The sequence below is a fragment of the Dictyobacter kobayashii genome (assembly GCF_003967555.1).
Classification (GTDB): Bacteria; Chloroflexota; Ktedonobacteria; order Ktedonobacterales; family Ktedonobacteraceae; genus Dictyobacter; species Dictyobacter kobayashii.
In genome coordinates this window covers 2,364,527-2,479,869 of record NZ_BIFS01000002.1, presented here as the reverse complement: position 1 = coordinate 2,479,869, position 115,343 = coordinate 2,364,527, and the positions used below count along the sequence as shown (strand labels likewise).

The window sequence follows — 115,343 nt, the reverse complement described above, 5'->3', positions numbered from 1 at the left end:
CCTGGCGCTGGCACGTTGGCCGGACGAGATTGAAGATAGCGGCTGGGATTATGGGACGAACCTGGCGTACCTGCAGCAGCTGGTAGACTATTGGCGCACTGACTTTGATTGGCGTGCCCAGGAACAATTACTGAACTCTTTTCCGCAATTTATAGCTGAGGTGGATGGACAGGAGATTCATTTTATCCATGTGAAGGGCAAGGGTCCCAATCCGCTACCGCTGCTGCTCTCGCACGGCTGGCCGGGCTCTTTCTTTGAGATGTATAAGGTCATCGGTCCCTTGACCGATCCTGGCTACTACGGCGCCGATCCATTGGAGGCCTTTGATGTCGTGGTGCCGTCGTTGCCAGGCTATGGTTTCTCGGGCCGACCACGCACGCCGGGCATGAACGTGCCGCGGATCGCTGAACTATTTAAGCGCCTGATGACCGAAGAGCTGGGCTATGATCGCTTTGGGGCCCAGGGCGGCGACTGGGGTAGCGGCATTACCCTGCGCCTGGGACAGGAATATCCCGACCACCTGATCGGGGTGCATGTGAATATGGTACCGCTCAATCTGGAGCCCACGGAGGGGGAACCTTCCGAGGAAGAACAATACTGGCGCGAGCAGTTGCGGCGCTTTCAGTCCGAGGGCGCTGGCTATAGCCATATCCAGGGCACGCGGCCACAGACGCTGGCCTATGCCTTGAACGAGTCGCCGGTCGGGCTGGCCGCCTGGATCATCGATAAATTCCGAGCCTGGAGCGATTGCCACAACGAGCTCGAACAGGTCTTTACACGCGATGAGCTGCTCACCAACATCATGATCTATTGGGTCACCCAGACCATCGGCTCATCGATGCGGCTCTATTATGAGACCACCCATAGTAATTTAGCACCCTATAAAGTTGATGTACCAACCGGCGTCGCCCTATTCCCGAGGGAGATTTCGACCCCACCCCAGGAACTGGCCGGGCGCCAGTATAACATACAACGCTGGACCACCATGAGCGCGGGCGGACACTTCGCGGCCCTGGAACAGCCTACGGCCCTGGTCCATGAGATTCGCGCCTTCTTCAAACATCTTCGACCCTGAAGGTGTTTATTGCTACAAGATCAGCCTGGCACCTTTTAATAAGGTTGCCAGCGCTTGCTCGACCTCTGCCTTTTTATTGGCGACCATGCTCGGCGTTAAAGGCAAAGCTCCAACGGATTTGAAGCGTTCTGCAATGTCAGGTCGCCGGGATAGAGGATGTAGGCGCACGAGACGACCTTCTCAAACTGGTAGCGGCCGCGCCGGTCGATGGTCTTGCGCAGGATGTAGTGGTGATACTTGAACATCTTGTCCTTATCATCCTGCGTCGGCTCGTGCTGACCCCCTTTCTTGATCTCCCATTTATATTTGACGTCAAAGACCAATACCTCGCGCGGCTGCCCCTGTTCGTAGATCTCTAGCGCCATATCGGGCGTCAACTGTGCGGTGTGCTCGGCCTGATCGATGCCCAGCAATTCTTCGCTGCGGATACGGGCATTGGAGAAATTGCGATAGAGTGGTTCATAAATAATTTCAACCTGTACGTTACCTTTGCGCAGGATTATACCGGGCTGGTTTTTATGTACAGTAAAATGAAAGGTATCCTTTTTAACTTCATAGAAGAAATGGTGCTCGTCCACACGGAAACCGGCATCAATGAGCTGCTTTATCAGGCTGGCGGTAATCGAGAAGACCGACCATAACTCATAAATCTCGCTGACCTTTTGCATCGAGAGTTCAGTGATGTAGCTGGTCGTATTGACGCTGATGCGCAGCTCTTCTTGAAACTGTAAGTAGAGCTGAAAAAAGCGGCTGTAGTGCTGGTGCTTGAGCAAGAGCTGGGTAGCCTGGCCGATCACTGGCGGCTGCCGAACGGCCTGCAGAAAGGGTTCGCCAACCCAGGCATTGCACTGCTGCAACATGCGCTGACAGCCCTGGATGACTGCCTTGAGCCGCACAATATCTCCTTGATGGATGGCGACAGTATCTTTCCAATTCCTGGCCCGAGCATCTTGCAGTAATTGTTCTTTGGTTATCAGTTCATCGCTGGCGCTGGATAGGACAAAATTGAGCTTATAATAGAGCTGCTGCTGGATAAAGTGCTTTAAAAACTGATTTTCGTAGACATCATAAGTGGTGGTATTCTGGCGCTCTAGCCAGCTGGCCGGGACATGCGGAATAGGGGCCTCGGCGGGAAGATTATGTATGGCCCCGGCCAGTGGAATACTCTCGGATGAAATGCGGCGCATGTGGTGAATATCCTGCTGCTCATAGCTATCTTTGAGTACCTGGTGCGGGCGGCGGCGAATGTGAAACATCACCTGCTCCAGCTCGCCGATCAATTTCTGCAGCAGGGCATATTCACGCAGGGCCGAGGACTCCTGCTCTTTGTGCTGAATTATAGCCCGCTCGTTGATCGAGGAGTTCAGCTTGAGCAACAGGTCCACCGCCGTCCGGCTGATATCATTGAGCATGTATTCATAGCGCTCTTGCGTTACCTTCTCAGGAAAGACACGGATACTGGCCTCCCAGGGCATCCCTCCATCAATTTGGATCGACAGGTGGGCGATCCCCGCATAACCTAATATCGGCCGCCACTGCCAGTAGCCAATGATATTCTTATTGGGTTCCAGCTCCTCACCATCGATCAAGATCTCCAGCCTGGTGGGCCAGCTTTGTCCTGGAGGCAGGATCGCGCGCAGCGTGTAGCCTCCTTTTTTGGGACTATTGCACTCTATGATACGTGCATCGAGATGCAGCTTGCCGGTATTGAATTGTAGCGGCCGCCCTTCCAGTTCAAAGCGCAGCTTAACGCCAGAAGTTGACATAGCCATCTCTTTCCAGTCGCACTTTCATTTCATTTAAACGCGCCACCGAACGTCCTAAATGTTCACGCTCCAATCTATTCCGCAATCGATCTAATACATCCGCAATCGCACGAGTGCCCCGGATATGGGGTAAGATCCGTTGCTTTATTTGCAGATCAATGGCCGCCTCCGGTTCCAGGATATTGCGACTATTGGCCAGATATTGCTCGATATCTTTGACGATCCGATATCCAATTCCCAACCCAACCGTGTTCAACTCTTTACGGATCGCATCGATCAAAGCACGATAGCTGTCATCGGTCTCCAACGATTTATAGCGATGCCAATCAGCCGCCGTAATCGTCACTGCATTGACGCCGGCCTGTTTTTTGGGAATCTTATTCAGCTCGACATCAAAGAAATCGATCGTATTGGCCCGATCCATCACTTTATCGCTCAGCGGCTGCGTCGTTTCATCCACATTGATCGTCCCGACAAAAAAGAGGTTGGTTGGGATGGCCACACTCTCCGGAGGGACAAAGCGCTTCTCCTCGCTCGCTTCTTGACGCTCATCCAGAATATTCTTGATAGTTTTGCTATACAGATTGATACGGCGGTAGGCGGGCTCATCCTCCTCCAGGGCGCTCAGGAACTGTGAGAAGTAATATTCGACATGGGCCAGGTTCATCTCATCCAGGCACATAAAATACATATGGTTGCGGTCCTCAGCGGCCCGCAGCAAAAAGTCGAGCGCGGTCTCCGTGATATATCGCTGGGTAATTGGATCGAAGTAGCCAATCAGGTAGCGATCATCGTTCCAGTTGGGGCGCACAGGCAGCCGTAGATAATGATCGTTCTCCACCGAATGGCCGATCGCCTCCGCGTAGAGCTGCGCCAGCTTCGATTTGCCGGTCCCCGATAGGCCAGCCAGAATCACAAAGGGACGCGTCTTCAAGCAGATATGATAGTTATCGATGGTCTCATCGCTAAAGTAATAGCCACGCGCGGCGATATAGCGCTTGATATGCTGCAACAGCTTAAACTCAGGCATGGTGCTGACCGGGGCCAGAGACACCACTTCATCGGTTAAGCTATCTCTATACGCAGGTCGTTTAACTGGCGCTAGATCGATTATTCCATCTTCATACGCAGTCAGGCGCGAAGGCAGCTCCTCAAGCACCACGGCCGCCTGGTCGGGCAGCTCCTCATCGAGGTCTACCTGACGCGCTACCTCACCCGAATGCTGGAAATACTGCACAAACTCATTGATGATCGACGATAAAGAGACCCGCGCATTTTCACGGTAGGCCTCATCCAGGATCGCGAACAACGGCTCAGGCACTGGCGTCAGATAGGCCCCCTGCCTCAAACTCGGCTCGCTATTATAAAAGAGATCTCTTTCGCCTGTATCCAGCAGCACCAACAAGCGTTCTCGATAAGGCGCAAAGAAAAAGACCCCGCGGGTCAAAGGGGGGTCCAGATAGCGAAAGTTCTGTAAGCGCACCAGGTAAGAAGGCTGCTCGCCCCATTCAGTATTGGCGATGCCAGACACCTCCTGGTAGCTACTCCTGACCTGTGAGATACCAGTAAAAGCATTATTATCGGTCAGGTGCAGCACGATATCGCCCGGCCGCACCGCCCGCATATTGGCATACTCATCCACCCCACCTTTTCCACGCTGCGGGGAAAAAAGCACCTGCCCTACCGCATACTCGCCATACTGCCGGTCTGGATGCCCTTTCACAATCGTCTTCTCGATCCAAATCTTAACGGAAGCCTGAGCCCCCTGAACACTATCTGGCATAGCTATACGAGCCTCTTTCATCAGACCATACTATCTAGATGCATTATAGTTATTATATTGACGCATCTGCATTATAAAACCACAACGTCCCCCTGTCTACCTCTCCAAACGGCCTTCTTCAGATCTTTAACATCCCTGATTATGCTTGCTTTTTCGAGATTAAAAATCATTATACAGGAAAAATATATCTCCAAAAAAATGATTAGCTCTACGTTAGATTCATGACAGGAAACTCCTAGCGCCACGTAAACAATAATGATGATACGCATGTTAAATTCATAACATGCACATCATCAAAAAACATCAGCAATGCGCTATATGCTGCGCTTGTTCGGTACGACTTATAGCATTGATAAGGAGAAATGATGTAAATGAGCCGACACACAGACAAACGACAAAATGCCTCGGACCCCACAACCCCCCATCAGCCAGAGCTATTTTCTGCGCCTCAGCGTACCCGGCGCAGCCTTCTGAGCCTATTGAGGACCGGCGTGGGAGCTATAGCAGCCAGCACGGGAGTGGCAGCCCTGCTCAAAAATACCAGTGGCACCGCCCTCGCTCGTCCGCTTGATACCGTGGGAAACTTTAGTAGCAGTTTACCTGGTACACCGGCGATCACGGCTATAGCAACCAATTCAGCCCCTGGCATATACGTCGAGAGCTACAACAGTAGTGGTCACCAACATGGCTTTGGTGTGAGCGCTATCACTGATGTGGGTACTGTCTATGTTGCCCAAAGCACCAGCGGCGACGGTATATATGCTGAAACCCAATCGGGCGATGCCATATATGGTACTAGCGACACCGGCTCTGGAGCGGTCGGTATCAGCAACTCTGGCATTGGCGTATACGGCAGCAGCAACTCTGGTGTGGGCGTATATGGTGTCAGCGACAGTGATACTGCAGGATTCTTCTATAGCTCAAGCGGAGAGGGAATCTTCTCGTATAGCAATAACAACAATGGTATCTTTGCCTTTGGGGCTCCTTACGCAGCGGCACTCTATGGGATGTATATGTGAATGGGAGCCTGTCGAAAGGGGGCGGAAGCTTCTTAATCGATCATCCATTGGACCCGGCCAATAAAAGCCTGTACCACTCATTCGTCGAGTCGCCCGATATGAAGAATATCTATGATGGCGTGACGCAACTCGACAACGCGGGAAAAGCCACCGTCGCACTTCCCGCCTGGTTCGAGTCCCTCAACTCCGATTTTCGTTATCAGTTGACGGCAATAGGTGCGGCAGCGCCAAATCTCCATATTGCGCAGGAAGTGCACAACAAACAGTTCCAGATTGCAGGTGGGAAAGCTGGTATGAAGGTCTCCTGGCAAGTCACTGGTATCCGACAGGATGCCTGGGCAAAAGCCAACCGTATTCCTGTCGAAGTAAACAAATCCACCACTGAAAGGGGCCGCTACCATCACCCAGAAGTTTTCGGAGCAACTAAAGAGCAAGGGATTGGCTATCATACCCCTCATACCCAGCAGGCTCCAACTCGCCCATTCCGACCAACCAAAAAAAGCTAGCATAGTAAGCGCAAGGCTTGCCTCCGTTTCATACCTGTGCCATGGTGTCATTTCATGCCAGAAAGAAAAAACAGGCTCCATGGTGCAGGGGTGCTACTTCTATCTTTTTATGCATCTCTTTTTATTTCCCACTCTAAAATGGTATACTGCTACCAGATTAACTTCTAATTATCGATGGCGTGCAATTCATCTCGATAAATGCTCTACCTGGCTTTAATATAGCTACACTTAATTATATGATTTTATGGAGGGCGATCCAGACATGGATGAAGCTCAAAAGACAACGCGGCATCGCATAAAGATTGATCTGCAGGGTTTGATTCGCGTACTGGCAAAGAATCTCTATGCCGAAAGCGATGTGTTCTTGCGTGAGATGGTGCAGAATGCTCATGACTCGATCAAGAAGCGTAGCTCACTGGACCCACATGCTCCCATCGGCACTATTCATATTCATATCAATCGTATGCAGCGCACGATTACCTTTACCGATAATGGGTCGGGCCTGACCGAGCAAGAGGTACACGATTATTTATCTACGATCGGGCGTAGCGGCACCAATGAGTTTCGACAAGAGTTGATAACAAAGGGGCGCCAGGCCGAGGTAACGCTGATCGGACAGTTTGGCATCGGCCTCCTGTCCGCCTTTGTGGTCGCGCACCGCGTCGAGGTTGAGACGCTGAGCATCCAGCCGGGCAGCAGTTCCTGGCTCTGGAGTAGTGATGGGCAGAGCGATTATGAGCTGGTGCCCGGCCAGCGACCAGAGGTCGGGACCACGGTAAAGCTCTTTATTACCGATGCCTACATGGATATGCTGATTCCAGAAGAGCTGCGCAAGGCAATCAAGAAATACGCGGATTTCATTCCCTATCAGATCTTCTTAAATGATGAAAAGGTGCCAGCCAACGCGGTCAATGCACCCTGGCATCTGAACATTCCTTCTGAAGATGAGCGACTAAAAGAATATACATCCTTTGTCGGCAAGCGTTTCCCTAATGACTCTATCCTGGAAACTATTCCTGTGGCCCTGCGCACACCTTACCGCGTCGATGGGGTACTCTATATATCGGATCGCCGGGATATCAGTCCAACGGCGGAGGGTAAGCTGGAACTGTATCAGAATCGCATGTTCGTCACCAGCCATGAAAGCAATATACTACCGCCCTGGGCCCAGTTCATTAGCGGCGTCATCGACTCGCCCGATATGACCCTGACCGCCTCGCGAGATGCGGTGCAACAAGATTATATTACCCAGGAGATTCGCGAAGCACTGGCCACCATAGTAGTGCAACATTTACAGAACATGGCGAAGAAGACACCTGAACGCTTTGAGCTAATCATGCTCTGGCATGCCTTTAATATCCGCAATATGGCGCTGGACCATGATGATTTCTTCGACGCCATCGCCGACCTGATGCCGTTTGACACCAATCGCGGCCGGATGAATCTGCGCCACTATTGCGCGCAAGCACTCAAGCTAGAAAATAACAGCGGGCACGATATCTTTTATTTTAGCGATCGTGAAAACGCCTCGCGCTTCTATATGCTCTGCGATGCCAAGGCCATGCTGGTCATCAATGCAGGACAGAGCTTTGAAGAACCATTCCTAAAAAAATACGCCCAAAGGCACCCCGAGATACGACTACACTTGATCAGTAGCGAGGGGACGGATTTCCTGTTCGAACCAGCTTCCACTGAAGAAGAACAGTTCTTCCAACCTTTGATGATGGATTTCTACCATATCCATCCTGGCCAGCCGCTACAGATGCGCCTGGTGCATTTTAAGCCCAGGACCATCCCGGCTATCGCCAACATAGAATCAGGGGCCAAACTACGCCAGGATCTAGAGGAGAATCAGCAAAGCGTCCATCTCTCACAGCCGATTAAGGATCTACTGAGCCGGGTCTTGAAGGAGCATAAGGTACCGCAAGTCCTTCTTTATCTCAATACAGAAAATCCAATCATGCAGAAGATAGCCCATATGGCCGCAACCCAGCGCAATAATGCTATTTCCTACCGGGCAGCCATCGCTGCCATCTATAATAACGCACTCTTGCTCTCGCCCCACCTGATGACGGCTGAAACAATCCAGGCCATCTTTACCAGTGCCACTGAAACCATTAATCTGATGATCGAGCAGGCTGAACAACTAGGAGAGATGCAGAGCCGGTTGAGCGCCTCCCAGCTCTCGCTGCGCACGCGTCCGCGCCAGGAAATGGTCAGCAAGGACGTTCAGGCTGCTCCGACAGACACGGCCACGCCCGGCAAGCAGATTCTCTGCGTCGTGGCCATGCCATCCGAGGATACGGCTACGCTGCCCTATGCCAGCGTGCTCCTGCCAGCCCTGCGCCACGTGATGGAGTTCGCCCCTTACTACTGGCGGGTCGTTTCAGCGGCAGAATTGGACCAGGAACGTGGCCAGCAGCAGCCCCATATCTATCTGGCTGACCTCAGCACAGCGAATCTCCAGGTCGTGATGGAACTGGGCTATATGTGCGGCAAGAAACAGGATTGGCAAACGATCCTGCTCCTGCAATCGGAACAGGCCCACACCGAGCTACCCCACCTGGATGGCCTGACGCGCATCAACTATCCAGCCGACAAAACCCACTATACAGTCAGTACCATGGTTGAAGCCCTGCGCCCGCTGCTCGAACAAAATGAGCAGATCCAGCACGTTAATCAGCTGCGCCAGGAACGCTATCTCTCCCCTCTTTACCTGGAGGAAGAATTCTGGATACCTGGCGAGGTTGCGAGCGAGATTGCCCGTATCTATAGCTCAATTGAAGAATTTACCAGCGCGCCCGTCGAGGAAATTACCAGTCGGGTCAGACATCTAACCAGTATCAAAGCTCGCCGCCTGCAACAATCTCTGCAGGAGGTATTAGAGGAGACGCACCACTAATGCCGGATACCGCCATGCCATCTCGAGCTGAGGTATATCAGACCAATATACTGGCCTGGAAATTCATGAGGGATGGACAATATCAAACGGCGATCGCGCTGCTAGAGCCACTAAGCACACTGCTAGATACGCAGGAGCTGCCGCTGAGAATAGAGACCTGGTATAGCCTGGCTGAAGCGCTGAGCCAGTCTGGTCAGCACCTGCAGGCCTTGAAATACTGCGCCATGATTATCGACCTGACACAAAATCCAGACCAGCAAGCACGGCTCGCAGACATGAATCTGCACACCATCGCCCTGACCTATGGATTGCTGGCGGAATGCGCATTTCACCTGCCACATATACCTCTCGACCATGCTTTGCAGATGACAGAGAATGGGCTGCGCTGGCTGGCTGACAGGCAGCGCGAAGATATAAGTGGCAGCCTCTATTATGTCAAAGGCTACCTGTTACTCGAGCAACGGCGCTTGCCCGAGGCAGAGGTTGCCCTGACCAAAGCGCTGGCCATTGCACTCCGGAATCAGAAAACCGCCCTGGCCGATACTTGCAAGACAGCCTTGCTTATGCTGCAGCAGCTCTCTTCAGGTAGCAGCCTCGATCGTGCCAGTTTGAAAAATTTTCTCAGCGAACGCGCTGAGCACAAAGATAGCTATCGCTCTACGATCACTCAATTCATCACGCAGGAGGCCACGGCTCTCAACCAGACCTTCGAAGGACAGCTCGCCGCTGCGTATCTCACAGCGCAAAAAGCTATTCAACTGGCCGCGCGCATAGAATCACCCGCTTTTATGTTGAGAGCTTACCAGTTAATAAGTATAATTGCCCAAAAGGATAAAAACTATCAGCGTGCCCTGGATAATTTTAATACCTTTCTACAACAATTTCCTGAGGACGCCTCGGCCTTATACCAGCGAGCCAGGCTCTATCGCTACCTCAAACAATATCAGCTGGCCCTCAATGATATCAACCAGGCCATTGAGCTGGATAGCCAGAAAGCAGACTACTTTGCCGAGCGCGCTGAGACTCTTTTGTTGCTACAACGTTATCAGGAAGCACTCAACGATATCCAGCAGGCTCTCACCCTGATGCCCAACAATACGGACTACTTAATGCAGCGCCGCGAGATCTACCTGGCCATGAAAGAGCCGGCTAAAGCCTTACAGGCCATAGACCAGGCCATCGTGCTGAGACCTGACAGGGCCCATTACTACTATAGGCGTAGTAACATGTATCGCGATATGGAACGCTACCAGGAAGCATTGGCAGATGTACAAAGCGCACTGCGCCTTGATCCTGCCAATTCCTCTTATTGGATTTTGCGATCATATATATATAGCAGCCAGAAATACTTGCGAGAAGCACTCGCGGATAGCCAGCAGGCGATTAGCTTAAAACCTGGCTACGGATTCAATTATTTTGTACAGTCCTCTCACTATATCGCGCTTGGTCAACTTACATTAGCGCTAGAGAGTATCGATCGGGCACTAGAACTGGAACCCGGCGAATACAATTTTTATGTGTGTAAAGCCGTAATACTTAAAGAGCTGAGACGTTATCAGGAAGCGTTAAAGGTAATCAATGCCGCCCTCGAAGATGATCCTACAAATACTAATCGCTTGCAGCATCGTGCGCTAATCTACATGGAGGCCCAGTGCTTGCCGGAAGCCTTACGCGATCAAGAGGCAATCATACAACGCGAGCCTGCGGAGCATTCTCACCGCATTATTCGTGCATTAATCACGTATAGAATGGGGAGATTCAAGTTGGCGCTAGAGGATCTGGCCTGGTCTCAACCGACACCATCTGGCTTCGCGCTCTATCTCCATCGTGCCTTGCTCTATCGATATATAGAAGAATACCCCCTGGCCTTAGAAGCAATCCAGCAGGCACAAACCCTGGCCCCACAAGAATACATCGCCTACCAGGTAAGTAGCCTCCTCAAACGTGATCAACAACGCTATCAAGAGGCACTAGAGGATATCGAAAAAGCCATTCAGCTGCATCCATATCTAGATTATAATTTTTTACACCAGGCTCAAATCTATCATACGCTAAGCCGCTATAGCGAGGCCCATCAGGCCATCGAGCAAGCGCTGCAGCTCAACCAGCATGACGCCTGGATCTATTATACCCGCGCCACCATCTACTGGTCCCAGGGACAACCCGAGCGGGCGCAACAGGATATCGAACAGGCTATCGAGCTGGCCAATCAGGACGAACGCCCATTTGAGCAGAGCCAATGCCTGATCATCTTCACCCTCTTCGCCAACCGCATCACTGAAGCCCTGGCCCACTTCCAACAATTTCTCGACGACTGTCAATCCGCCTACTTTCTGCAGGACACCCTCTTCCTGCTCAGGGGGTTCGCCTCCCTTGGCCTGGCGAAGCGCACAATCAATATCTTCTGCCAGCGGCTAAAACAACAAATCAAAGCTTTGCATACTCAGAGCAACAAAGCATAGAGCAAAGGGAGAAATTTATGCAGAATAATAGCACTAAACATCAAGAACAGGTCGATCAATTAATTAAGCTGGCACATAATTTGTGGGAACAGGGAGACTTTCAAAATGAAGTGCTTGTAGCGGAACAACTACTAGAGATCGGCCAAAACGAGAGACTTCCAATGGCCGAGATGAATGCCCATCACTTACTGGCCGACGCACAAATATATTGCGGCAATCTTATAGAAGCGCTGGGACACTGCTCGTGGTTGATCAAGATAGCTGGCGATCCCGATTTTCAACCTCTCCTTAATCCAGACAATCAATACATGATCAAAAATGGTTATTATCTATTTGTAACATGCGCAACTAAATTACCCAACATCCCTGATAATGTAATCTTGAACGTTCTACTAGAAGGGCTGCGCTGGCTCGACAGCATAAATCAACCTCTCTGGAGCGCCGACCTGCTTCTTTTGAAGAGTGAATTGCATCTGAAACGCGGCGAAAACTCTGAGGCCGAGGGTGCCGCATTGAAAGCCAGGGGACTCTTCCTGCGTTCAGATTCCCATGTAGGCGCACAGCTCAGCCAGATAAAATTGCTCCAGGTACAAAGTCAGGTCAGCGCTACTTCCAATACTTTTGCAGAAACAAAAACTGTACTAGAAGATACATTCAGGGCAGAAGATAAGCTACATACACCTATGTTTCAATTTCTTGAGCAGTGTGCGCGGGCAACAGGATTTATGGTCGATATAAACAATAAGTCAGCAGCCAGGTTTGAGGCCGCATACACAGAATCGCAGCGAGCTATCGCTATGGGAGATCAGATGGAGGCGCCCGACATCATCTTCACAGCATATAAAACACACGCTCTTCTACTCTGGTTCTATGAGAAATATCAATTGGCCATCGATGATCTCACCTCGTTCATCCAGCGGTTCCCAGATTTTGTGCCGGCTTTAATCGAGCGGGCCTATATATATAAAACAGCCGGGCAATTTCAGCTCGCACTGGCCGATGCCGATCAAGCAATTATGCATGAGCAACAAGAGGCATCCTACTTCGCCATTCGGAGCGAGATACACAAAGCCCTCAAAAACTATTCAGCCGCCAGCGCCGATCTCCAGCAAGCCCTGCAATTAGAGCCAAACAATAGCCTATACTGGTCTAACCTTAGCGACGTACAGTGCGCTTGCCTGAACTATGCCGAAGCATTAAACTCAATCAATCGAGCAATCGAATTTGCCCCTGACCATAGCAGTTATTATGTCTCGCGTGGTATTATCTATCGCGACCTGAAGCGCTACGAGGAAAGCATGGTCGATATGGAACATGGCCAGCAGCTAGACCCAGCTTCCGCTTATGCTTACCTCTTGCAATCCAACCTCTGTCGTGAAATGGGGCTCTATACAGAAGCTTTGCAGCTTGCTAACCGCGCGATTGAATTGCAGCCAGAAGATCAAGGTGGTTACACTTATCGCGCCATGACCTATCACCTGCAGGGTCAGCATCAACGGGCCCTGAACGACTTTGCCTATGCCAAACAATTAAATGGATCGCTTACATTTGCCATCCATATCCAATGTGGCGAATTATACTGTGACCTGGAACGCTATCCACAAGCGCTAGAAGAGCTCAAGCAGGCAATTGCACTCAAGCCACAGAATTCCGCCTGTTTCAGAGCGCGTGGCATTATCCATTATAGAATGGGACTATACCATGAGGCCGTGCAAGACTTCCAGCAGGCGTTGGACTACAATAGTTATGATGTATCGTCATTGGGCTATCGATCCCATATATATCGCTTGCTGGGACAGTATCAAGAAGCCTTGCAGGATGCTGAACGCTCCATTGAACTGAAACCACAATCACCAGGCGGTCAATATACATATGCCTGTGCATTATGGCAATTAGAACAACCGGAGCAGGCCCGTAGGGCAGTCCACCAGGCCCTCCAACTGGCACCCAGCGGACTCAATAAGGATGCATTGGCAATCGGTCATTTCCTCTATAATCTCTTCCTGCAGCGCCCAGCCGAAGCTGTGCAGCATTTTCAGCGCTTTGTGCGCAACTGCCAATCCCTCTACTACCTGCAAGACGCCCTCTTCAGCCTACGAGATTTCGCCCCTCTCGGCATAGAACCCGCTACCACCCAGGAGTTCTGCGCCTATCTCGAAGCAAAGATCAAACAAGTGATCTTAAAATCATAGGCGTGATGTTACGTGACGATGGGGGCCTCGGTGGGATATTGTTCGTAGAGGCGCTCGACTACGATCTTTTTGAGGCGCTGGACCGTCTGGTGTATGTCACGGTAGGTGGTGTAAAGCGGGGTGATGCCCAGGCGGATATTGTCGGGGCCCGAAAATCTGGCAGGACATGCATGTCGTTGATCAGGGCCAGGTCGATGCGCAGTCCCTCGGCGTGTCCCAGGGAGATGTGTGAACCCGGTAAGCGTGCTCGCGTGGGGATTTCAGGGTAAAGCCGAGTGGCTCCAATTCAGCTTGCCAGAGGTCGATCAGGTAGCTGGTCTGGCGCACAGATTTCGCGCGCAGCAGCTCGATGCCCGCCTCGCACAACAGGTCCACTCCCGGCTCGATCAGGGAGAGCGAGACGACTGGCGGGGTGCCGGTCAGGAAGTGGCGCAGGCCAGAGGCCGGCTGGTAGTTCAGGTCAAAGCCAAACAGGTCGCGCTGCCCCATCCAGCCTGAGAGCGGATTGAACAGCCGCTTCTGCAGGTCCCGTCTGACGTAGAGGAAGGCGGGCGCCCCCGGTCCACCATTAAGATATTTATAGGTACAACCAATCGCCAGGTCAACATTGGCTCCGTTCAGGTCCACCGGTACCGCGCCAACCGAGTGGCTGAGATCCCACAGGACCAGCGCGCCGGCGGCATGGGCTGCCGCCGTCAGGGCAGCCATGTCGTACATATATCCACTCTTAAAGACCGTGTGTGACAGGGTCAGCAAGGCCGTTTGCTCATTCAGGCGCGCCTGCAGCTCCGCCACCGGACCATAGATGCCGTCAACCGAAGATACGACCTGCAACTGGTGTTGCTTGTCCAGCACCTCGATGGCGCCTTGTAATATATAGAGATCGGAGGGGAAATTCAGGTCGTCGGTCAGGATCTGGGGCCGGCCAGCCTGATGGCGCAGCGCCGCCACAACGAGCTTAAAGAGATTGACCGAGGTAGAATCGGCCACAATCACCTCATCCTCTTGCGCCCCGATCAGCTCAGCTATCTTAGCTCCGATGCGCTCAGGAGCCGTAAACCAGCCCTCATTCCAGCTCCGTATCAGACGGCTCCCCCACTGCTGCAGGATCAGTTCCGTGGACAGTGTCGCGGCCTCGTGGGGCAGACGGCCCAGCGAGTTACCATCCATATAAATCAGGTTGTCATCATCAATCAGAAAACGCTCGCGAAAATGGGCGCAGGGGTCTTGTGCGTCCAGCTCGGCGGCATAGGCAAGATCAGTTGAAATTGTCATAAACTTACCAATTCTACTAATACCGACGTTACTTAAAATTGGGAGCGAATCGCCCACAGATCCGGGAAGAACGGCTTGAGCGTGGTCGCCAGGTAGGCCGCTCCAGGTGAGCCACCGGTACCGCTCTTCATGCCGATTGTGCGCTCAACCATCTTCACATGTCGATAGCGCCATTCCTGCAGGCCTTCATCAATATCAATCAGATTTTCACACACGTTGCTCACCGTGGCGTTCTGGCGATAGGCCCCAACCAGCAGCGCTTGCAGCTCGGGCGAGGGTTGAATGGGACGAGTCACGTCACGCCCCAGTTGTTCCTCGGGTACAGCATAACCGTTCAGAACAAGATACCGCAGGAAAGCATCCCAGAGCGTCGGCTGCTCATAACGCGTGCGTAGCCGCTGCAGGGCCTCTTCATCATCAGTACAATGGGACAATATATTTTCACGCTTATAGCCCAGCGCAAACTCCAGTTCACGAAATTGCGCCGACTGAAAGCCACTGGCTGATTCTAGAAATCCGCGAAACGAGTTAAATTCCAGTGGTGTCAGGGTCTCTAATACATCGAGCTGCGCCACCACTGTTTTAAGAATGGCCAGGATACGCCGCGTGGTATGGGAGGCGCGGGCCGCATCATTCTGATAGAGCATTCTCTGCAAATACTCAATCTCATGCAGCAGCTCTTTAAACCAGAGCTCGTAAACCTGGTGGATAATAATAAAGAGCAGTTCATCATGCTCCGGGCCGCTACTCCTGGGTGTCTGCAACTGCAATAACTCATTAACCCTGAGATAGCTAGCATAATTGAGGGCTTTTGACATAGCACATACATTCTTTCTATCAGTACGTCATTGTAGTCTACAACAGCATAGCATAGCTCTTGTACTATGTATTGTACAATGAGAAAACGATTTTGCAATAAATTATCACTTGATAAATATATTTTTTAAAACCTGCTGGCTTTTTTGTGAATTTTCCTCAAAATCATGCACCCGATCAGGCAAACTCAAGCATCCTATACACAGAAGACAAGCACAAGCGAGCTCATTCTGGTTATCGCTTGATAATTTCATCCCTGTCTTATATGATATAGGACAGGGAATCGTTCTCTTTTATTATTATCACTTGATAAGTAACACATCACAAAGAGAAGATCTGTAGATCAAGATCTGCGCCTTCTTCTCAGGAGTTTGTATGATTACACGTCTCTTGCACGGGCTTACAGATAGCGCAACCGGCAAGCGTGGCAAGTTTGTCACCATTATCGTCTGGTTGCTGATCGCCATCGTACTGGTGGTGACGGCCCCTAAATTAGCCGATATCTATGACAACGGCTCGACCCAGGATATACCATCCAACGCGGGCTCACAGGTCGCCCAGCGGCTACAGTTGGATAAGTTTCCCGGCAGCCGTGGCACGCCAGCCATCCTGGTATTCTCCGACGAAAAAGGTCTGAGTGCCGATGATAAAGCGACCATCAAGAAAGTTAGCGACTGGCTGGGATCGAGCCAGAAACCAGCATCGGTAGATAAGGTCCTTTCGATCTATACGGTGCCGCAAGCCGCCAGTCAGCTGGTCTCGCAAGATAACAAGACCATGACGATCATTGCAAATATGACCGGCTCTTCCTCCGACACCCAATTTCAGGATAGCGTGAAGAAGATGCGCGACTACCTGAAGACCACGACCAGCAATACCTCCGTCGAGGCCCATGTGACCGGGCCGGCCGGTGTCATCACCGATACGGTACTTATTTTTGGTGCGGTCGATGTCAAACTATTGCTGGCCACGGTGGGACTGGTACTGGTGCTACTGATCCTGCTCTATCGTTCACCAATCCTGGCCTTCCTGCCCTTGATCGGCGTGGGCTGGGCCTTACAGATCATTGATGCCTTGCTTGGTTTTGTCGGCAAGAGTGGTGCCGTGGGCATCAGCCAGCAGGCAACCTCGATTATGACCGTGCTGCTCTTTGGCGCGGGCACCGATTACTGTATCTTTATCGCCTCGCGCTTCCGCGAAGAACTGGCGCACACCCAGGACAAACACGAAGCGATGCGCAACACGATGCGTGCGGTCGGCGAGGCCATTACCTCCAGCGCCGGCACGGTCATCCTCGGCCTGATGACCCTGCTCTTTACATTCATCGGCCTCTATTACAGCCTGGGGCCAGCCCTGATCATCGCCATCTTCGTCATGCTACTGGCCGGACTGACCCTGGTCCCCGCCCTGCTCGTCTGGCTTGGTCGCGCCGCCTACTGGCCCTTTGTGCCCAAGTATGATCCGACCATTCAACAACAAGATGCCGAAGGAGACCTCAAAGGCTTCTGGGGGCGCCTGGGACTATGGACCGCCAGACACCGCGTGGTGGCCGTGGTGGGAAGCACCATCTTCCTCATCATCCTGGCCCTCGGCAATATCGGCTCGGTCCCGACCTTTAACTTCCTGACCTCTTTTAGAGAGGTGACCGATTCCAGCACCGGCTACAACATCTTGCAGAAGCACTTCCCGGCCGGCACGCTGGCCCCCACCACGGTCCTGGTCAAGTTGAGCGGCTCCGACGCCAATGCGTATAAGCACCTGGCACAGATCGACGCCGTAACCGTGGCCGCCCAGAAAGCTACTGGAGTCGCCCAGGTCCAGGGTCCAACCCGCCCAACCGGCAAAGGCACCCTGGTTGATCCACTGAAACTCCAGAGCGCCATCGATGCCCTGCCTGCGCAGCTCCGGGATGCGATCCGCTCGGGCAAGCAACCATCGATCACAACCCAGCCGCCCACCGGCAGCAAGTCAACCGGCACAGGACAACCCCCGACCACCAGCGGCAAACCTCCTGTTACCGGCCAGCCTTCAACAGGTAAGCCACCAGTCGCCGGCCAGCCACCCACCAACGGCAAACCTCCGATCACCGGTCAGCCTCCTGCCTACACACCGGAGCAGCTCGCGACGATTGGAGCATTCGCGGCCAGCACACAATATATGTCGCAGGACAATAGCACCTTCGAGCTCTCGGTCGTGCTCAAGGATGATCCATATTCGCTGACCGCCATCAACAACATTGCGCCGCTGCGCGATACCCTGAACAAAGCGCTCAGCGCCAACTTTCCCAACGGGAACGGCCCGAGTGCCACCCTGTACCTGGCGGGACAAACATCCCAGTTATCGGATACCCTGGGTTATAACCAGCACGACACCTACCTGGTCGTACCGGCGGTCATCCTGCTGGTCGGTATCGTCCTTGCCCTGTTGCTGCGCAGCCTGATCGCCCCACTCTACCTGCTGGCGGCCGTCACGCTCAACTTCCTGGCCTCCATCGGCATCTGCGCCTTCTTCTTCGAACGCGTCGAAGGCCAGGACGGCTTCAACTACGCCATCCCGCTCTACACCTTCATCTTCCTCGTTGCCCTGGGCGCGGACTACACCATCTTCCTGATGTCGCGTGTCCGTGAAGAAGCCAAGCGGCGTGGTATCGAAAAAGGTGTACCCTACGCCGTCTCACGCACCGGTGGCGTCATCACCTCCGCCGGACTCATCCTGGCCGGCACCTTCGCGGTCCTGATGACTCTACCCTTAAACATCCTCTTCCAGCTTGGAGCCTGTGTCGCCGTTGGCATCCTGCTCGACACCTTCGTGGTGCGCGGCCTGCTCGTCCCCGGCCTCGTCCTCCTGCTCGGAAAATGGAACTGGTGGCCCGGCCGCCTCTAACCGCAACCCGCAAGGCAAGGTTGAGCCTTGCCTTGCCCTCCTTTTTCCATTTTTCAATTAACAAGCGTGCAGGATCTGATATGATGATGGTGGAGGCCCGATTGTAGGGATCCGGCGTCGTAGGTATGTAGCCTGGATGGTAGGTTTCCCGTATCAATGAGTGGGGTGATTGCTAAAAATTGGCTGCTGAGTGGGTGGCACTTTGAAAGTAGGTTGAAGGAAGGTTGTCGTTATGATGTCTGGAACCGAGAATGAGATAGATGTGCTGGTGGTGGGCGCCGGGCCGGTGGGGCTGGCGCTGGCCTATGCGTTGCGTCGCCATGGGCTAACCTGCCGCGTGCTTGATCAGCGCCAGTCGCCAGCCGATACGTCGCGCGCGCTGGGCGTTTTTAATAAGACGCTGGAGATATTTGAGTTGCTGGGGATGGCGGAACAGGTAGCAGCCAGAGCGCAACCGGTACACTTTATGAATGCCTATGCCCGTGGTAAGCATCTGATGCAGGTCTCTTTCGAGCTAAAGGACTTTGAAACGCCCTTCACCTATCCTGTCTTCTGCCCTCAGACGCATGTGGAGGGGATACTGCGCCAGTGCCTGGCGGAGAAAGATACGCCGATCGAGTGGGGCTGGGCGCTGGAGATGTTGGAACAAGATGAGGAGGGGGTAAACGCCCTGCTGCGCAATGAGGAGGGCCAGGAACAACAGGTCCGGGCACGCTGGCTGGCGGGCTGCGATGGTGGTCATAGCAAGGTGCGCCACCTGCTGGAACTACCTTTCGAAGGCAGTCCAGACGAAACCTGGCTGGTGGCCGACGTCAACCTGGATTGGTCGCTGGCCCGGGATAGTGTCTATAGCTTCTTAGCTCCCGAGGGGACCGTGATGGCTTTTCCTTTTCCAGACGGCAAACGCTGGCGCCTGCTCAATACGACAGTAAGCGAACAGACCGATCCGGCCAGTATCGCTGAACAGTTTACCACGGCCATCAATAATGTCTATTATGATGAACCCGTGGTGGTGCCCGAGCCGCTCTGGTACTCCATCTTCACCATCCAGCAACGCCACGTCCACGAGATGCGCGCCGGCCACTGTTTCGTGGTTGGAGACGCTGCCCACGTGCATAGTCCGGCCAGCGGCCAGGGCATGAACACAGGTATCCAGGATGCCTTTAATCTGGCCTGGAAACTGGCACTGGTGAGCCGGGGGCTGGCCGAAGACCGCTTGCTGAATAGCTATAGTGCCGAGCGGGAGCCGATCGCGGTCACGGTCTTGCGCGGCGCGCGTGCCTTCACCCGCGTCCTCGGCAACCAGCAGAGCGCGGTACAACAGGTGCGCAATACCGTGCTCAAAGGCTTCTTTGTGCTGCCACCTTTGCGTAAAGTCTTGAATCAACAGGTATCCAGGTATCTCTCGGAGCTGGCCCTGAACTATAAGCATAGTCCAATCGTGGCCGAAGACTGGCAGGTAACCAGTATAAATGCGCGCAATATGCCCGGACTGCAAGCAGGCAGCCGCGTGCCTGACATCCACTATGGCATCAACAGCAAAGCGCGCCTGTACGATATGCTGCGCGACACCCACCACACGGCCCTGCTCTTCACCGGACTCAAACCCGGCGACGACGAATTGGTGGAGGTGGCCAGTCTGACCGAGCATATCAAGCAGCTCCATCATGGCTGGCTCCAACTCTTCCTGATCACACCCGATTCTGAGACCTACGAGCAGCTAAAGAGCTATAGCAGTCATGAAGAGGTCATCCTTGACCAGTACGGCACCCTGCATCGCCGTTTCGGGGCCGAAGGGCAGGCCCTCTACGTGATCCGCCCAGACCACCATGTCGGCTATCGCAACCAACCGGCACTGGCCGATGATCTCGACCACTATGCCGGACGGATCATGGGCATCCACGAAACGGTGCCCGCCAGCTAACTAGACCTGACCTCAGTGTACAAAGCGGGCCAGGAAGTCTTCGGTATGCCGGGCATAGCCGTCTGGATCAACAGTAAAAGCCAGGCCATGACCAGCGTCAGGGACAAGAAAACTTTCTTTATAGGTGGGACAGGCCTCATAGAGATGGTGCACCATAGCGGTCGGCACAAAAGTATCTTCCTCGCCATGGATGAACAGGATCGGGAGCGTTGTCTTCTTAACCTGCTTCAGGGCGGAGGCCTCCTCAAAAAAGAAACCGGAGCGCAACTTACAGACCAGGCTGGTCAGGGTCACAAAGGGGAAAGCGGGCAGGTGATACATGCGCTTCCCCTGGTAGGCCAGGATCTCGAAGGCCGAGCTATAAGCACAATCGGCTATGATCGCTTTAACCTGCATGGGTAGCGGCTCGCCGCTCGTCATCAAGACGGTCGCGCCCCCATCGAGATACCATGCAGCACAATCTGCGCATCCTCACCCAGGCGCTGCACCAGCAAGTGAATCCACTTCACATAATCCAAACGCTCATGCCAGCCAAAGCCAATATAGTTACCCTCACTCTCACCATGGCCACGCGCATCAGGCATCAACACATTATAGCCAAACTGCTCATGATACATCTGGGCGAACGGCCCCATATTCAATTTGGCGCTACCCGTATAGCCATGGGCCAGCACCACCGTCTTCGTCGTCGGCTGAGGAGCGGGCAAATAAAAACCACGTAACAGCAAACCATCCGCAGACTTCATCTCAACCAGCTCAAATGGCTGCTGCTCCACCCAGGGAACATCCGCAATCGGCAGATCCGAAGTCAAAACCTGCTGCAAATCTGGATTATCCACCAGAAAAGCCTTGGGCTGGCGATAGACCGCCACCCGGTAAAAATACAGACTGGACGCCACCAAAATCAACACCACCAGCACAACTATAACCAGAAGTACGATTCCAACAATTGACATAAATGCCGCCGCTCCTTTAACCAAGACGCATAATAATATATATACTATAGAAGAATGCCAGCCAACACAAAATAAAACGCTGGCAGTAGTATAAATCATCCATCCAACATCACCAAATACCCCTGACCATTTGTACACGCCCCACAGGCAACGTTGGTCCTTGAGAAAAATGAGGAGAGAAGAATAACCACACAGGTACATCCCCATATGATTGTTCTTCTCTCTCAAGGTCCTACAAGGGTCGCACGATGTTAAGAGCCAGGAGCGCTATTGGCATTGTGCTCCGTTGAGCGTGAACGAGGTTGGATTGTTGTTCGTGCTGCCAGTATTGGCGCTAAAACCAATATCTGTATTGCCGCCCGCCGCCAGGTTGCCGTTGTAGCTGGCATTGGTTACAGTCACCGCTGAACCCTGCTGGGTAAAGGTGCCGTTCCAACCGTTGGTAACCTGCTGGCCATTGGCGAAATTCCACTTCAGGGTCCAACCGCTGATGGCTGTAGAGCCGGTGTTGGTAATGACGATATCGCCATTAAAGCCACCTGACCACTGGTTCGAAATGCTATAGACTACTTTACAGCTAGCACCCGCCACAGGCGTACTGGTCGGCGTCGGTGTCGGAGGGATTGGCGTCGGTGTCGGAGGCGTTGCTGTCGGTGTCGGAGGGGTTGGCGTCGGTGTCGCTGTGCTGCCTGAATAGGTCAGGGTAACCTGCGAGATCTGTGGGTCCCAGGCGTTAGAGGCATCGGTTGGGAAGACCACTTTGACATAATTCGTACCCGCCGGTACGTTCACGGTATATTGAATATGTGTCCAGTTTCCTCCCAGATTATTCTTCTGTGGGCTGGCCTGGGTATAGCTGCTATTATCGGCCGAAGTATAAAACTGGAAATCGCTAACGGTCTGCGTGGGCCAGTAGTAGGTATCGGCCTGGAACTGGGTCATACCTGCCTGTTTCCAGATCGCCCATTCAGCCGAGGTGGCGGTACGCGTCAGGCGCGACGCATCATTATTGAAGTTCGCGGTATTGGTATTATCAAAAGTCAGGTTGCTGGAATGGGCAAAGATCTTCCCATAATCATTCAAAGGATCAACAATGGTCGATCCGCCACCACCATTACCACCGCCGCCGCCATTGCTCAAGGTCGCCAGGTGAGCTTTGAAGCCTTGCCCATAGCCGGTCGGCGTGCCATTGAAATCGCTGATCAGCCCGGGTGTCCCGGTGCAGCTATTGGTATTCCAGGCCCAGCCTAGATAACCGATGTTATGACTATCAAACCAGGGCATAATAGTATCGATAAAACCATGCTGGCAATCGTATTCTCCGATTTCGCCCGCGATCACCGGGAAACTTGACTGGATCGGCGCTACATTGCTGTCCAGACAACTGGTAGAGATACAGGCATTATTCGGATAGATATGGAAAGAGGCTACCAGATTGCTTTGCAGATTTGAGGGCAATTGTTGGACCTGATTCAGCCAGCCGGAGACATCATTAGAATATTGCAGTCCACCTAACATGAGGATGTTGGTCGCCCCGGTACCACGCACGGTGCTGATCAAGGACTTCATGCCAGCAACCGCAAAACCAGTATCATTACATGGACTACTATTGGCGCCCGAGCTACCATTCAGCCAGCAGGACCAGCTATTGGTATATGGTTCATTGTAGAGGTCAAAGATTACTGAAGAATTACTCTTGAAGGTGTTGGCCACCGACTGCCAGAAGGCCGGAGCATGGTCGGCATCCGGCATCGGCTGCTGGCCTAACGCCTGCTGACCACCGGAGCATTCCAGTGCAACTCCAGAATTACAATCTGGTTATTCTGGTTCAAAAGATTCACATAATTAATGATGTCCTGCTGATACTTTGCGCTCGAATCGCCATCGGACGGCTCGCCATTAATGCCTAGCCAGCAATCCTCATTCAATGGGACACGCACAATATCGGTATTCCAGCTGGTCATCACACTGACTGATGCCTGGTCATTCGGACCATCAAAGGTACTGCCACCACCCTTAACACACTGATACTGTGAGCCCGAGCGATCCACTCCATGGGGCACAATCACGTTTCCACTACCATCCTGGATCTGGCTGCCAACAACGTGCAAGCCAGTCGGCAAGCTACCACTTGCCTTTGCGGTCCTTGAAAAATTACTCAAGCTAAATGTACCAAAGCACAGGACCCCCAGAACCACCAGACACCCAAGATACAAGGCACGACGTCTTCTGGTCATAGTTCCTCCTGCTGGCCACATGCCAGCATTGGTAAGATCTCCATAGATCGTTACAACGGTTTTCAGTGATAGAACTCAGAACCAAATAATTGAGTATGCGCCTCTAAATAAGCTGCCAGTACCGCACAATGCCATCATAGGCACATACGCAGTCTATTCATTGAATTGAATAGTGTTTCAATGAATAGGTTTTAACATTAATATTTATACTTGTCAATATAATTATGGAAATAATCAGTTTTTCATGATTTTAGTGGCATAAATTATTCACTTTATTCCACTAACTAACTTTTATAAGTTTTCAGCTTGACTTTTAGCACATGAATACTGCTGGGATGCGGTTATCAAGGACAAGGGATTGCAGAAAATCTCAAGTGCAGGATCGAGAGATGCCAATGAATTTCAATGAATATCACGCATATATTCACCAATAATCCATGAAATAGCAAGTAGAATGGCATTTTTTAGGCAGGGATCAGATCAGTGGAGTGGCATACAAAACTCGCTCACGTAGCTTTGAAATAAGGTTATGGCCTCAATGCAGGTCCAGCTGGTCCGCGTCAACTCCTCGCGCCTCTTCTCAACGGCCGCGATAGCCTGTTCTGGTCGGCCCGCCGCCAGTTCATCTAACACCGGCAGGATAACGTTAAAGTTGTAGCCAGCTTCTCTGAGCAAAACCACCACGCGCAGGCGGCGCATCTGCTGTTCATCGTAGAGGCGATAGTGACTGTCACGATCGCGCAGCGGCTGCAAACAGCCCTGCTGCTCCCAAAAGTGCAGGGCCGAGATGCGCACACCCACCTGCTTGGCCGCCTCCCCCACCCGAAGAGGCTGCGGCTGGCGTGTAATGGCCAGAGGAGCGGATTGCGCGGCCAACGTGCTCAAGGCGGCCAGTGTCTGCTCAACCTGGAGGCGTTTGTTGGCTAGTTCAGCGTGGCGCTCATCAATCAGAGCAAGTGCGACTGAACCCCTACCCTCGTGCAACGCTTGCATGATCGCCCGCGTGCGCTGCCAGCCATAGCCACCGACCAGGCTGCGAGCAGTTTTGAGCGCAGCCAGATGCTGTTGCGTATAGAGGCGATAACCGCTCGGGCTACGCTCAGCCGGCGGTATAAAGCCACTGGCCTCATAATTACGCACCTGCTGGACACTGATACCGCCAGCGTGAGCCATGTCTATAGTACGCAGATAGGTACCAACCATCATGCAAAATCCTCAAGTAAGATAAGAAATCTCTTTCCATCGACATACTTATTTATATCACATAAAACAAGAAAGTTGAGCACAATGAAACCTTAATCATACCCATGCGCAAACCCCATATCTGGTACCTGACCCTCCACCATTGTATATACAATCAGCGGTGAACCAATGATCCAGCAAAGCCTCATAAACGCAGCATTGACTAATTCCCGCATATAAGCTATTATTTCAGATGAGGAAAAGTTTCATGTTTACATTACGCCGCTACACTCCCGCCGATCAGCAAGCCGTCGAACATCTCCATGTGTCTGCTATTCAGCAAACCGGAGCCTATCTGGGACGTGGCCCCTGGGATGATGATGTCTATGCTATCGAGGACACATATCTCCAGAATGGGGGTGAATTTCTGATTGGTGAGTGTGATGGTCAGTTTGTGGCAATGGGCGCGCTGAAGCGAACCAGTCCACAGCGAGCCGAGATCAAACGCATGCGCGTCTCTCCTGCTTATCAGGGACATGGTTACGGCCAGCGCATTCTAGACGAGCTCGAAGCCCGTGCCCGCGTCCTCGGCTATCAAACCCTGCACCTCGACACCTCTATCCTCCAGATCCCAGCTCAGAAGCTTTACGAAAAGAACGGCTTCCACGAAGTCGGCCGAGACACCTACCAACAGCAAATCGACAAAGATACCTACCAGCAGCTCGAAGTCATCCTATACGAAAAACCCTTAACATAAATCCCAGGCAAGCAATTGGACGCAGCAAGAAACACGATCTGTACGTGCGGGGCTTGCCCCCGCTTTTAAACTACCTGCTCGAAAAGTCAACATAAAAATATTTTTGCAGCTATTTAGATGAGAGCGCAGAAATCTACATAGCGCGGACGCCTCCTGGTGCGCTACAATCTTTTTATAGAGAGACAATTCTTCTTTATATTCTGCTTTTGCTTCTTATTGAGAACTATGTAGATATGTTATACTCAAAGTTACTTCATCATCAATAGAGAAGAGGGAAAAAAGTGAGTCAGGAAGCATTATCCCCAGCTTCATTGGGTTTTCTACGTGTGGCAGTAGTTGCTCCAGAGTTACAGGTGGCAGATATTCGTTATAATACCCGGGTGATTATCGATGCCTTGCGGGAGGCAGCGGCCCGCGGATGCCGGCTGGCCTTGTTTCCTGAGCTGTGTATCACCGGCTATACGTGCGCCGATCTGTTCTATCAGTCTTTGTTGCAGCAACAGGCCAGGGAAGCGTTGCTGGATATCGCCGAGGCGGCGGGCGAAGCGCAGATAGCGGCGGTCGTAGGTCTGCCATTTGAAATTGGCGGCAAACTGTATAATTGTGCCGCGTTCGTGAGTGAGTATGCGGTGCAGGGTCTTGTGCCCAAGACGTATCTACCCACGAACAACGAATATTATGAAGAGCGCTGGTTCACCTCAGCAAAAAATTGCCCGCTGGATGTCGTTCAGCTGGCGGGCCAGACCATCCCATTTGGGACCGATCTACTCTTTTCCGCGCTTAATTTCCCGGGTTGTGTGATGGGGATCGAGGTCTGTGAGGATCTGTGGGCGGTTCAGCCACCCAGTGGAGATATGGCCCTGGCTGGCGCAACGGTCCTGCTGAATCCTTCGGCGAGCGATGAAGTTTTGGGCAAGGCCGACTATCGGCGTGGCCTGGTACAGCAGCAGGCGGCACGCTGTCTGGCGGCCTACCTCTATGCGGGCGCGAGCGCGAACGAATCAACTACAGACGTTGTGTTCTCCGGACACTGCATGATCAGCGAAAATGGCATCATGCTGGCCGAGACGGAGCGTTTCCTTTTTTCGACCCAGATGGCGATGACGGATATCGATGTCCAGCGCATGAACCACGAGCGCCTGAGGAACAGCAGTTTCTCGGCCGCCCTGCCCAATCAGTCATATCGCGACATCCAGTTCAATCTGCCAATCGGGACAGCCGCAGCCGAGACGGAGAAGTTGCTGCGCCCAGACCTCTCCCCGACACCTTTTGTACCTGCCAATCCAGCGCAGCGGGCCAAGCATTGTCAGGAAATCTTCCATTTGCAGGCCATTGGACTGGCCAAACGGCTCAAGCATACCGGTATTAAGCAGGTCACACTGGGCCTGTCCGGTGGTCTGGATTCGACGCTGGCCCTGCTGGTCACGCAACAGGCCTTTGAGATCCTGAAGCTGAAGCGTGAGGGCATCGTGGCGATCACCATGCCGGGCTTTGGAACCACCAGCCGCACCTTAAACAATGCCGAGCAACTGGCGAAATCGCTGGGCATCACGCTGCGGCAAATTCCCATTCGCGAAGCGGTCCTGCAGCACTTCAAGGACATCGGGCACGATCCCAAGGTGCATGACATAACGTATGAGAATGCACAGGCCAGGGAGCGCACACAGATTCTAATGGACATGGCCAACCAGATCGGCGGCCTGATGGTGGGGACCGGCGACCTCTCCGAAATGGCCCTGGGCTGGTGTACGTACAACGCCGACCATATGTCCATGTATCATGTCAACGCGGGAGTTCCTAAGACACTGGTTCGCTACCTGATCGAGTGGAGCGCCGACAGTGTTTATAGCGGCACGACCTCCGAGGTGCTAAAGGATATCAGCGCCACGCCGATCAGCCCTGAACTGCTGCCACTGGGAGAGAACGAGGCCCTGGTCCAGGAGACCGAGGCCACCATCGGCCCCTACGTCCTGCACGATTTCTTCCTTTTCTATGCGGTGCGTCACTCTTTCGCCCCGCGCAAGATCTTCTGGCTGGCCTGCCAGGTCTTCAAAAACCACCATACGCCAACTGAGATCCTGGATTGGCTGCATACATTTTACCAGCGCTTCTTCGCCTCACAATTCAAGCGTTCAGCCATGCCTGACGGCCCCAAAGTCGGCTCGGTCGCGCTCTCGCCAAGAGGAGATTGGCGCATGCCCAGCGATGCCAGCAGTGCCCTGTGGCTCCAGGAGGTCGATGCCCTCAAAGAGCTGATCGAACACAAATAGTCATCTTTGACCTGGCGAATGTGCAATTCGCAGGCAAGCATCTCGTTCATTTGTGGGCGGGCGCAGACGCGCCCGCCTCTTTTTTTCTTGTGTGGTGTAAAGCTCACTTTTACACCACACAAGATGCTTCTTGAGCGCCGAAAGCGCGCAAACTCAGGCGCGAAGAGCGCGGCGAACATCAGAACCAGACATACCCACAGCATTAATACGTCACAGTGGTGTGTAGATAGATAGGCTACCCATCCTTTTGTAGTAGTATTTTTTCAGAAACACCAGTATAATAGTCATCATCTCTTTAAAAAGTGTATGTAATGCAGCTGACACACGACCATTGGGAAGGATCTCATCGGTGACAAAAACACAATGGCAACCACTGATTAAGCCTGTTGTACTTTTAGATATCATGAAATTACCGCCCAAAGAGGTGCAACAGGTCATGGAGAAAATCACGCTACTGATACAAGATCCACGACCTGATGGCAGGACGAAGAAACAGCTGCTTCATGTGCCGGGAAAACCTTATCGCATTCGCTCGGGCCGCTACCGTATTTTTTATACCTACAATCAACACATGGTCTCCATTTACAAGATAGATCGCCGCAATGAAAGCACCTATAAAGATGAAGGCGCGCCAGAAGATGCTCCAGATGCAGATGAGCTGAATGAATTGGAGCTGGATGAGAGCGAATTACCTCCTACCCCTCGTACTGATTGGGAGCATGTCTATACACACACGACCAATCAAGCGCTGCCAGAGCCGATTACGATTGAGATGCTACAAAAACTTCGCATCAATCAGGCATATTATCCTCGCCTGCTACGCATCACCGACGAAGAAGAGCTGATCAATTGTCCGGGCGTCGATCAAGACACGATGACCAGGCTGATGGATTACCTCTATGCTCCTCCATTGAGTGAGGCCATGCAACAGCAGGATCTGGTCCTCAATGAAGTCGAAGACCTCCTCCGTTATAAAGAAGGCGAGCTGCTCAATTTCTTGCTGAAACTATCGCCGGAGCAAGAAAAATATGCCCATTGGTCGCTCAGCACGTCAGGTCCTACGCTGGTTAAGGGAGGACCCGGGACCGGGAAGAGTACGGTCGCCCTGTATAGGATTCGTTCACTGCTCGAGCGGCTGCTCCAACAGGGCCATAAAACGCCTACCCTGCTCTTCACCACCTATACGAATGCCCTGGTTAAGTCATCGCAACAGCAATTAAAGCAATTGCTGGGCGAAAATGCCCGCTATGTGCAGGTCGATATGGCCGATAGCATTGTGTACCAGGTCTTAAACAGCTGCGGCATGGCCAAGTTTCCAGCCCTCTTCAATAGCAATAGTGAGATGCAGGAATTGACACGCCAGGCCATAGCCGAAACAACATTTAGCGGCAGTAAGCTTCAAGTGCAGGTCCAGAAGCGCATCATTGAACAGATGGGGACGGACTACCTGCTGCAAGAGTTCCATGCCGTCATCATTGGACGCCAGATCAGCACCCTGGCGGATTATCAGAAAACGACGCGTAACGGGCGCAAACTACGCCTGAGCTCAACCCATCGGGCCGCTGTCTGGCAGGTTTACCAGCGCTGGTGCCAGATATTGCAGGCGGCCGGAAAAGAGACCTGGCAGCAGCGCCGTGCCCGCGCCGAGGTCCTGACGCCGAAAAGTCCACTCTATCATTCTTTTGACGCCGTCGTGATTGATGAAGCCCAGGATCTCGATCCCAGTTCATTGCGCCTGCTGCTGCAAGTCTGCAAAGCCCCCAACCGTCTCTTTGTGACCGCGGATGCCAATCAGTCTATTTATGGCAATAGCTTCTCCTGGTCGGATGTACATCAAGATTTAAAATTCCAGGGTCGCACCAATATTTTGCGCGCCAATTATCGCTCAACGCTCGAGATTAGCGAGGCCGCGCGCTCATATCTCAGGAACAGCGCATTGGAGCCCGACGAAACAGGGGAACAGCAATACCAACAGCAATACCAACAGCAATACCAATATAGTAACAATGGTCCGCTGCCCGATGCACGCACCGTCATCAACAACGCCTATGAAGTCAAACTACTCAAAAACTTCTTCAAAAAGGCCAGCCTCCACCTGCGCCTCACCCTCGGCTCGTGCGCCATCCTCTGTCCCAGCGATCAGGTAGGGCGCGCCTTAGCAGCCGCACTGACCGAGAGCGGCATCGAGGCCACCTTTATGGCGGGCCGCGACCTGGATCTCTCACATTCCGGTGTCAAGATCCTCACCCTCAAATCATCCAAAGGACTGGAGTTCCCTATTGTTGCCCTGGCCGGTTTTACCACCAGCAGCTATCCCGCGCTGCCAGCACAGGGGACCCCGGAAGAGATCGAGGAGATCCTGCACCGTGAGCGCCGCACCCTTTTCGTCGGCATGACGAGGGCGATGCGGGCCCTGCTGGTCGTGATCCCCCATCAAACCACCAATCCATTACTGCAAGGCTTCGAAGAGGCCTATTGGAACCTACACGGTACTATTTGAGAGCAGGAGTCAGCCATGCGTACCTTGCGCCTACCCCAACAACTTCCGCCGTCCGCTACGTTGACCGCAATCAACGCGAATTTACGTAGCGGCCAGTGGTGCCTGGATTGGAGTGATGTCAGACCACCTGTCCTCCAAAAACAACTGGAGGTCCTTTTTCAGCACCTGAACCTGGTTGAGCACTTCGACATTATTGGGGGCGACACCATTCCAGAAGCATTCACCCCTCTGGTGGAAGCTGCCTTTAATGCCCTCGCAACACAAAGAGCTGACCAGACCATACGACTGCCCCACCTCCCTTCACAATCCACACGCCTCCCTGAACTCTGGCTACCGGACGATGAAACGCACCCCGCGCGCTAGCGGACTACCAGCCACAACCTACCTTCTCCTATGGAGAGGAGGAGTTCGAGTCCATCCAGTTTGTTGAAGATGAGTCTGAACGCACCTTGCTCAAACGCATCCGCATCGATAGCGAGGAAGAGGCTGGTAGCGGACTGGATATGTTCCAGCTGGCCAATGCGGACCCCGGTGAACTCTCCGCTATGCTACAGCCACTCGCCTCGGCGTATAGTCACTGGCTCAACGAGCAGACCAGTTATAAAAATCCTTCAATGCGACAAAGCACCGGGGCTCTACAGTCAGCACAACAGGCCCTACAGGGTATTCGCGCCGGTATTACCATGCTAGGAACCAATCTACAGGCTGCCCGGGCCTTCTCCTTCATGAACCGCACCATGTGGCTACAGCGCATCCATACCCTGTTCAGCGAGAGCGGTACCAGTGCCCATAATGATCACTCGGTTTTACTCACGTTGGACCAGCCCGCCAATCGGAGTTGGAAGCCGCTCCAGCTCACCTTTCTCCTCCTGAATATCCCCTCCCTCTCGAACATCCACACCCTCTCTCACCGCGACATCTACCTGAGTGCCAGCGCTGACCTCCCTGGCCGCAGACCGAAGACGACAAAAATGAGGCGTACCGGGGCCTGATCGCCTATCTACTGGCAACCTATCGTCTACAAGCAAGCGGCAGTAAACAGCCACTATCCAACCGGGAAGTAGACATCATTCTGGGTACCAGCCATCCATTGCTTGCGCGCCACCAACGCTACCGCACAGCCGCCCTGCTCTGCGCCTGCGAGGCCATCCGCCGCACCGAGACTGGCACATGGGGTCTTCTCCCCTGTCGCCTGGGCATCACCATCGATCCAGCTCCAGACAATGCCAGCGACCCTGGCTCACAAAGCTATGCTGGTAGCCTGTTTTCTCATTGCCCTGGTGTCGTGCCCGTATTACAAGCCACCGCGCACCAATCGCCAGAGAGCCCCAACGCCTCCTCCTCTACTGCAACGATCAAGCAGGCAAATGTATTTTCAGTCAGGCCCATGCCAGCAAAGAGGGGCTTCCGCTACGTTTCATCGAGGCTGCTGCCTACCAACGTATCGTACAAGCCGCCGATATGCGGTCAGGACCTTTCATTATGCATTAAAATACGGTACTATCAAAGAGTTCCCATAAAACAGCGAACAAGAACGATAGAGATGGAGTTATCTGTATGGCAAATGAATCCGATGCCACCCGTCACCAGATCAGTACAGTAATGGCCCAGGTCTTCGCGCTCGTCCAGGCGTGTCCACAGGGCAGGGTTACAACCTATAGCTGGATCGGCAAAGCCCTCGGCTATCCACGTGGCGCCCGCATGATCGGTTGGATCATGCATGAGGCCAGCGACTCTACACCAGCCCAGCGCGTCATCAATAGTAAGGGTGAGCTCAGCGGTAGCCGGGCCTTTGGACAGATCGGCCGTATGCGCCAGCTCCTCGAAGCTGATGGCGTCACATTCCTCCCGATGGACGCGTGGACCTCAAACGCTATGGCTGGGACCCCGCCCGCGACCTGAGCGCAGAGGAGCTGCAACAGATTCTAGCCGCGGCAGAGAGCCAGCCGGTCGAACCCAATGCCCGTACCCTCAACCTGCTCCAGACCGATCCCGCCTCCCCCTTCAAAGACGCATAGGCCAAACAACTATTATTGCTGGAGCGCGCAGAGCGTCTTCACACGCTCCAGCTAGTTTAGCATGTTTGTTCTAGCTTTTAAATAGGCAATATATCACGACCAAACACGTTATTCGTGGGCATTTTGGTAACTACTCAATTCATGGCGATAGACATTTTTTATTTGCATATTGACATACAACAGAATAAACATAATAATCAGGCCTGAAAAAATGAAGCGTTAAAAGACTCTTTGACGTATCAACTATAGATTAAACTACATATCTAATCTTATCAAACCCATATAGCGCCAACAAAAGACCAGAAGATTTATAAAATATAAGACGTTATTAGGAAGACACATAACAAGGATGTGACATCAGCATATGAATAACAGGTATAATGCAGAACAGCACCAGGCCCTCAAGCGCTACGATCCTATCTGGAAATCTCTACGCATCGATCGTGGTATCAGCATTCTTCAAGGGCTCGCTTATCTGGTCATCATTGCTTTTTATATCTCACTGTACAGTAGCACACAAAACCCCACCTTTGGCATCATTCTGTTTGGTATATTGTTACTTCAGCTTATCTTCACCCAGATACGACAAGAACGGCATTGGTTGCGTGTCGGGGAGCGCCGCCTGTATGCATTACACAATGATGTACCGATGCAGGGGCAAATAGTAAAAGATCCTGCCAAGCAACCAGCAGCTCTACCATTTGTGGTAGCGCTGGATTGGAAGCGCAATGTGCTTATCATCATTGGTGTAGCGACGGCGATCTTTATTGTAGTGGTAGTGGCAGTATTTCTCTGGCCGGGGACTTCTGATCAAAATGTCTTTATAGCCATGCTCTTATCTGTAATTATCTTTTTTGTGGTTGTCATGATATTGCTCTCACTGGCCTACCAGGCATATTTCTTGCGGCAACGTATCGAGGTCAGCGAGGATGGCATTACGACTCGCTTCCGAGGCCAGGAATATCACATGCGCTGGCAAGATGCGCGCATCTTCGCGCAGTATGGCTCAGGCGCCATGGGGCAATATAAGCAGATCTTTGAGATCTCCAACGAACAGGTCATTGTACGCTGGTCCCAGGGCGAATTTCTAGGAAACTTTTTGCTGAAGGCCATGAGTAACACGACTGGCAAGCAGGACTACAACTGGCTAATTAGCCGTGTGAATGCCCTGGTGGCTGAGCATACAAGCTTGCCGCTAATACGCCTGGATAACGCCTCGCCGATCAAACTCAATTCAGAGGTGCGACAACGCCTGCAGGGCCTTACCAATCCACAGACCGAAGCGGCATCCACGGCCATACCGCTGGCACAGTATGATCCGCTGGTACAACGCTTACAGTGGCGGGGCGAGAGCGGACGGGCAATGCTCATAGCGTGCGGGGTTAGCCTGCTGTTGTTCATCTATGGGATACTAAGCCTGGCCCATCTACTGGTCATCCCTCCACTACAAAGCTTTGGCAATGGCTTCTGGCTGGTGATCGGTGGGATGCTGTTCGTGGTATTTGCACTCACACTGGGCATCCTATCGGTCAGCCAACGCTACTGGCAGCGCATAGCCAGCCTGCGCCAGCGCGCCTCACAAACGCCGGCCACTTTTGAGGTATCCCCTCAACCCATGCCAACCGCCGAATTACCACAACCAGCCAGCCTGATCATTCGCAGCCGCGCCAGTTACCTCTTTACCATACTTTTTATAGAATCCTTCATAATCTGGTCGCTTGTGAATGGCAGCCTCATCAATGGCCTGATTCATCAACACCTGGAACCCGTTGGGCTCCTGATCTCGCTGGTAGTAGCGCTGCTGATGAGTGTCCTTATGACCCCATTTATCCAGCGCTCCTCGCAGCGACGCATTGAGGTCAGCTCTCATGGCATCTCGACGCGCCTCAATATGATTGATAGCTATATCAACTGGCAGGACGCCCGACTGTTTGCGCGCTACCAGAGCCTGCAACTGCGGCGACGATCTCCACGCAATCATTACTATGAGCTTGCCAGCCAGCAAACAGTAGTGCGCTGGTTCGTGAACGGGGGCCGCTTCTCCTTCATCACGACCGAACCCAAAATGGGCCAGGAGCAATACGAAAACTGGTCACAAGCCCTGGCCAGCTACATTACAGCACGTACCCAATGTCCCTTATTAGATTTAAATACAGAAGAGATGAAATAGCATGGTCAAGAATCATTTTAGTGACGCAACCTTTGCGCCAGAAGATCCACAGTTAGCCACACAGGGGCAGATACCGCTCAAGACATTCTTAATTGTTTATAGTATCGCATCCATTATGATATTATCTTCGGTATTTTTTTTATCTATCGACGATTATTCAGACATAATCCATGTTCTTGTAAGCCGCCAATTTCTCAGAGACATTATCATATGTTTGATTACTTTATTGAATTTTATAACCTTTATCGATAATTTCTATTTCCCGTTGCGCTACTGGCGCGCATTACAACAGAAAAGACAGCTGGCATTTTGGCAGCCCGAGAACTATCTGGCCTCGGATCAGCCTATCCCATCGCTTGAACTGCCACAACCAACAAGAATTGCGACCACTACAAAATTAAACACTTTGTTCCTGCTTATCCTACTATATAGCTTCATCTTAATGGTATTAATCTGCGTATCATTACCCAATTTGCCCTTATTCAATACTTTATTGATAAGCACCGGAGTCGCTTTGATGGTAGGTATATTGGCACTTATTACAACATATGTACAGCGCCGCAAACCTAAATGGCCCTATGTAGAAGTGCGCGAGAACGACATCGCTGCCGCGCTGGATAAGATCAGGGAGCCATTGCCATGGCAGAATATCCGCTTCTTTGCAACCTATAAAGGACCATCCACACTCTTCACGGTTGGTACTAACAAATATACTCGCTATTATGAACTGGCCACTCCCCAGAAGATTATCCGCTGGCGACACCAGTTTAAGCTCTCATCCTGGCTAGAGACGCGGCCCGCACTCGACCAGGACGCCTATGACCACTGGCATCAGCAACTGCTCGGCTACATCAAAGAGCGTACCAACCTACCCCTGGTCGATCTGGACGCAGTACCGATGCCAACCCGAAAAAATAAGAGAAATAGTTATGCTCAATCCGCGAATCAATAATCATTAAAACAGAATATGGAAACAACCAATGAAGGATCTAAATAAGCTGCCCGATGCGACACTGAGCAAGGAGATCAAACGCACCGATCCGATCTGGCGCATGATGCGCATCATGCGCATCGTGAGCATCTTCCTGAGCCTGCTCTTTTTGAGCGGCATCGCATATTTTCTAGCAGGCTTCTTTACGGGTGAAAAACTCTTCACCATCCTTGGTAGCCTTTTCATGTTGAGCTTATGGCTGCTACAAACTGTTTACCAACAGATCTCGAACGAACGACACTGGCTACGCATCGGGGCACGCCGCCTGGATATGTTACATAATGGTATATCCCCGCAGATCCAATCTGCCAGAGTTCCAGCGCCTGAAGCAGCACCACTGCCGCTTGTTGTATCCCTGGACTGGAACCGCAAAGCCATTATTATCACCGGTATAACATTGCTTATTCTCTTGCTGCTAGCGCTTGTGGGATATGTATTGTGGAGAGCAGATGGCAGTGATGGCTATTTTTTTGTGGTCATATCTGGCTCCCTACTTTTCTCTATAATACTCGTATTTTTACTGGGATTAGCCTACCAGGCCTATTTCTTGAGGCAACACATTGAGATAGATGAAGAGGGCATCACGACACGCTATCAGAGGCAGGAATATCGCATCCGCTGGCAAGATGCACGCCTGTTTGCTCAATATAGCAGCAATAGTTATGGAGGCGGGCAAACGTTTGAACTGTCAAACGAACAGGTCATTGTGCGCTGGTCCAAGGATGCAACGCTCGGAAACTACTTGTTGAAAGCAGCGAACAACTTCGCCGACCACAACTATTATGACACCCTGATCGAGCAGGTCAATGCCCAGGTAGCCGAACACACCCACCTGCCGCTGCTGCGCCTGGATATTATCAAGCCAGCGACAAAAAAAAACCAGTGAAAATAACGCATAGATAACTTATTTCATGAAAACCAGCTATAGAAAAGACGGAATGATATGATTGATAATAACTTTAGCGCTACAACCTTTGCTCCAGTAGATCCACAGATAGACACCAGGAATCAAGCTATAAACAACATCATATTGATTTTTTATGGCATTTTTTCTGCTATATATTTGCTTGTTATATTTACTCTGCCATTTAACCCCTTCAATTTAGTCGGCACACTCAGAAGTGTGGCTTTATTCCTGATTCTTTTCTTAAATTTCTTCCTGAATTTTTATAATACGTATTTGCCGCAGCGCTACTGGCGCAGATTGCAACGAAAGCGACAGCAGGCATTCGCGCAACCAGCGAGCTATCAAGCCTCATACCAACCCGTTCCAGCTCCTCAAATACCTCAACCTGATAGAGTTGTTACCACTACAAAAGTAAGTGCTATATTACTGATCATCCTGCTATTTAGCTTCATTTTTCTGACAGTAATGGGTGTTTTATCTTTTAGTATATCGCTGCTCGTTGCTTTACTGATAGGAGCTGTAATCACGCTGGCAATAGGCATATTGTTATTTATTGCAACATATATAGAGCGAAGTAAGCCGAAATGGCCCTATGTCGAGGTGTCCGAAGACGGTATCGCTACCGCGATAGATAAGATCAGGCAGCCAATACCATGGCAGGATATCTGCTTCTTCGCGACCTATAAAGGACCATCCACGCCCATCAAAATTAATAGTGACAAATATGCCCCCTACTATGAGTTAGCCAGCCCACAGAGGATCATCCGCTGGCAATACCATTCCAGGCTCTCTCCACGGATAAAGATCCAGCCTGAACTCGACCAGGCCGCCTATGATCGCTGGCATCAGCAACTGCTGGGCTACATCAAAGAGCGTACCGGCCTGCCTCTAGTCGACCTGGACGCCGTACCCGCGAACTGGGCATCCTGATCAGCAAAGCTAGCGTGATCTCGACGCTGTCGAGCACGTTCAGCAGCGACCTCAGCGACTCCAAAGCGGCATAAAAGCTAACACATTCACAGCCCACAAAAGCAGAGACGGCATGGCTCTTCAATCCAGCCATGCCGTCAATACGTTCAATTTAAGAACATGCAAAAAGAAAAAAAACGACAGTACGTGCGGGGCTTGTCCCCGCTTGCTTGCTTCTAGCCTGGAGACGCACTCCAAAATGCGATATGGTACGTTTTTTCACCGCTGCATAGCATGTTTATTGCTTCTTTCTCGATCATCACGGGTAAAAGCAGGGACAAGACCCGCGCCTACTACACCTGTCCCCAGGTAAATTTCTCCCAGCCCTGGATCTGGGTCACCATAGCTTCCAGCGGGGTATTATTCTGATCAGTGCGCGCGCTCACATAATCCCCGTTTGCCTGGGCCTGGAGCGCGATGGTGCCATCGCTCTGTGGGAGCCAGGTAAATTCCTCCCAGGCCTGCACCTGGGTCGCGCTCGCATCGAGTGGATTGTTGCTCTGATCGATTCTGGTGCTCACATAATCCCCGTTGGCATGGGACTTCAGGGCGATCAGTCCATTGCCGGCGTCGATAACATCAAACTCTTCCCAGGCCTGCACCTGGGTCGCGCTTGCGTTCAGCGGATTATTACTCTGATCGATTCTGGCACTCACATAGTTGCCATTGGTTGCATTGAGCCAGATTGTCTTGCCTATGGGCGCGCCAGAGCCGCCACCAGCTTGAGTCCCACTCCATTTAAATGTGGCCGCCGCGCCCGCCGGCAGCGTATAGGCAAAGTTCTCGCCTCCCCACTGCACATTGAAGGACTGGCTACTGGACGCGGAGTTGTAGGCCACCAGCACCTTCGAGCCATCGGGATTCTTGAACGCCACGTCCTGGATGCCATTGTTGCCCGCACTGGAATCGATATGGTAAGCGCCAGGGGCAACAAACTTACTGGCCTGCCCCAGTCCGTAATAATCCCCGTTATAGGTCACATTCCCGCTATTCTGATCTACACTCACCACGCCACGACAGGTAGAGCAGGCTGCGCCCGTCCCAAGGTTAGGCTGACCATTTGGATCGAGCACCATCCCCCAGCGCACAACCGACTTGCCCCAGTTGCGCACAACACCGATCAGCAGAGACATCGTGTTCGGGAAACCATTGCTGTTCTCCCAGGTGCCGCCGGAGCATTCAGTCTCCCAGGTATCTTTGTTGGGGAACGAATTGTGTACTGTCGTCTGGGCATCAACGGTACCACCATAGCAGTGCCAGGCCGTGCCGGCGGTATAGGAGCTGGCCGTTGAATCACCCAGGATCGTGTCGGGATAGCCCGGTTGATCCCAGTTGTGGTCGTAGCCCAGGATCTTCGTCGTAATGCCATCCTGGGCAAAGGTAGGTCCCAGGTTGTTCTTGATAAAGTTCGTCTCATCCGCAGCCGGAAAAGACATTCCGGGATAGCCATTGGGTACATAGAGCGGCTCATTCTGCGGGGTAATCGCGTAGATGGGCAAGCCCTGTGCCTGGTAGGCCTGCACATACTTTGCAAAATAGTTGGCGTAGGCACTATAGGCGCTGGAATTGAGCGTGCCACCCTCCATGGAACCGCTCGACTTCATCCAGCCTGGAGGACTCCAGGGCGTACCCATAATTTTAATCGAAGGGTTGATCTGCAAAGCCTGCTTGAGGACAGGAATAATGTAAGCGGTATCGTGATTGATAGAGAAATGCGTCAGGGAAGGATCGGTCTGGCCGGCGGGCATATCATCATAGGAATATTCACCCACGGTGGGGGCCGGTGGCGTCAGATCCGAGGCACCTATCGGCTGGCGCAAGAAGTCCAGACCAATACCACTCGTACTGCTAAAGAGGCTATTCATCAGGGTAGAACGCTGGCTGCCACTCATCTTGTTATAGACCAGCCAGGCACTGGAATCCGTAAAAGAAGCCCCAAAACCATCCATCTGCTGATAGGTCTGATTCTCATTGACGGTAATCACATTGCCACCACCACCCCCATTGCCAAAGGTCAGGTTGGCCTGTGGCGCCAGGTGGGTGCTCAGATCGCCGGTGGTAAGCCAGACATTGACCGTTTCACCGGCCGCATGGACCTGCGGAGGACTGGAGAAGATAGCCACAACACTAAAAAGTAAGATGGTACAAATGACAGAAACATGAAGGGAGCGCACAGAAACGTTGCGCAACGGGGTCGACCAGTACATAGAATCCTCCTTGAAATACATGTTGGTCGCACAAACCGAGAGAAAAGGCTGGATGGCTACCATAGGCAACCACCTCTATAGATAGCTGGACAAGCTGTCGTAAGGAAATACGGACAGCAGCATACACAATGTATAGGACCACAAAGTCCGCTGCTGACTTCCTTACTGGGCCGCCAGTGAATTATGTTGTGTGTCAATGGTACGGATGTCAGAGGTAAAGAAGCTATCGTGAGCAAGCAGGGCCGCACCAATACTGCCAGCATCCTTCCCTAGTTGGCTGACAAGTATCTGTGTTGCGCCAAACGGCGACTCGAGCGCATAACGCGCCACAAACTGCCGCACCTCGGACAAGAGATATGGACCAAGCAAGGTACCAACCCAGCCACCCAGAATAATGGATTGGGGATTGAATAGATTGACCAGGTTGGCCAGGCCTGCTCCCAGGTAGTGGGCTGTATCATGCAAGGCCTGGGTGGCGGCCCCATCCCCCTGCTGGGCCGCTTCAAGGATCGCCGTGAGGGCTTGCATCTCATTCTCATTCGAAGCAAGCGGGCTGGTAGGGACAAGTTGCGTGAAGCGGCTGATGATCGCGCTGGCGCCAACATAGGCTTCGAGACAGCCACGGTGCCCACAGCGGCAGACAGCCCCATCCAGGGCCATCACGGTATGTCCCCATTCACCGGCGCTATTCGTTTTACCGCGATACAGTTTCCCTTCATAGATGATGCCCGCGCCAACCCCGGTTCCCAGGTTCACAACGATCATCGTCTCATCGCCGGCCTCCACCTCCCTTTTGTGCAGTTCGGCCAGGGCCATGGTTTTAGAACCATTATCCAGGAAAAGCGGTATGGGCAGGGCCTGGCTAATCAGTGCCTTAAGCGGCACGCGCTGCCATTGCCAGGAAGGGGCCAGAACCGCATCATTATCGGTATGGTCAACCAGCCCCAACACGCCCAGGCCCATACCCAAAACTTTCTCAACAGGGATGGCTAAAGCGGCAAGGAGCGTGGTAACACCCTCGATAACACATTGCACAGCCTTCGTGGGATGATTCTCTTCGCCGTGCAAAAAATAGTGAGCGGTGCGCAAATTCTGCAGGGTCAGGTCAAAAATCTCCACCACCACATCGGTCTCGCCAATTTCGACGCCAAAGAAATAGCCATATTCACGATTGAGGCGCAAAATCGTCCTTGGCCGGCCGCCATTGGAGGGTTCAAGGCCAGCCTCCAGGAGTATACCCTCGGCAAGGAGTTCAGCCACGACATTCGTAACGGTAGCGACACTTAAACCGGCGCTCTGGCTCAATTGCAGACGGCTGATATCTCCGGCACGATAGATCGCGTGCAACACTATCGACCGATTAACGCGCCTGACGTCGCGCGATGTAAGGCTGGCTGTTAGCACATTCCTACTCCTCGTACAGGAGAATCAGCGAATACAATTTCAAACATTTCGAGCATACATTGCACGAATTGACCATGAGAACCATGCTGATCGAAATAACCAAGTATAATAATCTTACACTTATTATAAGGATTAAATTAAGTCCTGTCAAGGATTTCGCTCGCAATGGGCATTATTCCTGCAACTAGTAGTTGGCGGCGGTTTCAGGAGAATGATCGCGCTTATAAATGAGCATCGTGCGCTCAAAGCTCATGACTTCCACGCCATCCTGATTGAGCCCGCGCGTGAATACGGTGACGATGCCCTGGGTTGGCCGGCTCTTGGACTCACGCTTCGCCAGTACCGTAGATTCAGCATAGAGTGTATCGCCAGCAAAAACAGGATGGGTGGCTCTCACCTTGTCCCAGCCTAGATTGGCTACCACCTTAGCACTGACGGTGCGCACGCTCATCCCGGTGAGGAGCGCCAGCGTCAAGGTGCTATCCACCAGCAACTTTTTCCATTCAGTCTGCGCGGCATAAGCTGCGTCGAAGTGGACCGGTTGTGTATTCATCGTGAGCAACGTCATCCAGATATTATCAGCATCCGTAATGGTTCTGCCAGGACGATGCTCGAAGGCATCGCCCACGACAAAGTCCTCATAATAGAGACCAGAAATCTCTCGATAACGTTGCGGGCCGATCTCACGATAGGCTGGTAGCTCCTTTTCCATGCTTTCTTACTCCTTGCTTACTTCTTTTGACTGCCTGGGCCGCCCCGTAGTAGATAAAGTTAGAACTATTTGTCAGTTGTATCAGACCAATGTGCTTCGTTGAGCATGGCCTGAGATATATGCCATAACCTTGCGGCGTTACCGGGGTCGATGGCATATGCGGCCACACCGCGACGAATACCAGGCTGATGCGGTCCCGCTTCGTTGCAGTCTTCAAAATACCGGCCGGTTACGCCCTCAACCAATGGTGAGGCAGCCAGCAAAACCGAGGTAGCCGCGCCTTGCTCGATGCTCTTAACTGACACACCATTACTTGCCGGACCTGATAGTGCGGGATTCACCGGCGCCTCCTTCACGTAGCGCCCAAGATTCGTACTGGCAATCCGGCCGGGGTTGAGCGCATTGGCAATGATGCCATCAGCCGCCCAACGCTTTGCCGCTTCCACCGCGAAAAGGATGTTGGCGGTCTTGGATTGCCCATAAGAGGTCCAGGCATCATAGGGGCGATGCACAAAGTCAATGTCATCAACATTAACCTCACCGTTAATATGACCCACTGAACTCACCGAGACGATACGAGCATGACCCGTAGCCGCCATGGCATCGTGTAAGCCCAGTGCCAGCGCGAAGTGACCAAGATGGTTCGTCGCAAACTGCAGCTCATGCCCTTGCGCACTGACCTCCCGCGTTGGAATGGCCATCACACCAGCGTTATTAACGAGGATATCAAGCGAACCCTGCCAGCCTTTTACAAACGCACGTACTGAGTTCAGGTCTGATAAGTCGAGCATTCTGACACTTATGTTCCGCTTGCCAGTTGTCTGTCTGATATCGTCAGCCGCCCGCTCACCAGCATCGATATTACGGACGGCAAGCGTCACGTCAGCACCAGCCTGGGCCAGCGCACGAGCAGTTTCCGTGCCGATACCACTTGCGCCACCGGTCACAATGGCTCGTTTTCCTCGTACATGTACTCCTTCGATGACTTCCATAGCGGTCGTCGTAGCACCAAACGGTGTCACTATTAATGCAGTCATATGCTTTTTTCCTTCGGTTATTATCTCAACTCTTTAACAATACTCTCATACTCTTGCGCGATGGACTCGGCCTCATCCATGTCACCACGGGCCCGGGCGTCCCAATAGGCGACTTTAAACGTGAGATAGCGTTGACGTATCTGCAGCCGCGCAATCTGCTGGCTTATCTCTTCGGCGTGCGCCCGAAAAAGCTCTCGCTTCTCAATCGCCGTCTCGTCGCCCCCTCACGAAGGGCCAGATACGTACGCATCTCCTCTATGCTCATACCAACGGCACGCAAGTTTGCGAGTGACTCTATGAGTTGCACAGCGTCAGCACTATAGCGTCGATGCCCACTGCTTGTATCGCGCCGGACAGCAGGCAACAGCCCGATGTCTTCATAGTATCTGAGAGTCGGAATGCTCAAACCACTCCTCTCAGCCACTTCATGAATGGTATATGTTGCTTGAGTTTGAATAGATGATGTATTATCCATAGCCTCAGTATAAAGAACCTCAAGTACTTGAGGTCAAGAGTTAACTAACCAAAAGTTACGCATTGACGACAGAAGGTTGTGCTCTCTCGGTGCCAGTGGTCAATGACTACAAGCTGACAGCTCCCATAAAAGAGACCTCTCCGCATTTTTTACTGAACTATTTCTCCTGGTGCTCGACCCACTGAGTTCGCCAGGCGGGTGGCGCGAACGGATCGGCAAAGTACTGCGTCTCGTGGGCAACCTTGCCATCGCGAAACTCCATAATGCTGACAGTTTGAGTTGGCTGATCGTTATAGCTGAGCACGTACTCGGTGATCCATAGATCGCCGCTCCCAAGAATGCGCCGGATGGTGAAGCTCAGCTTCGCCGGATGATGTCCGCGAAGGGCCTGAATGTTGTGACGACCGCGGATTCGCTCGCCCGACTGAGGATACTCGACCAGAACGTCGTCGTGATAGATCTCATGTTCCGCTTCAATGTCACCGGCTGCGGAGGCTGCCCAGTGCCGATCCAGGGCTGTCCGAATTTCCTGGTTTTCCATTGTTTATCTCCCTTTGGCTCGTACAGAGCGTCGCAGCACCGTGGTGCTCGTTGCGCCGCGCGACTGGTGTCCCTTCGATCCACGGGCTGAATGACGCTATTGTTGAGGATTTCATCCATGCAACGACACCTAACGAACATAACGGATGAGAACAAGGTTGGGCGAAGCCAGCTCCGCGAAATCACTGCTCAAACCCCTCCAGGATATCCACGAACTGCTCCCCAATCTTAAACTGCTCCTCAACTAATACAAAGCGTGATAGGGCTGGCACGAAAAGTTTAAAATCGCTGATTTCAAATCCCAATGCGTTGATTAGCAATATCGAATTTGGTATAGTATGCGTTGCGAGATAAGATATACGCATACTTTTTTATTTTTGGAGCAGCAAATGGCCAATATGGAGTTTAGTGAGAGTCAACGCGCCGCCTTTCATCAATTAATCGTCGAAGCCATGGCTGAGCGTGGCTGGAAACAAAAGCATCTGGCGGAAGCGGCCGATGTCAATGAATCCCTGATCGGCATGTTTATTCGATCTATTTCCGAGCGCATCTCTATCTCGACGTTTGTCCCTCTCGTGCTGGCGCTGGACATTCCTTTATTGGAAGCCGCCCGCGTGCTCGGCCTGGATCGCCAGATACGGCAGAACATCGAGAACGGACAGCAACACCTGTATCCCAACTACCTCGCCGAAGTAGCCACCCTTTCCCCGGAGGACGGTGAAAAGCCGGGTGAACTCGATGAACTGTTAAGGAATGTGCCTGCGGATAGACGTGAGCTCTGTAAGAAAGCTATTTATGCCGTGGTAGAAAGCTTCAAACAATAAAGCACAGCTGGCTGTATGGAATAGTCGATAACGATAAGGCAGAACAAATATAATGGTCACCCAGACAGAAGACATCAAATATCTATCCTACTTTTTAAAGACATTTGCCGCCAAACACCACACAGTGATGGGCGACTTGATAGAGAAATATAACGTATCCCCCAATACCGCCTACCGCCTCATGAATGGCCGCTATACCAAAATCAATGTAGAGCACCTCCTGCTCATCGCCACCATCACGAACACCGACCCCGTAGAACTATTCACCCAGCTCCCCAGCGTCCAGGCCCAACGAACCACCACCAGAGAATAAGTACTCCTCTCCCGGATCGGGTGCCATTCATTTTTTGCGGAGAAAACGCGACAAGAAAGACGAACAAGCCCACGTAGGTGTTGGGCTTGCCCCGACTTGGCTGCGAAGCGGCCCCGTGCCCGGGCACGCATGTTCCCTCAACAATGCCACCTTCCCAACGAGGATCTGCTCACCGATGGATTTGCGGACGTTTTTTGGAACGGAAACGTATTTGGGCAGCGTGGATAACCGGGAGCGGGCCGCTGCGCGGCAAGCCCGGACAAGCCGGGCACCTACGCGAGCATGGATGTTTTTCTTGTCGCGTTTTCTCCGCAAAAAATGGATAGCCCCCCGGATCGTTTCCTCTGCTACCATGGATTTGCCGTCTGAAGCAAAGCCGTTCACGACGCTTACAGTAGCCTCGCTTGGATCGTTCCCTCTGCTACCTGGCAACTAGGAACATATTCGCCGCAAAAGCGAATCTTACAGTATCCTCTTCCGGATCGTGGCCTCTGCTACTAAGCCTGGTTGAACGTGCCCTGCGCATAGAGAAAGAACTTACAGTAAATTATGGACCAAAGGTCCACCATCAGGAATGAAAATGCGTGTGAATCACTGGGAACCAGTGCTGGCCAAAGTCGCGGATACTGTCGCGTCTCGAACCGGACTTTACAGTAGGACTTGGGTGCCCTCAAGGATCATCAGGTGTCGCTCCCTCTTGGGAAGCACGTAGGAGAGCTTTTGCTTTACTCCTGCACCCCCGGCTGGTTTCCTCTGATTGTGTGGTGTCCCTTTCTTCTTCACTGGGAGGTTTGGTCATGGAGATTCTCTATCCCCGCTGTGCCGGGCTCGATATTCACAAAAAAAGCCTGGTTGCCTGCATCTTGCTCCCTGATGCCCAAGGACATCCGAGCAAGCAATTTCATTCCTTCTCGACCATGCTCTCCGATCTGCAACGCCTGCGTGACTTGCTGACTTCTCTGTGCGTTACGCACGTCGCCATGGAGAGTACCGGCGTCTTCTGGAAGCCCATCTACAATGTGTTAGAAGACCACTTCACCTTACTGGTGGTCAATGCCCAACATATCAAGGCCGTTCCCGGTCGCAAAACCGACATCAAAGATGCCGAATGGATTGCCGATTTGCTTCAGCATGGTCTCTTGCGTCCCAGTTTTGTGCCCTCTCGCCAGCAACGTGACTTGCGCGAACTCACCCGTTATCGCACCAGCCTCGTACAGGAACGCGCTCGCACCATCTTGCGCTTGCAAAAGATCCTGGAAGATGCCAATCTCAAACTGGCATCCGTCGTCTCCGATCTCACTGGCGCTTCTGCAAAGGCAATCCTGCACGCTCTGCTCGATGGGACTACCGATCCCAGCGTGCTTGCGCAACTCGCACGTGGACGCTTACGCCCCAAGCGGGATCTGCTCGAAAAAGCGCTGGCTGGCACGTTACGCCCCCATCATCGTTTTCTGGTGACTGAGCAACTCGCTCTTATCGATGCGCTGGATGACTCAATCGAGCATCTGAACATGCAGATTGCTGAGCTTGTGCGCCCTTTTGAGGATCTGTGCACGCTCCTGTGCACCATCCCTGGCATCGGTCGTCGTCTCGCTGAAATCTTGCTGGCCGAATTGGGTCCCGATATGGCGCATTTCCCCAGTGCACGCCACCTGGCCTCTTGGGCCGGAATGTGTCCTGGCAACCGGCAAAGCGGTGGCAAACGTCTCAAGAGTCCCATGCGCAAAGGCAACCCCTGGCTACGCTCAGCGCAGGTGGAAGCAGCTCATGCCGCTGCACGCAGTTCTTCCACCTACCTTTCGGCTCAGTATCAGCGACTCACAGCGCGCCGTGGTGCCAACAAAGCCACCGTCGCGCTTGGTCATACGCTCCTCATCATCATCTATCAGGTGCTCTCGAAAAAGGAGGTCTACCACGATTTGGGAAGCAATTACTTCGATGAGCATGATCGTCAAGCGGTCCAACGACGGCTGGTTCACCGTCTGGAAACCCTCGGCTATCAGGTCCAACTCACCATGACCGCCACGGGAACGTAAGACGCTTCCTTTTCTCACAACCGAGGCCCTGGCTTCCTTGTCATGGCTGATGATTTCTCACGACGGCCATGATCTTCTCTCCTATGCTCTCCACCCCACCCATGAGGTTTTTCTATTTTCAGGAGAGTATCCTCTCACGGATCGTCCCCTCTGCTACTGTATCCTGACGTGGTTCTGATTGTGTTTCCTGATCTTACAGTATCCTCTCACGGATCGTGCCCTCTGCTACCAAAGAGTAGCCATCACTATTGGTGCCGCCGATCATAGACTTACAGTATCCTCTCACGGATCGTGCCCTCTGCTACACCATAAAGATGTGCGTACGGTCAAACGCTATTTCTCATCTTACAGTATCCTCTCACGGATCGTGCCCTCTGCTACATTCTACAGTGGTGGTGGCATGTGCGACACATGCGCCGCTTACAGTATCCTCTCACGGATCGTCCCCTCTGCTACCTCTTTATAAAGACAATGATTAGAGTGCAGGACCACTTACAGTATCCTCTCACGGATCGTCCCCTCTGCTACTGTGGATACCATAAAGGGTACGTTACATCTATTAAAAAAATGAAGTTTTATGCTTGAAGGAGGCTTGTGATGTCAAAGAAGACAGCCAGTCATTTTGTTTGTCAGCTTAAAATACAACTCGTGGGGATCGAACCACCAATCTGGCTACAATAGCCACAAAATCATCAGTAGAGAGGGAAGAGATATAATAATACACTCATATCTCTTCCCTTATTCAAACTGTAATTCTTGCTCAATGCGCTGGCGCAGGGCATCGCGTACCGCGCGGTAGACGGCCAGTTGCTCTTCATGACTGCCCTGTGCCTGAGAAGGATCGGGAAAGGACCAGTGCCATAGCTGCCTGGCACCTGGAAAGAATGGGCAGGCCTCAGCCGCCGTATCGCAGACGGTGATTACAATATCAAAGGGCTGATCCAGATATAGCTGAAAGGTTTTCGAATATTGCTGCGTGATATCGATGCTCAGCTCAGCCATCGCCTCGATAGCCAGTGGGCGCACCTGGGTCGCCTCGGTTCCCGCACTATAGGCCTCGAAGTGCTCATTATCCAACTGGCGCAGCAAGCCCTCAGCCATCTGTGAACGCGCTGAATTATGGGTACAAATAAATAACACACGCTTCTTCATCTTATTTCTCAACCAATCTTTCTTGTGCGAGCAATACTAATAGATAACGCACCCGGACCACAAGCTGACGCGCAATACGCTCGAAAGCCTGGTAGCGCTCCTCATGACTCCCTTCTACCAGAGCTGGATCGGGCAGGCTCCAATGCATCAGTTCAGGCTGGTCGGGCAAGGTCGGGCAAACCTCTCGCATGCGGTCACAGACCGTAATTACATAGTCAAAATGTTGTTCCTTTAGCTCATCAATAGACTTTGAGCGCTGACCCTCCATATCAAAGCCGGCTTGTGCCATAGCCTTTTGGGCCAGAGGATGGAGCTGCGTCGGGTGGCTGCCCGCGCTAAAAACCTCGATCTGCCCCTGACTTAGCTGGCGTAAAAACGCTTCAGCCATTTGGGAGCGGGCACTGTTATGGGTGCAGAGGAACAAGACGCGTAACGCACGCCCCCAACTTCCCTCGGCCCAGCAAGTGGCGCTACATCCGCATCCAGGTGGAGTGCCGTCCCTGACGCCAGGTAAAGCGTACGCAGCATCTCTATATCCAGGCTATAGTAAATTGAGCGCTCATCGACATCATTGCGCCTTTCATGTACGAGATGGCTGCCAGTCAGCTGCTTGAGATGATAAGAGATCAGATTTTGCGGCTGCTTCAAAATCTTGACTAATTCCTGTCCATAATAATCACTCCGCGCCAACAGCGTGACGATCTGCCAGCGAATATCGTGACTAAGCAGCTTAAAAAGTTCGGGCGCCTGCACCGCAGCTATCGATGGATTCACCTTTACCTCCAGGTAATTTACATCAAATCTATTTGATATAAATATAACTGATTATATATTTTCTATCAAGTGTAATAGCGCGGTCCTAATAAAACAGCACACTAGAAACCAGTTCTTCCTATTGATCAGCACAGATATGACCCTTGCCTGGCATAAACTTTTTTGTTATGCTAAGCAACATCAAATTAATTTGCATCAATTCATATTGATATTTATTAGGACAAGGACTTATTTGCATGGATACATCTCTTGCCCGCAGGGCGACGGCTGAAGGTCTGGGAACATTTGCGCTGGTCACAGCCGGCTGTGGCGCAATCGTAGTTGACAACAACACCAAAGCCCTGACCCATGTCGGGGTAGCACTCACCTTCGGGCTAATCATCATGGTGATGATCGCAGCGCTCGGCCATCTCTCCGGGGCCCATTTTAATCCAGCCGTCACCACTGCTTTTGCGCTCACGCGCCATTTTCCCTGGCGTGAAGTCCCAATCTATATCCTGTCACAATGTGTGGGTGCGATCCTGGGAGCTGCTTGCCTGCGTGTTCTGTTTGGACCCGTGGCGCTCCTTGGTGCCACCATGCCCAGTGGGAGCGATTGGCAATCCTTTGGACTTGAGGTGCTACTCTCCGCAATCTTGATGCTCGTCATTATTTCCGTAGCTACCGACACACGGGCGGTCGGACAACTGGCGGCCCTGGCCATCGGTGCCACGATAGCTTTGAGTGCCATGTGGGCTGGACCAATCAGTGGTGCTTCGATGAATCCAGCCCGTTCGCTTGGTCCCGCTTTCGTCGCTGGTAGCTGGCAACATCAATGGATCTATCTATTGGCCCCTGTACTAGGTACATGTGCAGCAGCCGCACTCTACCAATGGCTGCGGAAACCGCATACAGCTAGCAACCACTAAATATTGCGTCCTTTCGTGCTTCTGGTCGTCTACAATGATAAAGAGACGACCAGCCAGAAACAGGAGGCATAGAGATTATGGGCGAAACACCTACGGAGCAACCCGAAAGGTCACTCTCGACCGAGATGGCCTGGTATGCACTGCATGAACCATTGAAGAACTTTATCCGCCAGCGAGTGAACAATGAAGCAAACGTAGAGGATCTGCTGCAAGATATCTTTCTCAAGATCCATACCCATATCGCAAGCTTGAAACATGAAGAGAAACTTGAGAGCTGGGTCTATCAGATCGCTCGCCATCGCATTATCGATTATTACCGTACCCTGCCAGCGGGCGTCACGCTTGAAGAGGTTAGCGATTCAGACACCCATCTATTATACAGCGATATACCTGAAGAAGACGCGCGTGCCCAGTTGATTCCTTCGATGATGGCCATGCTAAGCACCCTGCCTGAGCCATATCGTGAGGCTCTCTATCTGACCGATTATAAGGGGCTAGCCCAAAAAGAACTGGCAAGTCGGCTTGGCATCTCGATCTCGGGTGCAAAGTCACGCGTCCAACGTGCCCGTGAGAAGCTCAGGCAAATGTTGCTCGATTGCTGCCACCTGGAATTTGATCGTCTGGGGCGGCTGATTGATTATCAGCCACGCTGCCACTGCTGTGAACCGCTACCACCAACCAGGACCCGCCTGCGTTCGCCTGAAGCTAGAACGCTACCAGTTGTGGAGATAGCGTCCAGGTAAACAATAAGCTCATATTATATGTATCGAAGTTTGCGTCCTTTTACGCTTACGGTCGTCTCCATAGGTAGTTAAATAAAACAACCGCAATGCGCTGTATTGACAGGAAAGGAAACATAGCATGAATACAGTACCAGAGGATGGCGAGCAGTTACGAGCAGCTGTACGCGAGAAATATAGCCGCTCAGTCAGCCATGTATTGACGACACAGCCAGCCAGCACGGACAGTTGCTGCTCATCCAGCTGTTGTACCACTACCTCTACGCAGGACGCTCAACCAGAAGCAAGCAGTACAAGTTGCTGTAGTACAGATCAAACAGATCCGGTTACAGGCAACCTGTATAATGCCGCCGAGCTTGGTACCTTGCCAATCGCGGCTATACTGGCCTCGCGTGGCTGTGGTAATCCAACCGCGCTGGCAGAGCTCAAAGAGGGTGAGAAAGTGCTGGACCTGGGCAGTGGTGGGGGCATCGATGTCTTGCTATCGGCCAGGCGCGTGGGCCAACCGGCTTTGCTTATGGCCTGGACATGACCGACGCTATGCTCGCTATCGCAGAACAGAATCGCCAGCAAGCGGGCATCCAGAACGTCCAATTCCTCAAAGGCGTTATCGAAGACATCCCGCTCCCTGACAACAGCATCGATGTCATTATCTCCAACTGCGTCATCAACCTGGCAGCCGATAAGAGCGTGGTATTGCGCGAAGCCTACCGCGTATTGGCCCCCGGCGGACGCTTTGCCGTCTCCGACATCATCTTCCAGGGCCACTTCCCCCCTGCCCTGAGGTCCGATTTAGAGTCCTGGGCCGGCTGCGTAGCCGGCGCGCTGGAAGAAGATATCTATCGCCAGCTGCTGCAAACCGCTGGCTTCACCAACATCGAAGTCGAGGTAACGCGCCGCTACACTCTGCAAGACATCGCCGCAGAAGGAGCCAGAGCCTCCATCGAGGCCCTGACCGAGGAAGAGCGCCAGCAGGCAGAAGACAAGTTTGTCAGTGCCTTTATCCGCGCCCAGAAACCTGTAGCCCAGGCACCATTGTAATAGGAAATAACATGACAACACTACTGTAGGAACTTTTTTGTAAGGTGCAAAAGCGCGCCCGGCGCGCTTTTGCACCTTACAAAAAAAACCTCGGGCGCGCCAGCGCCCGTCCCCATAGGAGCTGTACGCTTACAATGACGATAGGAGTAAGACATATACATAGACAGCATCTGATATACTGGATGGGTGAAAAGGGTATGAAGGAGATGAATATATATGAACGCACCAGAGAAACTTGAATTAATAAAACCTTCTATTGAATATAGCGCTCAATATCTAGCAATGGTCGATGAGGGTATTGAAACAGGCGAGGGATATGGATACAACAATGTTGAACTCGCCCGGGAAGACTTTGCAGCATTTGTCCAGGAGCTTGAAGATGAGTCTCAAGGTATTGGGCTACCCACCGGCCTTCCAGCACAACAGACCTACTTTTTGCTCAAAGAGGGGCAGATGGTGGTTGGTGAGATTCGTTTCCGGCCAGCCATAACGCCACCGTACGAAAAATATAATGGGCATATCGCCTACAATATCCGGCCATCACAGCGTGGCAAAGGGTACGCAACCCGTCAGCTCGCGCTGGTCTTGCAAGAGGCGCGCAAGCTTGGTCTTCCCTTCGTCACGTTGACTGTCGAAAACGACAATCCAGCATCGGTGCGGGTGATTCAAAAGAATGGCGGGAAGCTGCTCCAAACAATTGAGAATCCGCTCAAAGTACAGGTGCGTGAACGGGAAGGTAGATGGGTGGTAGAAGATGTGAAGGAAGCCGGAGTAACATCGAACCTCTATCTAATCGAACTTGCTTCCCCACAGTGATAGCAATCAGCCTGGCAAGACTTGCTGGCGGCCGCGTTTAAAGTATTTATCAAAGTAGGCCGCAACCTGATCCAGAGCCAGATCTGCACATTTACAGGCCTGGGGAAATAGTTGCCAACCATGATACATCTCACCCCAGGTTACACCATGGGTTCTCACTCCCTGGGAGCGGGCCCTGGCCTCAAACTGCTGGAGATCGTCGTGTAGAAGTTCGTTTTGACCAACAATCAGCAAAAGAGGCGTGAAACCATGCAGGCTTTCTGCATAGAGAGGCGATACCCGAGGATTGCTTACCGCGCCGGGTTGACAATAATGGCTGGCAGCAAACTCTAGCAGCGACGAACTGAGTACAATATCTGTAGCAACATGAGCTTTGGCCCGCAGACTCGCAGACGTCAGGTCCAGCAGCGGCGAAAAACACGCGACCACCACCGGCAGCGGTATAGCCTGCTCTCGCAGTGACTGCAATACTCCCAGCACCAAACCACCGCCAGCTCCAGCTCCTACCAGCCCGATCTGTTGCGATGCATAACCCTGAGAGAGCAGCCAGTGATATGCTGCCACCCCATCTTCAAGCGCGGCCGGAAAGGGATGCTCAGGGGCCAGTCGATAGTCAATCTGCAGCACCCGTGTTCGCGACAGCTCGGCCAGTCGAGCCACGGCAGCACGATCGGTTGTAGGTGAACCACAAAGATAGGTGCCGCTATGAAAATACAAGATCGCCCGCCCGGGCATCGCATTATCAGGAATAACCCATTCGGCCTCCAGCTCACCAATGGTCAATGCTTGAACATTCCCATCAACTGGCTGCTCAACCAGGTCCGAAAAAGCCTCAAAGGCGGCCCTATACTGCTCCAGACTGATTGCGATGGTTGCTTTATCCCGCAAAATTTGAAAAATATCGCTTATATTTTTTTGCAGCTCCGATGCTTCTCGCTCGCCTTTTTCTTCCATACTTTTACCATTCGCACTTTTATGCTCTGATTGCATCAGCAAAACATACAATTACATCTACGGATGTAATAAAATATTATTATATGACTTTTTTATATTATGTTACGCAATAAATATCTGAGCAAATTAATAAGTGATTGATGCCAACCTTACTATCTAATGACATCAAACATTATCCAGCGGGAATTGGGCCGACAGCTGATGCCATTTACACATTTAAGGTCAATACCTCGATATATACAGTCGTATAAGCGTTACCTATGAGAATATAGTGATTATTTTGTGATATTGTGAGCTAGATTGTGAGGGAGATGAGAAATCGCTGGCGCATAGTATTTATAGATAGTTCAGAAAGGACAAGAAGATGCTAGGCGAACTCACTCAGGATCAAATTGATCGTTTATTGACGGACCAGACCTTTGGGCGCATCGGTGTCTCATCCGAAGGTAGAACATATATAGTTCCAATTAATTATATTTTTGATGGTACCGATGTCTATGCCCATACGCTGGAGGGCACCAAGCTACGACTTATGCGCAATAATCCCGAGGTATGCTTGCAAGTAGACCATATTAAAGATGGCTCAACCTGGCAAAGCGTGCTGGCCTGGGGCACCTTCCAGGAATTGACGGGTGATGAAGCGGCAAAAGTTTGCTACGCGCTCGGCAAACAGTTCACCAGCCTGATTGCCAGCGGCTATGCACTCCATGAGATGCGCTCCAACGACATCACTGGCCGACCACGTCCGATCATCATTTATCGCATCCATCTAACCGAAAAAAACCGGGCGCTTTGAACAACAGGAATAAAACATGTTCACGGCAATGAACTATCCCTGGCATCGAACAGAAGGACCCCTCCGGGATCGCAGGGACGCGTCCCATCGCACAACTTAGCTGCCATCAACATAGCGGACAATTTGTCCGAAGATGCAGCCTTTTCCGCAATACATTTCATTTAGCAACCAGACACCAAGAACGGCGATGCGGATAGGTTCAGCCGTAGGTGCGAGGCTTGCCCCAATACCATTTAGTTAAGAAGAATTTGAGCTCAAACATGGGATGGGAGCTTGCCCCCCTTTTCCCTTCCTGTACGAAAAAGCGACAAGAAAGACGATGCTCATAGGTTCGGCCCTCAGGGGCCGATTGCCACCCCGGTAGGGTGGCCCGGTCTCCTCACCGCTCGGTCTCTCGTCACCGATCCCTCGACCCACGCGGTGCCCAAACGCATGGTCCGTGTGTGGGCACCGCGTGAAGGAAGGGCAAATACCACGGGGTGCTTGAGTGTTAAGATACCGGGCCGCCCTACCGGGGCGGCAATCGGGCGCTGAGGCCCGAACCTATGACATCTCTTTTCTTGTTGCCTGGTCGTATGGGAAAGGGAGGGAGGGCTTGTCGTCCGATCGCAATCACCATGTTTGAGCTCAAATTCTTCGTATCTTAACGGTATTGAAGCTTGCCCTCGCTTGCCGCCCCGGCGGCCCCGTATCCCAGTGATGAAATCCCTCATCTCTCACACCATTGGCCACGCGGTGCCCAAAAGGCATGGTCCGCTTTTGCGGCACCGCGTGGCCAATGGCGTCGGCGATACAGCGACCGAGCAGTAATGATACCGGGCCCACTATTTTTAAATTCAAACGTTGACCTTGACATGGCTCCTTCTGATACGCTCATTCTATAGTGTGATTATTCATGTTAATCAATGTCACATCATAACTGTTGAACTACGTTGTTTAGTGGATGCGGGAGAGATGGCTATGCGTATTGTTGTCGATCTGAATCGCTGCCAGAGCTATGGTCAGTGTTGTTTCGCAGCTCCTACGGTGTTCCATTTCCACAATGGGGAGTCGTTAGAGTACGATTATGCGCCTGATGATGCTATGCAAGAGCAGGTGTGGATGGCCGCTAAGGCCTGTCCGGTCCAGGCGATTTCGATTGGGCTGGACGATGAGGAGTATGAGGCATTGCAGAATCAGGTGCCGCATGGTCAATAGGATAAGCGAGCTGATCGCGCCCGAACATGTAGTGATTGTGGGGCGTCGCTGGCAGGCTTGCGGGCAGCTGAGGCACTGCGCTGGGAGGGCTTTAGCGGCAAGCTGACCCTGATTGGCGATGAGCCCTATGCCCCTTATGATCGGCCCCCTCTCTCGAAACAGGTGCTGGCCGGCAGGTTGCCGATAGAACATACCACCTTGCCGGTGCTTATGCACTTAGATGCTCAATGGCTACTTGGTGTCCCCGCACGTCGCCTGGACACGCAAAGACGTCAGGTGGTGCTGGCGAATGGTCAAGCTATCGACTTTGATTATCTGCTGATCGCCACCGGAACGCGGGCCCGTCCCTGGCATGACGCCGAAGAGGCTACTCTGGATGGAGTCTGCCTGGTTCGCAATCGCGCTGATGCCTTATGCTTACGGGACAAACTGGCGGCCAGACCCAGGCGCGTCCTGATCGTAGGTGGAGGCTTTATCGGCTGTGAAGTCGCTTCAGTCTGCCGCGATCTCGACCTGGCAGTGACGGTGGTGGAGCGTGGACCCGCCCCTCTGGGCGGCGCTTTGGGAAAGACTATCGGCAATATAGTCGCGGACCGTATGCGCGAGTATGGGGTCGATCTACGGCCCAACCTTGTAGTGAGCGCGTTGGAAGGTAATGCCAATCACCAGCTATGCGGCGCGCAACTCTCCGATGGCAGCACAATCGAGGCGGACGTAGCAGTCATCGCCCTGGGGGCCATCCGCAACGTCGAGTGGTTGTACAAAACCAATCTTTCAGCCGATGAGCGCGGAGTCATCTGCGATACCTACTGCCGCGCCCTGGACGACAGTGGCCAGGTCATCGAAAACATCTTTGTCGCCGGCGATGTGGCCCGCTGGCCTCATCCCCTCTATAACTATGATAGACACCTGCTGGCCGTTGAACACTGGGGGAACGCGGTCGAACAGGCTGAGACCGCGGCCCATAATATGCTCAAACCCTCATTTGATTATCGGCCTCACACCCACCTCCCCAACTTCTGGTCAAGCCAGTTTGGGGCCAGCATCAAATCGGTCGGCCTGCCCACCGTAGCCGATGAAGTCGTCATAACCCAGGCCTCATTCGGCATGCGCCGCTTTACCGCCGTCTACGGTCGCCAGGGAAAAACGGTGGCCGCCGTTGCCTTTAACGCTGGCCAGATGCTGCCATCCTATCAACGCTTAATCGAAGAGTCGGCCCCCTTTCCTCCTGACTTGCACGCATCCGATGGACCAGGCAAAGTTGAACCACAAGCGGCCGGTTTTCCCACAGCTGGTCATCCCAGGTATGACACCGGAGCAGAGCCGAATGTGGTCACATAAGCAGATCAGATATAGTCGATGACAACTTGATATCGTTGGATTGGAGATCGAGTCCGAAATCCAATCATAACAAAGGAGCACACGACAATGGCTGTATCGTATTCAAATCTTTTAGACCAGGTGCTCAACTACGCCAACCGCGCTAATCCATATCCAATCTATGCTCAAATGCGCGAACATCCAGTTCAATTACAGGATGACGGACGTTATGTAGTGAGCAGCTACGAGCTGGTCGATGCTATCTTCCATAATCCACAGATGAGTGTGGATATGCGCAAGAGCAAGGAACCAACCGTGCGCGTTGAGCAAGAGGAGCCAGGCTTCGTTTTTCAGGACCCACCCAGGCACGACTGGTTGCGCCACCAGGTAATGAGCAAGTTTACGCCCGCGCTGATCAATAGCTTACAGCCCAGGCTAGAAGAGATCGTCACGGAGCTGCTGGACGCTCAACGTGCAAATTCACACATGGATATTGTGGACAACTTTGCTTACCCACTCCCGGTAACCGCGATCTGTGAACTGCTGGGCGTGCCCCGCGCAGACGAGTCCAAATTTCACGCCTGGTCCAGTATGCTCATCAAGGGCACCAATCTTGGCAGAGATGCCGCCGCCGTAGAAGAAGCTAAAGAGGGTAGAGATCACCTTAACCACTATATGGAAGAGCTGATAGACCGGCTACAACGCCAGCCGCACCAGGACTCCTCTCGGCCCTGATCCACGACGACACCCACGAGAAGCGCATGAATAAAGCCGAGCTGGTCACAACTGCGGTACTGCTACTGGTCGCCGGCCATGAAACAACGGTCAACCTGATCACCAACAGTGTGCTCACCCTCCTGCGCAACCCGGAAGCCTTTGATCTCCTACGCCACAAACCAGAGATCCTCTCGAATCTTATAGAGGAGGTCCTGCGCTACGAACCACCAGTCCAGTTTACGCTCCGCACCCCATTAACCGACGTTACCCTGGGGGTGTCAGAATCCCCAAAGCATCAATCATCATCGTCATGAATGCCGCCGCCAACCGCGATCCGGCCCATTTTCAGGACCCCGATCGTTTCGATCCGCAGCGCTCAAACATCGAGCACTTTGGCTTTGGCGGAGGCATTCACTATTGTGTTGGAGCCCCGCTGGCCCGCATCGAGACCATATCGCCTTGAGTGCCCTGGCGCGCCGTATGCAGCATCCCAGGCTGGTTCAAGATCCACCACCCTACCGTGAGAACCCGGGACTACGCGGCCCGCGCCATCTGCTTGTCAACTACGATCACATCATGGATTGACCTGTCGGCACAACCTAACAGCCTGTTATCGTAAATCTGCAAGCGGCAGACCAGTGCGAGCAACTATCAGTGCATTCAGCGCCTGCATCTGCTGCATGTATTCATCGAATGGGACCGCACGCCGCTTGTTTATTTGTATAAGATTGGCACGCGTTAATAAAGTCCAGCGCGCAATAGCTGTCGCGCTGGACAACTCATAAGTAGTAGATAAGCCATTCAAGCCTTTGTAGATAGCAAAGAGTCGCGCCTCCTCCCACTTCACAAAACTCTTACCCACCTGCACGCCCTGCTCTGTTACTAGCACGTTTGGCCTGGCTCTAGAATGAAAATTTCCACTAATCAAGACCAGCATGAGCAACGTCAATACCGCAAAAAAAATCAAAAATATATAAAAGCGATTCTGCGAAATAAACAAGAAGAGATCAACGCTCCAGGCAGACAGTGCTGACCAGATGAGAATATATACCAGTATCACTCCAACGGTCCGCAAGAGAAACTTGCCACGCTGCTTGTTGTTAGTATAGGACATTACAGTTAAAGGCAAATCCACAGCCAGCGCGTTCGCGACAGGCTGCTCAACAGCATTCCAGGCTGGCCCACCCATTACCGCCGCTAAACGTCGCTGCTCAATCCATTGCCAGTAGAATACTGTCCGCTTATTAGCGACGTAGACGATAATGCCTTGTGTGGCAATAAATAACCACAGGAAGCCAGTCTTGTAAGTGGTCAGGAATTTAACAGGCGTCTGAATTGATAGAAAGAACAAAATGATATAAAACAAGATTACAAGAGAGTACACAACAGCCACTACACTATAAAGAGCATCGGATCTTTGATACCTCTTTAACTCAGGATTCTCCTGGATAGGGCTGGCAGAGCTATTTCTCATCTAATATTCCTTTTGTATTCAGGGGACCATTATTTATGGAAAACAGAATTTTATAATTCACTCTTTAAGGGTTCGGCGCTGTGAGGATGTACGTCATCCAGGGTAGATTCTTTACGCAAATCATATAAAGGCAAGCCGGTACGAGCCACCACCAGTGCATTGAGCGCCTGGATCTGTTGCACATGTTCTCCCAGAGGAATTGTAGGAGTCATACCCATCTGAAAAAAACCAGGACGACGCACCACTTCAGTCCAGCGCACGATATCGGTCATGCTGGATAACTCGTAAGTGAGCGAGGATTGATTGCGCTGTGCTCCCCAGGTATGATATACCGCGAAAAGTCGCGCTTCTTCCCAGCGCACCAGACTCTGCTTGCTCCCGGTAGACATCGATATCGCTTGCTCAGTAACATCTACGATCTGACGTTGCCGGCGCAATAAAAAGATCAATAGCAACCCAATCAAGCAAAGAAAAAATACAACCGCACACACAACTACAGGGACTGAAATACCACTCACTAAACTCACCATAGCATCCTTCAAAGTCCAGGCGACCAATCCTAGATAGGCGGCAAAAAATATCATTGACATTCCCACAAGTTTTAAACAGGTAACTTTCCCATAGCGAATTGTGAGCGTGAAGGGTAACGGCAGCCCGGCAGCACTGGCAGCAGGCTGTTCAACCGCCAGCAGAGAGAGGTCTCCCCTAACAGTGGCAATGCGGCGCTGCTCAATACGTTTCCAGTATTGCCATTGCCGGTAATTCAACATAGTTGAAAAAGCATTCAACAATAAAATGCTAATAAAGGGGAGCTCACGTAGAAAAATCTCTCCAAATTTACTTTCATCAAAAATAAAGCCGATAAACAATAAGATAACCAGAAACGCAAATAGCACTATTATAGATATAAAGAACATAATAAATTGGCTCTTAAAGGTTGTTATTAAAGGGTTAGCGCGGATTGTTCTGGACGTAAATGGCTCCATCGTATCCTCCCTGAACACGCCGGTCATAGTGGTATGATAGCCCGACTGAGGCCGCTTTATTACCCACAGGGGACCTTCCTGAGTGGACGCTCATCTACGAATACGTAACACATGAATGGATAGGAGACAAAATTAAGCAATCACATAAGATATAGCATCTTTCAAGGTAAAAGAGTTGGCCTCCATCAACCCTGGAGGTATGGGGATGGAGGCCACAGGCTCTGATCCAGTTCTCATGAATGGAACTCAGAGATCACCTCGATTGTACCAACAAGCTGGCGATTAAACTCCTCCAGATCCTCGCTGGTATCCAATATTCCAGGTGGACCGCAGCGCCAACCTGATGCACTTCATAGCGATCCAGGAATGCTTTGCGCACCTGGAAACGCGTCACATAGCCCGAATGACCATCGCGCGCATTCCAATCGCGCGCAATCTGGGTCGCATACTCCTCATTCAAGACAGGATAAAAGATAGGCTGCCAGTATAAACGTGGCGGAAAGGCAGTCCACTCGCTCTCCCCGCATCAAAGCCAGCTCCTCCTCCCCCACCGGCCGAAACAGCACAACAACCTCACTCGATATAGACTCGTTCTGAACCATAGCGTTACCTCGCTTTCAAAAGAATGCAGCAATAAACACGATCTGTACGTGCGGGGCTTGCCCCCGCTTTTCCGTTTCTGCCTTTAAAATAATAATAAACACGAATTGCACCAGTAGAACGTGCGTTTTTTGTGCAATAACGGAGGAAGCAGGGGAAGTTTCTCATGTATTTGTTATATTTTCATGCAGAAGCGGCTGAAGCGGGGGCAAGCCCCGCACGTACAGATCGTGTTTATTGTTGCGTTCAATTGCGTTATTCGATTTTCTAGCCTTTATAGCGTAGCAATTGAACTCGTGCTATTATCTCATAAATATAGCTAGATTCAAGTATTTCAAGGAGGAAATCCCTGATGTCCAATCCGGAGCATGTGGAAATTTTTAAACAAGGAGTGGAGGTCTGGAATCGGTGGCGGAATGAGCATCGTGCTATTATGCCTGATTTAAGCGGGGAGGATTTTTCGGGGGCTCAGTTGGATGATGTGAGGTTGAGTTTCGCCGATCTGCGCGGGACACGGTTCCATGCTGCGCAGTTACAACGTGCATATTTTGTTAGCTCAAACCTTTCTGAGGCGGATTTCAGTCAGGCTCAACTCATCGAGGGTCATCTAGATAGTGCGCGCATCATGAATGCGAATTTTTGCCAGGCTAATCTACAACGTGCAAAGGTACGTCAGGCAAAACTCTATGCTGCTAATCTGAATGGAGCAGATCTGCGCCATGCGAACCTGTCCAGGGCGGGGCTGAGTTCGGCACGACTGGATGGTGCCGATTTTAGTCCGCCATACTGGATTGGAACGAGCTGGTCAATGTGGATATTAGCCAGGCCCGAGGATTTGAAACCGCCCTCTATCAAGGTCCATCCCATGTCGGGCTCCGCACCCTGGTACGCTCGCAGCCCCACCTCCCTATGGCATTTTTGGAGGGCACAGGCGAAAGCCTTGCAGCAATCGCAACATTATGTGTAGCGCCCGGCTACTCTACTGGCTCAGCTTGCTGATAGCTTGTGCATAGCCGATGGCAAACCCGATCCATAAGGCCTGGATTTCTTGTTCACTATAGCTGGAGTTGGATTGAGCCAGCCAGGCGTCAAAGAGGATGCGGGCACGCGCAAATGTGAAGCCATAAGGGAAAAGCTGGCGCACATTGCTAGCGTCGGACTCCGCCAGCAAAGCCTGCTCGCCAAGCCGCATGGCATCTTGATCAGAGAGTTCTGGCCTGGGTGACGCTGGTATGTGGGCTGGCTCTGGCGATAGCTGCTCAGTAGCTACTGGCTGTGCATGCGCTTTAAGCCGGTGCCCCGGGTGCATCTTGTCACTGAAAAGGGCGCCACCATGTAAAATAGCCTTACGCAACTCAGGACCATACAGTTGGGCCGTGCTCAGATCAGCGCCCTGCAGGTTTGTATTGTGGAGCACCGCATCGCGCAGATCACTCCCATTCAAATCCGCATTGTGGAGATCCAGGTCAGTCAGATCAAACTCACGCAGATCCAGGTTCCTGAGAATCGCATAGCTTAAATTAGCCTGGCGCAAATCAACCCGCTCCTCCGCATCTTCACCTAAGAACGCTCCGGTCAGGTCCGCCCCATCCAGGTCGGCCTCACTGAGGTTGGCGGCCTGTAGATGTGCCCCACCAAGATTCGTGCCACGTAGATTCGCGGCATGCAGGCTGGCTCCCCGCAGATTGGCTCCCCGCAAATCTAAATAAGACAAGTTGCAATGCTCTAAATGCTGAAAACTCAGGTTCAGTTGCGCCGGATCATCCACTTTGCTCAAGAGCAACTCAACATCCGCTCTCGTCAAAGGAACTGTAGACTTCCCCAATCCTGCTGGTCTTTCAATGTTCATATCGTACTCCTGATAGTAACCAGAATCTGCCCAGTAAACTCACCCTTAGCCAGGCCGGATTAAATAAACTTCCCAGCTAGCACCATTATAATGCAAGAAGATATCCCTTTGTATCAAAACACTGGCGATCCTCTGCTGTTAATATAGAAACTGCATGGCATGATTCTACATTGAGTATCCCACATCATCATCCCAATAGCGAGTGGTTCCTTTTCGTTTGGTGCTGACACCCTCTAAATAATACAATAGTAGTATGAGTTAGTGTCATTTTTCGAGGGAATAAGAATGAGTATAGATATACCCCCAATTCGCTTGACTACATTGGCCGGTAGTGCTGGCTGCGCTGCCAAGATGGGACCACAGACCCTGGCACAGGTGGTGAGCCCATTAAAACAGGTGGGTGTTCCACAGGATCTGCTAGTTGGACTGGATGCCATTGATGACGCGGCCGTCTACCGCTTGAATGATCAACAAGCCGTCATCAGTACAGCAGACTTCTTTCCACCGGTCGTGGATGATCCCTATAGCTATGGGTCTATTGCGGCCGCCAATGCGGTCAGCGATATTTACGCCATGGGCGGCAAGGTCTTGATGGCCATCAACCTGGTTGCCTGGCCCGATGACCTGGACGCGGCCATTTTGCGCGAGGTCTTGCGCGGAGGAGCCGACATTGTCGCGCAGGCAGGTGGCGCCATCGCCGGCGGCCACACCATCATCGATAATGAGCCCAAGTACGGCCTCTCAGTCACTGGCCTGGTGCATCCTGATCACATCCTGACCAAAGGTGGCGCCAGACCCGGCGATATTCTGGTGTTAAGCAAGCCCCTGGGTGCTGGACTGATCACGACAGCTCAGAAACGCAACAAAGTCGAAGAGGCGGATATCCAGGCCGCCATTGCCTCGATGACACGCCTGAACCTGAAGGCCAGCGAGGCCCTGGTCGCGGCTGGCAAGGGCGTCCACGCCGCCACAGATGTCACCGGCTTCGGTATCATGGGGCACGCGCGCGAGATGGCCATCCAGAGCCTGACCAATATGCGCTTCGATCTGGCAGCATTCCCACTGCTCCAGAATGCCCGTCACTACGCCGAAATCGGCTGCATTCCAGGCGGAGCCCAGCGCAACAAATCCTTCCTGGAAGCCCATGTACGCATTCGTGAAGGCATCGACCCGATCGACCAGGCCATCCTCTGGGACCCCCAGACCTCCGGCGGACTCTTTGCAGCCGTCGACCAGGCCACCTGGTCCCAGCTCTCCCAGCTCGGCCCGGATGTCCCCTTCTGGCGCATCGGCGAAGTCACCGACCAGGTCGCCAGCGAAGATCAAGTCATCCTAGAAGTACGCTAACAACTAACAGCAAAAGAGCCTATAATTTTTATCATGTTGCACGAAAAATATGCTGCAGTATTTTTCGTGCAACATGATAAAAATAGCTCGGGTACGCCAGCGCACGTACGCAAGAGGGTCTGCCAGCTATTATTATTTTGCACATATAAAATAATATGATATACTGAAGTTCATATTTATATCAGGTCGAGGGTTGCGATGAAACCCAATCATCGATTACGACAAGAGCGCGAGGCCCGCGGCTGGTCACAGGGAAGGGTCGCCGAGGCTATTGGCACAACCGATCGCAACGTGAGTCGGTGGGAACGTGGCGCATCTTCTCCTTACCCTTATTTCCGGGAACGGCTGTGTGCCCTGTTTAATAAGAGTGCCGCTGAGCTAGGATTGATCGAGCAACCAGCACCCGATGAAGCCTCATCACCTGGCCCTCTACCCGCTTCAGCTCCTACAAAAACAGCCCTTTATGATCCCACGCTGCCAGGTCCCTTGAGTAAACAGCGGCCGCTATTTGGCCGTGATGCGTTGCTAGAGCATTTGCTGCAGCGTCTATGCGCCGGAAATAATGTGGCCTTGTATGGCCTGCCGGGCAGCGGCAAGACAGCGCTGGCCATCGCGCTGGCATACGATCAGGGGCTACGCGCAAATTTCAGCGATGGTATTCTGTGGGTCGGGCTGGGGCCGCTACCCAATATTCCGTTCCAGTTGAGCCGTTGGGAGCGCTACTGGCTCCCCTGACAGGTGAGAACACAGTTGCGCCAGGCATCGATAGCTGGGCCCTGGCCCTGCGTTCAGCGATCGGCTCACGTCGAATGTTGATTGTGATCGATGATGCCTGGGACATTGAGGCTGCGCTACCGTTTAAAGTAGGGGGAGCTAATTGTGCTTTTCTGCTCACAACACGCTTTCCACGCATCGCGCTACAGTTTGCCGGTGAAGCAGCCCAGGTCGTGCGCGAGTTAAGCACCACAGATGGGGTGCAGTTGTTAACCCACCTGGCACCCGAGATTGTAGTCCATGATAAATCGGCGGCTCTGGAGCTTGTACGGGCGGTTGGCGGCCTGCCGCTGGCCCTGACATTGATGGGTAAATATCTACAGACACAGGCTTACGCCAATCAGCCACGCCGCATGCGCACCGCGATTACGCGCCTGCAGGATGCCTCGCTGCGCCTGCGCCTGCATGAGCCGCAAGCGCCATTGGAACGGTCTCCCAGCTTGATGGCGGATACCGCCCTTTCACTGCAATCAACGATTGCCGTCAGCGATCGCGTGCTCAGCGAGGAGGCGCGTACCACCCTGCGCGCCCTGGCAGTCTTTCCGGCCAAACCTAATAGCTTTTCAGAGGAGGCCGCCATCGCCGTGGCCCATATCCATGAAGATATATTAGATGAGCTGGCAGACGCCGGCTTGTTGGAGAGCAGCGGCCCGGGACGCTATACCCTGCACCAGACGATCGCCGATTTTGCCAGGGCCAATCAGCAGGATAATACAGCCAGTGAACGCTTGATTGCTTATATGATTCGCTATGTGGAGAAGCAGCAGGCCAATTATGAAGCCCTGGAACGCGAGAGCAGCAATATTCTGGCCGCGTTGGCCCTGGCCTTTGAGTTTGGCCAGCAGGCCAGGATGGTCCGTGGCGTCAATGCCTTCGCGCCGTTCTTGCTGCAGAGAGGCTTATATGATCAGGCCAGAATCCATCTCCAGCGAGCCCACCACCATGCCCTATGGCAGCGTGATAGCGCGGGCATCGCCCTCACCCTCTATTTCCTCGGCAATGTCGCCCTGCAACAAGCAGACTATAGTCAGGCCGAGTCCCACCTGCGCGATGGCCTGGCGGAAGCCCAGAACTATGGCCATACTGCCATTGTCGCTCGCCTGCAACAATCACTCGCGGAACTAAGCAGGCGTCAGAACGACAAGCAACAGAGCGCAGGAACCGACAAATAGTAGCTTTTATTTGTCTTTGCCGCTACACCAGAGGGCCCACCAGACAAGCAGGCCTTGCATTGGCCAGCGCAGGATATGATAGATGGGCGAGCGGGTCGGACCCTGGAAACGCTTGCGCGCGAAAGTATGGTAGATATTGGCAGGGAAAATCGCTACCAGTAACGCCGCCAGGCCTCTGCCTGCCACTACTTGAAAGCGCGGAATCAGCACGCCAATGCCTCCCAATAACTCAAAAACACCGGTAATGTAGATCGCGGCCCGGCGCCAGGGAAGGAATGGTGGCACCAGTTGTATCTCAACATCGGTGGCGGTAAAATGAAATATTGAGGCAAACATAAACACGATGCCCAATGTAATACGCGCCGGCTTCTTCAATTTGGCGGCTGCAATGCCAGTATTTTTCATAATATATAAGCGACTTTCTAGCGTGCCAGTCTCAAGCAATAATCGATCATCATAATTGGTAGCTACAGATAGCATCGCACACAGCCAGAACCACATCAATAAGAGTAGCCAAAAATACCAGGGCAGCCAAATTTCACAGAGAGTAGACACTTCTGGCGTTTTATGCTATAGTCGCTTCAGTTACGTTATTTAAGCTATACAATATCGATAAAAACTGGCACTGCTTGAGACAATGTCATCGTGTCCCGTGTTCGCAGAGAGGGATAATCCAGGCTGCAAGTTGTCCTGAACACATCTGATGGATACCACTCAAGAAGCTTCTCCTCCAGTAGCGCTGGAGAGCGGGTAGGCCTCCGTTAATGGGCGCTAGAGGTTCGTTGTACCAGCAGATAAAGCGTAGGCTGGCAGAATGAACGAATGGTGGGTGGAACCACGGATGAGTTAAGCTCTTTCGTCCCGTTGTGCGGGATGAAAGGGTTTTTTTATTGGCAAGAAACCACCAATCAGGCAGGCAACATATACTGTACACATCACGGATTTTGACATCGTCATTAATGGGAGATTGTCAAAGTAGCCGGCCCGATTTAAGCAACCGAGCATGAATAGAACGCGCGGCAATATCACGTATTGCTGCTTACAATAACATGTTGTAGTGAGAAAGGGAAAAACTATGAGTACTTCAGTAGAAGTAGCTGATGAGCAAGCTCAGCTAGAGCTGGATCGCATGCGCCACTCCACAGCTCACTTGATGGCGGCGGCGGTACAACTGCTGTGGCCCGAGGCTAAATTTGGGGTCGGCCCGGCAATCAAAAACGGTTTTTATTATGATATCGAACTGCCGGTTGCCCTGTCCCCCAAGGATCTGGAGCGCATTGAAATCAAGATGCGTGAATTGAAGAACAAAAAACTTCCTTACCAGCGCATTGAGATGGATATCGACGCGGCCATTGAGGAGATGAAGCAGCGCAAGCAGCCATATAAGGTAGAGCTGTTGAGCTTGCTTAAAGAGCGTGGCAGCACCGCCGTCATCGAGGAGACCGGTGACGATGATGCGATTGGCGTAAGCAACGATCAGGGCGTAGAAAAGGTGTCCTTCTACCAGACCGGCCACTTCGTCGATCTGTGCCGTGGACCTCATGTGGACACAACCAGCCAGATCGGGGTCTTCAAGCTAATGAGCATCGCTGGCGCCTACTGGCGTGGAAACGAGAAGAACCCACAGTTGCAGCGCCTGTATGGTACCGCCTTCAACAATAAAGAAGAGTTGGATCACTATCTCTGGTTCCTGGAAGAGGCCAAGAAGCGGGATCACCGCCGCCTGGGTCAGGAATTAGACCTGTTTACTTTCTCGGACCTGGTTGGTGGTGGACTGCCACTCTTCACCCCTAAAGGCACCCTGATCCGCAATTTGCTGGAAGACTTCGTGCAGTCGTTGCAAGAGCCCCATGGCTATCAGCGTGTACATATTCCACACATTACCAAGAGTGATCTGTATAAGGTATCGGGCCACTGGGACAAGTTCCAGGAAGATATCTTCCATGTCAGCGGCAAAAGCGGCGAAGATTTTTGTATCAAGCCGATGAACTGCCCGCACCACACCCAGATCTACGCCAGCCGCATGCGCAGCTATCGCGAACTGCCGATCCGCCTGAGCGAAGTGACCGCCGTCTATCGTGATGAGCTACCAGGCACCTTGCATGGCCTCTCACGCGTGCGCGCCATCACCCAGGACGATGCCCACGTCTTCTGCCGCTCCGAGCAGGTCGCCGAAGAGGTACAGCGCATCTACTCGATCATCGAGGGCTTCTATAAACCCTTCGGTATGGATCTGTCTGTCCAGCTCTCGCTGTGGGACGAGAAACATCCCGAGAAATATCTGGGAACACCCGAAATCTGGCACGACGCCCAGGAACAGCTACGGCAGGTCTTGCGTGACAAGAACGTCAGCTGGACGAAGTAGCCGGTGAAGCAGCCTTCTATGGCCCAAAAATCGACTTCACCGCGAAAGATGCCCTGGATCGCTCCTGGCAGCTGGCAACCGTCCAGCTGGACTTCAACCTGCCTGAGCGCTTCAACCTGGAATATATCGGGGCGATGGCCATCCTACCCGTCCGGTCATGCTCCACCGCGCCATCCTGGGCTCGGTCGAACGCTTCATGTCGGTTCTGATTGAGCACTATGCGGGTGCCTTCCCAACCTGGCTGGCCCCCGTTCAGGCCGTGGTCATTCCAATTGCGGACCGCCACCTGGACTACGCCTACGAGGTCAAAAAGACCCTGCTGGCCACCAGTTTACCGGGCGCCCAGAGCCTGCGCATCGAAATCGACGAGGCCCGCGAATCCATGCAGAAGAAGATCCGCAACGCCCAGATGCAGAAGATTCCATACATGCTGGTGATCGGCGATAAAGAGGCCGAGAATGGCACCGTAGCCGTACGCCGTCGTAGCGGCGGCGACCTCGGCACCCTCCCGGTCTCCGAGCTCGCTGAGCGCCTCAAGACCGAGGTCCTCACTCGCAGCGACCTGGCCTAAACAGATGCAATGGGAGCGTGTAAGCGGCTGTTTGCACGCTCCTTTCGCCATAAGAGACTATGTCAATAAAGGACAGCGCCTCTCCAACCCTTAACCTCCTTGAGCCCCCGGCAGATCCCAGGTGCAGTTATTTTAACTGAAGTACTACACATCCTCGGACTTTGGAGTTGTGCCCAGCCGCCGCCACCGGGAGAGGAGATGGTGAGGCGGTCACCAGGGGCGGCCCGAAAGTGGACTTTGCCGGACAGGATGGTTTCCTGGTCGTCGTGGGTAAGGCGGTTTTCGCCGCGCTGACCGGGCTGGCCACCTTGCAGTCCGTAGGGGGAGAAGCGGCGGCGCTCACTGAGCAGAGTAACGTCGGTCGGCACCTCAAAGGTAATTTCACGGATCAGGCCATCACCGCCCGGTGCGCTCCCTCGCCGCCTGAACCATCGCGCAACTGATAGCGGCTGATGCGCATAGGATAGGCGTATTCAAAGGCCTCGACAGGCGTATTTAAAGTATTGCTCATATGGACATGTACGCCCGACAGGCCGTCTTGTTGGGTCCTGCACCCATGCCACCTCCCATCGTTTCATAGTAAGCAAAGGGGCGCTGGCTACGCGGATCGATGCCACCAGCGGTAATGTTGTTCATGGTCCCCTGACCAGCAGCCGGGATGATATCAGGCAACGCCTGGGCCAGGGCCCCGAAGATGGCGTCGGTAATGCGCTGCGAGGTCTCGACGTTGCCCTGGGCCACACCGGCCGGCGGGCGAGCATTGACAACGGTCCCACCCGGAGCAATCACGGTCACTGGCGAGAAGGTACCATGATTCATTGGAGCATCATCGGGCATCAAGCAGCGCACAACATAGTAAGCAGCCGAGCGCGCTACGGCCGCGACAGTATTGATATTGCCACGTACCTGAGCACTACTCTTAGAGAAATCTACCGTCAGGTTACTACCACGGACAGTGATCCCAACAGAGATTTTCACCGGCTCCTCGCTGGTCCCATCATCATCCAGATAATCGGTAAAACGGTAATAGCCATCGGGAATCGAGTTGATCGTGGCCCGCGTAATGCGCCGGGCATACTCGATCAGGGCCTCAACATGCTCATCCAGGATGGGCAGGCTCCAGCGCTCGACCAGCTCCTGCATGCGGCGAATAGCAGTACGATTGGCGGCCACCTGGGCCGTCAGATCGCCACGCCGCTCGTCGGGAGTACGCACATTGCGCAGGAGTAAGGCCAGTAGCGGCTGGTTGGGGTGGCCAGCATCCCAGAGCTTCACGGGCGGGATAATGATCCTTCCTGGTAGATCTCGTTCGCCAGCGGCATCGAGCCAGGAGACATGCCACCAACATCCGAGTGGTGGGCGCGATTAGCGGCAAAGCCGATCAGGCGCGGCTCATGCTCGATCTCAACATAGATCGGTGCAATCAGCGTAATATCGGGCAGGTGCGAGCCACCCAGGAACGGATCGTTGAGGGCGATAATATCACCGGGCGCAAAATGATCAAAGGTAGTAAGCGCCGACGCCACTGAATCAGGCATAGCACCCAGGTGGACAGGAATGTGTGCCGCCTGAGCGATCAGGCGCCCCTGGATATCAAAGAGCGCGCAGGAGAAATCGCGCCGCTCCTTGATATTCGGCGAATAGCTACTGAGCATCAGGACCGTCCCCATCTCTTCAGCGATGGCGGTCAAGGCGCTGCGAAAGATTTCCAGGCTGATCGGGGTTACATGCGTGGTCTCGATCATGATCATTTTCCTTCTATCTGCTCTTGCTCAAGTAAATTACTGACCTCATCAACATAACCGCGCCACTCAGGAGGAAGGACCGTGGTGGTATCATATTGCACAATAATTGCCGGACCCTTGAGCACGGCACCGAGATGCAGATCATCCCGCTGGTAAACGGGCACGTCATAGGAGATCACTTCACCGCCTGCTCCAGCAAAAATCGCCTGCCGCTGCGAGACCGCCTTTACCCGGGCATCATGGACCGCCGCCTGCCGCCTCTGCTCAGGCTTGCTGGTCACGCCACGCGCTTTAAGGCGCACATTGACCACCTGTACCTGCTCATTAGGATCATTATACCCGAAGCGCTGCCCATGGGCCGTATGGAAATCATCCACCGCCTGCTCCACATCCTGCTCGAATGGAATGCGCAGCTCATAGGATTGACCTACATAGCGCAGATCCAGATAACGCTCGATACGTATGTTGTGAAGTGCAATGCCCTCGTGTGCCAGATCCTGCCGTCCCTGTCGCTCCAATTCCTTCAGCACAGAGACGACCTCCTCCTGAGCCTCCTCGGAAGGAACCATCACCGTGCGCACATAGTCCTTGAGGGTATCCGCTACCAGGGTACCCAGCGCCGAGAGCACACCAGGGACCATAGGCACCAGTACGCGAGGGATGCGTAGCGCCGCCGCCAGTTCACAGGCATGCAGGGGTCCAGCGCCACCAAAGGCCACCAGGGCGAAGTCACGTGGATCACAACCACGCTCCACAGAGATCACTCGAATGGCCGTCTCCATGTTGGCATTGACCACCCGAATAATACCCAGCGCAGCCTCTTCTGGCGTAGTATTGAGCCGCGTCGCGATCGTGGCGACCGCCTGCTGAGCCGCTGACAGATCCAATGCCATCGTGCCACCCAGGAACGCCTCAGGAACCAGACGACCAAGCACTACATTGGCGTCGGTAACCGTAGCCTCCGTGCCGCCATTACCATAGGCAGCCGGCCCAGGACTGGCCCCGGCCGAACGAGGTCCAACACGCAGAGCTCCCCCTATATCGAACCAGGCGATACTCCCACCACCAGCCCCAACGGTATGGATATCGATCATCGGTAGCTTGCTCGGGTAGCCACCAATCGCGCCATCGGTCGTCTCGGTCGCCATACCATTAATCAAGGCCACATCAGTTGAGGTGCCACCGATATCAAAGGAGATCGTCTGTTCAAAGCCCGATGCCTGCGCCACAAAGGCCGCGCCAACCACGCCAGCGGCTGGTCCAGAGAGCAGGGTCCGGGCCGCCTCGCTACGGGCCATCGCACTGGAGATAGAGCCGCCATTCGATTGCATGATGCGTAGCGGCGTACGTTGCGCCAGCTCCTGTTCCAGGCGCTCCAGATAACGAGCGATCAAGGGACCGATATAGGCATTCAACACAGTCGTACTGGTGCGCTCATACTCACGAAACTCAGGTAGGATGCTGGAAGAGGTCGAAACATAGAAGCCTGCCGCGCGGGCCTGTTGTGAGACGCGCTGCTCATGGGCGGGATTAGTAAAGCTAAAGAGCAACGAGATCGCGACCGCCTCCACACCTGCATCTTTCAGTGTCTCAATAGCGGTAGTCAGCGAGGCCTCATCTAGCTCAAGCATCACCTCGCCACGCTCATTCAGACGCTCCACCACCTCCACCCGCAGCTCGCGTGGCACCAGCGGCGGCACCTTCTGGGCCTGCAGACTATATAATTTGGGGCGCGTCTGCCGGCCAATCTCCAGGATATCGCGAAAACCTGCCGTCGTAATCAAGCCCGTAGCCACCCCTTTATGCTCTAACACCGCATTCGTGGCCACCGTCGAACCGTGCACCAGCACACTCACATCCTGCAACACACCCAGTTCCCGCAAGCCCTGCAGGATCGCCTGCGAAGGATCACTCGGCGTCGAAAGCACTTTATGCACCTTAAAATTACCATCTTGCAGCAGGACGATATCGGTAAACGTACCGCCAGTATCAACTCCAACCAGCAGATTTGTCATACATAACTCCTCACCAATGTATGTGTGGCCCGGGCGGTCGCCGTTGTCTCCCTGCGACCGCCTTTAATATGCGCAACCATCTTAATCGACCGCCACCAGTTCCTTACCTTTAGTTTCAGGCAGGAAAAACAGCGCCAGGATACAGAGTCCATAGCCAAGGGCGCCAAAGCTGATCGCGCCACCCAGGCCAATGGTGGCCGAGAGATAGCCGATAATAGTAGGGAACAGCGCTCCAACACCACGCCCAAAGTTGTACGAGAACCCTTGTCCAGCGCCACGGGCACGGCTGGGAAAGAGTTCCGCCAGGTAAGAGCCAAAGCCACTAAAGATGCCCGAGGCAAAGAAACCCAGCGGTAAACCCAGGAATAATAACAGCGTATTGGCCCCGCTGGGGATCTGGGTATAGAGCACAATCAATAGCGCGCTACCCAGCGCATAGATGACAAAGGTAGCCTTACGACCAATCCAGTCATTAATGTACCCACTAATTGTATACCCTAGAAAAGAACCGATGATCACAACCAGCACATAGGGCGTGCTGCCAACCACACTGAGATGGCGGTCCTTCTTCAAGAAGGTCGGCAGCCAGGTAAAGATGGCGTAGTAGCCACCCTGCGCCCCCACAGCAAGCAGCGAGGTAAAGATGGTCGTCTTCAGTAAACCGGGCCGAAAGATCTCAAAGAAAGAAAAACTGGTTCGTACGCTCTCCTGAGTCTCGACAAACACCTCGGGCTCCTGCACATTGCGACGTACATAGAGGATAAGTAGAGCGGGAATAATGCCTAGCCAGAACACAATACGCCAGGCCAGATTAGCTGGAACCAGGGCGAGCACCACGGTGGAGGCCAGTAAGGCAAAGGCCCAGCCCAGGGCCCAGGCGCTTTGTACCCAGCCTAACACACGGCCCCGCTGCTCAGGATTGGCTACTTCGGCCACAATAATCGCGCCGGCCGCCCATTCGCCACCAAAGCCCAGTCCCTGGAGTGAGCGGAACAACAAAAGGATAGGATAGCTGGGCGCAAAACCAGACAAGAAGGTAAAGAGTGCATAAACCATGATGGTCAATAACAGGGTACGCACACGTCCAATAGAGTCGGCCAGGGCCCCTGCTAATACCCCACCAAAGGCCGAAACTACCAGGGTCACCGTCGCAATCAAGCCTGATTGGGCCTGGGTCAAGGCGAAGGTAACGGCAATAGCAGACAAAATGAAGGTAAAGATCTGGAAATCGAAGGCATCCAGTGCCCAGCCCAAAAACGAGGCCCAGAACGCATGCACCGCCCGCCCGGAGAGCGAGGTATACCAATCAAAGGTGAAAACACTGGTACGAGATCGAGGGGTCCTGGTCGTCGCTTGATCGATTTTCATGAGAGACCTCCTTGTATTCGCTATGCACAATCGCAGATTTCACACTCAAATAGTAAACAAAAAGCGCTACTTCTCCAATGCTCACCAGACAACAGCCACCACCCAACTACTCATCATGTAGCGGACAACTTTTCGCGAATGAAAGGCGGCCTCACCATATTGATACCTGAATTTCCATCGAATGCGGAAACTCAGAAAAAAACGTGGAGAAATACTACCTGACTACCGGGGTGCTGTTCGTCTCTAAAAAGATGGGAAATTATAGTTATTGCAAAAGATTTGCAATAACCTATCTTTAGCGAGTATACTTTGATGGTGTAGTTGTACCAGGACGATAAACACGTATCATGCTCAGATGAACTGAAGTGCAGTCCACAATGGGCACGGCGCTCCAACTGTTATTGTCAGCAAACAGCCAGTTCATGAGTTTAGAAGCTTAAGGGAGGACATTGCATGAGTCGTACTCGTGGTGCCGTCAAGAGCAGTTTTGGATTTTCAGCCCTGTCACATGTATTTAATGATAGCTCACAGGATGTTCGCAGTAAGATCATCGGCATCTATACATTTCTTATTTTGCTCAATTTAATCGTCTGGATCTTAGCGGTGGTCGCATTCAGCGGGGCCATGGCCACGCTCGGTCTGGCGATCACAGCCTATACATTTGGTCTGCGACACGCAGTGGATGCCGACCATATATCGGCCATCGACAATGTTACCAGAAAATTGATGCAAGAAGACAAGCGACCAATCTCGGTCGGCTTCTTCTTCGGCCTGGGCCACTCCACAGTCGTCTTTGGCCTCTGTATCGCCATAGCCATTACCGCCAGCGTCATGAAAAATTTTGATGCCCTCAAACATATTGGCGGCTTTATTGGCGCCTCCGTATCAGCCATCTTCCTCTATCTGATTGCCATTTTGAATGTCGTTATTCTCTGGGACATCTTCAAAACCTTCCAGAAAGTGAAGCGCGGCGAGGAATATAACGAGCAGACGCTGAATGAGACCCTCAACCAGCGCGGCTTAATGGCCCGTTTCTTTGGTCCATTATTGCGGGCCACTGATAAGAGCTGGAAGATGTATCCAGTCGGAGTGCTATTTGGCCTGGGCTTTGATACCGCGACCGAAGTAGGCATTATGAGCCTGACGGCCTTGCTGGCCACCCAGGGTCACCTACCTGTCTGGAGCATCCTGCTCTTCCCGGTACTGTTCATGGCCGGTATGTGTCTGATCGATACCACCGATGGCATTTTAATGCTGGGCGCCTACGGTTGGGCCTTCGTCAAACCAGTGCGCAAGCTTTACTACAACCTCAACATTACCCTGATCTCGGTGCTGGTTGCCTTTGTGGTTGGAACAATCGAAGTACTGGGTATCATCAGTAACGCCCTCAATTTGTCCGGCCCCTTCTGGGATCAAGTAGGAAACCTGAATGATAATTTTGGTTTCATCGGCTACGTCATTATTGGCATCTTTGTCGTTAGCTGGATAGTTTCCACAATCATCTATAGAGTTAAACGCTATGATGACCTGGTCGTGTCGACTGCGACACCCGCCAACGTGGCCGTAGCAGCTGAAGCAGAAGAAACAGGCTCGTTTGCCAATAGACAATAATACACAAAAACACTAGCTACATGAGCCAGAAGCAAGCGGACACTCCTGACAATGGAGTGTCCGCTTTTTGATGCCATTCAGATCCCCCATAATTAGCCGAAGATATGCATACTCTTCCCCAAGATAGGCGGGGTATTTCCGGGCTGCCACAGGTATACTTCTAAGCAGTAATGGACAAGGTCTTTACAGACCATATGAGCTCAAGGAGGATGCAATCATGACCAGACTGGTTACCCCATTATCAACTCAGGATGTGGCATACTATCGAGAGAATGGCTACCTGCTCTATCATCATCAACTCTTTTCCGAAGAAAAGTTTGCTCGCTTGCAGAGTATTTTCGAGGAACACCTGGCACAAAAAGGCTCTAAGCTCTCTGATGAACTGGACACGCCGCATTTCCGCGATCCCAGGCTGCTGGAGTTTCTATTGGGTGATGAAGTGTTGGACCTGGTAGAACCGATTATAGGACCAAACATTTTATTATGGTCCAGCCATTTTATCTGTAAAGATCCCTATACGGGCCGCTCAACACCCTGGCATGAGGATTCCGCCTACTGGAATGGTCGGGTGGACAATTACGACAAGATCATTACGGTCTGGCTGGCCCTCGATCGCAGTAACGAGGAGAACGGCTGCATGCGCGTCATTCCTGGCAGCCATGTCAATGGCTTTTCGGATTACGAACCGGTAGATGTGGGCAGCAATACATTTGACAGCCAGATTAAAAATGTGGATGCCTCACGGGCGGTCTCGTTTGAGCTAGAGCCCGGCGAATGCTCGCTCCATGATTCGCGTATCATGCATGGCGCGCAGGCCAATACCAGTCAGTATCGGCGCTGTGGCTATACTATGCGCTACATGTCGGCGGACACCAGAATTATACCCGAGCGTAACACCGGACATCAGCTCTGGCTGGCGCGCGGCAAAGATCTCGCTGGCAATAACTATGTGAATGCCTGAGAAGGAGGGCAGAGGGGTACCAAACATGGTAGTGCCCTCTGTAAATAGCATGCGCCACACCGCCCTGAAACGCCTGAGCAGTACCGATCATATGGGTGCCGACCTGCCACTGCACATCTATCGGCAATCACTGTATGGGCAAGGCGGAGGCGTCCACTGGCATGAGTTCTATGAGGTCGGATTTATCCTGGCAGGTCATGGGCAGCATATCCTCAATGGCAGCGCGTATCCAGTTCAACGCGGCAGTTGCTTTATGCTCACCCGGCAGACTTTCACGACCTCATCCCCAATTCAGGGGAGACATTGGAGCTATTCGATGTGGTCTTTCTGGCCGATGTGCTGAAAGACGAGGTTTATCGCCTGCTCTTTCACGATCTGAAAAGCTATCGACTTGACTTTGCAGGTGACGAGCTCAACTTGATGGAGCAGGAGTTTCAGCGGCTATATCATGAGGCTAACCTCAACCAGATCGGCAGTGCGCTGATAATGGTAGGAACGCTGGAACGTATCCTGATCGATCTGCTCCGCCATAGTCTGCAAGAAGCTCCCGAGCCAGCCGGCGACCAGACAATGACACAACAGCAAAAACTGAACATGAGCCTGGTTTATCTACACCATCATTTCCGGGAACCGCTGACGCTCAAAGAGGTGGCCGCCCAGGTTCATCTCTCAGCCAACTACTTCAGCGAATCTTTTCATAGCAGCTATGGCATCGCCTTCCAGCAATATTTACAGGATCTCCGCCTGCGCTTCGCCCAATCCTTGCTTATCAGTAGCGATTTCCCGATCTCGCACATCTATGCGGCCGCTGGTTTTCAAACCCTCTCGCATTTTGAACGCGCTTTCAAGCATAAATTTGGCCTCACGCCGCGCCAGTGGCGGCAGGGTAAACACGAAGCGGGCAAAGAGCAATAAAGAGAGGGCAAAGCCAATCTGGCCCTGCCCTCTCATATGCTTATGTCAGAGGAATTGGATTATTAGGGGCGTACCATCACCTTGATGGCCTCGCGCTTATCCATAGCAGCATAGCCAGAAGGTACCCCTCAAGATCCACGGTCATATTCAATACAGGTGCCGGATCGAGCTTGCCTGCAAGCACATCCTTAAGCAATACAGGCAGGTACGCACGCACAGGGGCAATTCCACCACGCATTGAGATGTTGTGCAAAAACAGGCGCGAGAAATTTAACTGCTCGCTGCCATGGGGTGCGCCAACATAGCCGACTCCACCGCCGGGACGAGTAATATCAATCGCCATATCCATGGCAGCCTTGGTGCCTACACACTCCAGGGTAGCATCGGCCCCACCTTTGGTCATTTCCTGAACCTGCTTCACAGCATCATCGCCACGTGCCTCCACGATATCGGTGGCCCCAAACTCTTTAGCGATCTTGAGCCGTTCAGGTTGGTGACCCAGCATAATTATTCGAGAGGCCCCCAGACGTTTGGCAGCCAGAACTCCACATAAGCCGACCGCACCATCCCCAACGATGGCCGCAGTACTCCCCTGTCGGACGCCAGCGGCTACTGCGGCATGATGACCGGTGCCCATGACATCCGTAAGAGGCAAAATGGACTTGAGCAACTTCTCGTCGTTAGAAGTCTCGGGGGGCACCACCACCAATGTACCATCCGCCAGCGGCACACGCATCGCTTCAGCCTGGCCACCATCATTGTTCGCACCACCCCAGAAGCCGCCATGAATACAAGAGGTATAGAGACCTTTATGACAAAATTCACAGCTCCCATCCGAGAATGTAAAGGGAGAAATCACGCGATCCCCTTTTTTTACCGTTTTGACCTCTTTCCCCACCTCTTCCACAATACCCATAAATTCATGGCCCAGGCGCCAGCCTTCCTGGTACTGGTCCAGGCCACGATAAGGCCATAAATCTGAGCCACAGATACAGGCATGGGTAACACGAATGATAGCATCTGTGGGTTCTTTAATCTGAGGATCGGGGACCTGATCTATTCGTACATCAAACTTGTTGTGATAAACGGTTGCGCGCATCTATTTGCACCTTTTTTCCATGAGGAGAACTCGCTATACAAGTTGGTTCAATCATCGCGACGTGTACCCATCAAAACTATGGTTTCGAGATACTTGCATAGCGGGTCAATTCAATATAATCGACATAACTTATGGGATGGTTCAATCTGCACATCCCCTGGTCAAGACATACAACGGAGAATATATTTTCGCCGCGTACTATTGAAAAGCAATCGTAAACGCCGCTTGGACGCGGCTAGCTCCGCTGCCACGGGCTGAACCATTCGGATTGATCAATTGCGAACAAGCTGGTTCGCCGGTCAGGCAGCTGCGCTCATACGATTGAATGGCGTACCTTAAAGTACCACGTTGAAGACAACTCATACGGTGACACCGGAACACCATTTTCTCCCCTGGTCTTACTCCTGGAGCCGTTAGCCGGGCCCTGAGGACGAAGCATATATAGCCTGAAACAACCTGATAAAACTATACATAAGCAGGTCAATATATGTGGTAGAATATGTATATCGGGTAGAGACGAGTATCAAATCATGCCAGCGGCGGGAGCATAAAGAGCGAATGAACAGCGAAATAATCAATAGCTACCGCATTGAAGAAAAAATTGGTGGAGGAGGATATAGTCGTGTTTATTGGGCGAGCCACATTGCATCTGGCAAGAGAGAAAGTAGTCGCATTAAAATCTTTCACGATTATGTAGATACACCCCTGGCTCGGGCAAAATTTGAGAGCGAGGCCCGGCTGCTGAGGCGACTACAACACGAGTATATCGTCCCTATCATCGCGCATGGCATAAAATATATTAGAAGCCGGGAAGCACGCCTCCCTTATCTCATTACAGAACTGGCGCCCCACGGCTCATTACGCGATCTACTCAATAATACCAGCGAGCCGCTACCGAAAAATCAGGCCCTGATGATTATTACCCAGGTCGGTGAAGCGCTACAATATGCCCACGATAACAATGTGGCTCACCTGGATATTAAGCCAGAAAATATTTTATTTAAAACCCCGGAGCATGTCTGGCTGGCGGATCTAGGGATCGCGGATGTGCTGGTCTCCACGCGCACCCGCGAAGGAGGGATTGCGGGCACCTATGCTTATATGGCACCCGAGCAATTCCAGGGCCAGATGAGTAAACGCAGCGATCAATATGCCCTGGCCTGCGTAGCCTACGAGCTCCTGACCGGTACCCATCCGTTCGATACCACCAGCTCCCATACATTGATGTATCAACATCTTGAAAAGCAGCCCGTTTCACCCGCTGAATATAATCCAGAGATTCCAGATGCCGTCTGTAAGGTAATTCTCAGAGGCATGGCCAAGGACCGCTATGATCGCTATGCAACCACCGCTGATTTTGTGAAAATGCTCAAGTTAGCTTTCCGCACCGGCAACTGGCGGCCACGAGACAACTATCTCCACACCCCGCATACACCTACCTGGAATCCCGATCAGCCACCACCGACACGGCGCGCCAGCCGCATCTATCAACCACGAAATAATCCGGCTCATCCGCAGGGACAAGTACAACAGCTTCAGCAACGTCCGGTAGCCAATGCGCAGCGTATTGGTCGCCATGCGGTTCATCAGCCACCACAGACCTACCGGCCCCCTATTGTAAACCAGCAACGGGCTAGCAGTCCGGTGAGATATTCTTCCGCCCGTCCACCACGCACACATAGTCGGCGCCTGCCACGGCAACCGCCACGCTCACGCGTACAGGAATTTATGAGTAGCCAGGAGTTTATTTCAGTTCAACCATCTACCTATTTGCGCCAGAGCTATCAAGGCCAACAAACACTATATAGAAATTGGTTTAAGGCGGGTTACGTCTGGCTGGCCCCACTAATGCTTGCATTGGCACTGATCGTCTATATACTTCCCCTGCTTGTCCCCTCATTTGCATATACCATCCAACTGCAATTTATAGATTGTAGCGGCCTGGTTATCTGCCTGACCGGCGATGCGCTGAGCGAGGTATATCGAGATGGGCATCCATTCTGGACACCCTGGCCATCGCGGCATTTGTCTTTGGGGTCGCAGGGACGCTGATCTCCTGGATACAAGCTTCTGGCGTCTATTTTTTTCTGGGACTATTACCTATGACCCTGCTCAGTGTCTTCTATCGCTGGCGCCATGCTGGCAAATGATAATGCCGGGCGCCAGCAGAGCTAGAACAATCAGGCTTTATTAACCAGAGGGTCATGGTGAGCAGCTACACTTTCACCAACAGTGCCATCGGCGCTCAGCGGCCACGCATGGACTGTGACGCTAACCAGGTGCTGTTGGGCATGGTAGAGATTGTGCCGTACCTCTTCCACCAATTGATGGCTTGCACGTAACGACAACTCTTCATCCACCAGAATCTGGATCTCGGCCGAGAGTGAATGACCGATCCAGCGGGCACGGATGCTCTGTATCCTTCGCACTCCAGGGGTAGCCAGGGCAGCCTTTTCCAGACGATCAATAATAGCCGGATCTACCGCATCCATCAGGCGATGCCACATGGTGACCGCTGTATCTTTAACAATAAAGAGGATTGCCACCGTGATCAACAAGCCAATCAATGGGTCAGCCAGCGGAAAACCAAACAGGCTGCCAACAACGCCGAAGAGCACGGCCAGGGAGGTCAGACCATCGATACGGGCGTGCTGGCCATCAGCTACCAGGGCCGCTGAACCAATCTCTTTTCCCACACGAATACGAAAGATCGCCACCCCTTCGTTGCCCAGGAAACCGACGATAGCCGCCAGCATTACCCACCAGACATTGCGCAGTGGCTCAGGATGCAACAGTTTAATGGCACTCTCGTAACCGGCCACAATCGCACTGAGGAAGATCATCAGCACAATCACCACGCCGGCCAGATCTTCAGCTCGACCAAAGCCATACGTGTAGCGCCGGGTTGCAAAACGACGTCCAAGCACAAAGGCTAACCCCAGTGGCACAGCCGTTAGGGCGTCAGAAAAATTATGAATGGTGTCAGCGAGCAAGCCGACGCTACCACTCAATAGCACAATTATCAACTGGAAAAGGGCCGTCACACCCAGGCCCAGCAAAGAAATCTTCAGCGCCCATAGGCCCCGGGCACTGGATTCCAGCGCGCTATCTATGTGTGCCTCACCATGACTATGCCCATGGAAGAAAGGGATAGCCTCTTTTAACCATCCAAATCGACCATGGTCATGCCCATGATCATGGGTATGCGGCTCATGATCGTGATCGTGATGATCGTCCTGTTCATGATCATGGGTATGCGGCTCATGGTTGTGGTCGTGATGATCGTCCTGATCGTGGATATGTGGTTCGTGGTCGTGGTCGTGGTCGTGGTCATGGGGTTGAGAACGCACTGACAATTCATGCTCTGACATCCTGACATTCCTCCTTCGCTAGTCCAGATGTGCTGGTAAACTATAGGGATGATCGGGTAGGCCGTGACGCACATGATCAACGTGGTAATGAGCCTCGCGGAAGAGCGCGGCAACGTGCTGGTCATCCACAGAATAATAAATAGTAGTACCGTCGCGGCGCGATTTTACCAGGCGACGATCGCGCAAAAAACGTAAATGATGGGAAACAGCCGATTCTGAAACACCAACCAGAATCGCCAGGTCGCGCACACATAAAGAGCGCTGTGTCAGTGCATATAGAATACGAGCGCGTGTAGGATCTGAAAGAGCTTGAAAGGTTTCAACGATCAAAGTCAGGTGCATATCTGGAAGCGCTTGTTGTCGGGCAGCCTCCACCGCTTCACTATCGATCGGTATTAACTCTACTTCTTTTCCCATTAAACGCCTGCTCGCTTTCTCTTATCTGCGTATCTGAACATCTACTCAGATAGTAAAATAAAAAAGAGCTCCTGTCAAGACAGGAAGAGAAAACAAAGGCTGCTGGCTTACTCTGGTTGGGCCCAGCTTGGCAAATCTGAACGCTGGCCATTGCGCTGATGAAGTTGCGTCATCGAGGTTGCGCGTCCAAGATAAGGGTTGCTGAGTCCGGCATGCAGAACCAGTAATTGCTGCACCTGCGCCTGTAAGTCGGGCGGCAAAAGCTCACCCACAGCTGACAGCACGGCCACCAATTCATGCTCAAGCGCCTGCTTATGGGCCAGCTCATTCTCTGGTCGCCCCTTTAAATCCTGCAGACGCGCTACCGACTGGCGAAGTTGCTGACGAACCACCTCTAACAAAGCGTCGTCATCCGCTTTCTTTATATCCATGAGATCCCTCTTACATTTACCTTTTTTGTTAATTTTACCCCAGCCGCCAAATACAGACGGGAATGGATGCTCCTAGAATAACAGAAACCACACAAAATAACTATTATGAATATATGCATGTATAAAAAACGCTCATGCAATCAAGCATTCATACATGAGAAAAGTACTTTTCCTATTATTTTCAAGGCTCATTTGTTATAATCATAATTGATCAGCTCATTTTATTTCATCAAAAAATACATACACATTAGAAATTATAAGCACTTTTTTCTAATGATTCATACAATAGTCAGGAGTAATCTCATTGAGTATCACGAAGAATCTGTGTCCTCAATGTGGAACACAGGTTCAGCCCGGGCAAAATTTCTGCGGTCATTGCGGAGCTCCTTATGCCGAACCTGCTGCAATACCACCGTTAGAAAGCACTATGCCTGCTGCGATAACACCTGTGCAGAACATAGCTCCTCAGCCAGCCTTTCCTCAGCCTGCAAATCCTGCTGCAGAAGAGACATTTCGCGCGAGAAAGGCAGGCTCCCAAACACCACTGCAACCAGATTATCCTTCCCCTCCCAGGGTATATGCTACTCCCAGGGTATATCCGGATGCAGAAATAGTACAGGGTCCAGCTCCTACCTCACAGTCAACGTATCCTGCGGCTGGCGCGCCTGTTTATCCACCGACAGGAACACAAAATTATAGCGGTCCTGCACCATATATGCCGCCCCCACTTATGGGCAGTCGCAACCAGCGGCTGGTTATGCACCCTATTATGTACCACCGACACCACAAAAGAAGAAGATAAATCCACTCTTTATTGTTCTCGGCGTTGTACTGGCCGCAATGATCGTGTTATGTGGTAGCCTCGTCGTAATCGTGAATTCGACCTTAAAGTCAAGCTATACATCATTATCCACTACACCAAAGACGGGCCAGACCCCGCTTCCAAAGCCAAACGGAAAGCCGATCATCGACGACAATTTCAGCGACAACAACAATAACTGGAATCTTTTTCAAGCCAGTGGTTATGGGGCCGCGATCCAGCAACATACTCTGGTCATGTCCGAGGGCAACGGCAAAATTTTTCTAGAGCATGTTCCGGGCGCCCAATCGTTGACGGATTTCAGGGCAGATATGACCTATACCCATCTACAGAACAATAACCAGGCCTATGTGGGACTACTCTTCCGCCGGCAAACGCTGCCCGGTGATCAAAGTTTTCGGGGCTATGAGTTGAAAATAGCGGCCGATACCGGTCAGTATGCCATCAAAAAAGTAGTTGATCCACCAGCCAACCACGCCCCTGGTGAGGTCAATGCGGTAGTTAACCTGGCTTCGGGCTCACTGGATAAGATGCTGCAGCCGGGCGCGCCAATTCAAGCAAGTTTGATCGTCAGTGGCACCAGCATGACATTGTATGTCAATGGCGCCCTGGTCACCAGCTGCGACGATAGCAGTTCTACGGACCCTTACACCACAGGTTCCGTCAGTCTCTTGCTACAAAATGGCACCGATGGCACTCCAGCCAGAGTAGCCTTCTCGCACTTTGCGCTTTATGATACAGGAAATTCTACCCCATCCATCTAGTAAATACATATACTCAAGTATAAGAAATCGGTACAGGCACTAAGTTCAAGAACTGTACCGCTTTCTCTCCGCTCCCCCAAAAAACCTGTAAGAATGTGTCTTATCCTCATGATCTCCGCGCTCTTCACACCTGAGTTTGAGCGCCAAAGGCGCTCAAGAAATCTTCTTATGTGGTGCAAAAGTGCGCCCAGCGCACTTTTGCACCACATAAGAAAAAAAGCTCGGGCGCGCCAGCGCACGTCCTCACAAGGGCAGCACGCTTCCCATGATGATGAGAGTAAGATACATCCTAGAATAAAGGACGAAGAACCGAAATAACTTCAAATAAACACGGCATTATATTGTATGATACACATTACGGCAAAATTCGAGCGACACAAGATATGCAGCTTTTTCTTCTCTTGCTATTTTCATCAGGATATGTCAATATACAGGCAATATTGCAGCAGGAGACATAATCAACATGACGAGTAACAGATATCCAAGACGCTGGCAACCTACCAAACTAAACGCTAAACAGCGCTTGCACGCATTACTCCGCGAAAACCCTTCTCTTGATCCCCAGGAACTAGCCAGGATAGTTGGCTGCACAACCGCGGCGGCCCGCATCTGGAAAAGCACCTTTTTTGCCAAAAATTATGCCATTGAGGGAGAAGAAAAGAGACCTCAGTCATAGTTACCACTCGTATGTTGAAGCCGATAAACTAACTTAATAACCTTGCGATAACTCCGCCGCATCATGTAGAATTGAATGGCTACTGTGGAAATGTGGGAGATCGGATTCTACTGCTTTCTTCTTTCCCCTTCCAGGCAACTGGAAAAGTGCCTGCACGCGAATCAGCCTTTTTTAGGAGAGGATAATGGATTATAATTGGACCAATTGCTCCAAAGTTATAAAAGCCGAAGTACAGACGATATTAGCAGAATTTGAGCGCCTATTGGGCGACAATCTACTTGGTATCTATCTCTACGGCTCCCTGGCCGCGGGAGGCTTCAATCCTGAGCGCAGCGATATCAATCTACTGGTAGTCACTGCCCGGCCATTGGCAGTTGAAACCAGGCGCAACATAATCGAGCTGGTATTGCGTATCTCACGTTTCCCGGCCCCGCTGGATATAACATTTATAGTGAAGCAGGAACTACAGGCACTAGCACAATCACTGCCGATTGAGCTACACTATGATGAGACTGTGCGCCAGCACTATCAAAGCGCCTTACATAGTGAGGACCAACAGCAATGGAGCGACCAGGCACAGTCAAACAATCAATTAATCCTGGATCTCAGCAGCCTGCATCACTATGGCGTCTGTCTCTATGGGCAACCGATTGCCGAAACGATTCCAGTAATTCCCGACACAATTTTTCGAACGGCACTGATCCAATATTTGCAAGAGATCCAGGCACGGCCGCTCCAAGATCCTATCACATTTGTGCTTGATGCCAGTCGTGGCATGGCCTATCTGCGCGACGGTAGCTTCCTCTCAAAGCGGGATGGTGGGACCTGGGGACTTAACCAGCTCCCAGAGCAATATCACCCTTTATTACAGCAGGTCCTGGCAATTTATCAGGGCGAGCGCCTGGGGCGTCCAGTGGGACGTGCCTCGCTCGAAAGCTTTGCCACCCTATTGAAGGACGAATATAGCCGGTAACTCAAACAACCAGGCCAGACCCATGTACGTGTCTGGCCTGGTTGGGCGTTCGCTCACCACATTTCTTTTAAGAGGGCCTCGATTTCATCTACCTTCAGACTCTGGCTGGAAGTCGTTTCAGCGATCTTGCGCAACTCGTCCGCAGGAACGCCGACATCGCGCAAGCGCTGCGGCAAGCCCAGGCGTTGTATCAGGGCACTGACAGCGTCTGCCGCGCTCCTGGCCGCGTCTTGATCACTGGCAGAGGAATCCACCAGACCCTGGCGCCGGGCGATCGGTGCAAGCGCACTGGCATGAGTGGATGCCATGGCACGCATCACATGCGGCAGCGTAATACACGAGGTAATGCCATGGGGCACATTATAGCTAGCCCCGATGCGCCGCCCCAGATTATGGCTCAACCCCATCGGCGTATTCACCTCACCAAAGAAACTCATCCAGGCCGCCAGTTGTAATTCGGTACGTACCGCCAGGTCCTCGGGATAATATTTGGATTGCGGGAGATACTTGAACAGCCGGTCAATCGCCTCCAGGGCCAGCACATCGTTGATGGGATGTGCTCCCGGAGCATAAAGTGTCTCAACCGCATGATCCAGCGCTCGAATACCAGTTGAGAGCCAGAGTTGGAGAGGGGTAGATAGTGTCAGGCTGGCGTCCATCAAGACACTGGTTGGGGTAACCTGCACATGCGCAAAGCCGGCCTTTATATTCTGCTCTTCGTCGGTGACACCAACCAGGTGAGAGAATTCGGCCGCTGAAAGAGTGGTGGGAATGGCGATATGCGGCAGGAAATTGCCATGTTCCACTGAGAGTTTCATAGCAATCGCTTTCGTGCCATCGATCACACTACCACCACCGAGGCTCAACAGCACATCGGCATTCAGCTTATGCACCTGCTCCACCGCACGCGCCACATCGCTCTTCGGCGTATGCTGATGGATATCCGCAAAAGTCCCCACGTGCAAAGAGCCCAGAGCCTGCTCCACTTTCTGCACCACATCCGTTTGCGTGGCTAGCGAGTGGCCCGTCACCACAAACACACGCTGCCCGCCCATTACCTTCACCTCGTTGGCCAGCTTCGCCAGACTGCCAACGCCAAACAGCACATGTTCTTGTGGCAAGAAGAAATACTCACCCTGTATATACTCGGCCATGTATACACTCCTCTGTTCAACTAGAAAAAACACAGTGCGCAGATCGTATTTTTTCTATGTAGTATAGTACGCCGGGTATCTTTTCTGCTAGCGCTCAGTTGGCGCGGGCAAGGTCTGGACGATTGAGTTGGCCGCTGAGCCACAACTTTTGCGCACAAGCAAGCTAACGGGCAATTTAAGCTGGCGAATAGTTGAAAAACGCTGCGAAATAAGGTTATGCAGGATATAAGCACTCTGCCGCCCGATCTCACCCACCGGCTGCACAATCGTTGTTAATGGCACCCGTAGCATAGAAGTAAGGCGACTACTGCCGCCGCTGCACACCAGGGCCAGATCTTCAGGTATACTCAATGACAATTGCTCAGCCGCATAAAATACCTGCACGGACAGATAATCATTCATCGTTACTATGGCCGTTGGTCGCTGGGGATGCCGCAAATAAGTGATCAGGCGCTGTGTGTCCTCAGGACAACAGGGCTCAACCAGCGAATAATGATCATGTGCTGATGGATAGGCATGCTGTAGTGCATTCAAGCTCAGGTGTGGTTCCAGTGGCAGATGGTGATCGCGCAGACACTGTAAATAGCCAGCATAACGTCCAGCGCTACTGGTCACCTGATAGCTTACAGAGACAAAACCGATCCGTTGATGTCCCAGTTTAATTAAGTGTTGCGTTGAGGCATAGCCAGCCGTAAAATCATCTGAGACCACATGGCTGACATCGATCTCGGGCACATAGCGATCCATTAACACGAAGGGGACTTGCCGGGCCTGGAGAGTTTGTAAAAGGGCGATACGCTCTTGCCCTTCGGCAGTAGAAATATAGTGATCATCACATTCTACCACTCGATGGTCACAAGGATAAATAATCATGCCGGCCACACCCTGGCGTAAAAATTGCTCGATATGGTAGCGCTCCAGGCCTTCATCATCCTCAGAATAAGCAAAACTCAGGCCATAACCAAAGGAGCGCGTCATCGACTCCACCCCCAACACCATGCCATCCAGAAAATCAGTACCCAGGTGAGGAATTACAATACCGACAAAAGCGGTATGCCCATGAAAAGCAAAAGAAGGCGTCTCTCGGACGCGCTTATCTTCAATGGCAGGTGAACTCTCAACCGAAGCGGATACAGGCGCGTCTGCCACCTCGGCTACAAAGGTTCCCTGAGGTCGTTGACGATAGAGTACGCCTTCGCGCACCAGCGACTCTAACGCCTTCGTTATTGTCCCATGACTGACACCAAACTGCCTGGCAAGATCCACCTCAGACGATATCTTGGTGTGAGCCACCAGGCTACGCTGCACTATATCCTGGTGGATGCTTTGAGCAATTCGGCGATACAAGGGTAGTTGTGGCTCTTGTTCTTGCACTGCACTCAAAGATTCTTTCCTTGTGATTAGTAAATTAGCTCTTCCTTCTGCTAATGTTCAGAGTATATACTATAGTGTGTAGAAGCGTCAATAATCCTCTGATTTTATACTGTCTGAGCATGGGTGAAAGCATACCGTTCATGTCTGCAGAGCCTGATGGCCCAATTAATAAAACACGCTATTTGTGTTGTTTGCCAAAATTTGATCTTTATTACCCTTGACATATGAACATACACTAGTGTATTATCTCATCTATAAACTAATGTATGCAAGTAGACATTGAAGTCCACCATACAGTATTTTAGGCCAGAGGAACCGTATCACAGGTTTGAATGGAGCGGCACCGATGAAGGAACAATGGCGTCTCTGCTTGTGTCTGGTCGCATCTCTCGCGTTTTTCTCCTCGTGTGCGACAGCTGCAGGCAGTACAGTTTCTTCCCCTGCTACCCCTCTTGCTACGCCAATAACTGTATCGCGGACCAGTTTCTCATTTTCAGGTAGCAGTCAAAAAGACTATCAGCTACAGTCAACAGCAACAATTTCAAAGCTACGACACGGCCATAAAGAATTTACCATCAACATCGTAGATGCAAAACGCTCTCTTATCATTGTGTTTTATGGTTACACGGGACCAGCAACCTACACACTCACAAATAGAACCAACGGAGGAGACGTGAGGATTACCCTGGATACACAATATTGGGATCTATCACTCATCCCCACCCTCTCCTGTTCTCTGGTCATCGAATCTGATGAACCAACCACTACCAGTGGTATCGATCATATGCGCGGAAAGTTTTCTTGCCCGAACCTCCCAGCCGGGCATTCCAATACATCTCGGCAGGCGGTCGCCATCAATGATGGTCAATTCGATATCTCGATCATCGTTGAAAGCTAAATCCGACCTCAACACATGCAAGGAAAGGGGGGAGACAGATACTTTTACTGGGAGGATGTGTAAATACATTGTCGTGTTCATTTGATGTAGATGGACATAATTCTTCATCACATCTCGCGTACTTATCAGGAACATCGTCGTACTTGGTAACCCATTTATTTCCGAGCAAAGGAGTGCTTTGTGAAAAAATCAACGCGATCCGTACGTCTCTTTTCACTGGTAGCCCTGCTGTTCTGCCTGGTTCCACTACTCCAGGCATGCGGAGGCGCATCATCCTCATCCGGCGGCAATGGTCCCGTTACCATTACTGTCGCTTATCAGCAGTTCGGCCCGCCACCCTACTACGAACAACAGTGGTGGCAGAGTGCCAAAGCTAAAATCGAGGCCGCTCACCCCAATATCAAAGTAAAACTCATGCCCATTATCGCCGATGAAGGCAGCTATTACACCAAACTTGACCTGATGCTGCGCTCGAATAATGCTCCTGATATCGTGCGCGAGGACAGCTTCCTGGTCGGTTCAGATGTCACGGCTGGCTACCTGAGCCCATTGGACTCCTATCTGAATAAATGGCCTGATTATAAGGCTCAGTGGTTCCCCAGCATGCAGAAGATCACAACCTTCAATGGCAGCAACTATGGTGTCATGGATGGTACGGATGTACGCGCCATCTGGTACAATAAAGATATCTTCAAGAAGGCTGGCCTGCCCACCACCTGGCAGCCCAACTCATGGGCAGATATCCTGGCCGCAGCCAATGCCATTAAGAAAAAAGTTCCCGGCGTTATCCCAATGAACCTGTATTCCGGCGTTCCCATGGACGAGGCATCGACCATGCAGGGCTTCGAGATGCTGCTCTACGGAACCAAGGATACCCTCTATAATTACCAGACCGGCAAATGGGTCTCCTCCAGCACAGGTTTCAAAGATGCACTGAACTTCGTCAAACAGGTTTACGATCCATCCAATCTACTGGGACCCACCAATGACATTACCCTGAGCACCACCGCTGGTAACACCGTTTCGCAGCAGTTGATCCCGCAGGGTAAACTGGCCATCGACATCGACGGCTCATGGCTCGGCGGCACCTGGGAAACCGGTGGCGCTACCCCCTGGCCACAGTGGAAAGATACAATGGGCCTGGCCAAAATGCCTACTGAGTATGGTCAAGACCCCAAGTACGTCACCCTGTCTGGTGGTTGGGCCTATTCGATTGCCTCCCGTTCCGCCCACAAAGACCAGGCCTTCACCGTCATTCAAGAGGCCTTCGCCAAAGATCTGTTAGGTAAATACGACGTGCAGACCAACGGTATCGCTCCTCGTAAGGACATCGTGAGTCTGTCCGATTATAGCGCGCTACCTAACTTCCCATTCTTTACCCAGCTGGTCGATTTCACCCAGTTCCGTCCTGGTTTCCCGGCTTATCCGAAAATTTCTGTCCAGATCGACTCCGCGATGCAACAGGTCATGAATGGTAAATCAGCTGATGATGCCATGTCGGCCTTCTCGCAATCGGTCGATACGATAGCAGGCTCCGATAAGACTGAGAAGCATCCGTGACGGGATGCCTGAAGGAGGAATGACTTATATTCTTGTGTTGCCGAAGGTGCGCAGTGAGCACCTTCGGCAACACAAGAAAAAATGGCTCGGGCGCGCAAGCGCACGCACGTAAGGACAGAGAAGGAACATCAGGACAGTAGCAGCGATGGGCCACAATCTTCTGATTGTCTGGCCTATCGCTCTTCCCCATTCATCGCAGGAGAATTTGTATGCAGGTGGACACTCAAACGCCAGCGCCGCAGGCAATCGACCTCTCAACACGCACCATAAAGCGCAAGCGCAACAGACAACTACGCATTAGCCTGCTGTTTATGGCCCCGGCCTTTCTGGTCATCGCCGTTTTTATGCTGGGGCCAGCATTCTGGTCGGTCTATGTTTCTCTGACCAACATGGCCCTGACAGGTGTGGGAGCGGCCACACCTCAATTTGTGGGACTCGATAACTTTGTACATATCTTCCGCGATAGCGAATTCTTGAACGCATTTCGCGTATCGCTGACGTACCTGGTGTTTTCGGCCCTGATCGGCCAGGCCGGCCTGGGACTATTGCTTGCCCTGCTCATGCGCCATCGCAATGTGGTCTTTAAATCGGTGCTGGGCGCGATTATCGTGGCCGCCTGGGTCATTCCAGATGTGGTTGCGGGCTTTGTCTGGAGCGCATTCCTGGCGGGCGGACCCCAGAGCGTGCTGGACCCTGGCTTACTCAATACGATTTTTTCTACATTTGGACTTCCCAAGCACGCCTGGCTGCAGGAATATCCTATGACGATGGTAATCATCGCCAATATCTGGCGTGGTACCGCCTTCTCGATGTTACTCTATGCATCGGCACTCGAAAGTATCCCGCAGGAACTGATGGAAGCCTCATCGATCGATGGTGCTAACTCATGGACAACCCTCCGCTACATCATTCTCCCTTTAATCAGAGGCGCCATCGGTACCGATCTCTTACTGATTACGCTGGCTACCCTCTCGGACTTCACCCTGGTCTATGTGCTGACCGCAGGCAGTAATATCAATACCGAATTGATGACCATTTATCAATATCGACAGGCCTTCCAGTTCTATCAGATTGGCTATGGCAGCGCCATTGCACTCTTGATTATCGCGGCCGGTGCAATTTTGTCCTTAATCTATACACGCATTCTGCGCGTGGATTTATAGTCGTTGAGAGAGGTTAGCATGCTTCGTCGAACCATTATTTCTACGATCATTTATATCTTTCTGACACTGCTGGGGCTCTTTTTCCTGGTACCATTGCTCTGGCCGGTGCTGGCCAGCATCAATCCAGCAGCAACTCTGGCGGTAAAATGGCCTGATCATCCCAGCCTGGAGAACTATATCACGATTCTTACCAATGGCGTGGTCATTCCGCCCTTCACCAATAGCGCCATCATGGCTATCAGTACGATGATACTGGTTGTCATCCTTTCGGGCCTGGCAGCCTATCCACTGTCGCGCTTTCGCTTCCGTTTTAAGAATACATTGATGCTGGCCGTATTGTTTGCCAGCGCCCTGCCGATCCTGGCCCTGGTCACCCCTCTCTACGCAATGTACGTCACCCTTAATCTGGTGGATACGTTGCAGGGTGTCATCCTCTTCTTTGTCGCCAGTGCCCTGCCTTTCAGCATCTGGTTGATGAAAAACTTTCTGGACTCGGTGCCTTATGAATTAGAGGAGGCCGCCTGGATCGATGGCGCCTCGACCTTCACAGCCTTGATGCGGGTAGTACTACCCCTCTGCGCCCGGGCGTCTCGGTGGTCGCGGTCTGGAGTTTCCTGGGTGCCTGGACCAACTTCTTTGTGCCTTGATCCTGCTGCAAACACAGGAATTAGAGCCTGCCTCGGTCAACATTTACACCTTCTTTGGCAGCTATGGCCAGGTTAACTATGGGCAGTTGGCCGCTTATGCCATGCTCTATGCCTTGCCTGCGGTTGCCCTCTATACCCTGGTTTCGCGCTTCTTCGTTAAAGGTATTAGCGGCGGCCTCAAAGGCTAAAACAATACTTCGCAACAAAAGAAGTCTCAGATACAATCTCCAATGTCGAAAAAGAGGACCAGATTCCTAATATGATAGGAGTCTGGTCCTCTTTTTCGAAACATTACATGATATTATTCGTTTATAAATATGGAAAATAATTTGCATATTTATCTGGACTACCGAATTTTATATGCATTTCAATATATAAATTTTTAATTCTACCATCCTGGTGTGTAAAACACACAATGCTTTCCTAAAAGCATATTTACTCATCAATATACAGAAAGACCTTGTATTTATGAAAAAGAAGACGATCCTTCACTATGCCCTCCCGACGATCTTGCTTACCATTCTGACTGGCACAGTAGTCATTGCTTTTTATGCCAATCATCCTCGGGCAGAGTTACTGCCAGATACCTGGAGCTATTTGTATGTAGCCGATCGCATCGCTAATACAGGTCAGCTCGTCAATACCTGGCGCCTTCCAATTTATCCTCTCTTCATTTCAACAATCTATGCCATCGCGGGACAGGGCAATATCGAGGCAGTCAGTAGCGCGCAAGCTATACTTTTTATACTGGCCACATTGGAAATCTATACACTGGCTGCACTGATATTTCAGCGTAGATGGCTAGCATTTATATTGGGATTACTGGTAGGGGCCAATTTAACATTGCTATCCTATGTCAAACCATTAATGTCTGAAGGCATGGGGCTCTGGCTATTAACGTCACTGGTACTAACGACACTGCTCTTTATGAAAACATTTCGCCGCCGTCTGCTCTGGTTGATCGCCTTCTGGATGCTGCTTCTCTTTATGACACGGCCCGAATGGCTATACCTGCCACCACTTCTTTTTGCCTATATCCTGCTGCTAGCCAGTTGGAAACACCACTTGCGCCGTTTACTTCCACACGCCCTGGCGGCGCTGCTAGTGCTCTATAGCATCGTCGGCGGCTACATCTTTATCAATGCAACCCAGAATAACTTCGTTGGCACTACCTGGATCACCAATATCAACCTGCTCGGAAAAGTTCTACAATATAATATGCAAGATCACAGTGATCCATCTAATCCCCAGTATGTAGCGATTACCCATATGCTTGATAGCGATGGGAAAAAGAACATTCATGATCCATATTTCATCATGGGACGTCAACCCGCATTTTTTGCTGATAACCTTAGCACAATAGCTAAATATTCTGAATACATCATTCTGCACCATCCCAAGACCTTCATCCTCAAAACGGTGCCACTCTTTTTTAGCTCCCTCACCGCTTACGCACAGGAATCCGGCATTACCACGACAGCTATATTTGCTCATCCATTGTCCATCCTTCATCAAGCATCCTACATATTCTATTCTAGCAATGGTCTATTTCCTCTCTTTGCCCTCTTCTGGCTCGCTTTATTCTGCTTTAAAAGGTATCGCCAAAAACCCATTGTACAGATAATGGGGCTCTTAATATTGATATGCATCTATGGTATTGTGCTTACCACTACTGGTGGCTATCGAGATTACGATTACATGCGTATTTATGTACTCTTCGATCCACTCCTGATCATTATTATCTGGGGCACACTGCTCGGCGGTCTTGCTCTATTATTGAAAAAAGGATCTGGCCTGCAATTATTTCCTGCCGGAAACAGAGGAGCACGCACCGTCTTCTTGTCTTGTTGCTGCCTGCTGGTCTTTATACTCAGTGGATGTCAGGGAGATCTTATAACGCCCTCGAGTAATCATAGTCTGGTCCTGGTCTCCTGTCACCGCGAGGATCGAGTGGGGCTCCTGTTTATGCGCTTCGATAATCGCGGCGCCGATCTTGCCACAGGTAGTATGCTATTGCATTTCACAACGGTGCACAGCAAACTGCATGTCACGATGAAAATCAATTTACCAGACATTCTATATCAGCAGGAACGGCTGGTCACTATAGATGTACCAACCCATGGCTCAATATACTGGATGCCTACCAGTCCCGTAAAAGTAGTTTTACAACTACCCGTAACCAGTAAGCAAACTCAGGCAACCTTTACAATGGATTGCCACGATCTCAACTAAATAAGGCGGAGGGGATTTGCTTCCTATATCTATGGGAAGCAAATCGTTCTTTGTGCGGACGTGCGCATGCGCGCCCGAATCAGTTTTTATTCTGTGGTGCAAAAATTGCGCTCCTGCGCAATTTTTGCACCACAGAATAAAAAATATTTTGATCACATCAAGTATCAAATTACATAGACATGGAAGTAAATATACTCCACGCGCATTTTTTGTGCCACGTTATAAAACAATTTTTATCATCACAAGTGCCAAAGTACCTGGATATGGGAATTAAATATATTCTACAAGCATTTTCTGCATCGGAGAATAAAAGCATTTTTAATTATCACAGGTGTCAAAGTGCATGTACAGGGAATACGAAAAACATGGAAAGTCAATACACTCTCTGTTCGCGCATTTTCTGCACCATATGATAAAAATATCTTTATAGAGGGCGCCAGACTTCCATTGTTACAACGCCCGAAGCTGTTTTATAGAGTGATGCACAAATTGCGCCCTGCGCAATTTGTGCATCACTCTATAAAACAGCTTCGGGCGCGCATGCGCACGCCTGTATGGGGGCATGACACGTTTTTAGTGAATGCGCGCACCACCATCGCAATCGATAATACAACCCGTCATAAAACTATTGGTAATCAAAAATTGAATGGCCTGAGCCACATCTTCCGCCTGGCCAACACGCTGCACCGGTAGGTGGGATGCCATGTGGGCAAAATAGTTCTCGCGGGCCTCGGCAGGCATCTTATCCCACCAGGCAGTTCGAATCACTCCCGGCGAGACAGCATTCACGCGCAACGGCTTGAGCTCAAGGGCCAGGGTAGGAATGGTAGCATTTAAAGCGCCATTGATCGCAGCCAGACCAGCCGTCCCTGCGATAGAGGTACGCGCGGAGGCCGCGGTCACGAAGGTCAGAGAACCATCGGCCCGCAGCGTATGCAAGCTGGCCTGAGCCGCGAACAGGCAAGGCCAGAACTTGGCCTCAAAGCCGCGCCGCAGCGCCGCCAGATCTAAGGTCCGAAATTCCCCCTGTCCTTCTCCGCCGCTCAGGCTCAGCACCAGATGATCCATCGAGCCCACCTGCCAGAAGAAGTCCCGCAATGCCTCGGTAGATGTTGCATCGACGACCGCCCCCTCTATATCCAGTTGCCATGCATGCAATTGCTCCAGGGCTGCATCTACCCGCGTCTGCTGCCGACCCGCAATCGTCACGGCCGCCCCGGACTCAGCCAGCAGGCGCGCCGTCGCCAGACCAATACCTGAACTACCCCGATAATAACCACACGCTGATTTGTTATACTCACAGATGCCTCCTGTTTCAAACGAATAAGCCCACAATTCATTATCCTTACCTGTACACAACTGTACACGATAGAAACAGTTAGCGGGGTTAAGATCACCTGAGAAAACGCATCAATTGTACGTGTAGGGCTTGCCTCCGCTTCCTTCGTTCCTGCTCGAATAATCAACAATAATAATGCCACGCACCTGTTCATTCGATGCATAGCATTATTATTTTACCCAGGGATCGTCTTAGATGTGTAGTAACATAAATTCCAGTTGTAAATATATTATGGATTGAGAAAGGATTTGTTTTATTATGGCATCAGTAGCTGAAGTTTTGATTCGTCCGGTGCTTGTGGAGGATGCGGAGGCGTTATGGAAGATCTCGCGGCAGGAGGGTGTGATCGAGACCACGATGGCTCTGCCCAGTACGCGCCTGGAGCAAAGGCGTAAGAAGCTAGCAGAATTGGGACCGAATGAACACTATCTGGTAGCTGAGCTCGCCGGCCAGGTGGTTGGTCTGGTAGGATTGGAGGTAGGCACTGGTCGGTTGCGCCATGCGGGATATTTGTTTATTTATGTCGAGCGCCAGCACCAGGGACAGGGTATTGGCAGCCGGCTCCTGCAGGCCGCGCTGGACCTGGCCGATCAGTGGTTGATGCTCAAACGCGTCGAGCTATCCGTCTTGACCGAGAATGAAGGGGCCAAACGGTTATATGAAAGAGTCGGCTTTGTGGTTGAGGGATGCCGTAAGATGGCCATCATTTCACAGGGCGAACTCAAGGACGAATGGTTGATGGCCCGCTATCGCTAGCGCTACTGGCAGGAAAAACCTATTCAACCAGCAACAAATGTGCTATACTATTGTTACGAACTGATAATAAGTAAGTGAAGACAGCGATACCTATTCAGACATTGGAGCATAACAGCATATGGCTATCATCAACACACAGGCGGAACAACAGGATGCGCAGGTTGCCAACTGGCCTTTAAAGCGCGTGGGCTTACGCGTACAAAACATGCAGCGCAGCATCGATTATTATAAGCGTCTGGGCCTTTCGGTCGTCCGCGATGAGAGAGACGAAGAAGGAAATGGAAGTGTTGGACTCGGAGCGGGCACACATGAGGTGCTTCAGTTGCGCACATTAGCGGGCGGACGCCCACGCCCACGCCATACAGCTGGCCTGTACCACTTCGCCCTCCTGGTACCCGATGAACCTGAACTGGGCTCATTTCTACGCTATGTCCTTGACCGCAACAATAATGTACCACTCGGCGGTGCCTCCGACCACCTGGTTAGCCAGGCACTCTACCTGACAGATCCGGAAGGGAACGGCATCGAGGTCTATGTCGACAGGCCACGCGACCAATGGCCAATCCAGAACGGTAAGGTCTCAATGGATACCCTGCCACTGGATGGTCCATATCTGCTGAATCAGGCCCACGACTTCAAAGGGTTCTCCGCTGGCCTGCGCCTGGGCCATATGCACCTGAATGTGAGCGACCTGGATCAGACCTTTGCTTTTTATGAAGAACACTTTGGAATGGAGCGTATGCTTGGCATTGAGCAACAGGCCTACTTCCTTTCGTGGGACGGCTACCATCATCATCTGGGCACCAACCTGTGGGCTGGCCGCAACGTACGCCCCGTCGAGCCGGATATGTATGGCATCGACTTCTACGAGCTCAAACGTCCAGGCCTGGAACCAGCCACGATCCAGGACCCCAATGGCGTCACCATTATCATTAGCTAAAGCATGCCATTGCAGATCCATACGTTTCATTCAGGGGAACAAAACAAAAAAGCCGAAAAAGCTGCAAGCGCTCCTTTTCCTGAGAAGAAAAGGAGCGCTTGCAGCTTTTTCGGACTATGTTTATTCCAGCTCGTTCAGGGATGAAAACAGGAAGGCATTCACGCCCGAGCTGCCCAATTGCTGGCGTAGAAGCATCGGCAGATCACTGGTTAACACACCCATGGTAGAGCTGCCGGCGGGCAATTGTGAGATATAGGTACGGCGCAATTTATCGCGAAAAGAATCGGGGAATGGGAACTTAACCGTCTGCACCTGGTCAATCGCAAAAGCGTTCCGATGGCTTAATTTCTTAAACTGGTAGCCCATCGGTAGCCAGGGGTTGGGTCCACGCATAATATTTTTGGTGAGATGATGGTTGCCGGACCAGACCAGTAAGCGAGCGTCCATAGGCAATTCCTGGAACGCATTGAACAAGTTTTGTGCCTGTGCCTCCTCACGCCAATTGGTCTCTTGCTCTCCAGAAAGCTGAGCCGGCAGCGCGGTCAGATCAGCTTCATAGGCGATCAAGGTAAAATCCAGATCCAGAGCAGATTGAATAAATTCCCGCATCTCAGGTTGGGCCAGATAATCCGCATCGGCCAGTATCTCATGGCGCTGCATAAATTGTTCCATCCAGGCCTGGTGCTCTGGCTTCGCCTGTTCCACACTGCGCAACGCATCCAGATCGGGCAGGGTCCGAGTGCGATTGGCCTCCTCGGCATAGGCGGGAAAAAGCATCTCCATCGCCAGATAACGCACACCCAACCGTTGAGCGGTGGGCAAAAGCTGCACCCCCACCTGGCGCGTCCGCACACAGCGCAAAGCCCCATGATGGGCCTCATTGATCATCACGATTGGTGAGCGCGAAAAACCAATCTCCAATATCTCCTCTGGCGTATGCCAGGACAATTGAGTCTGAACCATTCCCCACCTCTTATCTGCTCGTCCTATATATTAATCGTATCAAGAAGCCCGGGCTGTATGTGCTAAGAAATGAACTCTGTCGTTGCGGCGGCACGCTCAAAGCAGAGATTCACTGTGCGTTGCTCGGCCCGCGTTCGATGGATCACGCCAGCTGGAACAGTGAAAATATCATGAGGACGCAGAGCCACCGTCTCACGCTCCTCAAAATCAATAAATAACTCACCCTCCAACACCATAAATAATTCATCGGCATCAGGATGGCGATGCCAGGGATACTCTCCGGTAAACACAGCCAGGCGTAGACAACTATCATTGACCTCATTGACCACAAAATTTTGATACTGTTCAGTTACCTGAGCGGCAAGTTCATCAATATTAAAACGTTGCAATGACGATAAATTATCCATCGATGCGTTCTCCTTATTAGAATAATCTTCATGAATCCCAACTATTATCATCCCCACTATAACACATGAATAAAAGTTCCAAATATGGTATACTCCGTCTATATCCTCCTTCATTGATCATGCATCTGTGGCATTTTAACCTCATCTATTATGAAAGGGACATTTATGCAGCAATCGTATTATCAGAAGCACACCCGGCGTGAGCGTAGCGGGGCCTTTCCTGCCGGTTTTATCCTGGCGCTGATCGCGGGTCTGATCATTTTTGGTATCGGTTTCTGGACCAACTTTCATAATAGCTTCCCCAATGGTACGCTGATCGCACTGGTATTTCTGTTCGCGTTTTTCGGCACTCCTTTTCTGGCCGGCCTGATCGGTACGCTCAGTACGAGCCGTGTCGATACAGGCATCGCAGCCGGCGTCTGGAACGGTTTGTTTGTGGGTATATTTATGGGGGTATATATTTTTCTTCTCTTAGAGAACAATGCACCAATAAAAATCTCGCCGCAAGTCATCAAGCAAGTTCAGGATCAACTGGCCCAGGGAGGCATACAGATCTCGGTACAGACGTTGCAATTTGGCAGTGGTTATCCAACCAGCTATACAGGCATCGTGATAACCGATCTATTGCTACTGCTGGTATGGCTTGGCCTGGGAGCGCTACTTGGACTGATCGGGGCCCTGATTGGCAAAATTTTCGCGCCCGGCAACACCCATATATCAGACCAGCCAGATACTAACTTACAAGAGGCACCTCTCCAGGAGAATGGAGAGGCACCTCTTTTGAGAGTTGAAATGGCTTCTTCTTGATCAAGTTTAGAATATGTCTTATCCTCATGATCTCCGCGCTCTTCACGCCTGAGTTTGAGCGCCTTTGGCGCTCAAGAAGTATTCTTGTGTGGTGCAAAAAGTGCGCCAGGCACACTTTTTGCACCACACAAGAAAAAAAGCTCGGGCGCGCCAGCGCACGTTCGCACAGGAGCGAGATGCTTCCCATGATGATGATCGTAAGACACATTCTTAGATTTCAGGTACCGACAGGACGGCGCCCGTGTTAGCCGAGGTAACCAGAGAGGCATAGCGGCGCAGCCAGGAACTCTTCACGCGTCCTTTGACATGGGTAACTTCGCTCAGCCGCTGCTCAATCTGCTCCGGGGTAAGCTGCACTTCCAGGCGGCGCTCGGCCAGATCGATATGGATGATATCCCCATCCACCAGGGCGGCGATTGGACCATTAGCGGCCGCTTCCGGAGAGACGTGGCCGATACAGGCACCACGCGTACCACCAGAGAAGCGTCCATCGGTGATCAAGGCAACTTTCTCGCCCAGGCCCATACCCATGATGTTGGCGGTCGGAGCCAGCATCTCCTGCATGCCAGGGCCACCACGCGGTCCCTCGTAGCGAATGACGACGACATCGCCCTCTTTCACATGTTTATTGAGGATACCAGCACTGGCCTCTTCCTGCGAATTGTAGATGCGCGCCGGACCAGTATGCTTCATCATGGCAGGTGCCACGGCAGCCACTTTTACCACGGCCCCCTCGGGTGCCAGGTTGCCAAAGAGAATTGCCAGGCCGCCCTGTTCACTGTAAGCTTCCTCAATCGGATGGATCACTTCTGGATCCAACACCTCGGCCTCGGCGATATTCTCACCAATGGTACGCAAAGTGACGGTTGGGCGATCCAGATTGAGGATACCTTCCTTGCGCGAGAGCTCTTTGAGGATAGCGCCGATGCCGCCAGCGCGGTCCACGTCTTCCATATGCCATTTACCAGCCGGACTGACTTTACACAGATGCGGCGTACGAGCCGCCACCTGGTTGATGCGCTCCAGCGAATAATCCACACCAGCCTCACGAGCCAGGGCCAGGGTGTGCAGCACAGTATTGGTTGAGCCACCCATCGCCATATCTAACGCAAAGGCGTTGTCGATGGTATCCACATTCACAATCTGCCGTGGAGTCACATTAGCCTTCACCAGTTCCAAAATCTGCCGTCCGGCCGCGCGCGCCAGCTCACGTCGCTCCTCAGAAGTCGCTAGTTTCGATCCATTGCCCGGCAAGGCCAGGCCCATCGCCTCCATCAGGCAGTTCATCGAATTGGCGGTAAACATACCTGAGCATGAGCCACACGAAGGACAACTCTGCTGCTCTAACTCCAGCAACTGATCCTCGTTAATCTTACCCGCCTGGTAAGCGCCCACGCCTTCAAAAATACGGATCAAGTCAGAGCTACTGCCATCCGAAAGTTTACCAGCCGCCATCGGGCCACCACTGACAAAAATAGTGGGAATATCCAGGCGCATCGCAGCCATCAACATACCAGGCACGATCTTATCGCAGTTTGGAATACACACCATACCATCGAAGCGGTGCGCCTCAATCACAGTCTCGACGCAGTCAGCGATCAATTCACGGCTGGGAAGAGAATACTTCATGCCGATATGGCCCATAGCGATCCCGTCATCCACTCCAATAGTATTGAACTCGAATGGCACACCGCCGGCGGCCCGAATAGCCTCCTTCACAAGCTTGCCAAAGGCCTGCAAGTGAACGTGTCCCGGAACGATATCGATATAGGAATTGCAGACAGCGATAAAGGGCTTTTTGAAATCATTTTCACCTACGACACCGGTTGCGCGCAGCAAACCCCGGTGAGGAGCGCGCTCGAAGCCGAGCTTGATCTGATCTGAACGCATTGCGCCTCCTTAAGGCAGGTAGGAGTTCGTTCCTACCCAGCAGTTGCATTAAAGCTTTCATCAAAAGCAATCGTGAATGTGATATGTCTCCCTATGGATATCACTTTGAGGGAATGTTGCGCCATCCGCATTGATGGTCTGTACCTTGTTTTCTTTCTATCCTAACACACAATCCCCAAAAAGGTACCAGTAGGCCTCAAGTATAACACAGTTGCGCCGCTCTGCTCACCCGATCTGCCGTACAATTCTGCCTGCAACTAAAAAAACGGATAATTGAACTATAGGAAGGTGTATCATTTTACCGTACGGATCGTTTTAAAGGACCGCACACAACGGTGTTTGTTATAATCATGTCAGAAGCATATAATGATGAAGGAAGACGCAAGGGGTGGGAGGCGGGAATCTTTGTTTTTTATGACATTGTGAGGATTAGTATGATTATTTTAGAGACGGAACATTTGCTGTTCCGACCATTGACACTGGATGATCTGGACGATATGACCGCACTCTATACCGACCCCGAAGTTACACGCTTCCTGGCGGCCCACGTAGCCGGGATGAGGTACAACGCGTCCTGAATGGCTATATCCGCGAATATCAGATCTACGGACACTCATTCTTTGCCACCATTCGCAAGAGCGATCAGAGCTTTATTGGACATTGCGGCCTGTTAAGCCAGGAGGTCCAGGGGCAACAAGAGGTGGAACTGGCTTATGTGCTGGCTCGGCCATACTGGCAGAACAACCTGGCACTGGAGGGAACCGAGGCCTTGAAGAATTATGGCTTCCAAAAACTGGGCTTCCCGCGCATCGTGTCGCTGATTCCACCTGATAACGCCGTCTCGATCCATATTGCAGAGAAGATCGGTATGCACTTTGAGCGCGAACTGGATCAATGGGGCCAGCATTTCCGCCTCTACGCGATTGAGCAGCCCGTCGCCAGCAAAGCATAAAACAAAAATGTTGAGCACCGCAGGTGCTCAACATTTTTGTTTTATGTGGTGCAAAAAGTGCGCTGGGCGCACTTTTTGCACCACAGAAGTAAAACATGCTCACTTTTTGCACCAACAGAAGTAAAATATGCTCACTTTTTGCACCAACAGAAGTAAAATATGCTCACTTTTTGCACCAACAGAAGTAAAATATGCTCACTTTTTGCACCAACAGAAGTAAAATATGCTCACTTTTTGCACTACATAAGTAAAACAGGCGTGGACGCGCCAGCGCAAGAGCGGCACGCTTCCCATAAACATAAGCGTCTGACACTGCATGAACATGTCAGGCTCTCATGATCTCCACGATCTTCACGCCTGAGTTTGCGCGCCTTTGGCGCTCAAGTAATCATCTTATGTGGTGCAAAAAAGTGCGCTGGGCGCACTTTTTTGCACCACATAAATAAAAAAAAGCTCGGGCGCGCCAGCGCACGCACGCCCGCATAGGAGCGATATGCTTCCCATGCTAATGGGAGTCAGACACAGACTATAATCTGACATCATCCTCTTCAGCCACCTCGCAATGTGAGGAATAGGAAGCAACAGGCCGCTCGGTCAGCTCTGGCTCCTCCTCTGGAGCAACCTTGATCTTTTGCTCACGCATCACAAAAATGGCAATCACCAGCGCTAAGAGTACAAAGGCCAGGCAGGCAAAGATCGCGACGTGAAAGCCGTTCGCCAGCGCCTCGGCGCCTCCCATGCCCTGTGACTGCAGAAAGGTGGCCTGGGCGGTAGAGACGGACGTCACGATCGCCAGTACGATACTTGAACCAACCTGCTGGCTGGTATTAAGTAAGCCAGAGGCCAGCCCTTGCTCTTCGTTGGGCACGCCGGTCGTTGCCGCAATCGTAATAGCGGGAAAGACAAAGCCCATACCCAGTCCCACCACCAGCATACCGGGCAGGAGCGCATTCACATAGGTTGCCGTCGCTGAGAGCAGCAGGAACAATAATTGTCCACACCCAACCACGACGATACTGGAGACCAATAGCAGCTTGAGGCTAATACGTGAAAACATCCGCGAAGCCACATTGGACAGGATCAGCAACACACCAGCCATCGGCAAAAAGGCCAGTCCGGTCTGGATAGCGTTATAGCTCAGCACCCGCTGCATAAAAAGGGTTAGAATAAAGATGATCGCCCCAAAGGTTCCCGGCAGCAACAAACTGACCAGGTTTCCTCCGGTTAGCACGCGCAAGCGAAAGATATTCAGGCGCACCAGAGGGTCCTGAGCACGCAACTCGATCCGGATAAAAGCGAACAGCAAGAGCGCGGCCAATATCAGCATGCCCCAGGTTTGCCAGGATAGCCAGCCCAGTTCATTGCCGCGCGCCAGCGTATACACCAGGATTACAATACCCGCCGTCACGGTAATCGTGCCCAGGATATCCAATCGCTGCCGTCGCTCCGGGACCTGGCTCTCCGGAATAAAGAAAGGGGTCAACAGACAGGCTACCAGGCCGACCGGCACATTGACAAACATCACCCAGCGCCAGCCAGGACCCGCCGTCAATAGTCCTCCAGGATCGCCCCCACCGCAAAGCCAGTCGAGGCCACAGCCCCCATCACACCCAGGGCTTTATTGCGCTCAGGGCCTTCAGCGAAGGTTGAGGTAACCAGGGAAAGCGAGGTAGGGGCAACCACTGACGCCCCAGACCCTGCACCGCCCGCGCGCCAATCAGCCAGATACCTGACTGCGCCAGGCCACCCACCAATGAAGCAAGCGAGAAAACGATCAATCCTGCCAGAAAGAGCCTGCGACGTCCAAAGAGGTCGGAGGCTCGTCCACCCAATAAGAGAAAGCCACCAAAAGTCAGAGAATAGGCACTCACCACCCACTGCAGATTCTGCGTAGAGATAGCCAGATCTTTTTGCATTGAAGGTAACGCTACATTGACAATTGAAAAGTCCAACACCACCATAAATTGTGCCATACATAATAATGCCAGGACAAAACCACGATGGGCAAATCTTTGCTTAAAAGAAGACATGCTATTCCTCAAAATACTAATCAGATTAAATACTAAGTATGTAGGTTTTTATTATAGACGTACGTAACAGAAAATTGGTGTCGAAAAGCTGTAACAAATTAGCAGAAATTGCGACTATATATTATGGGGATATTTTTATTTATACCGCGAAGGAAAACAACATGCTCACAACAAAAAGCACCCATAATAATAGCCACTCCTACGAACTTGAAAAGAAGCAGGACAAGCAGCAACAGATTATTTTGAACAAACAGCTGTTACGAGATCTTCTTCCTCTCGATGATGAGAAGGCCACACAGATTTTGACGCTGGTGGCAGCCGAAAACCATAAAATTTTACGCCTCTCCTTACTAGAAAGCTTCTAGTAAGGAAAAGGGTAACGGCTGATTGCTTCTCCGGTTTTGATTTGCTAGAATAACCTGTATGGCAGTCAAAACAGAATTTTCAAAGCAGCAGTTCATAGAAATTCTCTCAGATTATACATTGGGAGATTTTACAGCTTTCAAACCGATCACTGCAGGAACAGTGCAAACGAATTTCTTACTCCAGACGACACAAGGGACATTTGTGTTCAGATATTATGAAAATCGTTCTATGGGTTCAGTTTTATTTGAAAGCGATCTCACCCAATATCTGAAGAAAAAAAGGTACCCTTGCCCTGCTCCTTTGAAGAATAGCAAGGGAAGATACGTTGGCACCCATAACGAGAAGCCTTACATTATCTTTGAATTTGTCGAGGGTCAGCACCTGGAAAATCCTGATGCGGCTCAGACAAAGCAGCTGATACAAAAAGTTGCTGAATTACAGAACCTCACGAGAAATTATAAACCACGCCACACTAAATACAGGTGGAATTATGATCTTGCACTCTGCCAGCAGCTGGCACGAGAAGAGGCCGACAAAATCAACACCGTTCAGGCAAAAGAAAAGCTGGCATGGTTTGAACATGAACTCTCACAGCTCATCCTTCCGCGATCCTTACCAAAGGGGATCTGCCATTGCGACTTTCACTTCTCCAATATCCTCTTCCAAAATGGAGAATTTAAAGCATTGATCGATTTTGATGATGCGAATTACACCTTTCTTATGTATGACCTGGCCACTTTGATCGATCCGTTTCTCCCATCTTTCGATTGGAATAGCTGGTCTCATTTCAAGCCAGGAGAGAATGTGTTCGATTTCAGTGCGGCAAGCCAAACAGTAATGGAATATACCAGGCATCGCCCCTTAAATAATAACGAAAAAAGCCATCTCTATGATGTCTTCAAATTAAGCATTATGTTTGATTGTGTCTGGTATTTTAAAAGAGGAGACGCAAAAGATTTTTATGAGAAAAGAAAAATTGCTGCCTTGAACGATTTAGGGAGAGAGCATTTCCATGCTGAACTGTTTGGCAAACAGAAACGGAACGTTCAACCGAAGCGTGGAGATGGGAAAGAGGGGTGTCGTTCATAGCATAGCTATACAACAACATGGAGTATCTGCAATGCAACAAACAAATCTACTTCCAGTCAGTGCCAGCGGCACATTTCTTATTGGCGACGACCTGCGTGTCTATCGACTGGGGTTTGGAGCCATGAGAATTACCGGCAAAGGCATCTGGGGGGCCCCATCAGATAAACAAGAGGCCCTGAACGTGCTACGCCGGGCCCTGGAATTGGGCATTAACCTGATTGATACCGCCGATTCCTATGGACCCGCAGTAAGCGAAAGCTTGATCGCTGAAGCACTCTATCCTTATCCCAGTCATCTGGTCATCGCCACCAAGGGTGGGTATATCCGCACCGGACCCGACCAGTGGCGGCCCGATGGGCGTCCAGAGCACCTGCGCGAGGCGCTCCAGGGCAGCCTGCAACGACTGCGCTTGCAACGTATCGATCTCTACCAGCTGCACACACCTGATCCAAAGGTCCCTTTCCAGGATTCGGTAGGAGAACTCGTCAAGATGAAGGCCGAAGGGAAAATTCGCCATATCGGGCTCTCCAATGTGAATGCCCAGCAGCTAGAACAAGCGCGCAAGCTCACCCCCATCGTGACGGTCCAGAATCGCTATAACCTGACCGATCGCACCTCTGAAGATATGGTCGACATCTGCCAGCAAGAGAATATTGGCTTTATCCCCTGGTTCCCACTGGCCACAGGCGACTTGAATCGCGACCAGGGACACCTGGCCCGCATCGCCGCCAAACACAACGCCACACCGGGTCAGATCGCCCTGGCATGGCTACTCAAGCGCTCCTGCTCCATGCTGCCCATCCCGGGCACAGGCTCAGTCAAGCACCTTGAAGAAAATGCCAGAGCCGCCCAGATCCAGCTCTCCGATGAAGAATTTCAAACCATTTCTCAGGGCTTCCATTAACAAATTCAGTTTTACAGGACATAATTAAGAAAGAAGTAGATATACAAGCGAGAGGTATATCTACTTCTATTCCTGATATCTCCTATGGCCACCACACCCTTACTAAATAAAATATCTCTCTTTTCAGTACCGTCAAATCAAGCAACAATCGATATATCCTTATTCATATACATATTTCCGCGGGCCGATATTATAACGATAGAGAAACATTCTTGTGTTAATCCAATAATAAATTAAGGATAGTGCAATGAAAAGATATACGCTTAAAAATTCATGGCCTCATCATTCTTTGCTGGCCCGCATCTTCGTGCTGGCACTCATGATCAGCCTGACCGCAGGCAGCATGGCTCTAGTGCAAATACATACTACTGAAGCTGCCAGTAACCACAACAAACCTCCAAAGCCTGATTTCCAATTTAGCATGATTCAATCGCCCAACATCAACCAATGCCTGCCCCAGGCCAGCGGCTTTGTCAGTATTACACGTGGTCAACAGAACGACATCATGCATGTTAGTGTCAGACATCTGGTCCCTAATACTGGCTATGACCTGTTTGTTATCGAAATACCAAACAAGCCATTTGGAGTTGCCTGGTATCAGAGCGACCTGGAGACCGATAAATACGGCAATGGCGATGTAACCGTCGAGGGCATCTTCAATCGCGAAACCTTCTCAATCTCCACAGGAGGCCCAACAGTAACCTTCCCTGCCACTCATCAATTCCACCTGGGTCTATGGTTCAATGATCCACAGGTTCCATTTGTCCGCGGCTGTGAGCCTGGTCAGACATCACCTATCGTTACTCCCTTCAATGGTGAGCAAAATGCTGGCATCCAGGTTCTCAACACGGCCAACTTCTCTGATGCCGCAGGACCGCTCTCTTTCGTCAACCCATAAGCTCAAATCAGGTCTAACAATTCCAACGCCAGTTTAAATAACTACCTATCAAAAAAGGCAGCACCAGAAAGATTAATTTGGCGCTGCCTTTCTCTAACAGACACAAGCAAAGTTTCCAACTAACTACATAGCCCGCTTGCTCAAGGTAGCCAGAAACTCGCGATTGCTTTTAGACTTGGCCAATTGCTGGATAAAGGCCTCCATAGCGTCCTGGCCTTGCTGATCTGAGAGCTGAGCGAACATGCGACGCATAGTAACTACAGCTTGATAGGTCGGCTGGTCATAAAGCAATTCTTCACGGCGCGTACCGGAGAGCGATATATCGATGGCCGGGAAAAGACGGCGCTCGGCCAGTTTACGGCTCAGGACCAATTCCATGTTGCCGGTCCCTTTTAACTCTTCATAGATCACATCGTCCATGCGGCTCCCGGTTTCGATCAAGGCCGTTGCGATTACTGTCAGGCTTCCACCCTCTTCAAGCTTGCGGGCAGCCCCAAAGAAGCGCTTCGGCATAATCATCGCGCTCGGGTCCAGGCCACCAGACAGGCTGCGACCACTCGACTCGACGGTCAGATTATAGGCTCGCGACAGACGCGTCAGACTATCCAGCAGCACCACCACATCTTTGCCCTCTTCAACCAGGCGCTTGGCACGCTCCAGCACCATCTCGGCCAGGTGCGTATGGGCATAAGCAGGCTCATCAAAAGTTGAGCTAATCACTTCCCCATGTACTGCCCGCCTCAGATCGGTGACCTCTTCTGGACGCTCACCAATCAAGGCAGTCAACAAATGGACATCAGGATAGTTAAACGAGATGGCGTTGGCGATTGACATCAGGAGCATCGTCTTACCGGCTTTAGGAGGAGCCACAATCAGGCCACGCTGACCACGGCCCATCGGGAAACCAGGTTCATCAAGCGGCCAGACAAATTGGTGGGATCACTTTCCAGGTCAAACATCTCTTGTGGAAAAATTGGAGTCAGGGATTCAAAACGAGGTCGCATGCTTACAGCTTCCGCGCCACGTCCATTGACCTGCTCTACCCGCAGCAGGCCACCATACTGCTCGCGCTCCTTAGGCGGTCGCACCTGGCCCGCGACAAAATCACCTTGTCGCAAACCAAAACGGCGGATCTGCGAATGCGATACATAGATATCCTGAGGACCTGACAGGTAGCGCTCCGAACGCAAAAAGCCATAGCCATCCTCAACAATATCCAATATGCCCGCTCCCGGAACGGCCAGTTCTTGATCAGAAACCGCCGCCGGTGGGCGCATATTTACAGGAGGACGCTCGACCATCGGTTGATCAAAGGCCTCTGCATTTGAATGTACAAATGAGCGAAACGCATGCCGCCGATCCTCGGGGTCAGGCGCTGCATTTGTATGCATAATTGAACGAGTATTCTTCATAGGGTCAAATGGTGCGATCATTGGAGGTGGATCGTACCGTTCTCCTTTCACTGAAACGTGTCTCTTATAGAAGCAAAGAAGGGAGTACACTGGGTAAGGTATTTTAAAGTATCGTCTCAATTTCCAGTGATAGGCCGCCAGGTAACATCACATACTGTTTTCATTACAGTATGAAGCCACAAAATAGCAGGAGTAATCAAAAACAGATCCATAAGACCAACGGAAATTGTAAGGATGGTGGCGGATAGAAAGGATACATGTTTCATCAATGAAAACAACCAGGGTAGAGATGATATTCCCAATCAGCCACTACACTTTTTGTTTCCAATGCGATTGCCCATTGCTACCTCATACACAACCATTGATCGTCACAGTAGCCTCTCTCCTACAGAGGGACTTCTATCTAACAATCCAACCGCCCCAATTACCTTGACAATCCCTTTTTTCTTGGGTATGCTTATCTTGCAATTATGCGAATATTCGCATAATTGCAAGATAATGAGAAGCAAACAGAAGGAAGGTCGAATGAAATGGAATTCAGCAGCACCGCAAGCCAGAGCAAGATACACGTCGAGCTAGAACCGGTCAGCAACGCACTCAATAGCTTTTCACTACTACACCAGAGTTCACAATTGCCTGGTCTCAGTCCATGGGTACAACAGGCAGCAGCCAGATTGAGCAGTGAGCAATTGCAGACCAATCGCCTCTTATTTACGGGCCTGCAGGATGCCCTGACACCGCAACGGAATGAGCCAAACTTTCCATCGTACCTGCACAACCTGAGTGAGGTAAATGTATATGTGCTCCGCAAACGTATCCTGGAGCCATTGCGCCGCCGCTTCTCACGCAGTACAGCGGCCTCGCCACCACACACCAAATACCTGATCACGGACGTAGATACCTATTTAGACAGTGTACGGCAAACATACGGTGAAGACACGTTCGATCCAGAGTTGCAGCACCAGGTCCACGCCCTCCTGCAAGATCCGCAGGCACTGCAAAACACGATCCTGACCCACCTGGAAATGTTGTGGCAAACGACATTTATCAATGAATGGAAACGCGTGCAGAACATATTACGCTGGCAGGCCGAGATGTTTGCGAACAGCTTGCGGCGCGAAGAGACGCTGGAGGAGACGCTCTATGAATTCACTGGTCGCCAGTTGCCAGTAGAGGTCTCACTGGCTGTCTCCGGCGCCGAAGAAATCATCCTGATCCCGTCGTGGCATACAGGCAGGCGCATTACAGTCTGGAATGGAGCCGATTGGGATGGTGATGAGTGGGGTGGGAAAGAGGTTACGCGCATCTTCTTTAGTGAGCCGCCCAACTATGATGTGGCCCAACAGCGCACCGCGATCATTACGCGTCCCGAACTACAAGCCCGGCTGGGAACCCTGGCGGACGAGACGCGCCTGAGCATTATTGAACTGCTCACCCGACACAGCGAGTTGCAGGCCCAGGAGATCATCTCGGCCCTCAATCTCAGCCAATCGAGCGTCTCACGCCACCTCAAGCAACTGGTCGGCATGAAATATCTCTATGAGCGCCGTGGTGAGGGTGCCAACAAAACCTATCGCCTGAGCTCATTCTACCTGGCTCGCACCGCGCAAGCCATCCAGCACCTGACCGACGAAGAAAAAGCACAATCGGCCGAACAGCAAACAGAGACGGTCTACAGCCAGGCACTCAAGCGCTTTAGCGATCAGAGCGGGCGCATCAACACCTGGCCGCCATCCAAACAAATAGACAAGCTCCTCATCCTGGAATACCTGGCCAGCTTCTTTGAAAAGGGCCGCATGTACAACGAAAAGGAGGTCAATAGTCTGCTGCAAAAGCACACCACCATCCAGGACCCGGCCGCCCTGCGCCGAGGATTATACGAGTACCGTTTCATGAGCCGCCAACCCGACGGCTCCCAATACTGGCTCATCGACCAATAAATCACTTCGAGCGGGGGATTTTCCTCTTATCCCCTGCTCGAAGCGGGACGTGTTTCTACTCTGGGACAACTATCATTTCTTTTACTTCGTTGCTTTCAGCAAGCGGGGTCTGGCTTTTGTTTTTGCTGAAGCGCAGGCTGAGTGTAAACAGGAGCAGGGCCAGCAGGACAAAACCGGCACCGATAAAGCCGAGCTGGGTGACGGGGACTGAGCGCAGGGCCAGGCCTCCCAGGGCGGCTCCGCCAGCGATGCCTAGATAGAAGGTTGAGTTGTTGAGGGCCAGGATAACGTTGGCGTGCTCGGGCGCCACGCTCAACAGGCGATGCTGCTGAGGAATGAAGAGCTGCGAGATCGCCATGCCCCAGATGAAGAGCATGAATATCCCCCCGATTACGGTAGAGATCGCCAGTGAGAGCACAACTTCGATGATCACAAGCGCTACCAGGGAAAAGATCAATGGGCGATTGGACCAAAGCGATCTGCCGTCATCCCACCAGACCAGTTTCCGGCCACGACTCCCAGGCCATAGGCGACCAGTAGTCCACTGATATCTGTGATACGCAGGTTGTGCTGCAGCAGGAGCGCGATATAGGTATAGACGGTGTAGGCGCCTAGATTCCACAGGAGCGATGGTAGGAGCACCAACACCACGCGGGGCTGTGTGATCGGCGTCAGACGTGCCTTCAGCGAGAGTTGCGCGGGTGCGGCAACCTTAGGTAGACCGCAGATGAGCAGGGCCAGCACAGCAACGCCAGCCAGAAATGCCACCAGCGCGAAAGACATGCGCCAGCCAAAATGCTCACCGACCCAGGTTCCCAGTGGCGAGCCAAGAGCGGTCGCTACGGTGAGTCCGATAACGACCAGGGCCAGTGCTCGCCCACGCTTTTCGGGAGGAGCCAGCGATATTCCAACTGTATAGGCTAGCGGCGCATAGGTGGCAGCGAAACAGCCTGCCAGCACACGCGTCAGCAACAGTAGCGGGAAAGATGGAGCCAGTGCTGAGGCCAGATTAGCCAGGAAGAAGAGACCCAGTGAACCAATCAGGACACGATTGGGCAACCAGCGACCAGCCAGTGCCGCCAATAAGGGCGCACCCAGACCATAGGTTAATGAGAACACCGTCACCAGTTGTCCGGCGACCCCCTCTGTAACACCCGTCTCTTTTGCGATAACCGGCAAAACGCCAGCCACTCTTCTAATTCCCGCACTCACTTGATGCCGATGCGGACGCGGTAACTAAAATACCAGGGGATCGGTTGGGACCCGAGAGATTGGAACGCCGCGCGTGTGAGACGATCAAAACCGATCTCTTGTTCAGTGATGGTTTTCAGCTTGAACTGGTGGCTGTATGCATTCGTCAGAATCATCTCAAGAAAACGTGCAGCGTCTCCTTGCTCGACATGATGAAGGAAGAGCTCGCGCGTGAAGCGGAAGTAGCCGCTGTCACGCATGCGATCGAGATGGGTATGCTTCGGCCATTTCGGGAGATTCCCGGTAAGTCCACGCTCCTCCATAAGTTTGTCGAAATGGTTGTCGATCTCCTGGTACACCTGCTCAAGCTCCCAGTTGTACTGGCGGCCAGTCATAATCGTAGGCAGCGAAGAGCCCACCAGGCCGCAGGATACGCGCGATCTCGGCCAGCGTCGAAGTTGGTTCCATCCAATGAAACGCCTGGGCAGCCGTGACGATATCAGCACATCCGTCGGGCAGGCCAGTCTGATGAGCAACTCCCTCTTGATACTTGATATGTGCTGCGTAGGGATGGTCTTCGACTTTGCGGACAGCCTGAGTACGCATATCGGCATTGGGTTCGATCCCAATCACTAGCTCGGCCCGCTCACTCCAGATCGCAGTGGATAGCCCGGTTCCGCTGCCCAAATCCACCACCATGGCGGGATGCGGCATACCAATCAGCTGCGTCAGCAGATCGAGCAAAGCCGGTGGCGGCGTCGGGCGCGCCTGATCATAGCTGAGGGCTGTGCCAGTCCAAATGTCACTGGTTTCGGTCATGTTGTTTTCTCCTGACTTTTTCTTGCAGAGACAAACCTTAGACATTATAAAACAAGGATAAGATCACGCCACATCCTTAACCTGGCCACGTAGCAGGAGAATGTCCACAGCTGTACGAGCGGCCTCACGGACAGAGCGAGCATCATCCTCATGACAGAGCACTAGCAGGAGCTCAAAAGTCTCGAACGGGATATCGCCTTCGAGATTGCCAAGGGCCTGGGCCGCTGCCTGGCGTACCTGCCAGTGGGGCCAATGCAACGCTTCCGTCAGGAGCAAGATCGTCGAAGGAGAAGATTGGCCTATACTGCCCAGCAGTTGGGCCATTTTTGTGCGCTCGATCGAGCCCAGCACGGGTCCCACCGCATTGCCGGCCAGAACCTCATCCACTTCATGTAACACCTCTGACAGTGCTTCAGGATGATAGATAAACAGGTTGAACAACGCTTGCTGGCGCACAAATTCATCACTATCTCCCAGAGCAGCCAGCAAGGCGCTCACGGCTGCCTGATCGGGATGGCGGGCGAGCGCATCCACAGCCGCCATGCGCTCAATGGAAGAGTTAGCCTGGACCGCCTCAAGCAACAATGGTAGTGGTACCTGCTCTATCACTATTTCTAAAACATGAAGGGCTGAGACACGTACCCAGACGCAGGGTCGATCAAAGCCTGCCGCAATAGATCCATTGGCACAGGCTTTTTCAAGCGGGCCAGCAGCTCTAGCGCTGCACTACGGGTGGAAGACGAGCGGGCTTCGACAAAAGGTAGAATATCTTCCAGCACGACATATTCTGACAGGGTGGTCATGGCCTTGACGGCTTGCTCACGCACATCTTTCTCAGGATCATCCAGGCACGAAAGCAGTATAGGGATAACCGAGGGCTCACTCCAGAGTTCAAGTTGCTCAACCACGTATTCACGCTCATAGCCATCCCCATTGCGCAAAGCTACGGTTAATACTGATGGCGAGACGTGCCCTTTCAACTGTCTTAAGGCCCGTACAGCAGCTCGTCTGACCCCAGTAAAAGAATCGTTCAAAGCAGTCAGCATGACATCCAGAGGAGCCTCTTCTCCCAGCGTAGCCAGGGCATCCAGAGCGTCTTCACTTATAAGAGCCATGCTAAGCGGTGTATCATCCGCTCTCTCATCGCTATCTTCTTCCCCCATCTCGCGGCCTGTTCACGAGCAGCTGGCAACTGTTGCAGATAGCGAGCTCGCTCATCCAATGCTTCTAGCAGGATGGAAATTGGAGCCCGGCGTCCCATACCAGTACACAGCTTAATGGCGGCTGCACGCTCATTGATATGATCGCTACGCCAGAGGGTCATTACTTCATCAACCGAGATATTATCGACCAGAGCCAGCAACGCCTGGCTCGCGGTATAAGAGGCATCCCCTTTAAGTTCCCTGAATAAATATGGAATAGCAGGCTCATATAATCGTTGGCCCAGGATCGTGATGATGGCATCACGCACATGGTAAGGCAAAGGATGTAGGATATCGTTGCGCTCAAGCAGGGGTACCAGCGGCTCTAGCGGCACATATTCACTTAATGCTTTGAGGGCCGAAGCAGCCGCATTGCTGACTATCTCATCCTCATCGGTCAGGGCCGCGCTAATACGCTCAAAGGGTGCCTGAGCGCCCAGTTTGCCCAGCGCATGGAGCTGGCGGGCGCTCAGCTCACCATCTGCAACGAACTCTTCGGCTACTACATCAGCATTGGATGCGATCGGCAACTCCTGCTTTAACGCCTTGAGCGCCCGGTGGGCCCGCTCAACATCTTGCATAT

Annotated in this window: 104 protein-coding genes and 6 pseudogenes (2 of these 110 running past the window's edge); 63 read left to right on the top strand and 47 right to left on the bottom strand. The window is 52.1% G+C overall.

What is annotated here, in order from left to right:
• Positions 1-1,075, top strand: partial view of an epoxide hydrolase family protein gene (locus EL645_RS37245; protein ID WP_126557430.1) — the 3' portion only. 62 nt of this gene lie to the left of the window's left edge; the window shows 1,075 of its 1,137 coding nt (coding positions 63-1,137); the start codon falls outside the window, past its left edge; the stop codon is at positions 1,073-1,075.
• Between the two features lie 95 nt (positions 1,076-1,170).
• On the opposite strand, the gene EL645_RS37240 is transcribed toward EL645_RS37245, so the two are convergent.
• Positions 1,171-2,841, bottom strand: coding sequence for a DUF2357 domain-containing protein (locus EL645_RS37240; protein ID WP_161978007.1), 1,671 nt, complete (start codon positions 2,839-2,841; stop codon positions 1,171-1,173).
• Entirely contained in the window at positions 2,822-4,624 is a 1,803-nt protein-coding gene (locus EL645_RS37235; RefSeq protein ID WP_161978006.1) for an McrB family protein, read from the bottom strand. Before EL645_RS37235 ends, EL645_RS37240 begins: the two co-directional genes overlap by 20 nt.
• Before the next feature lie 371 nt (positions 4,625-4,995).
• On the opposite strand from EL645_RS37235, the gene EL645_RS37230 reads away from it, so the two are divergent.
• The 5 genes from EL645_RS37230 (at position 4,996) to EL645_RS37210 (ending at position 13,705) form a co-directional block, all read left to right on the top strand.
• The gene (locus EL645_RS37230; protein ID WP_126557427.1) at positions 4,996-5,643 is read left to right on the top strand and encodes a hypothetical protein; all 648 of its coding nucleotides are present in this window, start codon (positions 4,996-4,998) and stop codon (positions 5,641-5,643) included.
• Complete coding sequence (locus EL645_RS37225; RefSeq protein WP_126557426.1) at positions 5,640-6,149, top strand: hypothetical protein; 510 nt, start codon at positions 5,640-5,642, stop codon at positions 6,147-6,149. Before EL645_RS37230 ends, EL645_RS37225 begins: the two co-directional genes overlap by 4 nt.
• A gap of 262 nt (positions 6,150-6,411) precedes the next feature.
• Entirely contained in the window at positions 6,412-9,051 is a 2,640-nt protein-coding gene (locus tag EL645_RS37220) for an ATP-binding protein (RefSeq protein WP_161978005.1), read from the top strand.
• Entirely contained in the window at positions 9,051-11,513 is a 2,463-nt protein-coding gene (locus EL645_RS37215; protein ID WP_126557424.1) for a tetratricopeptide repeat protein, read from the top strand. The genes EL645_RS37220 and EL645_RS37215 overlap by 1 nt, the downstream gene beginning before the upstream one ends.
• 17 nt (positions 11,514-11,530) lie before the next feature.
• On the top strand, positions 11,531-13,705 hold the full coding sequence (locus tag EL645_RS37210; RefSeq protein WP_126557423.1) for a tetratricopeptide repeat protein: 2,175 nt from the start codon (positions 11,531-11,533) through the stop codon (positions 13,703-13,705).
• A gap of 180 nt (positions 13,706-13,885) precedes the next feature.
• Here the strand turns inward: EL645_RS37210 and EL645_RS37205 are convergent, their stop codons facing one another.
• Entirely contained in the window at positions 13,886-14,980 is a 1,095-nt protein-coding gene (locus EL645_RS37205; protein WP_218032256.1) for a kynureninase, read from the bottom strand.
• 32 nt (positions 14,981-15,012) lie between these two features.
• Positions 15,013-15,798 (bottom strand): tryptophan 2,3-dioxygenase, encoded by a 786-nt coding sequence (locus EL645_RS37200; protein ID WP_126557422.1) that lies wholly within the window; start codon positions 15,796-15,798, stop codon positions 15,013-15,015.
• Positions 15,799-16,171: 373 nt separating this feature from the next.
• On the opposite strand from EL645_RS37200, the gene EL645_RS37195 reads away from it, so the two are divergent.
• A complete protein-coding gene (locus tag EL645_RS37195; RefSeq protein WP_126557421.1) occupies positions 16,172-18,679 on the top strand; it encodes an MMPL family transporter in 2,508 nt (835 codons plus the stop codon).
• Between the two features lie 232 nt (positions 18,680-18,911).
• Positions 18,912-20,603 carry an FAD-dependent oxidoreductase gene (locus tag EL645_RS37190; protein ID WP_126557420.1) on the top strand — a complete coding sequence of 564 codons (1,692 nt, stop codon included), beginning with the start codon at positions 18,912-18,914 and terminating at the stop codon, positions 20,601-20,603.
• 12 nt (positions 20,604-20,615) lie between these two features.
• Here the strand turns inward: EL645_RS37190 and EL645_RS46130 are convergent.
• The 4 genes and pseudogenes from EL645_RS46130 to EL645_RS37170 form a co-directional block, all read right to left on the bottom strand.
• Positions 20,616-21,559: pseudogene (locus EL645_RS46130) on the bottom strand (alpha/beta hydrolase).
• Positions 21,560-21,826: 267 nt separating this feature from the next.
• Positions 21,827-23,311: a cellulose binding domain-containing protein gene (locus EL645_RS41980; protein WP_218032253.1), complete on the bottom strand. Its 1,485-nt coding sequence runs from the start codon at positions 23,309-23,311 to the stop codon at positions 21,827-21,829.
• A gap of 11 nt (positions 23,312-23,322) precedes the next feature.
• Positions 23,323-23,796, bottom strand: coding sequence for a glycoside hydrolase family 5 protein (locus tag EL645_RS41975; protein WP_218032252.1), 474 nt, complete (start codon positions 23,794-23,796; stop codon positions 23,323-23,325).
• Between the two features lie 480 nt (positions 23,797-24,276).
• Positions 24,277-25,002, bottom strand: coding sequence for a MerR family transcriptional regulator (locus EL645_RS37170; RefSeq protein ID WP_126557419.1), 726 nt, complete (start codon positions 25,000-25,002; stop codon positions 24,277-24,279).
• Positions 25,003-25,246: 244 nt separating this feature from the next.
• Here EL645_RS37170 and EL645_RS37165 point away from each other — a divergent pair, with 244 nt between their 5' ends.
• From EL645_RS37165 to EL645_RS37115, 11 genes are all read left to right on the top strand, one after another.
• Entirely contained in the window at positions 25,247-25,735 is a 489-nt protein-coding gene (locus EL645_RS37165; RefSeq protein ID WP_161978004.1) for a GNAT family N-acetyltransferase, read from the top strand.
• 281 nt (positions 25,736-26,016) lie between these two features.
• Entirely contained in the window at positions 26,017-28,005 is a 1,989-nt protein-coding gene (locus tag EL645_RS37160) for an NAD(+) synthase (RefSeq protein ID WP_126557417.1), read from the top strand.
• 349 nt (positions 28,006-28,354) lie between these two features.
• Positions 28,355-30,505 (top strand): UvrD-helicase domain-containing protein, encoded by a 2,151-nt coding sequence (locus EL645_RS37155; protein ID WP_126557416.1) that lies wholly within the window; start codon positions 28,355-28,357, stop codon positions 30,503-30,505.
• Positions 30,506-30,520: 15 nt separating this feature from the next.
• Positions 30,521-30,868 carry a hypothetical protein gene (locus EL645_RS37150; RefSeq protein WP_126557415.1) on the top strand — a complete coding sequence of 116 codons (348 nt, stop codon included), beginning with the start codon at positions 30,521-30,523 and terminating at the stop codon, positions 30,866-30,868.
• 86 nt (positions 30,869-30,954) lie between these two features.
• Positions 30,955-31,497 (top strand): hypothetical protein, encoded by a 543-nt coding sequence (locus tag EL645_RS37145; protein WP_126557414.1) that lies wholly within the window; start codon positions 30,955-30,957, stop codon positions 31,495-31,497.
• A 565-nt stretch (positions 31,498-32,062) separates the two neighbouring features.
• Positions 32,063-32,407 (top strand): MGMT family protein, encoded by a 345-nt coding sequence (locus EL645_RS37135; protein ID WP_126557412.1) that lies wholly within the window; start codon positions 32,063-32,065, stop codon positions 32,405-32,407.
• Positions 32,365-32,523, top strand: a complete 159-nt coding sequence (locus tag EL645_RS39855) for a hypothetical protein (protein WP_161978003.1) — start codon at positions 32,365-32,367, stop codon at positions 32,521-32,523. The genes EL645_RS37135 and EL645_RS39855 overlap by 43 nt, the downstream gene beginning before the upstream one ends.
• A gap of 364 nt (positions 32,524-32,887) precedes the next feature.
• Positions 32,888-34,693: a hypothetical protein gene (locus EL645_RS37130; protein WP_126557411.1), complete on the top strand. Its 1,806-nt coding sequence runs from the start codon at positions 32,888-32,890 to the stop codon at positions 34,691-34,693.
• 1 nt (position 34,694) lies between these two features.
• Complete coding sequence (locus EL645_RS37125) at positions 34,695-35,645, top strand: hypothetical protein (protein WP_126557410.1); 951 nt, start codon at positions 34,695-34,697, stop codon at positions 35,643-35,645.
• A 28-nt stretch (positions 35,646-35,673) separates the two neighbouring features.
• Positions 35,674-36,570 (top strand): hypothetical protein, encoded by an 897-nt coding sequence (locus EL645_RS37120; RefSeq protein WP_126557409.1) that lies wholly within the window; start codon positions 35,674-35,676, stop codon positions 36,568-36,570.
• Positions 36,571-36,888: 318 nt separating this feature from the next.
• Positions 36,889-37,521: a reticulon family protein gene (locus tag EL645_RS37115; protein ID WP_126557408.1), complete on the top strand. Its 633-nt coding sequence runs from the start codon at positions 36,889-36,891 to the stop codon at positions 37,519-37,521.
• 332 nt (positions 37,522-37,853) lie between these two features.
• Here EL645_RS37115 and EL645_RS37110 read toward each other — a convergent pair whose 3' ends face one another.
• The 6 genes from EL645_RS37110 to EL645_RS37085 form a co-directional block, all read right to left on the bottom strand.
• A complete protein-coding gene (locus tag EL645_RS37110; protein WP_126557407.1) occupies positions 37,854-39,767 on the bottom strand; it encodes a glycoside hydrolase family 30 beta sandwich domain-containing protein in 1,914 nt (637 codons plus the stop codon).
• 162 nt (positions 39,768-39,929) lie between these two features.
• The gene (locus tag EL645_RS37105; RefSeq protein WP_126557406.1) at positions 39,930-41,171 is read right to left on the bottom strand and encodes an ROK family transcriptional regulator; all 1,242 of its coding nucleotides are present in this window, start codon (positions 41,169-41,171) and stop codon (positions 39,930-39,932) included.
• Positions 41,172-41,355: 184 nt separating this feature from the next.
• Positions 41,356-41,883: a (R)-specific enoyl-CoA hydratase RipB/Ich gene (ripB, locus tag EL645_RS37100; RefSeq protein ID WP_126557405.1), complete on the bottom strand. Its 528-nt coding sequence runs from the start codon at positions 41,881-41,883 to the stop codon at positions 41,356-41,358.
• Positions 41,884-41,948: 65 nt separating this feature from the next.
• Positions 41,949-42,920: an SDR family NAD(P)-dependent oxidoreductase gene (locus tag EL645_RS37095; RefSeq protein ID WP_126557404.1), complete on the bottom strand. Its 972-nt coding sequence runs from the start codon at positions 42,918-42,920 to the stop codon at positions 41,949-41,951.
• Between the two features lie 163 nt (positions 42,921-43,083).
• Positions 43,084-43,326: a MerR family transcriptional regulator gene (locus EL645_RS43605; protein ID WP_246035710.1), complete on the bottom strand. Its 243-nt coding sequence runs from the start codon at positions 43,324-43,326 to the stop codon at positions 43,084-43,086.
• A gap of 226 nt (positions 43,327-43,552) precedes the next feature.
• Positions 43,553-43,936: a nuclear transport factor 2 family protein gene (locus EL645_RS37085; protein ID WP_126557403.1), complete on the bottom strand. Its 384-nt coding sequence runs from the start codon at positions 43,934-43,936 to the stop codon at positions 43,553-43,555.
• A gap of 388 nt (positions 43,937-44,324) precedes the next feature.
• On the opposite strand from EL645_RS37085, the gene EL645_RS37080 reads away from it, so the two are divergent.
• The 3 genes from EL645_RS37080 to EL645_RS37070 all read left to right on the top strand — a co-directional run bounded on the left by EL645_RS37080 (position 44,325) and on the right by EL645_RS37070 (position 47,108).
• A complete protein-coding gene (locus EL645_RS37080; RefSeq protein WP_136625362.1) occupies positions 44,325-44,759 on the top strand; it encodes a helix-turn-helix domain-containing protein in 435 nt (144 codons plus the stop codon).
• Positions 44,760-44,811: 52 nt separating this feature from the next.
• A complete protein-coding gene (locus EL645_RS37075; protein WP_126557401.1) occupies positions 44,812-45,072 on the top strand; it encodes a helix-turn-helix domain-containing protein in 261 nt (86 codons plus the stop codon).
• Positions 45,073-45,869: 797 nt separating this feature from the next.
• Positions 45,870-47,108, top strand: a complete 1,239-nt coding sequence (locus EL645_RS37070) for an IS110 family RNA-guided transposase (protein WP_126557400.1) — start codon at positions 45,870-45,872, stop codon at positions 47,106-47,108.
• A gap of 738 nt (positions 47,109-47,846) precedes the next feature.
• On the opposite strand, the gene EL645_RS37065 is transcribed toward EL645_RS37070, so the two are convergent.
• Genes EL645_RS37065 through EL645_RS43595 form a run of 3 tightly spaced genes read right to left on the bottom strand, consistent with a single transcriptional unit; the run spans position 47,847 to position 49,034 of the window.
• A complete protein-coding gene (locus EL645_RS37065; protein ID WP_126557399.1) occupies positions 47,847-48,260 on the bottom strand; it encodes an arsenate reductase ArsC in 414 nt (137 codons plus the stop codon).
• A gap of 1 nt (position 48,261) precedes the next feature.
• Positions 48,262-48,648, bottom strand: coding sequence for an arsenate reductase ArsC (locus tag EL645_RS43600; protein WP_126557398.1), 387 nt, complete (start codon positions 48,646-48,648; stop codon positions 48,262-48,264).
• Positions 48,621-49,034: an ArsR/SmtB family transcription factor gene (locus tag EL645_RS43595; protein ID WP_161978002.1), complete on the bottom strand. Its 414-nt coding sequence runs from the start codon at positions 49,032-49,034 to the stop codon at positions 48,621-48,623. Before EL645_RS43595 ends, EL645_RS43600 begins: the two co-directional genes overlap by 28 nt.
• A 236-nt stretch (positions 49,035-49,270) precedes the next feature.
• Between EL645_RS43595 and EL645_RS37050 the strand changes: the two genes are divergently transcribed.
• The 4 genes and pseudogenes from EL645_RS37050 to EL645_RS37035 all read left to right on the top strand — a co-directional run bounded on the left by EL645_RS37050 (position 49,271) and on the right by EL645_RS37035 (position 52,539).
• Positions 49,271-49,942: an MIP family channel protein gene (locus EL645_RS37050; RefSeq protein ID WP_126557396.1), complete on the top strand. Its 672-nt coding sequence runs from the start codon at positions 49,271-49,273 to the stop codon at positions 49,940-49,942.
• 77 nt (positions 49,943-50,019) lie between these two features.
• Positions 50,020-50,685, top strand: coding sequence for an RNA polymerase sigma factor SigZ (gene sigZ / locus EL645_RS37045; RefSeq protein ID WP_126557395.1), 666 nt, complete (start codon positions 50,020-50,022; stop codon positions 50,683-50,685).
• 118 nt (positions 50,686-50,803) lie between these two features.
• Positions 50,804-51,723, top strand: a pseudogene (gene arsM / locus EL645_RS46125) (arsenite methyltransferase).
• A 216-nt stretch (positions 51,724-51,939) separates the two neighbouring features.
• Positions 51,940-52,539 (top strand): GNAT family N-acetyltransferase, encoded by a 600-nt coding sequence (locus tag EL645_RS37035; RefSeq protein WP_126557394.1) that lies wholly within the window; start codon positions 51,940-51,942, stop codon positions 52,537-52,539.
• A gap of 6 nt (positions 52,540-52,545) precedes the next feature.
• On the opposite strand, the gene EL645_RS37030 is transcribed toward EL645_RS37035, so the two are convergent.
• Positions 52,546-53,493 carry an alpha/beta hydrolase fold domain-containing protein gene (locus EL645_RS37030; RefSeq protein WP_161978001.1) on the bottom strand — a complete coding sequence of 316 codons (948 nt, stop codon included), beginning with the start codon at positions 53,491-53,493 and terminating at the stop codon, positions 52,546-52,548.
• Positions 53,494-53,857: 364 nt separating this feature from the next.
• Here EL645_RS37030 and EL645_RS37025 point away from each other — a divergent pair, with 364 nt between their 5' ends.
• The 6 genes and pseudogenes from EL645_RS37025 to EL645_RS41940 all read left to right on the top strand — a co-directional run bounded on the left by EL645_RS37025 (position 53,858) and on the right by EL645_RS41940 (position 58,108).
• Complete coding sequence (locus EL645_RS37025; RefSeq protein ID WP_126557392.1) at positions 53,858-54,289, top strand: pyridoxamine 5'-phosphate oxidase family protein; 432 nt, start codon at positions 53,858-53,860, stop codon at positions 54,287-54,289.
• A gap of 960 nt (positions 54,290-55,249) precedes the next feature.
• Complete coding sequence (locus EL645_RS37015; protein ID WP_126557390.1) at positions 55,250-55,486, top strand: ferredoxin; 237 nt, start codon at positions 55,250-55,252, stop codon at positions 55,484-55,486.
• 48 nt (positions 55,487-55,534) lie between these two features.
• The gene (locus EL645_RS37010; RefSeq protein WP_126557389.1) at positions 55,535-56,827 is read left to right on the top strand and encodes an NAD(P)/FAD-dependent oxidoreductase; all 1,293 of its coding nucleotides are present in this window, start codon (positions 55,535-55,537) and stop codon (positions 56,825-56,827) included.
• An 87-nt stretch (positions 56,828-56,914) separates the two neighbouring features.
• Entirely contained in the window at positions 56,915-57,541 is a 627-nt protein-coding gene (locus tag EL645_RS41955; protein ID WP_218032250.1) for a cytochrome P450 family protein, read from the top strand.
• A gap of 26 nt (positions 57,542-57,567) precedes the next feature.
• Positions 57,568-57,986 (top strand): annotated as a pseudogene (locus EL645_RS46120) (cytochrome P450).
• A complete protein-coding gene (locus tag EL645_RS41940; RefSeq protein ID WP_218032247.1) occupies positions 57,983-58,108 on the top strand; it encodes a cytochrome P450 in 126 nt (41 codons plus the stop codon). The pseudogene EL645_RS46120 and the gene EL645_RS41940 overlap by 4 nt, the downstream one beginning before the upstream one ends.
• 25 nt (positions 58,109-58,133) lie before the next feature.
• On the opposite strand, the gene EL645_RS37000 is transcribed toward EL645_RS41940, so the two are convergent.
• The 3 genes from EL645_RS37000 to EL645_RS41935 all read right to left on the bottom strand — a co-directional run bounded on the left by EL645_RS37000 (position 58,134) and on the right by EL645_RS41935 (position 60,443).
• Positions 58,134-58,997: a hypothetical protein gene (locus EL645_RS37000; protein ID WP_126557388.1), complete on the bottom strand. Its 864-nt coding sequence runs from the start codon at positions 58,995-58,997 to the stop codon at positions 58,134-58,136.
• Between the two features lie 50 nt (positions 58,998-59,047).
• On the bottom strand, positions 59,048-59,914 hold the full coding sequence (locus EL645_RS36995; protein ID WP_136625361.1) for a hypothetical protein: 867 nt from the start codon (positions 59,912-59,914) through the stop codon (positions 59,048-59,050).
• A gap of 322 nt (positions 59,915-60,236) precedes the next feature.
• Entirely contained in the window at positions 60,237-60,443 is a 207-nt protein-coding gene (locus EL645_RS41935) for a hypothetical protein (RefSeq protein ID WP_218032246.1), read from the bottom strand.
• Positions 60,444-60,935: 492 nt separating this feature from the next.
• On the opposite strand from EL645_RS41935, the gene EL645_RS36985 reads away from it, so the two are divergent.
• On the top strand, positions 60,936-61,550 hold the full coding sequence (locus EL645_RS36985; RefSeq protein WP_126557386.1) for a pentapeptide repeat-containing protein: 615 nt from the start codon (positions 60,936-60,938) through the stop codon (positions 61,548-61,550).
• Positions 61,551-61,562: 12 nt separating this feature from the next.
• Here EL645_RS36985 and EL645_RS36980 read toward each other — a convergent pair whose 3' ends face one another.
• Positions 61,563-62,432 carry a pentapeptide repeat-containing protein gene (locus EL645_RS36980; RefSeq protein ID WP_126557385.1) on the bottom strand — a complete coding sequence of 290 codons (870 nt, stop codon included), beginning with the start codon at positions 62,430-62,432 and terminating at the stop codon, positions 61,563-61,565.
• A gap of 285 nt (positions 62,433-62,717) precedes the next feature.
• Here EL645_RS36980 and selD point away from each other — a divergent pair, with 285 nt between their 5' ends.
• The 3 genes from selD to EL645_RS36965 all read left to right on the top strand — a co-directional run bounded on the left by selD (position 62,718) and on the right by EL645_RS36965 (position 65,725).
• Positions 62,718-63,779 (top strand): selenide, water dikinase SelD, encoded by a 1,062-nt coding sequence (gene selD / locus EL645_RS36975; RefSeq protein ID WP_126557384.1) that lies wholly within the window; start codon positions 62,718-62,720, stop codon positions 63,777-63,779.
• A gap of 198 nt (positions 63,780-63,977) precedes the next feature.
• Positions 63,978-64,514: a helix-turn-helix domain-containing protein gene (locus EL645_RS36970; protein ID WP_126557383.1), complete on the top strand. Its 537-nt coding sequence runs from the start codon at positions 63,978-63,980 to the stop codon at positions 64,512-64,514.
• Complete coding sequence (locus EL645_RS36965) at positions 64,442-65,725, top strand: NB-ARC domain-containing protein (protein ID WP_126557382.1); 1,284 nt, start codon at positions 64,442-64,444, stop codon at positions 65,723-65,725. The genes EL645_RS36970 and EL645_RS36965 overlap by 73 nt, the downstream gene beginning before the upstream one ends.
• Positions 65,726-65,731: 6 nt before the next feature.
• On the opposite strand, the gene EL645_RS36960 is transcribed toward EL645_RS36965, so the two are convergent.
• Entirely contained in the window at positions 65,732-66,205 is a 474-nt protein-coding gene (locus EL645_RS36960; protein ID WP_136625360.1) for a DoxX family protein, read from the bottom strand.
• A gap of 595 nt (positions 66,206-66,800) precedes the next feature.
• Here EL645_RS36960 and EL645_RS36955 point away from each other — a divergent pair.
• Genes EL645_RS36955 through EL645_RS41930 form a run of 3 tightly spaced genes read left to right on the top strand, consistent with a single transcriptional unit; the run spans position 66,801 to position 68,661 of the window.
• A complete protein-coding gene (locus EL645_RS36955) occupies positions 66,801-68,090 on the top strand; it encodes an aminoacyl--tRNA ligase-related protein (RefSeq protein WP_218032245.1) in 1,290 nt (429 codons plus the stop codon).
• Positions 68,078-68,299, top strand: a complete 222-nt coding sequence (locus EL645_RS46115) for an aminoacyl--tRNA ligase-related protein (protein WP_371865850.1) — start codon at positions 68,078-68,080, stop codon at positions 68,297-68,299. Before EL645_RS36955 ends, EL645_RS46115 begins: the two co-directional genes overlap by 13 nt.
• On the top strand, positions 68,287-68,661 hold the full coding sequence (locus EL645_RS41930) for a His/Gly/Thr/Pro-type tRNA ligase C-terminal domain-containing protein (protein WP_218032244.1): 375 nt from the start codon (positions 68,287-68,289) through the stop codon (positions 68,659-68,661). The genes EL645_RS46115 and EL645_RS41930 overlap by 13 nt, the downstream gene beginning before the upstream one ends.
• 167 nt (positions 68,662-68,828) lie before the next feature.
• Here EL645_RS41930 and EL645_RS36950 read toward each other — a convergent pair.
• From EL645_RS36950 to EL645_RS36940, 3 genes and pseudogenes are all read right to left on the bottom strand, one after another.
• A pseudogene (locus EL645_RS36950) lies at positions 68,829-70,406 on the bottom strand (hydantoinase B/oxoprolinase family protein); the annotation flags it as partial.
• Between the two features lie 2 nt (positions 70,407-70,408).
• Complete coding sequence (locus EL645_RS36945) at positions 70,409-72,421, bottom strand: hydantoinase/oxoprolinase family protein (RefSeq protein ID WP_126557380.1); 2,013 nt, start codon at positions 72,419-72,421, stop codon at positions 70,409-70,411.
• Between the two features lie 81 nt (positions 72,422-72,502).
• Entirely contained in the window at positions 72,503-73,789 is a 1,287-nt protein-coding gene (locus tag EL645_RS36940; RefSeq protein WP_126557379.1) for an MFS transporter, read from the bottom strand.
• Positions 73,790-74,242: 453 nt separating this feature from the next.
• On the opposite strand from EL645_RS36940, the gene EL645_RS36935 reads away from it, so the two are divergent.
• The 4 genes from EL645_RS36935 (at position 74,243) to EL645_RS36920 (ending at position 77,276) form a co-directional block, all read left to right on the top strand.
• On the top strand, positions 74,243-75,400 hold the full coding sequence (locus EL645_RS36935; RefSeq protein WP_126557378.1) for a HoxN/HupN/NixA family nickel/cobalt transporter: 1,158 nt from the start codon (positions 74,243-74,245) through the stop codon (positions 75,398-75,400).
• Positions 75,401-75,617: 217 nt separating this feature from the next.
• Entirely contained in the window at positions 75,618-76,361 is a 744-nt protein-coding gene (locus EL645_RS36930; RefSeq protein ID WP_126557377.1) for a phytanoyl-CoA dioxygenase family protein, read from the top strand.
• 25 nt (positions 76,362-76,386) lie between these two features.
• Positions 76,387-76,704 carry an AraC family ligand binding domain-containing protein gene (locus tag EL645_RS36925; RefSeq protein WP_161978000.1) on the top strand — a complete coding sequence of 106 codons (318 nt, stop codon included), beginning with the start codon at positions 76,387-76,389 and terminating at the stop codon, positions 76,702-76,704.
• The gene (locus tag EL645_RS36920) at positions 76,665-77,276 is read left to right on the top strand and encodes a helix-turn-helix transcriptional regulator (protein ID WP_126557375.1); all 612 of its coding nucleotides are present in this window, start codon (positions 76,665-76,667) and stop codon (positions 77,274-77,276) included. Before EL645_RS36925 ends, EL645_RS36920 begins: the two co-directional genes overlap by 40 nt.
• A gap of 62 nt (positions 77,277-77,338) precedes the next feature.
• On the opposite strand, the pseudogene EL645_RS36915 reads toward EL645_RS36920, so the two are convergent.
• Both EL645_RS36915 and EL645_RS39850 read right to left on the bottom strand, forming a co-directional pair.
• Positions 77,339-78,375 (bottom strand): annotated as a pseudogene (locus EL645_RS36915) (zinc-dependent alcohol dehydrogenase family protein).
• A gap of 198 nt (positions 78,376-78,573) precedes the next feature.
• Positions 78,574-78,738, bottom strand: coding sequence for a hypothetical protein (locus tag EL645_RS39850; protein ID WP_161977999.1), 165 nt, complete (start codon positions 78,736-78,738; stop codon positions 78,574-78,576).
• 195 nt (positions 78,739-78,933) lie between these two features.
• Here EL645_RS39850 and EL645_RS36910 point away from each other — a divergent pair, with 195 nt between their 5' ends.
• On the top strand, positions 78,934-80,427 hold the full coding sequence (locus tag EL645_RS36910) for a serine/threonine protein kinase (protein WP_126557374.1): 1,494 nt from the start codon (positions 78,934-78,936) through the stop codon (positions 80,425-80,427).
• A gap of 128 nt (positions 80,428-80,555) precedes the next feature.
• Here EL645_RS36910 and EL645_RS36905 read toward each other — a convergent pair whose 3' ends face one another.
• The 3 genes from EL645_RS36905 to EL645_RS36895 all read right to left on the bottom strand — a co-directional run bounded on the left by EL645_RS36905 (position 80,556) and on the right by EL645_RS36895 (position 82,594).
• Positions 80,556-81,746: a cation diffusion facilitator family transporter gene (locus EL645_RS36905; RefSeq protein WP_126557373.1), complete on the bottom strand. Its 1,191-nt coding sequence runs from the start codon at positions 81,744-81,746 to the stop codon at positions 80,556-80,558.
• 18 nt (positions 81,747-81,764) lie between these two features.
• Positions 81,765-82,163, bottom strand: coding sequence for an ArsR/SmtB family transcription factor (locus EL645_RS36900; RefSeq protein WP_126557372.1), 399 nt, complete (start codon positions 82,161-82,163; stop codon positions 81,765-81,767).
• A 107-nt stretch (positions 82,164-82,270) separates the two neighbouring features.
• Positions 82,271-82,594 carry a hypothetical protein gene (locus EL645_RS36895; protein ID WP_126557371.1) on the bottom strand — a complete coding sequence of 108 codons (324 nt, stop codon included), beginning with the start codon at positions 82,592-82,594 and terminating at the stop codon, positions 82,271-82,273.
• 304 nt (positions 82,595-82,898) lie between these two features.
• Between EL645_RS36895 and EL645_RS46110 the strand changes: the two genes are divergently transcribed.
• From EL645_RS46110 to EL645_RS36875, 4 genes are all read left to right on the top strand, one after another.
• Entirely contained in the window at positions 82,899-83,396 is a 498-nt protein-coding gene (locus tag EL645_RS46110; protein WP_161977998.1) for a zinc ribbon domain-containing protein, read from the top strand.
• Positions 83,397-83,467: 71 nt separating this feature from the next.
• Positions 83,468-84,178 carry a LamG-like jellyroll fold domain-containing protein gene (locus EL645_RS36885; RefSeq protein WP_126557370.1) on the top strand — a complete coding sequence of 237 codons (711 nt, stop codon included), beginning with the start codon at positions 83,468-83,470 and terminating at the stop codon, positions 84,176-84,178.
• Between the two features lie 463 nt (positions 84,179-84,641).
• A complete protein-coding gene (locus EL645_RS36880) occupies positions 84,642-84,854 on the top strand; it encodes a hypothetical protein (protein ID WP_126557369.1) in 213 nt (70 codons plus the stop codon).
• A gap of 184 nt (positions 84,855-85,038) precedes the next feature.
• Positions 85,039-85,827, top strand: coding sequence for an aminoglycoside adenylyltransferase domain-containing protein (locus EL645_RS36875; RefSeq protein ID WP_126557368.1), 789 nt, complete (start codon positions 85,039-85,041; stop codon positions 85,825-85,827).
• A 53-nt stretch (positions 85,828-85,880) separates the two neighbouring features.
• Here EL645_RS36875 and EL645_RS36870 read toward each other — a convergent pair whose 3' ends face one another.
• Positions 85,881-86,981, bottom strand: a complete 1,101-nt coding sequence (locus EL645_RS36870) for an iron-containing alcohol dehydrogenase (RefSeq protein WP_126557367.1) — start codon at positions 86,979-86,981, stop codon at positions 85,881-85,883.
• An 87-nt stretch (positions 86,982-87,068) separates the two neighbouring features.
• Positions 87,069-88,355, bottom strand: a complete 1,287-nt coding sequence (locus EL645_RS36865; RefSeq protein ID WP_246035763.1) for a LacI family DNA-binding transcriptional regulator — start codon at positions 88,353-88,355, stop codon at positions 87,069-87,071.
• Between the two features lie 346 nt (positions 88,356-88,701).
• On the opposite strand from EL645_RS36865, the gene EL645_RS36860 reads away from it, so the two are divergent.
• The 5 genes from EL645_RS36860 to EL645_RS36840 all read left to right on the top strand — a co-directional run bounded on the left by EL645_RS36860 (position 88,702) and on the right by EL645_RS36840 (position 94,855).
• Entirely contained in the window at positions 88,702-89,253 is a 552-nt protein-coding gene (locus EL645_RS36860) for a hypothetical protein (RefSeq protein WP_126557365.1), read from the top strand.
• Between the two features lie 180 nt (positions 89,254-89,433).
• Complete coding sequence (locus tag EL645_RS36855; protein ID WP_161977997.1) at positions 89,434-90,813, top strand: extracellular solute-binding protein; 1,380 nt, start codon at positions 89,434-89,436, stop codon at positions 90,811-90,813.
• 209 nt (positions 90,814-91,022) lie between these two features.
• Positions 91,023-91,976 carry a carbohydrate ABC transporter permease gene (locus tag EL645_RS36850; RefSeq protein ID WP_126557363.1) on the top strand — a complete coding sequence of 318 codons (954 nt, stop codon included), beginning with the start codon at positions 91,023-91,025 and terminating at the stop codon, positions 91,974-91,976.
• 18 nt (positions 91,977-91,994) lie between these two features.
• A complete protein-coding gene (locus EL645_RS36845) occupies positions 91,995-92,699 on the top strand; it encodes a carbohydrate ABC transporter permease (RefSeq protein ID WP_218032242.1) in 705 nt (234 codons plus the stop codon).
• A gap of 392 nt (positions 92,700-93,091) precedes the next feature.
• The gene (locus EL645_RS36840) at positions 93,092-94,855 is read left to right on the top strand and encodes a hypothetical protein (protein ID WP_126557362.1); all 1,764 of its coding nucleotides are present in this window, start codon (positions 93,092-93,094) and stop codon (positions 94,853-94,855) included.
• A gap of 573 nt (positions 94,856-95,428) precedes the next feature.
• Here the strand turns inward: EL645_RS36840 and EL645_RS36835 are convergent.
• A complete protein-coding gene (locus EL645_RS36835) occupies positions 95,429-96,190 on the bottom strand; it encodes an SDR family oxidoreductase (protein ID WP_218032241.1) in 762 nt (253 codons plus the stop codon).
• A 262-nt stretch (positions 96,191-96,452) separates the two neighbouring features.
• Here EL645_RS36835 and EL645_RS36830 point away from each other — a divergent pair, with 262 nt between their 5' ends.
• The gene (locus EL645_RS36830; protein WP_126557361.1) at positions 96,453-96,950 is read left to right on the top strand and encodes a GNAT family N-acetyltransferase; all 498 of its coding nucleotides are present in this window, start codon (positions 96,453-96,455) and stop codon (positions 96,948-96,950) included.
• A gap of 118 nt (positions 96,951-97,068) precedes the next feature.
• On the top strand, positions 97,069-97,890 hold the full coding sequence (locus EL645_RS36825) for a VOC family protein (RefSeq protein WP_126557360.1): 822 nt from the start codon (positions 97,069-97,071) through the stop codon (positions 97,888-97,890).
• Positions 97,891-98,010: 120 nt separating this feature from the next.
• Here EL645_RS36825 and EL645_RS36820 read toward each other — a convergent pair whose 3' ends face one another.
• Both EL645_RS36820 and EL645_RS36815 read right to left on the bottom strand, forming a co-directional pair.
• Positions 98,011-98,853, bottom strand: coding sequence for a hypothetical protein (locus EL645_RS36820; RefSeq protein WP_126557359.1), 843 nt, complete (start codon positions 98,851-98,853; stop codon positions 98,011-98,013).
• A 62-nt stretch (positions 98,854-98,915) separates the two neighbouring features.
• Entirely contained in the window at positions 98,916-99,242 is a 327-nt protein-coding gene (locus EL645_RS36815) for a cupin domain-containing protein (RefSeq protein ID WP_126557796.1), read from the bottom strand.
• A 183-nt stretch (positions 99,243-99,425) separates the two neighbouring features.
• Here EL645_RS36815 and EL645_RS36810 point away from each other — a divergent pair, with 183 nt between their 5' ends.
• Positions 99,426-100,067, top strand: a complete 642-nt coding sequence (locus EL645_RS36810) for a hypothetical protein (protein ID WP_126557358.1) — start codon at positions 99,426-99,428, stop codon at positions 100,065-100,067.
• Positions 100,068-100,277: 210 nt separating this feature from the next.
• On the opposite strand, the gene ilvD is transcribed toward EL645_RS36810, so the two are convergent.
• Positions 100,278-101,957: a dihydroxy-acid dehydratase gene (gene ilvD, locus EL645_RS36805; protein WP_126557357.1), complete on the bottom strand. Its 1,680-nt coding sequence runs from the start codon at positions 101,955-101,957 to the stop codon at positions 100,278-100,280.
• A gap of 434 nt (positions 101,958-102,391) precedes the next feature.
• On the opposite strand from ilvD, the gene EL645_RS36800 reads away from it, so the two are divergent.
• Together EL645_RS36800 and EL645_RS36795 are read left to right on the top strand one after the other, a co-directional pair.
• Complete coding sequence (locus tag EL645_RS36800; RefSeq protein WP_126557356.1) at positions 102,392-102,535, top strand: GNAT family N-acetyltransferase; 144 nt, start codon at positions 102,392-102,394, stop codon at positions 102,533-102,535.
• A complete protein-coding gene (locus EL645_RS36795; protein ID WP_126557355.1) occupies positions 102,532-102,909 on the top strand; it encodes a GNAT family N-acetyltransferase in 378 nt (125 codons plus the stop codon). The genes EL645_RS36800 and EL645_RS36795 overlap by 4 nt, the downstream gene beginning before the upstream one ends.
• 526 nt (positions 102,910-103,435) lie before the next feature.
• Here EL645_RS36795 and EL645_RS36790 read toward each other — a convergent pair.
• Entirely contained in the window at positions 103,436-104,461 is a 1,026-nt protein-coding gene (locus EL645_RS36790; protein WP_126557354.1) for an MFS transporter, read from the bottom strand.
• A 52-nt stretch (positions 104,462-104,513) separates the two neighbouring features.
• A complete protein-coding gene (locus tag EL645_RS44950) occupies positions 104,514-104,939 on the bottom strand; it encodes an MFS transporter (protein ID WP_126557353.1) in 426 nt (141 codons plus the stop codon).
• A 161-nt stretch (positions 104,940-105,100) separates the two neighbouring features.
• Between EL645_RS44950 and EL645_RS36780 the strand changes: the two genes are divergently transcribed.
• The 4 genes from EL645_RS36780 (at position 105,101) to EL645_RS36765 (ending at position 108,196) form a co-directional block, all read left to right on the top strand.
• A complete protein-coding gene (locus EL645_RS36780) occupies positions 105,101-105,304 on the top strand; it encodes a hypothetical protein (RefSeq protein ID WP_126557352.1) in 204 nt (67 codons plus the stop codon).
• A gap of 58 nt (positions 105,305-105,362) precedes the next feature.
• Positions 105,363-106,394: a homoserine kinase gene (locus tag EL645_RS36775; RefSeq protein ID WP_126557351.1), complete on the top strand. Its 1,032-nt coding sequence runs from the start codon at positions 105,363-105,365 to the stop codon at positions 106,392-106,394.
• A 31-nt stretch (positions 106,395-106,425) separates the two neighbouring features.
• On the top strand, positions 106,426-107,298 hold the full coding sequence (locus EL645_RS36770) for an aldo/keto reductase (protein WP_126557350.1): 873 nt from the start codon (positions 106,426-106,428) through the stop codon (positions 107,296-107,298).
• A 247-nt stretch (positions 107,299-107,545) separates the two neighbouring features.
• Positions 107,546-108,196: a hypothetical protein gene (locus EL645_RS36765; RefSeq protein ID WP_126557349.1), complete on the top strand. Its 651-nt coding sequence runs from the start codon at positions 107,546-107,548 to the stop codon at positions 108,194-108,196.
• A gap of 123 nt (positions 108,197-108,319) precedes the next feature.
• Here the strand turns inward: EL645_RS36765 and rho are convergent.
• Positions 108,320-109,425, bottom strand: a pseudogene (rho, locus tag EL645_RS41925) (transcription termination factor Rho); the annotation flags it as partial.
• Between the two features lie 713 nt (positions 109,426-110,138).
• Between rho and EL645_RS36755 the strand changes: the two are divergent.
• A complete protein-coding gene (locus EL645_RS36755) occupies positions 110,139-111,548 on the top strand; it encodes a DUF2087 domain-containing protein (RefSeq protein WP_126557348.1) in 1,410 nt (469 codons plus the stop codon).
• 55 nt (positions 111,549-111,603) lie between these two features.
• Here the strand turns inward: EL645_RS36755 and EL645_RS36750 are convergent, their stop codons facing one another.
• The 7 genes from EL645_RS36750 to EL645_RS36725 all read right to left on the bottom strand — a co-directional run.
• Complete coding sequence (locus EL645_RS36750) at positions 111,604-111,981, bottom strand: hypothetical protein (RefSeq protein WP_126557347.1); 378 nt, start codon at positions 111,979-111,981, stop codon at positions 111,604-111,606.
• 20 nt (positions 111,982-112,001) lie between these two features.
• Positions 112,002-112,727, bottom strand: a complete 726-nt coding sequence (locus tag EL645_RS36745; RefSeq protein WP_161977996.1) for an MFS transporter — start codon at positions 112,725-112,727, stop codon at positions 112,002-112,004.
• 29 nt (positions 112,728-112,756) lie between these two features.
• Positions 112,757-113,098 carry a hypothetical protein gene (locus EL645_RS43585; RefSeq protein WP_246035707.1) on the bottom strand — a complete coding sequence of 114 codons (342 nt, stop codon included), beginning with the start codon at positions 113,096-113,098 and terminating at the stop codon, positions 112,757-112,759.
• 4 nt (positions 113,099-113,102) lie between these two features.
• Positions 113,103-113,558 carry a class I SAM-dependent methyltransferase gene (locus tag EL645_RS43580; protein WP_246035706.1) on the bottom strand — a complete coding sequence of 152 codons (456 nt, stop codon included), beginning with the start codon at positions 113,556-113,558 and terminating at the stop codon, positions 113,103-113,105.
• 63 nt (positions 113,559-113,621) lie between these two features.
• The gene (locus tag EL645_RS36735) at positions 113,622-114,167 is read right to left on the bottom strand and encodes a HEAT repeat domain-containing protein (RefSeq protein WP_126557345.1); all 546 of its coding nucleotides are present in this window, start codon (positions 114,165-114,167) and stop codon (positions 113,622-113,624) included.
• A 5-nt stretch (positions 114,168-114,172) separates the two neighbouring features.
• Complete coding sequence (locus tag EL645_RS36730; RefSeq protein ID WP_161977995.1) at positions 114,173-114,673, bottom strand: HEAT repeat domain-containing protein; 501 nt, start codon at positions 114,671-114,673, stop codon at positions 114,173-114,175.
• Positions 114,661-115,343: the 3' portion of a HEAT repeat domain-containing protein gene (locus tag EL645_RS36725; protein ID WP_126557343.1), read on the bottom strand. Its footprint extends 1,879 nt past the window's final position; 683 of the gene's 2,562 nt are visible here — the last part of the coding sequence; its start codon lies off the right edge, out of view — the gene reads right to left on this strand; its stop codon occupies positions 114,661-114,663. The genes EL645_RS36730 and EL645_RS36725 overlap by 13 nt, the downstream gene beginning before the upstream one ends.

Coding starts and splice junctions, on each gene's coding strand:
- EL645_RS37050 (WP_126557396.1), top strand. CDS start 49,271: ATGGATACATCTCTTGCCCGCAGGGCGACGGCTGAAGGTCTGGGAACA.
- EL645_RS37170 (WP_126557419.1), bottom strand. CDS start 25,002: ATGATGGTTGGTACCTATCTGCGTACTATAGACATGGCTCACGCTGGC.
- EL645_RS41980 (WP_218032253.1), bottom strand. CDS start 23,311: ATGCCGGATGCCGACCATGCTCCGGCCTTCTGGCAGTCGGTGGCCAAC.
- EL645_RS41975 (WP_218032252.1), bottom strand. CDS start 23,796: ATGACCAGAAGACGTCGTGCCTTGTATCTTGGGTGTCTGGTGGTTCTG.
- EL645_RS37030 (WP_161978001.1), bottom strand. CDS start 53,493: ATGGAAGAAAAAGGCGAGCGAGAAGCATCGGAGCTGCAAAAAAATATA.
- sigZ (WP_126557395.1), top strand. CDS start 50,020: ATGGGCGAAACACCTACGGAGCAACCCGAAAGGTCACTCTCGACCGAG.
- EL645_RS37190 (WP_126557420.1), top strand. CDS start 18,912: ATGATGTCTGGAACCGAGAATGAGATAGATGTGCTGGTGGTGGGCGCC.
- EL645_RS36870 (WP_126557367.1), bottom strand. CDS start 86,981: ATGGCCGAGTATATACAGGGTGAGTATTTCTTCTTGCCACAAGAACAT.
- EL645_RS37210 (WP_126557423.1), top strand. CDS start 11,531: ATGCAGAATAATAGCACTAAACATCAAGAACAGGTCGATCAATTAATT.
- EL645_RS37150 (WP_126557415.1), top strand. CDS start 30,521: ATGCGTACCTTGCGCCTACCCCAACAACTTCCGCCGTCCGCTACGTTG.
- EL645_RS37070 (WP_126557400.1), top strand. CDS start 45,870: ATGGAGATTCTCTATCCCCGCTGTGCCGGGCTCGATATTCACAAAAAA.
- EL645_RS36925 (WP_161978000.1), top strand. CDS start 76,387: ATGGTAGTGCCCTCTGTAAATAGCATGCGCCACACCGCCCTGAAACGC.
- EL645_RS37220 (WP_161978005.1), top strand. CDS start 6,412: ATGGATGAAGCTCAAAAGACAACGCGGCATCGCATAAAGATTGATCTG.
- EL645_RS36840 (WP_126557362.1), top strand. CDS start 93,092: ATGAAAAAGAAGACGATCCTTCACTATGCCCTCCCGACGATCTTGCTT.
- EL645_RS36780 (WP_126557352.1), top strand. CDS start 105,101: ATGCTCACAACAAAAAGCACCCATAATAATAGCCACTCCTACGAACTT.
- EL645_RS37015 (WP_126557390.1), top strand. CDS start 55,250: ATGCGTATTGTTGTCGATCTGAATCGCTGCCAGAGCTATGGTCAGTGT.
- EL645_RS36940 (WP_126557379.1), bottom strand. CDS start 73,789: ATGAAAATCGATCAAGCGACGACCAGGACCCCTCGATCTCGTACCAGT.
- EL645_RS44950 (WP_126557353.1), bottom strand. CDS start 104,939: ATGTCTTCTTTTAAGCAAAGATTTGCCCATCGTGGTTTTGTCCTGGCA.
- EL645_RS43600 (WP_126557398.1), bottom strand. CDS start 48,648: ATGGCTGAAGCGTTTTTACGCCAGCTAAGTCAGGGGCAGATCGAGGTT.
- ripB (WP_126557405.1), bottom strand. CDS start 41,883: ATGGAAAAGGAGCTACCAGCCTATCGTGAGATCGGCCCGCAACGTTAT.
- EL645_RS36900 (WP_126557372.1), bottom strand. CDS start 82,163: ATGGGAAAAGAAGTAGAGTTAATACCGATCGATAGTGAAGCGGTGGAG.
- EL645_RS36910 (WP_126557374.1), top strand. CDS start 78,934: ATGAACAGCGAAATAATCAATAGCTACCGCATTGAAGAAAAAATTGGT.
- EL645_RS36755 (WP_126557348.1), top strand. CDS start 110,139: ATGGAATTCAGCAGCACCGCAAGCCAGAGCAAGATACACGTCGAGCTA.
- EL645_RS37110 (WP_126557407.1), bottom strand. CDS start 39,767: ATGTACTGGTCGACCCCGTTGCGCAACGTTTCTGTGCGCTCCCTTCAT.
- EL645_RS37075 (WP_126557401.1), top strand. CDS start 44,812: ATGGTCACCCAGACAGAAGACATCAAATATCTATCCTACTTTTTAAAG.
- ilvD (WP_126557357.1), bottom strand. CDS start 101,957: ATGCGTTCAGATCAGATCAAGCTCGGCTTCGAGCGCGCTCCTCACCGG.
- EL645_RS36800 (WP_126557356.1), top strand. CDS start 102,392: ATGATTATTTTAGAGACGGAACATTTGCTGTTCCGACCATTGACACTG.
- EL645_RS37165 (WP_161978004.1), top strand. CDS start 25,247: ATGTTTACATTACGCCGCTACACTCCCGCCGATCAGCAAGCCGTCGAA.
- EL645_RS37230 (WP_126557427.1), top strand. CDS start 4,996: ATGAGCCGACACACAGACAAACGACAAAATGCCTCGGACCCCACAACC.
- EL645_RS36985 (WP_126557386.1), top strand. CDS start 60,936: ATGTCCAATCCGGAGCATGTGGAAATTTTTAAACAAGGAGTGGAGGTC.
- EL645_RS37085 (WP_126557403.1), bottom strand. CDS start 43,936: ATGGAAAACCAGGAAATTCGGACAGCCCTGGATCGGCACTGGGCAGCC.
- EL645_RS43580 (WP_246035706.1), bottom strand. CDS start 113,558: ATGACCGAAACCAGTGACATTTGGACTGGCACAGCCCTCAGCTATGAT.
- EL645_RS37240 (WP_161978007.1), bottom strand. CDS start 2,841: ATGTCAACTTCTGGCGTTAAGCTGCGCTTTGAACTGGAAGGGCGGCCG.
- EL645_RS36770 (WP_126557350.1), top strand. CDS start 106,426: ATGCAACAAACAAATCTACTTCCAGTCAGTGCCAGCGGCACATTTCTT.
- EL645_RS37235 (WP_161978006.1), bottom strand. CDS start 4,624: ATGCCAGATAGTGTTCAGGGGGCTCAGGCTTCCGTTAAGATTTGGATC.
- selD (WP_126557384.1), top strand. CDS start 62,718: ATGAGTATAGATATACCCCCAATTCGCTTGACTACATTGGCCGGTAGT.
- EL645_RS37120 (WP_126557409.1), top strand. CDS start 35,674: ATGAAGGATCTAAATAAGCTGCCCGATGCGACACTGAGCAAGGAGATC.
- EL645_RS36905 (WP_126557373.1), bottom strand. CDS start 81,746: ATGTCAGAGCATGAATTGTCAGTGCGTTCTCAACCCCATGACCACGAC.
- EL645_RS37080 (WP_136625362.1), top strand. CDS start 44,325: ATGGCCAATATGGAGTTTAGTGAGAGTCAACGCGCCGCCTTTCATCAA.
- EL645_RS36810 (WP_126557358.1), top strand. CDS start 99,426: ATGCAGCAATCGTATTATCAGAAGCACACCCGGCGTGAGCGTAGCGGG.
- EL645_RS37125 (WP_126557410.1), top strand. CDS start 34,695: ATGGTCAAGAATCATTTTAGTGACGCAACCTTTGCGCCAGAAGATCCA.
- EL645_RS37095 (WP_126557404.1), bottom strand. CDS start 42,920: ATGACTGCATTAATAGTGACACCGTTTGGTGCTACGACGACCGCTATG.
- EL645_RS36970 (WP_126557383.1), top strand. CDS start 63,978: ATGAAACCCAATCATCGATTACGACAAGAGCGCGAGGCCCGCGGCTGG.
- EL645_RS41930 (WP_218032244.1), top strand. CDS start 68,287: ATGTCGGTTCTGATTGAGCACTATGCGGGTGCCTTCCCAACCTGGCTG.
- EL645_RS36830 (WP_126557361.1), top strand. CDS start 96,453: ATGGCATCAGTAGCTGAAGTTTTGATTCGTCCGGTGCTTGTGGAGGAT.
- EL645_RS36845 (WP_218032242.1), top strand. CDS start 91,995: ATGCTTCGTCGAACCATTATTTCTACGATCATTTATATCTTTCTGACA.
- EL645_RS37195 (WP_126557421.1), top strand. CDS start 16,172: ATGATTACACGTCTCTTGCACGGGCTTACAGATAGCGCAACCGGCAAG.
- EL645_RS36945 (WP_126557380.1), bottom strand. CDS start 72,421: ATGACAAATCTGCTGGTTGGAGTTGATACTGGCGGTACGTTTACCGAT.
- EL645_RS36765 (WP_126557349.1), top strand. CDS start 107,546: ATGAAAAGATATACGCTTAAAAATTCATGGCCTCATCATTCTTTGCTG.
- EL645_RS36820 (WP_126557359.1), bottom strand. CDS start 98,853: ATGGTTCAGACTCAATTGTCCTGGCATACGCCAGAGGAGATATTGGAG.
- EL645_RS36895 (WP_126557371.1), bottom strand. CDS start 82,594: ATGGATATAAAGAAAGCGGATGACGACGCTTTGTTAGAGGTGGTTCGT.
- EL645_RS37000 (WP_126557388.1), bottom strand. CDS start 58,997: ATGAGAAATAGCTCTGCCAGCCCTATCCAGGAGAATCCTGAGTTAAAG.
- EL645_RS37130 (WP_126557411.1), top strand. CDS start 32,888: ATGAATAACAGGTATAATGCAGAACAGCACCAGGCCCTCAAGCGCTAC.
- EL645_RS36875 (WP_126557368.1), top strand. CDS start 85,039: ATGGATTATAATTGGACCAATTGCTCCAAAGTTATAAAAGCCGAAGTA.
- EL645_RS37065 (WP_126557399.1), bottom strand. CDS start 48,260: ATGAAGAAGCGTGTGTTATTTATTTGTACCCATAATTCAGCGCGTTCA.
- EL645_RS37200 (WP_126557422.1), bottom strand. CDS start 15,798: ATGTCAAAAGCCCTCAATTATGCTAGCTATCTCAGGGTTAATGAGTTA.
- EL645_RS37035 (WP_126557394.1), top strand. CDS start 51,940: ATGAACGCACCAGAGAAACTTGAATTAATAAAACCTTCTATTGAATAT.
- EL645_RS36955 (WP_218032245.1), top strand. CDS start 66,801: ATGAGTACTTCAGTAGAAGTAGCTGATGAGCAAGCTCAGCTAGAGCTG.
- EL645_RS36860 (WP_126557365.1), top strand. CDS start 88,702: ATGAAGGAACAATGGCGTCTCTGCTTGTGTCTGGTCGCATCTCTCGCG.
- EL645_RS36825 (WP_126557360.1), top strand. CDS start 97,069: ATGGCTATCATCAACACACAGGCGGAACAACAGGATGCGCAGGTTGCC.
- EL645_RS36850 (WP_126557363.1), top strand. CDS start 91,023: ATGCAGGTGGACACTCAAACGCCAGCGCCGCAGGCAATCGACCTCTCA.
- EL645_RS41955 (WP_218032250.1), top strand. CDS start 56,915: ATGGCTGTATCGTATTCAAATCTTTTAGACCAGGTGCTCAACTACGCC.
- EL645_RS36880 (WP_126557369.1), top strand. CDS start 84,642: ATGACGAGTAACAGATATCCAAGACGCTGGCAACCTACCAAACTAAAC.
- EL645_RS36930 (WP_126557377.1), top strand. CDS start 75,618: ATGACCAGACTGGTTACCCCATTATCAACTCAGGATGTGGCATACTAT.
- EL645_RS37215 (WP_126557424.1), top strand. CDS start 9,051: ATGCCGGATACCGCCATGCCATCTCGAGCTGAGGTATATCAGACCAAT.
- EL645_RS36960 (WP_136625360.1), bottom strand. CDS start 66,205: ATGCTATCTGTAGCTACCAATTATGATGATCGATTATTGCTTGAGACT.
- EL645_RS36775 (WP_126557351.1), top strand. CDS start 105,363: ATGGCAGTCAAAACAGAATTTTCAAAGCAGCAGTTCATAGAAATTCTC.
- EL645_RS39850 (WP_161977999.1), bottom strand. CDS start 78,738: ATGAGTTGTCTTCAACGTGGTACTTTAAGGTACGCCATTCAATCGTAT.
- EL645_RS36980 (WP_126557385.1), bottom strand. CDS start 62,432: ATGAACATTGAAAGACCAGCAGGATTGGGGAAGTCTACAGTTCCTTTG.
- EL645_RS36730 (WP_161977995.1), bottom strand. CDS start 114,673: ATGGCTCTTATAAGTGAAGACGCTCTGGATGCCCTGGCTACGCTGGGA.
- EL645_RS37025 (WP_126557392.1), top strand. CDS start 53,858: ATGCTAGGCGAACTCACTCAGGATCAAATTGATCGTTTATTGACGGAC.
- EL645_RS36995 (WP_136625361.1), bottom strand. CDS start 59,914: ATGTTCTTTATATCTATAATAGTGCTATTTGCGTTTCTGGTTATCTTA.
- EL645_RS36935 (WP_126557378.1), top strand. CDS start 74,243: ATGAGTCGTACTCGTGGTGCCGTCAAGAGCAGTTTTGGATTTTCAGCC.
- EL645_RS37205 (WP_218032256.1), bottom strand. CDS start 14,980: ATGACAATTTCAACTGATCTTGCCTATGCCGCCGAGCTGGACGCACAA.
- EL645_RS37135 (WP_126557412.1), top strand. CDS start 32,063: ATGGCAAATGAATCCGATGCCACCCGTCACCAGATCAGTACAGTAATG.